The organism is Paraconexibacter sp. AEG42_29, from assembly GCF_040581415.1.
Taxonomy (GTDB): domain Bacteria; phylum Actinomycetota; class Thermoleophilia; order Solirubrobacterales; family Solirubrobacteraceae; genus Paraconexibacter.
On the sequence record NZ_CP114014.1, the window covers coordinates 1,450,435 to 1,560,916 of the forward strand.

110 protein-coding genes (2 of these 110 running past the window's edge) are annotated in these 110,482 nt (G+C 72.6%); 53 read left to right on the plus strand and 57 right to left on the minus strand.

What is annotated here, in order from left to right; translation table 11 throughout:
• Nucleotides 1-100, plus strand: partial view of a glutathione S-transferase family protein gene (locus DSM112329_RS07000; protein ID WP_354701089.1) — the final stretch only. It extends 839 nt beyond the left edge of the window; only the last 100 of its 939 coding nucleotides appear in the window; its start codon lies off the left edge, out of view; its stop codon occupies nt 98-100.
• An 88-nt stretch (nt 101-188) separates the two neighbouring features.
• On the opposite strand, the gene DSM112329_RS07005 is transcribed toward DSM112329_RS07000, so the two are convergent.
• Nucleotides 189-815: a ferritin-like domain-containing protein gene (locus DSM112329_RS07005; protein WP_354701090.1), complete on the minus strand. Its 627-nt coding sequence runs from the start codon at nt 813-815 to the stop codon at nt 189-191.
• A gap of 27 nt (nt 816-842) precedes the next feature.
• Nucleotides 843-1,541 (minus strand): ferritin-like domain-containing protein, encoded by a 699-nt coding sequence (locus DSM112329_RS07010; protein ID WP_354701091.1) that lies wholly within the window; start codon nt 1,539-1,541, stop codon nt 843-845.
• A gap of 198 nt (nt 1,542-1,739) precedes the next feature.
• On the opposite strand from DSM112329_RS07010, the gene DSM112329_RS07015 reads away from it, so the two are divergent.
• The gene (locus DSM112329_RS07015; RefSeq protein WP_354701092.1) at nt 1,740-3,326 is read left to right on the plus strand and encodes a fused MFS/spermidine synthase; all 1,587 of its coding nucleotides are present in this window, start codon (nt 1,740-1,742) and stop codon (nt 3,324-3,326) included.
• Between the two features lie 27 nt (nt 3,327-3,353).
• Here the strand turns inward: DSM112329_RS07015 and DSM112329_RS07020 are convergent, their stop codons facing one another.
• On the minus strand, nt 3,354-3,716 hold the full coding sequence (locus tag DSM112329_RS07020) for a response regulator (RefSeq protein ID WP_354701093.1): 363 nt from the start codon (nt 3,714-3,716) through the stop codon (nt 3,354-3,356).
• Between the two features lie 5 nt (nt 3,717-3,721).
• Nucleotides 3,722-4,342 (minus strand): hypothetical protein, encoded by a 621-nt coding sequence (locus tag DSM112329_RS07025; RefSeq protein WP_354701094.1) that lies wholly within the window; start codon nt 4,340-4,342, stop codon nt 3,722-3,724.
• A 171-nt stretch (nt 4,343-4,513) separates the two neighbouring features.
• Between DSM112329_RS07025 and DSM112329_RS07030 the strand changes: the two genes are divergently transcribed.
• Nucleotides 4,514-6,040: a hypothetical protein gene (locus tag DSM112329_RS07030; RefSeq protein ID WP_354701095.1), complete on the plus strand. Its 1,527-nt coding sequence runs from the start codon at nt 4,514-4,516 to the stop codon at nt 6,038-6,040.
• A gap of 65 nt (nt 6,041-6,105) precedes the next feature.
• Here DSM112329_RS07030 and bioD read toward each other — a convergent pair whose 3' ends face one another.
• The 3 genes from bioD to bioB are packed head-to-tail and all read right to left on the minus strand — an operon-like array spanning nt 6,106 to nt 9,291.
• Entirely contained in the window at nt 6,106-6,804 is a 699-nt protein-coding gene (bioD, locus tag DSM112329_RS07035; protein WP_354701096.1) for a dethiobiotin synthase, read from the minus strand.
• Nucleotides 6,805-6,809: 5 nt separating this feature from the next.
• The gene (gene bioF / locus DSM112329_RS07040; protein ID WP_354701097.1) at nt 6,810-8,069 is read right to left on the minus strand and encodes an 8-amino-7-oxononanoate synthase; all 1,260 of its coding nucleotides are present in this window, start codon (nt 8,067-8,069) and stop codon (nt 6,810-6,812) included.
• 16 nt (nt 8,070-8,085) lie between these two features.
• A complete protein-coding gene (gene bioB, locus DSM112329_RS07045) occupies nt 8,086-9,291 on the minus strand; it encodes a biotin synthase BioB (protein WP_354701098.1) in 1,206 nt (401 codons plus the stop codon).
• Nucleotides 9,292-9,510: 219 nt separating this feature from the next.
• On the opposite strand from bioB, the gene DSM112329_RS07050 reads away from it, so the two are divergent.
• The 3 genes from DSM112329_RS07050 to DSM112329_RS07060 all read left to right on the plus strand — a co-directional run bounded on the left by DSM112329_RS07050 (nt 9,511) and on the right by DSM112329_RS07060 (nt 11,174).
• Nucleotides 9,511-9,936 (plus strand): response regulator transcription factor, encoded by a 426-nt coding sequence (locus DSM112329_RS07050; RefSeq protein WP_354701099.1) that lies wholly within the window; start codon nt 9,511-9,513, stop codon nt 9,934-9,936.
• Between the two features lie 81 nt (nt 9,937-10,017).
• Nucleotides 10,018-10,326: a hypothetical protein gene (locus DSM112329_RS07055; protein WP_354701100.1), complete on the plus strand. Its 309-nt coding sequence runs from the start codon at nt 10,018-10,020 to the stop codon at nt 10,324-10,326.
• Nucleotides 10,284-11,174 carry a hypothetical protein gene (locus tag DSM112329_RS07060; RefSeq protein ID WP_354701101.1) on the plus strand — a complete coding sequence of 297 codons (891 nt, stop codon included), beginning with the start codon at nt 10,284-10,286 and terminating at the stop codon, nt 11,172-11,174. The genes DSM112329_RS07055 and DSM112329_RS07060 overlap by 43 nt, the downstream gene beginning before the upstream one ends.
• Before the next feature lie 27 nt (nt 11,175-11,201).
• Here DSM112329_RS07060 and DSM112329_RS07065 read toward each other — a convergent pair whose 3' ends face one another.
• On the minus strand, nt 11,202-11,978 hold the full coding sequence (locus DSM112329_RS07065) for an exodeoxyribonuclease III (protein WP_354701102.1): 777 nt from the start codon (nt 11,976-11,978) through the stop codon (nt 11,202-11,204).
• A gap of 67 nt (nt 11,979-12,045) precedes the next feature.
• Here DSM112329_RS07065 and DSM112329_RS07070 point away from each other — a divergent pair, with 67 nt between their 5' ends.
• On the plus strand, nt 12,046-12,939 hold the full coding sequence (locus tag DSM112329_RS07070; protein ID WP_354701103.1) for a S49 family peptidase: 894 nt from the start codon (nt 12,046-12,048) through the stop codon (nt 12,937-12,939).
• Nucleotides 12,940-13,006: 67 nt separating this feature from the next.
• On the opposite strand, the gene DSM112329_RS07075 is transcribed toward DSM112329_RS07070, so the two are convergent.
• A complete protein-coding gene (locus DSM112329_RS07075) occupies nt 13,007-13,951 on the minus strand; it encodes an NAD(P)-dependent oxidoreductase (protein WP_354701104.1) in 945 nt (314 codons plus the stop codon).
• Nucleotides 13,948-14,349, minus strand: coding sequence for a hypothetical protein (locus DSM112329_RS07080; protein ID WP_354701105.1), 402 nt, complete (start codon nt 14,347-14,349; stop codon nt 13,948-13,950). The genes DSM112329_RS07075 and DSM112329_RS07080 overlap by 4 nt, the downstream gene beginning before the upstream one ends.
• 47 nt (nt 14,350-14,396) lie before the next feature.
• Between DSM112329_RS07080 and DSM112329_RS07085 the strand changes: the two genes are divergently transcribed.
• Nucleotides 14,397-15,971, plus strand: a complete 1,575-nt coding sequence (locus DSM112329_RS07085; protein WP_354701106.1) for a PLP-dependent aminotransferase family protein — start codon at nt 14,397-14,399, stop codon at nt 15,969-15,971.
• A 63-nt stretch (nt 15,972-16,034) separates the two neighbouring features.
• On the opposite strand, the gene DSM112329_RS07090 is transcribed toward DSM112329_RS07085, so the two are convergent.
• Nucleotides 16,035-16,826 carry an enoyl-CoA hydratase-related protein gene (locus DSM112329_RS07090; RefSeq protein ID WP_354701107.1) on the minus strand — a complete coding sequence of 264 codons (792 nt, stop codon included), beginning with the start codon at nt 16,824-16,826 and terminating at the stop codon, nt 16,035-16,037.
• Nucleotides 16,827-16,893: 67 nt separating this feature from the next.
• Nucleotides 16,894-17,109, minus strand: a complete 216-nt coding sequence (locus DSM112329_RS07095; RefSeq protein ID WP_354701108.1) for an acetyl-CoA carboxylase biotin carboxyl carrier protein subunit — start codon at nt 17,107-17,109, stop codon at nt 16,894-16,896.
• Nucleotides 17,110-17,193: 84 nt separating this feature from the next.
• Here DSM112329_RS07095 and DSM112329_RS07100 point away from each other — a divergent pair, with 84 nt between their 5' ends.
• From DSM112329_RS07100 to DSM112329_RS07115, 4 genes are all read left to right on the plus strand, one after another.
• Nucleotides 17,194-17,883, plus strand: coding sequence for a glycosyltransferase family 2 protein (locus tag DSM112329_RS07100; protein ID WP_354701109.1), 690 nt, complete (start codon nt 17,194-17,196; stop codon nt 17,881-17,883).
• A gap of 420 nt (nt 17,884-18,303) precedes the next feature.
• A complete protein-coding gene (glpK, locus tag DSM112329_RS07105) occupies nt 18,304-19,782 on the plus strand; it encodes a glycerol kinase GlpK (protein ID WP_354701110.1) in 1,479 nt (492 codons plus the stop codon).
• Nucleotides 19,783-19,853: 71 nt separating this feature from the next.
• Complete coding sequence (locus tag DSM112329_RS07110; protein ID WP_354701111.1) at nt 19,854-20,642, plus strand: lysophospholipid acyltransferase family protein; 789 nt, start codon at nt 19,854-19,856, stop codon at nt 20,640-20,642.
• A gap of 2 nt (nt 20,643-20,644) precedes the next feature.
• Complete coding sequence (locus DSM112329_RS07115; RefSeq protein WP_354701112.1) at nt 20,645-22,285, plus strand: PQQ-dependent sugar dehydrogenase; 1,641 nt, start codon at nt 20,645-20,647, stop codon at nt 22,283-22,285.
• A gap of 97 nt (nt 22,286-22,382) precedes the next feature.
• Here DSM112329_RS07115 and DSM112329_RS07120 read toward each other — a convergent pair whose 3' ends face one another.
• The 8 genes from DSM112329_RS07120 to DSM112329_RS07155 all read right to left on the minus strand — a co-directional run bounded on the left by DSM112329_RS07120 (nt 22,383) and on the right by DSM112329_RS07155 (nt 31,356).
• Complete coding sequence (locus DSM112329_RS07120) at nt 22,383-22,754, minus strand: cupin domain-containing protein (RefSeq protein ID WP_354701113.1); 372 nt, start codon at nt 22,752-22,754, stop codon at nt 22,383-22,385.
• A gap of 54 nt (nt 22,755-22,808) precedes the next feature.
• Complete coding sequence (locus DSM112329_RS07125) at nt 22,809-23,279, minus strand: GNAT family N-acetyltransferase (RefSeq protein WP_354701114.1); 471 nt, start codon at nt 23,277-23,279, stop codon at nt 22,809-22,811.
• Between the two features lie 63 nt (nt 23,280-23,342).
• Nucleotides 23,343-24,434 carry a hypothetical protein gene (locus tag DSM112329_RS07130; RefSeq protein WP_354701115.1) on the minus strand — a complete coding sequence of 364 codons (1,092 nt, stop codon included), beginning with the start codon at nt 24,432-24,434 and terminating at the stop codon, nt 23,343-23,345.
• A gap of 109 nt (nt 24,435-24,543) precedes the next feature.
• The gene (locus DSM112329_RS07135; RefSeq protein ID WP_354701116.1) at nt 24,544-25,371 is read right to left on the minus strand and encodes an SDR family NAD(P)-dependent oxidoreductase; all 828 of its coding nucleotides are present in this window, start codon (nt 25,369-25,371) and stop codon (nt 24,544-24,546) included.
• A gap of 135 nt (nt 25,372-25,506) precedes the next feature.
• A complete protein-coding gene (locus tag DSM112329_RS07140) occupies nt 25,507-27,432 on the minus strand; it encodes a hypothetical protein (RefSeq protein ID WP_354701117.1) in 1,926 nt (641 codons plus the stop codon).
• 83 nt (nt 27,433-27,515) lie between these two features.
• Nucleotides 27,516-28,616 (minus strand): LuxR C-terminal-related transcriptional regulator, encoded by a 1,101-nt coding sequence (locus DSM112329_RS07145; RefSeq protein ID WP_354701118.1) that lies wholly within the window; start codon nt 28,614-28,616, stop codon nt 27,516-27,518.
• A 92-nt stretch (nt 28,617-28,708) separates the two neighbouring features.
• Nucleotides 28,709-29,698: a carbon-nitrogen hydrolase family protein gene (locus DSM112329_RS07150; RefSeq protein ID WP_354701119.1), complete on the minus strand. Its 990-nt coding sequence runs from the start codon at nt 29,696-29,698 to the stop codon at nt 28,709-28,711.
• Nucleotides 29,695-31,356, minus strand: a complete 1,662-nt coding sequence (locus DSM112329_RS07155; RefSeq protein WP_354701120.1) for an acyl-CoA dehydrogenase family protein — start codon at nt 31,354-31,356, stop codon at nt 29,695-29,697. The genes DSM112329_RS07150 and DSM112329_RS07155 overlap by 4 nt, the downstream gene beginning before the upstream one ends.
• A gap of 113 nt (nt 31,357-31,469) precedes the next feature.
• On the opposite strand from DSM112329_RS07155, the gene DSM112329_RS07160 reads away from it, so the two are divergent.
• The 3 genes from DSM112329_RS07160 to DSM112329_RS07170 all read left to right on the plus strand — a co-directional run bounded on the left by DSM112329_RS07160 (nt 31,470) and on the right by DSM112329_RS07170 (nt 34,556).
• Entirely contained in the window at nt 31,470-32,936 is a 1,467-nt protein-coding gene (locus DSM112329_RS07160) for an NAD(P)/FAD-dependent oxidoreductase (protein ID WP_354701121.1), read from the plus strand.
• Nucleotides 32,933-34,027, plus strand: coding sequence for a carbon-nitrogen hydrolase family protein (locus tag DSM112329_RS07165; protein WP_354701122.1), 1,095 nt, complete (start codon nt 32,933-32,935; stop codon nt 34,025-34,027). The genes DSM112329_RS07160 and DSM112329_RS07165 overlap by 4 nt, the downstream gene beginning before the upstream one ends.
• Before the next feature lie 199 nt (nt 34,028-34,226).
• Nucleotides 34,227-34,556 (plus strand): DoxX family protein, encoded by a 330-nt coding sequence (locus DSM112329_RS07170; protein WP_354702454.1) that lies wholly within the window; start codon nt 34,227-34,229, stop codon nt 34,554-34,556.
• A gap of 655 nt (nt 34,557-35,211) precedes the next feature.
• Here DSM112329_RS07170 and DSM112329_RS07175 read toward each other — a convergent pair.
• The 4 genes from DSM112329_RS07175 to DSM112329_RS07190 all read right to left on the minus strand — a co-directional run bounded on the left by DSM112329_RS07175 (nt 35,212) and on the right by DSM112329_RS07190 (nt 40,128).
• Entirely contained in the window at nt 35,212-35,991 is a 780-nt protein-coding gene (locus DSM112329_RS07175; protein ID WP_354701123.1) for a metallophosphoesterase, read from the minus strand.
• Between the two features lie 70 nt (nt 35,992-36,061).
• Nucleotides 36,062-37,243: an acyl-CoA dehydrogenase family protein gene (locus DSM112329_RS07180; protein ID WP_354701124.1), complete on the minus strand. Its 1,182-nt coding sequence runs from the start codon at nt 37,241-37,243 to the stop codon at nt 36,062-36,064.
• A gap of 38 nt (nt 37,244-37,281) precedes the next feature.
• On the minus strand, nt 37,282-38,916 hold the full coding sequence (locus DSM112329_RS07185; protein WP_354701125.1) for a helicase HerA-like domain-containing protein: 1,635 nt from the start codon (nt 38,914-38,916) through the stop codon (nt 37,282-37,284).
• Nucleotides 38,917-38,940: 24 nt separating this feature from the next.
• A complete protein-coding gene (locus DSM112329_RS07190) occupies nt 38,941-40,128 on the minus strand; it encodes an acyl-CoA dehydrogenase family protein (protein ID WP_354701126.1) in 1,188 nt (395 codons plus the stop codon).
• A 227-nt stretch (nt 40,129-40,355) separates the two neighbouring features.
• Between DSM112329_RS07190 and DSM112329_RS07195 the strand changes: the two genes are divergently transcribed.
• From DSM112329_RS07195 to DSM112329_RS07215, 5 genes are all read left to right on the plus strand, one after another.
• Nucleotides 40,356-41,141 carry an enoyl-CoA hydratase/isomerase family protein gene (locus tag DSM112329_RS07195; RefSeq protein ID WP_354701127.1) on the plus strand — a complete coding sequence of 262 codons (786 nt, stop codon included), beginning with the start codon at nt 40,356-40,358 and terminating at the stop codon, nt 41,139-41,141.
• A complete protein-coding gene (locus tag DSM112329_RS07200) occupies nt 41,126-41,902 on the plus strand; it encodes an arginase family protein (protein ID WP_354701128.1) in 777 nt (258 codons plus the stop codon). The genes DSM112329_RS07195 and DSM112329_RS07200 overlap by 16 nt, the downstream gene beginning before the upstream one ends.
• A 92-nt stretch (nt 41,903-41,994) precedes the next feature.
• A complete protein-coding gene (locus tag DSM112329_RS07205; RefSeq protein WP_354701129.1) occupies nt 41,995-42,513 on the plus strand; it encodes a GNAT family N-acetyltransferase in 519 nt (172 codons plus the stop codon).
• 81 nt (nt 42,514-42,594) lie between these two features.
• On the plus strand, nt 42,595-43,506 hold the full coding sequence (locus DSM112329_RS07210; RefSeq protein ID WP_354701130.1) for a 3-keto-5-aminohexanoate cleavage protein: 912 nt from the start codon (nt 42,595-42,597) through the stop codon (nt 43,504-43,506).
• 4 nt (nt 43,507-43,510) lie between these two features.
• A complete protein-coding gene (locus DSM112329_RS07215; protein WP_354701131.1) occupies nt 43,511-44,212 on the plus strand; it encodes a MerR family transcriptional regulator in 702 nt (233 codons plus the stop codon).
• Nucleotides 44,213-44,268: 56 nt separating this feature from the next.
• On the opposite strand, the gene DSM112329_RS07220 is transcribed toward DSM112329_RS07215, so the two are convergent.
• From DSM112329_RS07220 to DSM112329_RS07230, 3 genes are all read right to left on the minus strand, one after another.
• Nucleotides 44,269-44,970 (minus strand): hypothetical protein, encoded by a 702-nt coding sequence (locus DSM112329_RS07220; protein WP_354701132.1) that lies wholly within the window; start codon nt 44,968-44,970, stop codon nt 44,269-44,271.
• Between the two features lie 155 nt (nt 44,971-45,125).
• On the minus strand, nt 45,126-45,674 hold the full coding sequence (locus tag DSM112329_RS07225; protein WP_354701133.1) for a hypothetical protein: 549 nt from the start codon (nt 45,672-45,674) through the stop codon (nt 45,126-45,128).
• A 78-nt stretch (nt 45,675-45,752) separates the two neighbouring features.
• Entirely contained in the window at nt 45,753-46,592 is an 840-nt protein-coding gene (locus tag DSM112329_RS07230) for a DUF2804 family protein (protein ID WP_354701134.1), read from the minus strand.
• A 68-nt stretch (nt 46,593-46,660) separates the two neighbouring features.
• Between DSM112329_RS07230 and DSM112329_RS07235 the strand changes: the two genes are divergently transcribed.
• The 7 genes from DSM112329_RS07235 to DSM112329_RS07265 are packed head-to-tail and all read left to right on the plus strand — an operon-like array spanning nt 46,661 to nt 49,873.
• Nucleotides 46,661-47,509 (plus strand): carbon-nitrogen hydrolase family protein, encoded by an 849-nt coding sequence (locus DSM112329_RS07235; RefSeq protein WP_354701135.1) that lies wholly within the window; start codon nt 46,661-46,663, stop codon nt 47,507-47,509.
• Entirely contained in the window at nt 47,509-48,168 is a 660-nt protein-coding gene (locus DSM112329_RS07240) for a TetR/AcrR family transcriptional regulator (protein WP_354701136.1), read from the plus strand. The genes DSM112329_RS07235 and DSM112329_RS07240 overlap by 1 nt, the downstream gene beginning before the upstream one ends.
• Nucleotides 48,158-48,292, plus strand: coding sequence for a hypothetical protein (locus tag DSM112329_RS07245; protein WP_354701137.1), 135 nt, complete (start codon nt 48,158-48,160; stop codon nt 48,290-48,292). The genes DSM112329_RS07240 and DSM112329_RS07245 overlap by 11 nt, the downstream gene beginning before the upstream one ends.
• Nucleotides 48,289-48,738 (plus strand): hypothetical protein, encoded by a 450-nt coding sequence (locus DSM112329_RS07250; RefSeq protein ID WP_354701138.1) that lies wholly within the window; start codon nt 48,289-48,291, stop codon nt 48,736-48,738. The genes DSM112329_RS07245 and DSM112329_RS07250 overlap by 4 nt, the downstream gene beginning before the upstream one ends.
• Nucleotides 48,728-49,180: a phage holin family protein gene (locus tag DSM112329_RS07255; RefSeq protein ID WP_354701139.1), complete on the plus strand. Its 453-nt coding sequence runs from the start codon at nt 48,728-48,730 to the stop codon at nt 49,178-49,180. Before DSM112329_RS07250 ends, DSM112329_RS07255 begins: the two co-directional genes overlap by 11 nt.
• The gene (locus tag DSM112329_RS07260) at nt 49,181-49,423 is read left to right on the plus strand and encodes a DUF3618 domain-containing protein (protein WP_354701140.1); all 243 of its coding nucleotides are present in this window, start codon (nt 49,181-49,183) and stop codon (nt 49,421-49,423) included.
• Nucleotides 49,424-49,435: 12 nt separating this feature from the next.
• Nucleotides 49,436-49,873 carry a hypothetical protein gene (locus DSM112329_RS07265; protein WP_354701141.1) on the plus strand — a complete coding sequence of 146 codons (438 nt, stop codon included), beginning with the start codon at nt 49,436-49,438 and terminating at the stop codon, nt 49,871-49,873.
• Nucleotides 49,874-49,877: 4 nt separating this feature from the next.
• On the opposite strand, the gene DSM112329_RS07270 is transcribed toward DSM112329_RS07265, so the two are convergent.
• Nucleotides 49,878-50,741 carry a DegV family protein gene (locus DSM112329_RS07270; RefSeq protein WP_354701142.1) on the minus strand — a complete coding sequence of 288 codons (864 nt, stop codon included), beginning with the start codon at nt 50,739-50,741 and terminating at the stop codon, nt 49,878-49,880.
• Between the two features lie 54 nt (nt 50,742-50,795).
• Here DSM112329_RS07270 and DSM112329_RS07275 point away from each other — a divergent pair, with 54 nt between their 5' ends.
• The 3 genes from DSM112329_RS07275 to DSM112329_RS07285 are packed head-to-tail and all read left to right on the plus strand — an operon-like array spanning nt 50,796 to nt 53,949.
• Nucleotides 50,796-51,860 (plus strand): NAD-dependent epimerase/dehydratase family protein, encoded by a 1,065-nt coding sequence (locus DSM112329_RS07275; RefSeq protein WP_354701143.1) that lies wholly within the window; start codon nt 50,796-50,798, stop codon nt 51,858-51,860.
• Between the two features lie 14 nt (nt 51,861-51,874).
• Complete coding sequence (locus DSM112329_RS07280; protein ID WP_354701144.1) at nt 51,875-52,138, plus strand: glutathione S-transferase N-terminal domain-containing protein; 264 nt, start codon at nt 51,875-51,877, stop codon at nt 52,136-52,138.
• Between the two features lie 20 nt (nt 52,139-52,158).
• Nucleotides 52,159-53,949, plus strand: a complete 1,791-nt coding sequence (locus DSM112329_RS07285; RefSeq protein ID WP_354701145.1) for a hypothetical protein — start codon at nt 52,159-52,161, stop codon at nt 53,947-53,949.
• Nucleotides 53,950-54,011: 62 nt separating this feature from the next.
• On the opposite strand, the gene grxD is transcribed toward DSM112329_RS07285, so the two are convergent.
• Together grxD and DSM112329_RS07295 are read right to left on the minus strand one after the other, a co-directional pair.
• Nucleotides 54,012-54,404 (minus strand): Grx4 family monothiol glutaredoxin, encoded by a 393-nt coding sequence (gene grxD / locus DSM112329_RS07290; RefSeq protein WP_354701146.1) that lies wholly within the window; start codon nt 54,402-54,404, stop codon nt 54,012-54,014.
• 20 nt (nt 54,405-54,424) lie between these two features.
• A complete protein-coding gene (locus DSM112329_RS07295; protein ID WP_354701147.1) occupies nt 54,425-54,652 on the minus strand; it encodes a BolA family protein in 228 nt (75 codons plus the stop codon).
• 71 nt (nt 54,653-54,723) lie between these two features.
• Between DSM112329_RS07295 and DSM112329_RS07300 the strand changes: the two genes are divergently transcribed.
• Complete coding sequence (locus DSM112329_RS07300; protein ID WP_354701148.1) at nt 54,724-55,113, plus strand: iron-sulfur cluster assembly accessory protein; 390 nt, start codon at nt 54,724-54,726, stop codon at nt 55,111-55,113.
• A gap of 50 nt (nt 55,114-55,163) precedes the next feature.
• A complete protein-coding gene (locus tag DSM112329_RS07305; RefSeq protein ID WP_354701149.1) occupies nt 55,164-56,426 on the plus strand; it encodes a hypothetical protein in 1,263 nt (420 codons plus the stop codon).
• Between the two features lie 302 nt (nt 56,427-56,728).
• Here the strand turns inward: DSM112329_RS07305 and DSM112329_RS07310 are convergent, their stop codons facing one another.
• The 4 genes from DSM112329_RS07310 to DSM112329_RS07325 form a co-directional block, all read right to left on the minus strand.
• On the minus strand, nt 56,729-57,412 hold the full coding sequence (locus tag DSM112329_RS07310; RefSeq protein ID WP_354701150.1) for a GntR family transcriptional regulator: 684 nt from the start codon (nt 57,410-57,412) through the stop codon (nt 56,729-56,731).
• Complete coding sequence (locus DSM112329_RS07315; RefSeq protein WP_354701151.1) at nt 57,409-58,380, minus strand: EamA family transporter; 972 nt, start codon at nt 58,378-58,380, stop codon at nt 57,409-57,411. The genes DSM112329_RS07310 and DSM112329_RS07315 overlap by 4 nt, the downstream gene beginning before the upstream one ends.
• Nucleotides 58,381-58,441: 61 nt before the next feature.
• Nucleotides 58,442-59,089, minus strand: coding sequence for a DNA-3-methyladenine glycosylase 2 family protein (locus tag DSM112329_RS07320; RefSeq protein WP_354701152.1), 648 nt, complete (start codon nt 59,087-59,089; stop codon nt 58,442-58,444).
• 37 nt (nt 59,090-59,126) lie between these two features.
• Nucleotides 59,127-59,846: a chlorite dismutase family protein gene (locus tag DSM112329_RS07325; protein ID WP_354701153.1), complete on the minus strand. Its 720-nt coding sequence runs from the start codon at nt 59,844-59,846 to the stop codon at nt 59,127-59,129.
• A 21-nt stretch (nt 59,847-59,867) separates the two neighbouring features.
• Here DSM112329_RS07325 and DSM112329_RS07330 point away from each other — a divergent pair, with 21 nt between their 5' ends.
• The 3 genes from DSM112329_RS07330 to DSM112329_RS07340 are packed head-to-tail and all read left to right on the plus strand — an operon-like array spanning nt 59,868 to nt 64,538.
• Nucleotides 59,868-61,868, plus strand: coding sequence for a hypothetical protein (locus DSM112329_RS07330; RefSeq protein ID WP_354701154.1), 2,001 nt, complete (start codon nt 59,868-59,870; stop codon nt 61,866-61,868).
• 10 nt (nt 61,869-61,878) lie between these two features.
• On the plus strand, nt 61,879-64,233 hold the full coding sequence (locus tag DSM112329_RS07335) for a lysylphosphatidylglycerol synthase domain-containing protein (protein WP_354701155.1): 2,355 nt from the start codon (nt 61,879-61,881) through the stop codon (nt 64,231-64,233).
• Nucleotides 64,230-64,538, plus strand: a complete 309-nt coding sequence (locus DSM112329_RS07340; protein WP_354701156.1) for a DUF4333 domain-containing protein — start codon at nt 64,230-64,232, stop codon at nt 64,536-64,538. Before DSM112329_RS07335 ends, DSM112329_RS07340 begins: the two co-directional genes overlap by 4 nt.
• 78 nt (nt 64,539-64,616) lie before the next feature.
• Here the strand turns inward: DSM112329_RS07340 and DSM112329_RS07345 are convergent, their stop codons facing one another.
• From DSM112329_RS07345 to DSM112329_RS07360, 4 genes are all read right to left on the minus strand, one after another.
• Nucleotides 64,617-65,090 carry a cysteine dioxygenase family protein gene (locus tag DSM112329_RS07345; protein WP_354701157.1) on the minus strand — a complete coding sequence of 158 codons (474 nt, stop codon included), beginning with the start codon at nt 65,088-65,090 and terminating at the stop codon, nt 64,617-64,619.
• Entirely contained in the window at nt 65,087-66,037 is a 951-nt protein-coding gene (locus DSM112329_RS07350; RefSeq protein ID WP_354701158.1) for an amidohydrolase, read from the minus strand. Before DSM112329_RS07350 ends, DSM112329_RS07345 begins: the two co-directional genes overlap by 4 nt.
• A 184-nt stretch (nt 66,038-66,221) precedes the next feature.
• Nucleotides 66,222-67,229 carry an ATP-dependent 6-phosphofructokinase gene (locus DSM112329_RS07355; RefSeq protein ID WP_354701159.1) on the minus strand — a complete coding sequence of 336 codons (1,008 nt, stop codon included), beginning with the start codon at nt 67,227-67,229 and terminating at the stop codon, nt 66,222-66,224.
• A gap of 125 nt (nt 67,230-67,354) precedes the next feature.
• Nucleotides 67,355-70,972 (minus strand): homocysteine S-methyltransferase family protein, encoded by a 3,618-nt coding sequence (locus tag DSM112329_RS07360; protein ID WP_354701160.1) that lies wholly within the window; start codon nt 70,970-70,972, stop codon nt 67,355-67,357.
• A 135-nt stretch (nt 70,973-71,107) separates the two neighbouring features.
• On the opposite strand from DSM112329_RS07360, the gene DSM112329_RS07365 reads away from it, so the two are divergent.
• From DSM112329_RS07365 to DSM112329_RS07385, 5 genes are all read left to right on the plus strand, one after another.
• Entirely contained in the window at nt 71,108-72,718 is a 1,611-nt protein-coding gene (locus tag DSM112329_RS07365; RefSeq protein WP_354701161.1) for an alkaline phosphatase D family protein, read from the plus strand.
• Nucleotides 72,719-72,816: 98 nt separating this feature from the next.
• Complete coding sequence (locus DSM112329_RS07370) at nt 72,817-74,163, plus strand: hypothetical protein (RefSeq protein ID WP_354701162.1); 1,347 nt, start codon at nt 72,817-72,819, stop codon at nt 74,161-74,163.
• 1,146 nt (nt 74,164-75,309) lie between these two features.
• Entirely contained in the window at nt 75,310-77,391 is a 2,082-nt protein-coding gene (locus DSM112329_RS07375; RefSeq protein WP_354701163.1) for a RecQ family ATP-dependent DNA helicase, read from the plus strand.
• Nucleotides 77,391-77,957, plus strand: a complete 567-nt coding sequence (locus DSM112329_RS07380; RefSeq protein WP_354701164.1) for a GNAT family protein — start codon at nt 77,391-77,393, stop codon at nt 77,955-77,957. Before DSM112329_RS07375 ends, DSM112329_RS07380 begins: the two co-directional genes overlap by 1 nt.
• Nucleotides 77,958-78,085: 128 nt before the next feature.
• On the plus strand, nt 78,086-79,912 hold the full coding sequence (locus DSM112329_RS07385; protein WP_354701165.1) for a hypothetical protein: 1,827 nt from the start codon (nt 78,086-78,088) through the stop codon (nt 79,910-79,912).
• 86 nt (nt 79,913-79,998) lie between these two features.
• Here DSM112329_RS07385 and DSM112329_RS07390 read toward each other — a convergent pair whose 3' ends face one another.
• From DSM112329_RS07390 to DSM112329_RS07420, 7 genes are all read right to left on the minus strand, one after another.
• Nucleotides 79,999-80,487, minus strand: a complete 489-nt coding sequence (locus DSM112329_RS07390; protein ID WP_354701166.1) for an SRPBCC family protein — start codon at nt 80,485-80,487, stop codon at nt 79,999-80,001.
• On the minus strand, nt 80,468-80,830 hold the full coding sequence (locus tag DSM112329_RS07395) for a metalloregulator ArsR/SmtB family transcription factor (protein ID WP_354701167.1): 363 nt from the start codon (nt 80,828-80,830) through the stop codon (nt 80,468-80,470). The genes DSM112329_RS07390 and DSM112329_RS07395 overlap by 20 nt, the downstream gene beginning before the upstream one ends.
• An 89-nt stretch (nt 80,831-80,919) precedes the next feature.
• Nucleotides 80,920-81,381 carry a hypothetical protein gene (locus tag DSM112329_RS07400; RefSeq protein ID WP_354701168.1) on the minus strand — a complete coding sequence of 154 codons (462 nt, stop codon included), beginning with the start codon at nt 81,379-81,381 and terminating at the stop codon, nt 80,920-80,922.
• A 124-nt stretch (nt 81,382-81,505) separates the two neighbouring features.
• Nucleotides 81,506-83,878: a hypothetical protein gene (locus DSM112329_RS07405; RefSeq protein ID WP_354701169.1), complete on the minus strand. Its 2,373-nt coding sequence runs from the start codon at nt 83,876-83,878 to the stop codon at nt 81,506-81,508.
• Between the two features lie 58 nt (nt 83,879-83,936).
• A complete protein-coding gene (locus DSM112329_RS07410) occupies nt 83,937-85,076 on the minus strand; it encodes a hypothetical protein (RefSeq protein WP_354701170.1) in 1,140 nt (379 codons plus the stop codon).
• Complete coding sequence (locus tag DSM112329_RS07415; protein ID WP_354701171.1) at nt 85,042-86,994, minus strand: serine/threonine-protein kinase; 1,953 nt, start codon at nt 86,992-86,994, stop codon at nt 85,042-85,044. The genes DSM112329_RS07410 and DSM112329_RS07415 overlap by 35 nt, the downstream gene beginning before the upstream one ends.
• Complete coding sequence (locus DSM112329_RS07420; protein WP_354701172.1) at nt 86,991-87,659, minus strand: FHA domain-containing protein; 669 nt, start codon at nt 87,657-87,659, stop codon at nt 86,991-86,993. The genes DSM112329_RS07415 and DSM112329_RS07420 overlap by 4 nt, the downstream gene beginning before the upstream one ends.
• A gap of 115 nt (nt 87,660-87,774) precedes the next feature.
• On the opposite strand from DSM112329_RS07420, the gene DSM112329_RS07425 reads away from it, so the two are divergent.
• Nucleotides 87,775-88,185, plus strand: a complete 411-nt coding sequence (locus tag DSM112329_RS07425) for a hypothetical protein (protein ID WP_354701173.1) — start codon at nt 87,775-87,777, stop codon at nt 88,183-88,185.
• Nucleotides 88,186-88,284: 99 nt separating this feature from the next.
• Nucleotides 88,285-89,166, plus strand: coding sequence for an oxygenase MpaB family protein (locus tag DSM112329_RS07430; RefSeq protein WP_354701174.1), 882 nt, complete (start codon nt 88,285-88,287; stop codon nt 89,164-89,166).
• A gap of 47 nt (nt 89,167-89,213) precedes the next feature.
• Here the strand turns inward: DSM112329_RS07430 and DSM112329_RS07435 are convergent, their stop codons facing one another.
• From DSM112329_RS07435 to DSM112329_RS07460, 6 genes are read right to left on the minus strand one after another with little or no spacing between them, the layout of a single operon-like run.
• On the minus strand, nt 89,214-89,489 hold the full coding sequence (locus tag DSM112329_RS07435; protein WP_354701175.1) for a cytochrome C oxidase subunit IV family protein: 276 nt from the start codon (nt 89,487-89,489) through the stop codon (nt 89,214-89,216).
• Nucleotides 89,486-90,145 (minus strand): cytochrome c oxidase subunit 3, encoded by a 660-nt coding sequence (locus DSM112329_RS07440; RefSeq protein ID WP_354701176.1) that lies wholly within the window; start codon nt 90,143-90,145, stop codon nt 89,486-89,488. The genes DSM112329_RS07435 and DSM112329_RS07440 overlap by 4 nt, the downstream gene beginning before the upstream one ends.
• Nucleotides 90,142-90,909: a hypothetical protein gene (locus DSM112329_RS07445; protein ID WP_354701177.1), complete on the minus strand. Its 768-nt coding sequence runs from the start codon at nt 90,907-90,909 to the stop codon at nt 90,142-90,144. Before DSM112329_RS07445 ends, DSM112329_RS07440 begins: the two co-directional genes overlap by 4 nt.
• Nucleotides 90,910-90,941: 32 nt before the next feature.
• Nucleotides 90,942-91,583: a TetR/AcrR family transcriptional regulator gene (locus DSM112329_RS07450; RefSeq protein ID WP_354701178.1), complete on the minus strand. Its 642-nt coding sequence runs from the start codon at nt 91,581-91,583 to the stop codon at nt 90,942-90,944.
• Between the two features lie 12 nt (nt 91,584-91,595).
• A complete protein-coding gene (locus DSM112329_RS07455) occupies nt 91,596-92,330 on the minus strand; it encodes a class I SAM-dependent methyltransferase (RefSeq protein WP_354701179.1) in 735 nt (244 codons plus the stop codon).
• Between the two features lie 33 nt (nt 92,331-92,363).
• On the minus strand, nt 92,364-92,801 hold the full coding sequence (locus tag DSM112329_RS07460; RefSeq protein ID WP_354701180.1) for an SRPBCC family protein: 438 nt from the start codon (nt 92,799-92,801) through the stop codon (nt 92,364-92,366).
• A 149-nt stretch (nt 92,802-92,950) separates the two neighbouring features.
• Between DSM112329_RS07460 and DSM112329_RS07465 the strand changes: the two genes are divergently transcribed.
• From DSM112329_RS07465 to DSM112329_RS07475, 3 genes are all read left to right on the plus strand, one after another.
• Complete coding sequence (locus DSM112329_RS07465; RefSeq protein ID WP_354701181.1) at nt 92,951-93,673, plus strand: carbonic anhydrase; 723 nt, start codon at nt 92,951-92,953, stop codon at nt 93,671-93,673.
• Nucleotides 93,674-93,703: 30 nt separating this feature from the next.
• Entirely contained in the window at nt 93,704-94,966 is a 1,263-nt protein-coding gene (locus DSM112329_RS07470; RefSeq protein ID WP_354701182.1) for a helix-turn-helix domain-containing protein, read from the plus strand.
• Nucleotides 94,967-95,109: 143 nt separating this feature from the next.
• A complete protein-coding gene (locus DSM112329_RS07475) occupies nt 95,110-96,531 on the plus strand; it encodes an FAD-dependent oxidoreductase (RefSeq protein WP_354701183.1) in 1,422 nt (473 codons plus the stop codon).
• A 54-nt stretch (nt 96,532-96,585) separates the two neighbouring features.
• Here DSM112329_RS07475 and DSM112329_RS07480 read toward each other — a convergent pair whose 3' ends face one another.
• The 5 genes from DSM112329_RS07480 to DSM112329_RS07500 all read right to left on the minus strand — a co-directional run bounded on the left by DSM112329_RS07480 (nt 96,586) and on the right by DSM112329_RS07500 (nt 101,732).
• Nucleotides 96,586-97,149: a hypothetical protein gene (locus tag DSM112329_RS07480; RefSeq protein ID WP_354701184.1), complete on the minus strand. Its 564-nt coding sequence runs from the start codon at nt 97,147-97,149 to the stop codon at nt 96,586-96,588.
• Entirely contained in the window at nt 97,146-97,724 is a 579-nt protein-coding gene (locus DSM112329_RS07485; protein ID WP_354701185.1) for an RNA polymerase sigma factor, read from the minus strand. The genes DSM112329_RS07480 and DSM112329_RS07485 overlap by 4 nt, the downstream gene beginning before the upstream one ends.
• A gap of 110 nt (nt 97,725-97,834) precedes the next feature.
• Nucleotides 97,835-98,155, minus strand: a complete 321-nt coding sequence (locus tag DSM112329_RS07490) for a hypothetical protein (RefSeq protein WP_354701186.1) — start codon at nt 98,153-98,155, stop codon at nt 97,835-97,837.
• A 60-nt stretch (nt 98,156-98,215) separates the two neighbouring features.
• Complete coding sequence (locus tag DSM112329_RS07495) at nt 98,216-99,382, minus strand: FTR1 family protein (RefSeq protein WP_354701187.1); 1,167 nt, start codon at nt 99,380-99,382, stop codon at nt 98,216-98,218.
• 190 nt (nt 99,383-99,572) lie between these two features.
• Complete coding sequence (locus DSM112329_RS07500; protein WP_354701188.1) at nt 99,573-101,732, minus strand: glutamine synthetase III; 2,160 nt, start codon at nt 101,730-101,732, stop codon at nt 99,573-99,575.
• Nucleotides 101,733-102,069: 337 nt separating this feature from the next.
• Here DSM112329_RS07500 and DSM112329_RS07505 point away from each other — a divergent pair, with 337 nt between their 5' ends.
• The 4 genes from DSM112329_RS07505 to DSM112329_RS07520 all read left to right on the plus strand — a co-directional run bounded on the left by DSM112329_RS07505 (nt 102,070) and on the right by DSM112329_RS07520 (nt 105,672).
• Nucleotides 102,070-103,533, plus strand: a complete 1,464-nt coding sequence (locus DSM112329_RS07505) for an ammonium transporter (RefSeq protein ID WP_354701189.1) — start codon at nt 102,070-102,072, stop codon at nt 103,531-103,533.
• Nucleotides 103,530-103,898, plus strand: a complete 369-nt coding sequence (locus tag DSM112329_RS07510) for a P-II family nitrogen regulator (protein ID WP_354701190.1) — start codon at nt 103,530-103,532, stop codon at nt 103,896-103,898. Before DSM112329_RS07505 ends, DSM112329_RS07510 begins: the two co-directional genes overlap by 4 nt.
• Nucleotides 103,899-104,029: 131 nt before the next feature.
• On the plus strand, nt 104,030-105,253 hold the full coding sequence (locus tag DSM112329_RS07515; RefSeq protein WP_354701191.1) for a helix-turn-helix domain-containing protein: 1,224 nt from the start codon (nt 104,030-104,032) through the stop codon (nt 105,251-105,253).
• A 119-nt stretch (nt 105,254-105,372) separates the two neighbouring features.
• Nucleotides 105,373-105,672 (plus strand): hypothetical protein, encoded by a 300-nt coding sequence (locus DSM112329_RS07520; protein WP_354701192.1) that lies wholly within the window; start codon nt 105,373-105,375, stop codon nt 105,670-105,672.
• Nucleotides 105,673-105,681: 9 nt separating this feature from the next.
• Here DSM112329_RS07520 and DSM112329_RS07525 read toward each other — a convergent pair whose 3' ends face one another.
• Complete coding sequence (locus DSM112329_RS07525; protein WP_354701193.1) at nt 105,682-106,245, minus strand: hypothetical protein; 564 nt, start codon at nt 106,243-106,245, stop codon at nt 105,682-105,684.
• Nucleotides 106,246-106,572: 327 nt separating this feature from the next.
• Here DSM112329_RS07525 and DSM112329_RS07530 point away from each other — a divergent pair, with 327 nt between their 5' ends.
• The 4 genes from DSM112329_RS07530 to DSM112329_RS07545 form a co-directional block, all read left to right on the plus strand.
• Nucleotides 106,573-107,313, plus strand: a complete 741-nt coding sequence (locus tag DSM112329_RS07530) for an ABC transporter permease (protein WP_354701194.1) — start codon at nt 106,573-106,575, stop codon at nt 107,311-107,313.
• The gene (locus DSM112329_RS07535) at nt 107,313-108,107 is read left to right on the plus strand and encodes an ABC transporter permease (RefSeq protein ID WP_354701195.1); all 795 of its coding nucleotides are present in this window, start codon (nt 107,313-107,315) and stop codon (nt 108,105-108,107) included. Before DSM112329_RS07530 ends, DSM112329_RS07535 begins: the two co-directional genes overlap by 1 nt.
• 1 nt (nt 108,108) lies before the next feature.
• Nucleotides 108,109-109,386 (plus strand): ATP-binding cassette domain-containing protein, encoded by a 1,278-nt coding sequence (locus DSM112329_RS07540; protein WP_354701196.1) that lies wholly within the window; start codon nt 108,109-108,111, stop codon nt 109,384-109,386.
• A gap of 230 nt (nt 109,387-109,616) precedes the next feature.
• Nucleotides 109,617-110,482: the 5' portion of an MlaD family protein gene (locus tag DSM112329_RS07545; protein ID WP_354701197.1), read on the plus strand. 466 nt of this gene lie beyond the right edge of the window; 866 of the gene's 1,332 nt are visible here — the first part of the coding sequence; it begins with the start codon at nt 109,617-109,619; its stop codon lies off the right edge, out of view.

Sequence of the window (110,482 nt, forward strand, 5' to 3'; positions counted from 1 at the left end):
CCACTACTACGTCACGCACACGTCGATCAACCCGTCCCAGGTGGTCCCGGTCGGTCCCGACCTGGACCTCACGACGCCGCACGGGCGCGAGCAGCTGTAGAACGACGACGGCCGCCGGTGCGCGCTTGCGCACCGACGGCCGAGGACGGCGGTGTCGCACCCGTCCGGGCGCGGCACCTGAGTCAGATCTAGCTGACGATCAGCGGCTTGACGGCCTCGAGGACCTCGTCGACCGTGAGCGTCTTGTCGAACGCGTCCGGGGACGGGTTCTCCTTGTTGATCAGGCGGATCGCCGCCGCGTGACGGGCCTCGATCTGGACGATCGAGCCGGCCGCCGCGAGCAGGTCCTTGTTCTTGAGGGCCGGGCCTGCGCCGTTGTAGGCGTAGACGCCGGTGTCCTCGAGCGTCTGGGCGAGCTTCAGGAAGCTGGCCTCGTCGGTGACGCCGAAGTCGAACTCCGGCTTCGCGGCGACCGTGCCGCCGAGCGACTTGACGGCCTTGCGCAGCGCGTTGACGTGCTCCTGCTCCTCGTCGGCGAACTGCTTGGCGAGCTTCGCCACCTCGGAGCTGAGGCCCTTGTCAGCGGCCTCCTTGTAGAAGCGCGTCTCCAGGTACTCGAGCGTGAGCGCGAAGTTCAGGATCTCGACGTCGCCGTCGGCCTGCGCCATCGCGGTGGAGACGAACGGGCCGACCGCGGCAGCACCGGCGGTGGCGCCGATGGTCAGCGCGGACTTCAGGATGAAGCTCGAACGGGTCATGGCGCCGACCTGGATCAGGTCGAGCTCCGGCGCGAGCTTCTGCGTGTTCTTGGGCATGGTGTTGTTCCTCTTTCTCGCTCGGGCCTAGGCCACGATGAACGGCTTGACGGCCTTCAGGACTTCGGCCATCTCGGCCGGCTTGGCGAACGCGCCGTCCGGGGTGATCTTCTTCCCGACCAGCGTGTTGAGCGTCGCCGCGTGACGGGCCTCGACCGAGTGGATCGAGAGCGCGGCCGCGAGGACCTCGGCGTTCTTGATCTTCGGGGCCTGGGCCAGGTAGGCAGCGGCGCCGAGGTTCTCGACGACGGCGGCCAGTTCGGCGACGGCCGTCGCGTCGGTGAGGTCGAACTTCGTCATCGGAGCGGTGACGGGGGTGCCGCCGAGCTTCTCGATGGTCGCCGTCAGCGCGTCGACGTGGGCCTGCTCGGACTCGCCGAAGCCCTTCAGGAGCTCGGCCTGCTCGCCCTTGAAGAGGCCCGCGTCGAGGACCTTGTTGTAGAAGTCGGTCTCCAGGAACTCGAGCGTCAGCGCGTAGTTCAGGATGTCGAGGTCGCCCTTCATGTCGCTCGCGGACGACGGCGCGGCGGACGTGCTGGTCGAGTTCGACGCAGCCGGCGTGCTCGTGCTGCTGCTGTCGTCGTCATCGCTGCCACAGGCGCCAAGCAGGACGGCCATCGCGGCGACGCCGCCACCACCACCGACCATGCGAAGGAACTTCTTCCGGGACGTCGCGTCGTCGGCCAGTTCGGCGACAGCGGACTTCTGGGTACGTGATTCGGGCACGGCACACCTCCTCCGCTCGGCGATCGCCGGGCGGGTCTTCGTGGTTAGGACCCCTGCTCGCTCCCGCAGGCGGGGCGTTAACAAGGGCTAGCGGGCTGGGGGGCGGGACGGATCACCCTTTCGTAGCGGCAACGCGCCAGTTCGCGTGGGGCGGCACGAGTGCGACCAGTGACCGTCGGCCCCACTACTGTGCGGGCCGTGCCGCCGAGCGATGTCGCCCTGACCGCCTCCGGCCCGCTTCCTGCGGGCCCTGTTCCCGCCCCTGCCCGCCGGTCGCTCGTGTCGATCGAGGTCCTCGCGTTCGTCGTCGGGGCATCGACGCTCGGGTCGGAGATCGCCGCAGCGCGGCTGATGGCGCCGTGGTTCGGCGCGTCGACCATCGTCTGGGCCAACACGATCGCCACCGTCCTCGTGGCGCTCAGCATCGGCTACTTCATCGGTGGCCGCCTCGCCGATCGCGACCCGACGCCGGGGGGCCTGGCCCGCCTCGTGTTGGCCGCCGCGATCCTGCTCGCGATCGTCCCGTTCATCGCGAACCCCTTCCTGCGCATCAGCGTCGAGGCCCTTGACAGCGTGAGCGCCGGTGCGTTCGTCGGCTCGCTGATCGGCGTGCTGGTGCTGATCGCCGCCCCGGTCATGCTGCTCGGCGCGGTGGCGCCTTACGCGGTCCGCCTGAAGGTGACGACCGTCGAGGAGGCCGGGAAGGTCGCTGGGCGCCTGTCCGCGATCTCCACCCTCGGCTCGCTCGTCGGCGTGTTCCTCGCCGCGCTGCTGCTGGTGCCGGTCGTCGGCACGCGGCGCACGTTCCTGTGCTTCGCGGTCGCGCTGGCGGTCGTGTCCGCGCTGGCGCTGGGCCGCCGGGGCGCCATCGTCATCCCGCTGCTGCTCGCCGGATTGATCGCGATCCCCGTCGGGACCGTGAAGGCGACCGGCGGGGGGAAGGTCGTCTGGGAGAAGGAGACCGAGTACCAGTACGCCCGCGTCGTCGAGCGTCCGGACGGCGAGTTGCGGCTCGAGCTCAACGAGGGCCAGGCCGTCCACAGCGTCTACAAGCCCGGCGAGTACCTCACCGGCAACTACTGGGACGAGATGCTCGTCCTGCCGTTCGCCGCGAACCCCACCCGCGCGCCGCGGTCCGTGGCGATCCTGGGCAACGCGGCCGGGACGACGGCGCGGGCCTACGGCCACTACTTCCCGGCCACCGAGATCGACGGCGTCGAGATCGACGGGGACATCAACGACCTCGGCCGCGAGCTCTTCGGCCTCGAGGACCGGCCCGGCCTGCGGCTCCACACGGCCGACGCGCGGCCGTTCCTGCGCAGGGCCGACCGGCGCTGGGACACGATCATCGTGGACGCCTACCGTCAGCCGTACATCCCGTTCTACCTGTCGACCCAGGAGTTCTTCACGCTGGTCCGCAAGCGGCTGAACCCGGGTGGCCAGGTGATCGTGAACGTCGGGCACCCCGAGGGCTCCGACGAGCTCGAGAAGGTCCTGACGGCCACGATGGCCAAGGCGTTCCCGACGGTCCTGCGCGACCCGTCCCAGCGCGTCAACACGATGCTGGTGGGGACTGCGGCGCCGGCCTCGTCCACCGTGCTGGCGGCCGCCTCGGGCCCGCTGGGCGGGATCCCGGCGGAGCTGCGCCCCACGGCGCTCGCAGCCGCGCAGCGCCTGCGCCCCGGGCTGCGGGGCGGCCGCGTGTACACCGACGACGTGGCGCCGGTCGAGTGGCTGATCGACGCGTCGATCGTCGAGGTGGCCGCGGAGGGCGAGGGCGGCTGACGCAGCCGCCGGCGCCGGTCCGCGCCGTCAGACCGTCGCGAGGCGACCGACGTGGGCGACCATCTGCTCCACGTCGGACTTGTCGATCAGCGTGAAGCCCAGGTCGGCGGCCACCGCGGCCACGGACGGGTCGGCCCAGGCCGTGTAGAGGATGATCGGCGTCGTGACGCCGGCGCTGAGCATCCGCTCGGCCGTCTCGACACCGGTCATCCCCGGCATGCGGAAGTCCATCACGATCGCCGCGAACGGGGTGTCCGCGGCGGCCACGGCGTCCAGCGCCTCCGGCCCGGACGCCGCCTCGTCGACCTCGATGCCCGCCTCCTCCAGCGAGATCCGCTCGAAGAAGCGGACCGACGCCTCGTCGTCGACGATCAGGACACGGCCGGCCATCCAGGTCAACGGCCCTTGTACGGGTCGACGTAGATGTCGTCGACCGTCCACGTCCCGCTGCCGACCGGGGTCAGCCGGAAGGCGACCGGGGTGCTGTTCGGCGGCAGGAGGGGAAGCAGGTTCGCGACCACGGTCATCGGCAGCGTAGGCGTCCACGAGCTGCTCGGCAAGGCCACGCCGATCGGAAGCCGGTTCAGCCCGAGCACGCCCTGGAAGAGCACCTCGACCTTGAGCATCGACAGCAGGCCCGTGCCCTGCGACTTCGCGAAGAAGCGCATCGTCGGGTGGCCGAGGCCGACGCACAGCGCGCCCGTGGTGACGCTCGAGCCTGCCGGCAGCCGGACGCTCGTGGAGTCGGCCGCTCCGCCGACCTGCCAGGGCTCGTTGCCGTCGACCAGCGTGGCGCCGCCGGTGAGGTCCAGCGCGTCCGCCGACTCGGCGTCGCCGCCGGGCGCGGGCGTGTAGTGCGCGATGTCGGCGAACGGCAGGAACACCTGGCCGAGGGGCTGCTCAGCGCACGAGTCGGGGTCGACGGCGAGCAGGCTCGCGTGAGCCGCGCCGGGGGCGAACGCCAGGCCGATGACCGCGGCGACGGGGAGAGCGAGGAGACGGCGTGACTTGAACATGCGGCCCTTTCGGGGGTTCACGTGCTGAACCGGACAAAGAGCTCATCGGCGCGTTGCCCCGTTCTGCGGATCGGACAGACGTCCACTCCCGCACCCAGAAGTGGGGAGCGGGCGGCTGGCGGTCGATGAACCGCCCTTGCGCCGGCGCGCCCCGCCGCCGAAGATCACCCCGTGGAGCACGCACCGGCTGGCGTCGAGCCGGAGACCAACCCCGAGGTCGCGCGCCTGCTGAAGGAGCAGCGCGAGTTCATCTCCGAGCGCATGCCGCCGCGGGAGCTCGCGGCCTACCTCGTCATCGGGATCGCCTTCCTCGTCGCGGCCGTCGCCTTCGTCATGGTGGGGGACACCGACGGCTTCGACGTCGTCCCGGCGATCGTGCTGCTGGTCGCCTACGCCGCCGCCGGCCGCGTGCACTTCGAGATCGGGCCGGGCCACACCGACCCGTCGCTGCTGGTCCTGGTCCCGGCGCTGTTCATCGAGCCGCCCGCGACGGTCCCCCTGCTGATCGCGGCCGGCTGCCTGCTGTCCCGCGTCCCGGACTACGTGACCGGGGCGGCGCATCCCGAGGGTGCGCTGGCGGCGCTCGGCAACGCGTGGCATGCGGTCGGGCCGGCGGTCGTCCTGGCCGTCGCCGTCGACGCGGGCGGCCCGCGCTTCTCCGACGCCGGCTGGTACCTGCTCGCGTTCCTCGCCTACGTCGCCTGCGACGCGGCGTCCGGGATCACGCGCGACCGCATCGCGCTGGGCGTCGCCTCCGGGCTACAGCTGCGGATCCTCGCCCAGGTCTACGCGCTGGACGCGCTGCTGGCGCCCGTCGGCCTGATGGCGGCGCTCGCGACCGCCCGCGAGCAGTACGCGTTCCTGCTGGTGGCGCCCCTGCTGGCCGCACTCGCCATCCTGGCGCGAGAGCGTGGCCGGCGGCTGGACAACGCCCTCGAGCTCAGCGAGACGCGCGCGCAGGTCCTCGAGGCCGAGCTCGAGGCGACGCGGACGCGCATGGAGGTCCTGGGGGCCGTCTCGCACGGGCTGCAGACCCCGGTGGCCGGGGTGGTCGCCATCGCGGGGGTCCTGGCGCGGCGCGGCGCAGGTATGCCGGCGGAGGCGCTGACGGAAGCCGCCGGCCGGCTGGAGGGGGACGCGCTGGCGCTGCGGCAGCTCGTGCGGCAGGCGCTGGACTACGTCCGCCTTGCCGAGGGGGAGCCGCTCCCGGTCCGGCTCGCCGACGTCGACGTGGCCGCGCTCGTGCGGGAGGCGGCCGGTCGGCTGCCGGCCGGTGCCACGGGGGTCGCGGGATCTGCCTCTGCCGCCGCCGGGTCCGGGGGGGAGGTCGTCGCGCGGGCGGATGCGGTCCGGGTCCACCAGATCCTCGCGGCGCTGGTCGCGCGTGCCCTGGCGGTCAGCCCGGACCCGGCCGCGATTCGGATGGACGCCGCCACGGACGCCCGCGACGGCGCTCCCGCCATCGTCGTGACGGTCACCGAGGGCGGCGAGCCGCTGGGCCCCGACGCGGCAGCCGGGCTCGTGGCGGCGCCGTCCGGCGCGCTGGGAACGCTCGAGAACCAGGGGACCGGGGTGGACCTGTTCGTCGCGACCGCGCTCGCGGAGGCGATGGGCGGGACGCTGGCGGTCACGCCGGCAGCCGCGGGCAACAGCTGGCGGCTGACCCTGCCGGCCGCGGGGCCTCGGACAGCCAGCTGAACGGCGGGGGTGGCAGCGTCAGCTGTCGAAGAACGACAGGTGACGCTGCCACCCCTCCCAGGCGATCAGGCCACCCAGTCCTGGAGCGGCCACGCCGCCGCCGCGGCGGCCAGGGTCTGCGGGGTGATCGCCGCAAGGTGCGGCAGCGTCCAGACCGGGACGCCGCAGCCGTCCGCGATCGTCGCCGCGTTGTCCGCCTCCATCGGCGACGGCGTCGGCGGCCACGGCGTCAGGACGACCGCCCGGACCTCCAGGCCCGCGGCTCGCGCGGACTGCACGGTCAGCAGCGTGTGGCTGATCGTCCCGAGCCCGGGCCGTGCCGCCACCACGACCGGCAGCCCCAGCGCGACCGCGTGGTCGCGGACCGAGTAGGACGTCGTGAGCGGGACGAGCAGCCCGCCCACGCCCTCGGCGACCAGGACGTCGGCCGCGTCCGCCGCCAGCGCGGCGTGGGCCAGCAGCGCCGGCGGGTCGAGCTCCGTCCCCGCCCAGGCAGCCGCCAGGTGCGGCGAGACCGCTGGTCCGAACGTGACGGGCGTGACGTCGGCGGGCGCCTGGCCCGTGCACCGGGCGAGCAGGACGTGGTCGGCGGGGGAGTCGCCGTCGGGCTCGTCCAGGCCGGTGACGACCGGCTTGCTCGCAGCCACCCGCACTCCCGCCGCACGCAGGCCGGCGCAGATCGCGGCGGCGACGATCGTCTTGCCGACCCCGGTGTCCGTCGCCGTCACGAAGCAGCCGCGCGCTACGCGGGCCGGGCCGGGCATCACGCTCAGGCGGCGCGGACGGCGCGCAGCGCGCGCGGGGACGAGGCGCCCGCGCCCTGCGTCGCGGCGACCGGGAGCCCGGACGCGGGCCGGAAGCCGGCCTGCAGCGCGGCCTTCCCGAGGACGGTGGCCGCCTCGCGCAGCTCGGCCTTGGTGTGGGAGGCCATGACCGCGAGCCGCAGGCGGCTGGTGCCGTCGGGGACGGTGGGCGGGCGGATCGCCTGGGCGAAGACGCCGCCCTCGATCGCGAGCTCGCAGATCCGCATCGCGAGGGCGGCGTCGCCGACGATCAGCGGGATGATCTGGGTGCTGGAGCCGACGATCTCGAACCCCTCGCGGGCGAGCGCGGCGCGGAGCGTCTCGGCGTTGGCCTGCAGGCGCGTGGTGTGGCCCGGCTCGGTCTGGACGAGCTCGAGGGCGGCCAGCGCCGCGGCGACCGCGGGCGGCGGCGGCGCGGTCGAGAAGATCAGCGGCCGCGACGTGTTCGTCAGGAAGTCGGCCATCGTGGCGCTGCAGGCGGCGAACGCCCCGTAGGACCCGAGGGCCTTGCCGAGGGTCCCGACGAGCACGTCGACCGCCCCTTCGGGCAGCCCGGCGTCGGCCACCGCGCCGCGGCCGCCCGGGCCGCAGCAGCCGGTCCCGTGGGCTTCGTCGACGATCAGCCGGGCACCGTGGCGAGCCTTGAGCTCGGCGATCTCGGCCAGGGGGGCGATGTCGCCGTCCATCGAGAAGACGGAGTCGGTGACGATGATCTGCGGCCGGCCGGAGTACTGCTCCATCAGCAGCGCGAGGTGCTCGGTGTCGCAGTGGTCGTAGACGACGGTCTGCGCGTTCGCCAGGCGGCAGCCGTCGATGATCGACGCGTGGTTCAAGGCGTCGGAGAACACGACGGTGTCGCGGCCCCCTGCGGTCGCAAGGGCGCTGACGACGCCGAGGTTCGCCAGGTACCCGGACCCGAACAGGACGGTAGACTCGGTGCCCTTGAACTCGGCCAGGGCGGCCTCGAGCTTGCGGTGCACGGACATCGTGCCCGACACCAGGCGGGACGCACCGGCGCCCGCCCCGTACCGCAGCGCCGCCTCGGAGGCGGCCTCGCGGACCTTCTGGTGCTCGGCGAGGCCGAGGTAGTTGTTGGAGCACAGCAGCAGGACGGGCTTGCCGTCCAGGACGACGCGGGAGCCCTGCGGGCCGGACACCAGCCGCATCCGGCGGCGCAGGCCGTGCTCGTCCAGGTCGGCCAGGCGCTGCTCCAGGTCGGCGGACATCGGCGGGTGGCCCGGCCTAGAGGCCGTGCGGCATGCCGGACACGACGAGGTCCTCGTCCTTCGGCGCGGGCCACTTGTTCGCGGCGCCGTCGGGGCGGGCGGGGATGACCTTCTCCTTCTTGGCGAACCGCAGCTGCGAGGCGGGGTCCCAGAGCTTGATCTCGATGCCGGCCGCCAGCGCCTGCTCGGCGGTGTCCAGATAGGACTCCACGAGATCGGGGGTGTCCCCGGCGAGCCACCCCGAGCGGTTGTCGGGCCGCGGGTCTGAGCCGTTGTCCTCGTGCCGGGCGACGTTCAGGCCAAGATCGGTGAACATCTTGCGGTCCTGCTCGGGCGTGTTGCCCAGGGTGGTGAGGAAGTTGCCCATCATCACCCCGTTCAGGCCCGCCTTCACCGCCAGCGGCTGCAGATCACCGATGTTCTCGACCCGACCGCCGCACAGGCGGAACAGCGCTTCGGGGAGGATCAGGCGGAAGATCGCGATCCACTTCACCGCCTCCCACGGATCGAGGTAGTCACGGTCGCCGAACTTCGTGCCCGGACGGGGGTTCAGCAGGTTGATCGGCACCGACGTCGGGTTGATCGACGCGAGCTCGAATGCCATCTCGACGCGCTGGTCGTCGGACTCGCCGAGGTTCAGGATCCCGCCGACGCACGTCTCAAGACCGGCCTCGCGGACCGCGTCGATCGTCCGCATCCGGCCCTCGTAGCGGACCGTGGTGGAGACCTCGGGGTAGTACGACTCGGCGGTCTCCACGTTGTGGTGGACGCGCTGAATCCCGGCGTCCTTCAGCTGCTTGGCGCGATCGACGGACATATGCCCGACGGACGCGCAGCGCTTGAGGTTCGTGTGCTCGGCGACGAGGCGCGCACCCTCGAGGATCTTGGAGAAGTCGCGCTTGGTCAGACCCTGTCCCTGGGTGACCATGCAGAACCGGTGCGCCCCCGCGGCCTCGGCGGCCTTGGCGTGCTCGAGGATCTGCTCGGGCTCCATCATGGCGTGCATCGGCGTCTCGGACTCCGCGAACCGCGACTGCGCGCAGAACCCGCAGTCCTGGGCGCAGCCCCCGGACTTCGCGTTCACCAGGGAGCACAGGTCCGTCGCGTCCCCGAACGTCGCAAGCCGCGCGTCCCAGGCCCGCTCCACGAGCTTCTCGATCTCGGCGTGGTCCGTCAGGGCGCCCAGTGCACGGGCCTCGTCACGGGTGATCAACGGCGGCATGTCCCGCAGATTAGGCCCGGAGGCGGATGCCGCGTCGTGCGCCCGGCCTCTCGGCGGCCCGATCGGGGGGTATCCCGAAAAGCAGCAGATCGGCGCGCGCGGAGGGCGACCATCACCACTTCTGGGGATGGTACGCGCCGCCACGCCGCTCTAAGCTCGTGCTTCGGGCTCCTGGCAGGGGGCGCGCGCCGCCGCCGCGCGGTCACGACACGGACGCCAGTGACACTCCCAGAGCCCCCAGCCAGCCATGCAGCACGATCGATCAACGTCGTCCTCTGCGACGACGTCCCCGCGCTGCGCGGGCTGATGCGCGCGGTCCTCGAGGAGCACGAGGGGGTGCGGGTGGTCGGGGAGGCCGGCAACGGCGCGGACGTGCTGCCGCTCGTCGAGGAGCTCCGCCCCGACATCGTCCTGCTGGACCTCGCGATGCCCCGGGTGGACGGCCTCCAGGCGACTCCGCGCATCATCGCGGCGTCCCCCGGGACCCGCGTCATCGGGCTGTCCGGCTTCTCGAGCGAGCAGGTGGCCGACCAGATGCTGGCGGCCGGCGCCGCGGCCTACCTCGAGAAGGGCGTCGACCTCGACGTCATCGTCGCGACGGTCGTGCGCGTCGCGACCGAGGCGCCGGCGTCCCGCCCGGGCTGACGGCCTCAGCGGCAGCCCCCCGACTGCGTCATCTGACCCGCTTCCGGCCTGCGGTCCCCGGAATGCGCCTAGGTTCGGCGCATGAGGAGACACTCGCAGCTCTCCTCGTCGCTCGACGAGCAGACCACCGACGCCGAGGGCGCCGCGTCGATCGCGGTCAGCGTCAAGGCCGGCGACGTCCTGCTGCTGCGCGTGTCGCAGCGGAGCAACTCCGTCGCCGGCACGTTCAGGCTCGCGGTCAGCGCCGCGCCCCCGCCGCTCAGCTTCCCGGGCGCGCGCCTGCCGCGGGCGGGGTCACCGCGACCCTCGACGCGGTCCTGCGTCCGCGCGGCCTCGTCTCCGTCCGGATGGTCCCGGGCCGCGGGTACCGCGTCGCGATCACCCCGCTGAAGGTCCAGACCACGGGAGGCAAGGGGGCGCCGACCGTCCAGGCCTGCGCCGTCCGGCTCCGGCTCCTGGCCCCCGGCGACCAGGAGACGGCTGTCAAGACCGTCGGCTGCTACGGCTACTTCCTCTACACGCCGGCGCGCGGCGAGGGCGGCGTCTACAGCCTGGAGACCGTCGTGCCGGCCGGGACGCGCGGCGCGCAGCGCTACCACCTGGAGGTCGCGCGGGCCACCGCCGACGACACCGCCCCCGGCGTCTTCCTCGGCAACCACCGCCGCGTGCGGGGCAGCCTCGACGGCGACGGCGTGAACCGCCTGGACCTGTACCGCTTCACGGTGCTGCGGCCGTCGCTGCTCAAGCTGCAGCTGACCGGCGGCGCGCAGCTCGCGCTGTTCCTGCGGACGGACACCGGCCAGTCGGTCTCGGCGCCGGGCCTCGGCCGGGACGCCGTGCTGAACGTCAAGCCGGGGCGGTACTACGTCGCCGTCACGGCCCCGGCCGGGGCGGCAGGCCGGTACACGCTCGCGCGCTCGACCCGCCTGATCACGAGCACCAGCGTCGTCTTCGGGACGGGTCCGCGCGCCAGCGCCCGGGTGGGGTCGAGCGTCCCGGTCCGGATCGGCGTGCGCAACGCCACGGGCGGCCTCGCCCGGGTCACCTACGAGCGCCTGGACCCGATCGCAGGGTGGCAGTACGTCGCCACGAGGATCGCCCGCGTGCGGGGTGTCCGGGCGGCGACGACGTTCGTCCCGCGGACCGTCGGGCGCTACCGCACGCGGGTCGAGTACCTCGGCACGCGCGACTCCGCCGAGAGCGCGAGCGTCAACGCGAACCTGCTGGTGACGGACTGACCCGGGGGCCGGCCGCCGGCCGTCCGATCACCAGACCGCGACGAGCGGGGCGTGGTCGGACGGCTTGGTGCCCTTGCGGTAGTCGCGCTCGATGTGGACGGCGGTCAGCGTCGACGCGATCGCCTCGCTGGTGAGGATCAGGTCGATCCGCAGCCCGAGTCCCTTGTGGAAGTGGCCCGCGCGGTAGTCCCACCAGGTGAACTGCTGCTCGGGCTCGGGGTGGACCGTGCGGTACGCGTCGCGGAGGGCGCCGGCGTGCGCGACCTCGGCCAGCGCGGCGCGCTCCTCGTCCGTGACGTGCGTCGCACCGTCGAACGCCGCCGGGTCGTACACGTCCGCGTCCGACGGGCAGACGTTCATGTCCCCGGCGATGACCAGCGGCACGTCACCGGCCGACAGGATCGCGGCGCGCTGCGCCATCGCGCTGAAGAACTGCAGCTTCTCGGCGAACGGCTCGGTGCCGACCGCCTGCCCGTTGACGACGTAGACGCTGACGACGCGCACCCCGTCGACGGTCGCCTCGACCCAGCGCGCCTGGTCGGGCTGCGCCTCGCCGGGGAGGCCGCAGACGACGTCCTCGATCACCGCGCCGGTCCGGGCCAGGACGGCGACGCCGGCCCAGCGACCGCCGGAGTGGTGGGCGGCCTCGTAGCCGGCCTCGCGGAGCGCGTCCACGGGGAACGCCTCGGGGGTGCACTTCGTCTCCTGCAGGCAGACGACGTCGGGCCCGTGCTGGGCCAGGAACTCGAGCACGCGGGGGAGGCGGGCGTTGAGGGAGTTGACGTTCCAGGTGACGAGCTGCACGCGCCCATTGTGCCCGTCGCCTCCGTGCGGGCGCTCCCCGGCGCCCGGGCTCCTACAGTCCGTGCCTATGTCCTCAGACCGTCTTGCCTCCCTGCCGCTCCCGCCGGCCCTCAAGCGCCGGCTCCCGGCCCCCGGGCAGAAGGTGGCCGTCGTCCGCCTGCAGGGCGTCATCACGCCGACCGCGTCCCCGCTGACGCGCGGCGTCGTCAACCTCGCCTCGGTCGACGACGCGCTCAAGACGGCCTTCGAGACGGACGGGCTGAAGGCCGTCGCCCTGCTGATCAACTCGCCGGGCGGATCGCCGACCCAGTCCGCCCTGGTCGGGGACCGCATCCGCGGCCTGGCGGCGAAGCACGACGTGCCCGTGATCGCCTTCTGCGAGGACCTCGCCGCGTCCGGCGGCTACTGGCTCGCCTGCGCGGCCGACGAGATCATCGCCCACGAGACGTCGCTCGTCGGGTCGATCGGCGTGGTCAGCGGCGGCTTCGGCCTCGACGGGCTCATCGACCGCCTCGGCGTCGAGCGCCGGCTGCACACCGCCGGCGAGAGCAAAGCGCGCCTGGACCCGTTCCTGCCCGAGAAGGCCGAGGACGTCGCATGGCTGCGCGGCATGCAGGACGAGCTGCACGCGATGTTCGTCGCCTGGGTCAAGGCCCGCCGTGCCGATCGCCTGGCGGCGGACGCCGACCTCTTCACCGGTGAGGTCTGGACCGGCGCGCGGGCGCTGACGCTGGGCCTGGTCGACGGGCTCGGGACGCTGCAGGGCGTGCTGGCCGAGCGCTACCCGGACGCCGAGATCGTGGGCCTCGACGCGCGCAAGACGCTGCTGGCGAAGCTGGGCGTCGGCGTGCAGGCGGACGGCGGGGGCGGCCTCGGCGGTCTGCTGCGCGGGCCGGACGCGGCAGCCTCGGCGCTCGAGGCGATCGACCGCCGCGCCGCCTGGGCCCGTTACGGCCTCTGACGCACGGACCCGATGTCGTCGGTGACGCTCGGCGTCACTGACGACATGGCGTTTCCTGAGCCGGCGCTCAGCGCGTGGCGAAGACCTCGTCGAAGCCCTCCTGCCAGGACGGATGCGACGGGGTCCAGCCGAACGTCCGCTTGAACTTCGCGTTGCTGTTGCCGCGCATCTCGGTCGCGAAGTGCACCGCGTGCGCGCCCGCCGCGAGGCGCGCCAGGAACGCGGGCACGCGCCGCGGCGGCTTCGCGCCCGCGGCGGCGGCCATCGCCGGCAGCCACTCGTGCATCGCCGCCGGCTCGTCGTCGCAGACGTTGTAGATCCCGGGTGTCCCGCCGGTGAGCGCAGCGACGGTCGCGGCCGCCGCATCGTCGATGTGGACGAACGAGGAGACGCCTGTGCCGCCCCCGGCGACCGGGAAGCGGCGCCGTGCGATCTCGGCGACGATGCCGCCGTCCGGGCTGTACGACGTCCCCGGCCCGTAGAAGAAGCCGTAGCGCAGCACGACGCCCTCGACGTCCGGCGTGCCCAGGACCGACCGTTCCATCGCGTCGGTCGCCCGCACCATCGGCCCGAACTGGTGCTGCGCCTCGGTGAACGATCGTGCGCTCTCGTCGTGGATCCGCGGGCCCTGCGGTGCGGTCATGAACGAGATCGACTGGCAGAGGACGCGGCGGACCCCGGCGGCCCGGGCGGCGGCCATCAGGTGCGGGGTGGCCTCGCGCCGCAGCCGTTCGGTCTGCGCGAAGTCCCGCTCGTACCTGCGGATGTCCACGTTCGCGGGGATCGCGGTGAGCTGGTGGATCAGGACCTCGGGCGCGGCCGCCGCGACGGCGTCGTGCACGCTGCCGGCGTCGTAGACGTCGCACACGTGGGGCTCGACGCCGGCCGCCCGCAGCGCCGCGGCGCGTTCGGCGGAGCGCGCGAGGCCCGCGACCTCGTGGCCGTCGGCCTGCAGCAGGCGGCAGAGCGGGCGCCCGATGGCGCCGGTCGCGCCGGCGATCAGGATCTTCATGGTGTCGTGGCCTCCTCGGCCTTGGTGGTCAGGCGGGACAGGACGAGCAGGGCGACCGCGAGCGAGCCGAGCGCCACGGCGTCGAACACTCCCACCCACAGCGGGTCGGCGATGTCGGCGTCGGCGATGTGGTTGACGGTGTGGATCGCGGCCTCGAGACCCGCGAGCAGCAGGACGACGGCGCGGACGCCGGCGTCGCCGCGGGCGGCCAGCAGGCAGACGGGGCCGATCGCCAGCGACCAGGTGGCCATGTCCCGGATGTAGTGGTCGTTGCGCGCGCCGAACGGGCCGAGGGCGTCGAAGAACGACCCCGGCGCGATCGTCATCCACAGTCCCTGCGCGAGCTGCATCACGCCGTAGGAGACGAGGGCGAGCCGGCTGAGCCTGGCGAGGTCCATGGGGAGCAGGTTGACCGGACAGTGGTCCCCTGGGAAGGTCCAATCCGGTGCCAGTTCAGGGGACCAATCACTCGTCGGGCTCGGAGCTCCTGCTCCGGGCACCGGTTCGCGATCGCGGGCCGCTCGGTCCTCAGGTCGAGCACGCCCTGCGCGACGCGATCCGACTCGGCCGCCTCGCCCCGGGGGCGCGCGTCCCGCCGTCCCGCACGCTGGCGCGCGACCTCGGGGTCTCGCGCCGGCTCGTCGTCGGTGCCTACGAGCAGCTGGTCGCCGAGGGCTGGCTGCAGGCGCGCGTCGGGGCCGGGACGTTCGTCCGGCAGCGGCTGCCGGACACCCCGGTGCCGCTCGTCGGCCGAGGCCCGGGCCGGGTTGGCGGCGAGCACGGCGGGGGCGAGCACGGGGGTGGCGGCGAGCGCGGCGCCGAGGGCGGCCGCGGGGGCGAGGGCGGCCGGTCCGGACCCGGCGCGGGAGCCGACGGCGCGCGAGCGGCGCGCGCGGCGATCCCGGCCGCCGCCAGTGTCCCGGTGCCCTACGACTTCTTCCCCGGGCACCCGGACCTGGCGGGCTTCCCGCGCGCGGCCTGGGGCCGCGCGGTCCGCGATGCGCTGAAGGAGCTCCCCGACAGCGCGTTCGGCTACGGCGACCCCCGCGGCCTGCGCGAGCTTCGGGAGGTGCTGGCGGCGCAGCTCGCCCGGACCCGAGGCGTGGTGTGCCGGCCCGGCCAGATCGTGGTCTGCCAGGGCGTGGTGCAGGCCCTCGGGCTGATCGTGGCCGTGCTGCGGGCCGAGCGGGGCGGGGGCCGGCCACGCATGGCCGTCGAGGACCCGTACCTGCCCGAGCACCGCCTGGTCCTGGACGCCGCCGGGGCCGAGGTCGTCCCGGTTCCGGTCGACGGGCTCGGGGTCCGCGACGAGGCCGTCGCCCACGCCGATGTCGTCGCCGCGCTCCTGACGCCGGCGCACCAGATGCCGACGGGCGTCATCCTCGCCGCCGGCCGGCGAGCCGCGCTCGCCCGCTGGGCGCAGGCGACCGGCGGGCTGATCGTCGAGGACGACTACGACGCCGAGTACCGCTACGACCGCGCGCCGGTCCCCGCCATGCAGGGGCTCGCGCCGGGGCAGGTGGTCTACCTCGGGTCGGTGAGCAAGACGCTCGCGCCGGGGCTGCGGCTGGGCTTCCTCGTCGTCCCCGAGGACCGGCTCGCCGCGGTCGTGCAGGCCAAGCGGATGACGGACGGCGGCTCGCCGGTGCTCGAGCAGGCGGCGCTGGCGCGCTTCATCGCCTCGGGCGCGTACGACCGGCACGTGCGCGCCGCCCGGCGCCACCAGCGCGATCGCCGCGATGCGCTGGTCGCCGCGGTGGGGGAATGGCTCCCCGGGGCCGAGGTCCGCGGGATCGCGGCCGGGCTGCACGCGCTGGTGGCTCTGCCGGCGGCGCTGGACCCGGCGGCGCTGGAGCTCGCCGGCCACGAGGCGGGAGTCCGCGTCTACCCGCTGTCGGGCTGGCGGGCGGATCCGCCGGCCGAGGCGTCGTCGGTGGTCGTCGGCTACGGGGCGTTCCCGCCGGCGGCGATCCGCGAGGGCATCCGCCGCCTGGCGGTCGCCCTGTCAGCGCTCACCTGACGCCGAACGTCGATTCTCCCGCGTCCACGCGTGGGGAAACCGACGTTCGATCGCAGGGGACCGTCAGCGGCCCTGCCACTGTGGGCGGCGCTTCTCGGCGAACGCGGACACGCCCTCGCGGAAGTCGTCGCTGACGAAGCAGGCCTTGCGCAGGTCGATCAGCTCGGCCGCGACGTCGGCGGCGACGTCCCCCTCGGCCGCCAGCAACGCACGGATGACCTGCTTGTTCCCGCGCACGCTGAGGGGCGCGCCGGCTGCCAGCTGCTCGGCCCACTCCAAGCCCGCGGCGGGCAGGTCGCCCGCCGGCACGACGCGGTTCACCAGCCCCCAGGCCTCGGCGCGCGGGGCGTCGATGTAGGAGCCGAGCAGGAACAGCTCGCGGGTGCGCGCGACGCCGACCGCGTCGATGAAGCGCCGCAGGCCGGTGTGGGAATAGACGAGGCCGAGCTTGGCCGGCGGCATGCCGAGCTTGATGTCGTCCGCCGCGATCCGCAGGTCGCAGCCCAGCGCCAGCTCCAGGCCGCCGCCGATCGTGTGACCGGGGAGCGCTGCGACCACCGGCACGTCGCATGCGTCGAGCGCGTCGAGCGCACCGGTGAAGGGATGCGCGACGAGCTTCTCGGCCTCCTGCGGGAAGACGTCGGCCGGGATGTCGCCGATGTCGTATCCCGAGGAGAACATGCCGTCCTCGCCGGTCAGGAGCAGCGCCCGCACGCCGTCGGCGTCCGCGGCCTGCACGGCGGCGGCGATCGCGTCGAGGATCGGGTGATCCAGCGCGTTGCGCTTAGTCGGGTTGGAGATGGTGAGCCGCCGGACCCCGTCCGCCGGCTCGTCGACCTTCAGCTGCCCGGGCATCGGCGGGACGGTACTGCGACCCCGGCCCCGGCGTCCCGCGGCCCGAGGACGGCGTCCGACGGGCGAGCTACTCCAGCACGACGAGGGTGTCGCCCTCGTTCACGGCCTGGCCCTCCTCGCAGAGGATCTCCTTCACCGTGCCGCCGTCGTCCTCGACCTCGACCGGCATCTCCATCTTCATCGACTCGAGGATGACGACGGTGTCGCCCTCCGCGACCAGGTCCCCGACCTTGACCTCGACCTTCCACACGGTGCCGGTGATGTGCGCCTCGACGTCGGGCATCGTTGTGTCTCCTTCAGGGTTGTGACGGGTGACCGGGCGCGGCCGTGGCCGCGGACCGCCGGGGGTGCGACGATACCCGCCCCCATGGACGCCACCCCCGACGTCATCGCCATCGTCACCGCCTACAACGAGGGCGACCGCCTGACCGCCACCGTCGCTGCGCTGCGCGACGCCTTCCCGGGCGCGCGGATCATCGTCGCCGACGACCACTCGACCGACGACACGCCCGCCGTTGCGGCTGCCGCCGGCGTGGAGCTCGTGCGCGCGGAGAAGAACATCGGCAAGGGCGGGGTGGCGACGCTGGCGGCGCGCAGGGTGCTGCCGGCCGTGCTCGTCGACGACCCGCCGGTGGTCCTGCTCTGCGACGGGGACCTGGCGGCGACCGCGCACCAGCTCCCGGCGCTGGTGGACGCGGTGCGGGCCGGGGACTGCGACCTCGCCGTCGCCTCGTTCGCCCGTAAGGTCGGGGGCGGCTTCGGCTTCGCCGTCGGCTACGCGCGCGGCGCGATCCGCCGGCTGTGCGGACTGGAGCTCGATGCGCCGATCAGCGGGCAGCGCGCGATGCGCGGGGAGGTCCTGCCGGTGGTCGTCCCGTTCGCGCCGCGTTTCGGCATGGAGATCGGGATGACGGTGGACGCGGCCCGGGGCGGCTTCACGGTCGGTGAGGTAGAGCTCGACCTCACGCATCGCGCGACAGGCCGCACTTTGCAGGGATTTCTCCACCGCGGCAGGCAGCTCAAGGACTTCGTCCTGGTCGAGATCAGCCGTCGCTGAGGGGGCGCTCGACATCGGGGCGAAAAGGCCGGGACAACTTCCGACCGCCTGTCGGTGGGGGGCCGAGCGCCACCGCCGTAGATTGCCGTTCATGTTCTGCACGGCAACACAGCGAGGGGCCAGCACCGTCTCCTCCTGCGACGCCGCAGCCTCTCGTGCCGTGCAGATCCGTCACCTGGTCGCCTTGACCCAGTGCCCAGGTGACATGGCGGTCCGGCCTCTGGCCGGGCGTGTTTCTCCCGCGTGTGACACCGCCATTACCGGTGGGGAAGGCCGGGGCTGAGGGGATCCGCTGACGAGGACGGGACAGCCCCGTCGGCGAACTGGCCCCGGCCGACCCACCAATGCCGTATCCGAAGGCCCCGTTGACCCCGGGGCCTTCGGGCTTTAAAGAACTGGGTCCGCGGGTAGTCTCGCCGGATGATCCTCGCCATCGACCAGGGGACCACGGGCTCGACCTGCCTGGTCTTCGACACCGACGGAGAGCTCCAGGGCCGCGCCTACCGGGAGTTCACGCAGCACTTCCCGAAGCCCGGATGGGTCGAGCACGACGCCGCCGAGATCTGGGACGTGACGAGCGCGGTGGCCGGCGAGGCCCTGGACGACGCCGGCGTCGCGGTCGGCGAGCTGCTCGCGGTCGGCATCACGAACCAGCGCGAGACGGTCTGCGTCTGGGACCCGTCGACCGGCGAGCCGCTCCACCACGCGCTGGTCTGGCAGGACCGGCGCACCGCCGGCCGCTGCGACGACCTGCGACGCCAGGGCCACGAGGCGATGGTCCGCACGCGGACCGGCCTCATGCTCGACCCGTACTTCTCGGGCACCAAGATCGAGTGGCTGCTGCAGAACGTCGACGGCCTCGCGCAGAAGGCCGCCGAGGGGCGGGCCGTCTTCGGGACGATCGACAGCTGGCTGACGTTCAAGCTCACCGGCGAGCACGTCACCGACCAGTCCAACGCGTCCCGCACCCTGCTCTACGACATCACGAAGGGCGCGTGGGACGACGAGCTCTGCGCGATGCTCGGCGTGCCGATGAAGGCGCTGCCGACCGTCCTGCCGTCGATCGGGACGTTCGGCACGACGACCGCCGACACCCTCCACGGCCATGCGGTGCCGGTCGCCGGCATCGCGGGCGACCAGCAGGCCGCGCTGTACGGGCAGGCCTGCCTGGACCCGGGGATGGGCAAGAACACCTACGGCACGGGCTCGTTCGTCCTGATGAACGCCGGGACGACCCCGCCGCCGACGCCGCCCGGCCTGCTCACCACGGTCGCCTGGGGCATCGGCCAGCGGACGGTCTACGCGCTGGAGGCCGCGATCTTCGTCACGGGGGCGGCCGTGCAGTGGCTGCGTGACGGGCTGCAGATCATCGAGCGCGCGTCCGACACGGAGGCGATGGCGAAGTCGCTCGACTCGAACGACGGCGTCTACCTCGTCCCGGCGCTGACGGGCCTCGGCTCGCCGCACTGGGACCCGTACGCCCGCGGGACGATCGTCGGGCTGACCCGGGGGACGGGCCGCGCGCACATCGTCCGGGCGACGCTCGAGGCGATCGCCTACCAGACGGTCGACGCGGTCCGCGCGATGGAGCGCGCGTCCGAGACGCCGCTGACCGAGCTGAAGGCCGATGGTGGCGCGACCGCCAACGCGTGGCTGATGCAGTTCCAGGCGGACATGCTCGGCGTGCCGGTGGTCGTGCCGGAGGTCCACGAGACGACGGCCCTGGGCGCCGCGCTGCTGGCGGGGGTGGGCGCGGGCGTGTTCTCGCAGCAGCACATCGTCACGAGCTGGCGCGAGCGGACGCGCTACGAGCCGGCGATGGGCGACGACGAACGGGACGCGCTGCTGGCCGACTGGCAGCGGGCCGTCCAGCGCTCGCGGGGCTGGGTGCAGGCGTAGGCCGGCCCACCTCGACAGCCTGTCAGGGAGCGCGCCCGCGAACGCAGGGGAGGCGTAGGATCCAGCGGACCATGGCGGCGGACCAGAAGCTCGTGAAGATGAAGGACCAGGTCTACAAGGACCCGCGTCCGAAGGAGTTCTTCGACCGGTACCACGCGCGAGCCCGCAACGAGAAGCCCAACTGGGTCTACGAGCTGGTCCGGATGGCGACCTCGCTCTACGCGTACACCTTCCTGCGGGCGCGATCGATCGGCTCGCACAACATCCCGCAGTCCGGCCCGGTGATCCTCGCGCCGAACCACTTCTCGTTCATGGACCACTTCCTGTGCGGCGCGTTCACCCGCCGCAAGCTGCGGTTCATGGCCAAGTCGCAGCTGTTCTCGCCGCCGATGGTCTACATCTACTCGCCGGGCGGCGTCTTCCCCGTCCGGCGCGGCGTGCGCGACGAGGAGGTCTTCATCACCGCGGAGACGATCCTCGAGGACGGCGGCGTGGTCTGCATGTACTGCGAGGGCGGCCGCTCGCGCTCGGGCGTCCTGGCCGACAGCGCCAAGCCCGGCATCGGCCGGCTGGCGCTGACGAGCGGTGCCACGATCGTCCCGGTCGCCATCCACGGCTCGGCGAAGGTCCGCAACTGGAAGCGCCTGCAGTTTCCGAAGATCACCGTCCAGTTCGGCGAGCCGTTCCGCTACGAGGCGGTCCCGGACACCGACCGCTCGCAGCACCAGGCGGTCGCCGACGAGGTCTTCACCGAGATCCGCGCGCTTTACGGCCGCCTCGACACGGAGGGCGCTGACGCCGTCGCCGCGACCGTCCGCGCCGAGCGGCGCGCCCGCCGGCGCACCCCCGCGGCGGTCTGACCATGACGCGCGGTGCCCGGATCCGCGGGGTCCTGGGCACGGCGGTGGCCGCCGTCGTCGCCGCCACCGCCGCGCTCCCGGCGAGCGCGCCCGCGGCCGTGCAGCTGGTGCAGGTGGGGACGGCCGCCACGCCGGTCTCGATCGCCGCCGCGCCGGACGACCCGTCCCGGCTCTACGTCGTCGAGCAGGGCGGCGTCATCAAGGTGCTGAAGGACGGGGTCGCGTCGACCTTCCTCGACCTGAGTGGCCGTATCAGCGCCGCCCAGCCCGGGGCCTACGGCGAGCGCGGGCTGCTCGGCCTGGCGTTCGCGCCCGACTTCGCCGTCACCCGCCGCTTCTACGTCTACTTCACCGCGCGCGGGACGCACGCCATCACGATCGCGCGCTACGTCGCGACCTCGGCGGGCACGGCCGACGAGTCGACGTTCGAGCTGCTGCTGTCGATCCCGCACGACCGGCAGGCGAACCACAACGGCGGTCAGCTGCAGTTCGGCCCGGACGGGATGCTCTACGCCGGGACCGGGGACGGCGGCAGCGGCGGCGACCCTGCGGGCAACGGCCAGGACCTGACGAGCACGCCGACGGTCGCCGGTGGCGTGAACAAGGACGCGCGCCTGGCCAAGCTGCTGCGCCTGGACGTCTCACCCGGGCGTGGCTACGCGACCGCTGCGGGCAACCCGTTCCCCGCGCCCGCGCAGGACGTCTGGGCGTACGGCCTGCGCAACCCGTTCCGCTTCTCGTTCGACCGCGCCAATGGCGACCTTTACATCGGGGACGTCGGCCAGGCCCGCTACGAGGAGATCGACGCGCCCGGCGGGACCGGCCGCGGCCTGAACTACGGCTGGGGCCGGTACGAGGGCCTGCACGCCTACCCGGGCGGCGCCGCGATCGGCAGCCCGGCGCCGGCCGGCTTCGCGTTCCCGGTGCTCGAGCAGTCCCACGCGGACGGCTGGTGCTCGATCACGGGCGGCTATGTCGTCCGCGACCCCGCCGTGCCCGACCTGCTGGGGCGGTACCTGTACTCCGACTACTGCAAGAACCAGATCCACTCGGTGAAGATCGCCGGCGGCGTGGCCACCGGTGACGCGCCGGTCCCGGGCCTGACGACGCTCTCCCGCACGACCACCTTCGGTGAGGACGCGGCCGGCCGCATCCACGTCGCGAGCCAGGACGGCGCGCTCTACCGCCTCGAGCAGGTGCCGGGGACGGCCCCTGCGGGCGGTGGCGGCGGGGGGACGACGCCCGGCGGCGGGACCACCCCCGGCGGCGGGACGGGCACGGGCGGGGCTCCGGACACCAGGGCCCCGCGGGTCACGCTCCCGGCACGCCCGGGGGCGCAGCGTCCGACGCGGAGCGGCCAGGTCGCCACGTCCGTCCGCTGCGACGAGCGCTGCACCGTCCGGGTGACCGGCCGGATCGTGACCGGCGGCACGACTCGCAAGGGCGGCCTGAAGAGCGTGACGCGGACGCTCGACGCCGGCGTGAGCGCGCGGCTCGCGGTGCGGGTCAGTCGCTTCGGGATCCGGCTGCTCGCGCCCGCGCTGCGGGCGGGCCGGACGGTCAGCGTGCGGCTGAGCGTCCGCGCGACCGACGTGGCGGGCAACGCCACGACGCGGACCCTCACGGTCCGCGTCCGGCGCTGACTCGGCCTGTCCGCGAAGGGGCGCGAGAAGCGAGCCGCAGGCGAGCTTCTCGCAGGGGTAGTCGGTTCGGCCGAGCCCCTGGGCGAGGCCGAACCGACTACCCCGACCAGGTCACCTCGATCGACTCCTCGTTCGCGGCGTTGCGCGCGACCACGTACTCGGCAGGGATGTCCGCCGACCGGTTGTGCAGCACGTGCGTCTCCTGCGGCGGGACGTACGCCATGTCCCCGGGGACCAGCGTGGTCGTGTGCTCGAGGCCGTCCCCCCACTGGATCTCGAGCTCGCCCCGCAGCATGTAGACCGCCGACTCGCAGGACGCGTGGTAGTGCGGCCGCGAGCGGGCGGACGGGTCGACGCGGAAGATCCCCAGGTAGATGTCCTTCGCGCCGGCGGTGACGTCCGAGATCTCGGCGCCCCCGACGACGCCGCGCGGGACCTCGTGGTCTGCGGCGGGCTTGACGACCTTCACGGCGGGCCTCCTCGTTGGCTTGTCGTCCGATCGTAGACCGGGCCACCGCCGTCGTCACACGGGCAGGTCGTAGTCCAGCCACTGCGACCGCGCGCCGCCGACGCGGTCGTAGACCTTCTGCGCGCGGTGGTTGTCCAGGGCGGTCGACCACGACAGCTTGACCGCGCCATGGGCGCGGGCCTCGTCGCGGCAGGCCGCGATGAGCGCATCGGCCAGGCCCGAGCCGCGGGCCGCCGGGTCGACGTAGAGGTCGTTCATCACCGCGACCCGGGCGGCCGCGAGCGTCGACCAGGTCCAGTAGATCGTGGCGAACCCGAGCGGCGTCCCGTCCTCGACGGACCACGCCAGCAGCTGGACGCCGCTGCGGTCGGGGTCGGCCAAGAGCGCGTGGCTCAGGGCCAGCAGCGCTTCGTCGGACGGCTGCGCGATACCGGCGGACCGCTCGTAGAACGCGCAGTACCCGCGCACCAGGACGAGCAGCTCCGGCAGGTCACCTTGGGTGACGCGGGCGATCGTGAAGCTCATGCTGCGAGCGTCCCAGGTGCGCGCGGGCCGGGCCGGCGCAGGCTGCCGCGCCGCGTTGTCCGGTCAGTTCCGGCCCGGGACCTTCTTGGAGATAGCGGCGCACGTGGTGCCGGCGGTGGTGCGCCTGGCGATCCTGACCGTGAGCTTGCCCTTCTTGTGCTTCTTGGTCTTGATGTTGAACGAGCCGTTCGCCTTGGTCCGCCCGCTGCCGACCGTCTTGGTGCCCTTCTTGACGACGACCCTGCGGCCGCTCCTGCACGTCCGCCCGGTGACGCTGATCTTGCCCAGGATCCTCCGTCCGGGGCTCTTGATCCCCTTGATCGAGCCCTTCTGGACGCGTCCCGGGACGGCCGGCGGCGTCGGCGTGACCGGCGGCTCGGGTGTCGTCGTCGTGGGGGTGGTGACGGTCCCGGGTGTGGTGGGGGTCGGGCTCGGTGTCGGTGTCGGTGCCGGCGTGGGTGCCGGGCTCGGCGTCGGCGTCGGTGTCGGGGTGGGGGTGGGGGTGAGGCCCCCGCTGAGCGTCAGCGACAGGTTGTCCGCGTAGCCGTCGGAGTAGGAGCCGAACGTCCGCGTGACCGTGATCGTCACGCGGATCTGGCGGGTCCCGGCGGGGACGGCGCCGCCCCTGATCCGTGGCAGGAACGCCGTCTGGTCGCCGCGATCGGCCCGGGTCACCGGGCCCACCGTGAGCGGGCCGCCGAGCACGGTGGTGCCGGCGAGGTACTCGGCGGTCACGGCCGCGTGGTCACCCTCGTCGTCGATGCCGCCGAGGTAGGCGCTGAGGTCCGCCGACACGCCGCCCGCGTCGATCTCGGCCCCGGCGGAGGTCACGTCGACGGTCTGCGTGGCCGCGCTCACCGCCGCGTTCGCCGCGCCGCCGCCGGCGAAGAAGCGCGTCCCGCCGCCGAACGCGCTGCCGACCGCGACGCTCGGGAAGAACGGCGCGCCGTACCGCTCGGCCCGGAACTCGTTGCTCGTCGTCCAGCCGGTGAGCTCGCCGGCGGTGCCGCTCTCGGCGCCGGGGTTCTGGAGCAGGTTGCCGGCCGGGACCGCGGCCCGCGCCCCGCCGACCGGCACGGTGGCGAAGGCACCGGCGACCACGGCCGCCGAGGCGAAGCTCACAGTGCGGCGACGTGGCTGCGATGCAGACCGCATCGGCCGAGCGTAGAACGCCGTCCCCGCCTCCGCAACCGGCGGGGCCCGAAGCGGGGAATGGCCCCCTGGGCCATTCCCCGATGAACGTCGGGCCCCTAGGGGCCGACGTTCACGACATCATCCCGGTGAACACGCCACCGGAGACGTTCAGGACCTGGCCATGGACGTAGTTCGAGTACGGGGAGCACAGGAAGAACACGCCGCCGGCGGCCTCCTGGGGCGTCGCCGGGCGGCCGAGCGGGATCATCATCGACGCCATCGCGCGCATCTGGTCCGGGATGCCGAGCTGGACCTTCTCGCCGTCGATCTCCATCGTGTTGTCGTCCACCTTGGACTGCGTGAGGCGCGTGTCGACGAAGCCGAACGCCACCGCGTTGCAGTTGATCTTGAACTGGCCCCACTCCTTGGCGAGGGTCTTCGTCAGGCCGACGACGCCGTTCTTCGCGGCCGAGTAGTTTGCCTGGCCGGCGTTGCCCATCGTGCCCGAGATCGAGGCGACGTTGACGACCTTGCGGAAGTTCTCGACGCCCTCCTCCTTCTCCTTCTTGGCGGGCTCGCGCAGGTGCGGCGCGGCGGCGCGAAGGACCTTGAACGGGACGGTGGTGTGGATGGCGATCATCTTGTCCCACCAGTCGTCGCTCATCTTGTGGATCGGCGCGTCGAGGGTGTAGCCCGCGTTGTTGACGATGATGTCGATCTGGCCCCAGGCGTCGATCGCGGTGGCGATGAGCTTGTCCGGGGCGTCGCCCTTGGTCAGGTCGCCTGCGAAGACGGCGGTCTCCCCGGCGATCTCGGACGCGGTCTGCGCTGCGACGTCGCCGTCGAGGTCGTTGATGACGACCTTGGCGCCCTGTTCGCTGAGCAGTTCTGCGGTTGCCCGGCCGATGCCGCGGGCGCTGCCGGTGACGATTGCCACCTTGCCGTCGAGGACTCCCATGAGCGTCTCTCCTGTATGTCGTGAACGTCGGGAACGAGCGGCCCGCGCAGAGGCGGCGGGCGCACCGGGTGAATCCTATTCAGGTTCTCGCGGCAGCGCGGCCCGCGGTGGGGCGTCGCCGCAGGCCTCCGTCGCTCAGCCCGGCAGCGCCGCGCGGAGCGTCGTGTCGTGCGTCCGCGCCTTCGAGACGTTGTTCGCGTAGTCCGTCATCGTCACGCGCAGCTGCACGCGGCCCGGCTTCAGCGTCCGGCCGCCGATCTTCGGTCCGATGGTCGCGGTGACGGCGCCGGCGCGGCGCGGCTCGACGATCGTCGCGAGCTTCACGTAGCGGATGCAGACCCGCGCGCCCTGGCGCCGCAGCGCGGGCGTCGGCGCCACGCACGCTCCGGCGCGGATCCGGCCGCCGGCCGGCCGGGACGCCGTGAGCCGCATGGTGCCCGCCTCGCCGGCGTTGAAGCGGACCTGCGTCGGCCGCCCGACCCGCCACACGCGCGGGGTCAGGTAGAGCGCGCTGACGGTCGGCGCGAGCCGGTCGCGGTAGGTGAGCTTCAGCGTCGCCGTGGTGATGTTCCCGGCCCGGTCGACGGCGACGGCGGTCACCGTGTTGGCGCCCTTCTGCATCGGGACGGGCACGCTGAACCTGCCCGTGGAGCTGACGGCCGCCGGCACTCCGGCGACCGTGAGCGACGCGAGGCCGCCGTTGTCGCTCGCGCGTCCGGTGACCGTGACGGTGGGGGTGAGGACGACGGCCCCGGCGGCCGGCGTGCTGAACGTCACCACCGGCTTGACGGCGGCGTCCTCGATCGCGGCCGCGCGCACGGCGGCGTCGGCGGCGGTGCGCGTAAGGACGAACGTGGAGCGGACGACCTCGGCCCGGCCCGCAGCCGGGACCGTCATGTCGGGGAAGCGCACCAGCAGGTCGTTCGGGGCCGTGATGCGGACGGACGCCGGCGGGCGGTCGAAGGTGACGGCGCCCTGCGCGTAGACGGGGTCGTCGTCGAGCGCGGCGGCGTTCGCCCGGACGAAGATCGTCGCGGGTCCGCTGGTCGGGCCTCCGAGCTCGGTGCCGCCCAGGCGGGTGCTCAGGGTGTCGCCGGGGATCCAGCCGAAGCGCAGCGCCGGGGTGACGCCGACCGCGACGAGCGTGGTCTGGCCGAGGTGGACGGACAGCCTGTGCGGCCGGCCGTCGGTCGCGAGCGCGGCGTCGCGCTGCTCGACGGTCGTGCCGTCGGGGGCCACGATCGTCGTCCGCTCGTAGCGGACCCCGGTGTCGACGTAGGCGGTGCAGGCGGCGTCGGTCGGGACGCTGCCGGCGCTGCACCTGAGCAGCGGGTTCGTCTCGACCGTGGTCACGGTCCCGCCCGGATCGCGTGTCGTCGTCCGGGTCAGGCCCAGCAACCCCGGCTTGCCGGATCCGAGGGCGGCGCGGGCGGTCGGGTAGGCGTTGACGCCGTCGACCTGGACGGAGGAGCGGTCGGCGGTCGACGCGCCGATCCACCCGCCGCCGCTGAAGACCGGCTCGGTGCTGATGCGGCCGGCACGGTCGAAGAACCGGCCGGCGGAGCAGAGTCCGGTGGCGCCGAGCGAGCAGATCCCGACCCCGGCCGACGACTGCTGGCGCCAGTCGTCGAAGCCGATCGTGACGTCGCCCGTTGTGCGGGTGCGCTCGGCCTCGACGACAATCAGCGGTCCCGTGAACGCCCCCGCGGCGTCGATCGACGGCGCGAAGCCGGCCGGGACGGCGCGCAGGACGCAGGGCCCGCGGAGGTCGGCGACCTTGGCGGTGCCGGTGAAGCCGCCGCCGGTCGTGAGTGTCGCAGCGCCCACGGCGGTCGCGACTCCCCGGCGCGAGAAGCACAGGAAGGTCAGCGTCTCGCCGGTGGTGCCGCCGGTGGCCGTGCCGCTGACCGGGACGGTGGTGGTGGCGTCGGTGCTCGTGATGCGCAGCTCGTCGGCCGGGGCGGTCACCGTCGAGGCGCTGATCGCGGCGGCCGCCGGGGCGGCGGCGACGGCCGTGCCGGCCAGGGCGATCAGCAGGGCGGGCAGGAGCGCACGACGCATCGGATGCGAACGTACCGGGCGGGGGCCGGGCGTCATGCAGGAACGAACACGGATCCCGACGCGAAGGTTCGGCCGGGCCTGCTTCACCGGGGTGGCTGTGCGCGCAGCCAGATCGTCGCCGCCTCCACGCGGTTCGACGCGCCCAGCTTGCGCAGGATGCGCTTCACGTGGGACTTGGCGGTCTCCTCGGTGATGACGAGCCGCGCGGCGATCTGCGCGTTGGACGCACCGCCGCCGACCAGCGCGAGGACCTCGAGCTCGCGCTTGGACAGACCGCCGGCGATCGTGTCGTCGACCTCCGGGACCAGGGCGGCCGTGGTCCGCGACGCGCCCTCCGAGCTGCCGCTCACGAGCTCGACCTCGGCGTCCAGGTACTCGGCGACGACGGCCTCCGTGCGCTGGAGCAGCCGCCGCAGCTCCTGGCCCTGGGCGCGCAGCCGGTCGGTGAGTCGCGCCCGCTCGACCGCGTAGCCGAACCCCTCCGCGAACGCCCACAGGGCGTCGCGGTCGAACTCGTCCACCTGCCGCGGCTTGAGGCGGTGGTCGGCGTGGATGAACCCGATGACCCGGCCCTCGGGCATGATCGGCGCCGCCACGTACGAACGGGTGTCGTAGGCCGCGGCGAGCTCCGCGAACACCCGTGGGTTGCCGACGACCTGCTGGATCGCCATCGGTCGCCGGCGGCGGATCATCTCCGTCTCCAGCGCCTGGGTCACGAGCCCGGCGGGATGCTCGCGGCTGAAGGCGAGCAGGCGCGCGGCGCTGTCCGGGTCGCCCTCGACGTGGAACGCCTCGGCGAGCAGCTCCTTGCCCCGCACGCGGTAGAGGACGGCGCGGTCGAATCCGCACGCCTCGCAGACGGAGCGCGGGGCGGCCGCGATCATGGCCTCCGCGCTCGGCATCTGCCGCAGGTGGGCGAGCGCCGTGTGCACCCGGGCGAGCACCTGCAGCCGGTCGCGCATGTGGGCGTCGGCGGCGTGGTCGCGCCGCTCATGCAGCTCCACCAGCGCACGGAACGCCTCGCGCAGCTCGGGCGCGGCGCCGGCGGTCAGCTCGGCGACGCGCGTCTCGAGGTCGGCGACCTCGTCGTCCAGCCCGGCGCGCAGCGCGGCCGCCGCGCTGGGGGGCGGGTCGTCGGGCCAGGGCGGCAGCGCCCCGGCGACGGGGTGCGGAACGGTCGACATCGGTTGCGCCCGAGCCTATCCGCGCGCTCGATGTGCCACCACACGCCACCCGCGCACGTGCTGGCACATCGAGCGCCGTCCCGTGGCGACGGCTACGGCGCCTCCGATGCCGGCGTGTGCTGCGGCAGGTCCGGGCCCGGCTCCCACGAGTGCCGGCCCAGCCGCTTCATCAGCTTGTACTTCGCCACGCCGTGCGCGTTGCCCGCGTACCAGACCAGGTGCACCGACACCGGGAACGTCGCGTTCCAGAAGACGTCGGGGATCGGGTCGCGGGGGACGGGGTCCACGAGGTCGACGTCGGCGGCCACGTAGCCCTCGCCGTCCCCGTACGACATGCGCTGCAGCACGACGCCGTCCGCGTCGCAGATCGTCGTCTCGCCCAGCATCCGGGACGGCCACGACAGGCCGGGGACGAGCGGGGTCTCCATCACGAACGGCCCGACGTGGGACGGGTGGACGGCCGGCACGCCGAGCATCCGCGCCATCCGCGGCGGCGTCTCCCGGCAGTACTGCTCGAGGAAGTGCTCGTCGCGCGTGATGAACCACGGCCGCGTGAGCGCCCAGGTCGGGAACGACGGGAAGTGCATCCCGCCGGCCAGCAGTTGCACCCGGCCGAGGAGGCGCTTCGCGGTCCGGACGCGGCCCCACTCGAACCCGTTGGCGAGCCCGATCGGGCCGAGCGACGTCGGCGCGACCCCGTCGTCGCTGCCGCCCGCGTAGTAGTTGTTCTCCCAGAACGACGGCTGGTCCTTGTCGTGCAGGTGGATCGCGCCGTCCGGCTCGCACAGCGCGTAGGTGCCGCGCGTGTCGCCCCCGCGAACCGCGATGAACCCGCCGCCGACCAGGCAGCCGTACTCGCGGGCGAGCCCCCGCAGCGTCTGCAGCGGCGCGCCCAGCAGCGGCCGGGCGACCGACCGCATGCGCCGGTCGTAGGCGTTGGGGGACGTCATCGCCTCCGGCAGGAAGATCGCCTCGGGCGAGTGCTCGCGAGCGGCCGCGCGGACCAGGTCGGTCACGCGCGCGAGGTTGCCCTCGACGTCCCCGATCTGCAGCGCCGGCTGGATCGCGACGACCCGGGTCACGCGTGGACCCGGTGCCGCGCGACGATCGCGCCGGCGTCGATGCCGCGCGGGAGGCAGCCGAGCACGCCGGTGTCCTCCAGGCGGGCGGCGCAGAAGGCGTCGGCGACGTAGGGCGGCGCGAAACGGACGAGCAGCGTCGCCTGCAGGCAGCGCGCCATGCGGCTGGTCAGGTCGCGGGCGCCGGCCTCGTCGACCCCGGCCCGGACCAGGTCGCGTAGCTGGGCGACGGCCGCGTCCAGCCGGTGGTTCGCGCCCGCGGCCAGATCGAGCTCGCCGAGGAACGCGTCCACGCAATCGGGCTCGCGCTGCATCGCCCGCAGGACGTCGAGGGCCTGCACGTTGCCCGAGCCCTCCCAGACCGACATCAGCGGCGCCTCGCGGTAGGTCCGCGGCAGCCGCGACTCCTCGACGTAGCCGTAGCCGCCCTGGCACTCCAGCGCCTCGGCCGCGTGCAGCGGGGCGCGCTTGCAGATCCAGAACTTCAGGACCGGCCCGGCCAGGCGCCGGAACGCCGCAGCGGCCGCGTCGCCGTCCGTCGCCCCCTGGGTGGCGTGCGCCAGCCGCAGCGCCGACCAGGTCGCCGCCTCGCTCTCCAGCGCGAGGTCCGCCAGGACGGCCGTCATCGCGGGCTGCTCGGCCAGGCGCCGCCCGAACGCCTGCCGGTGCGTGGCCCAGTGGATCGCCTCGATCGTCCCGGTCCGCATGACGGCCGTCGACCCCAGGACGCAGTCCTGTCGCGTGCCGCCGATCATCGCCATGATCGCGCGGACGCCGCGCCCGGGTTCGCCGACGAGCTGCGCCAGGGAGCCGTCGAAGCGGACCTCGGCCGTCGGGTTGGACCGGTTGCCGAGCTTGTCCTTCAGGCGGTCGATCGTCCAGCCGTTGGCCGGGTCGTCGTCGAGGCGGCGGGGCACCAGCAGGCAGCTCACGCCTTCCGGGGTCTGCGCCAGGACGAACATCGCGTCCGAGTGGACGGCGGAGACGAACCACTTCTCCCCGGTCACGCGGTACCACCCGTCGCCCTCGCCGGCCGCCGGCTCCGCGACCGTCGTGTTCGCGCGGACGTCCGATCCGCCCTGCTTCTCGGTCAGCGCCATGCCGATGAGCGCCCCGGTCTTCTGTCCCGAGGGCAGCGGACGGGTGTCGTGGTAGCCGCTCGTGACCAGCGACTCCCAGCGCTGCGCGACGGCCGGGGTCAGGCGGAGGGCCGGGACCGAGGCGTAGGTCATCGCCAGCGGACAGGTGGAGCCCGCCTCGACTTGGGCGACGCCGATGAACTTCGCGGCCCGCGTGACCTGCGGCGCCGGTGCCATGTCCGCCCAGACGCCGCCGGCGACGCCGGCCTCGACGGCGAGCTGCATGACGTCGTCCCAGGCGGGGACGAACTGGATCGTGTCGCTGCGCACGCCGCCGCGGTCGTACGGCACGTGGACCGGCGGACGCTCGTTCGCCGCGAATCCGGCCTCGAGCAGCGCCGCCGACCCGAGCCGGCGGCCGACGCGGGAGCACTCCTCCGCGCGTGCCTGCGCGCCGAACGCGTGCAGGCCCTCGACCAGCGCCGGGTCGTCCCCGATGACGTCGAAGTCCTGCAGCGGCGGCGGGGTGTTGGTCGCCCCGCGATTGGATGCGGTCGACCGCGGTGCGTCGATGGTGCTCATGTCCCGATCCAACACGGCGCGCGGCCGCGGGGGAAGCAGGATCACCCCAAGGAGTGACAGGGAGGACCCGGACTGGCGATGTTCAGGTCACCGCGCCCACCTACGGTTGCAGCATGACCACGATCGATCGCCACGAGACCGCCGACGTCGTCATCGCGGGGGGACGCTGCGCCGGCAGCGCGACGGCGATCGGCTTCGCCCGCGCGGGTCGCCGGGCGATCGCGGTCGACCGGGCGCGGTTCCCGTCCGACACGCTCTCGACGCACGTGAACTTCCCGTCCGCGGTCGCCGAGCTGCAGGCGGTCGGCGCGCTCGACCGCGTCCTCGCGTACGACCCGCCGCGCTGCACCCACGGCATGGTCGAGGCCGACGGCGCGCGCTGCCTGCAGCGCTTCGCGTCGGTCGACGGCATCGACTACGGGATCTGCCTGCCGCGGCCGCAGCTGGACATGGCGCTCGTGGAGACCGCGCGCGAGGCGGGCGCCGAGGTCCGCGAGCGCACCTCCCTGGAGGAGGTCCTGTGGACCGGCGGCCGGGTCAGCGGCGTCGTCGTCAAGGAGTCCGGCGGCGAGCGCGTGCAGATCGACTGCAAGCTGCTGGTCGGGGCGGACGGGCGGCGGTCCACGGTCGCCCGCCTGGTCGGCGCCGAGCGTCCGTACCGCGGCTCGCGCAACGAGCGCGGCTGCGCGTTCTGGTACATGGACGACCCGAAGGCCGGTACCGAGTGGCGCGAGCGGCTGATCCAGCTGCGCTCCGGCGACACCCATGCGCTGATCTTCCCCTGCCCCGACGACCGCGTGCTCTGCCTGTTCATGGGTCCCGCCGTCGACATCCCGCGGTTCCGCGCGGACCCCGACGGGATGTGGGAGGCGATGCTCGACGCGAACCCCGCGGTCCGCGAGCGGCTGGGCGGCGCGACCAACCTGACGAAGCTGCGGTCGACCGGGGACAACGTCGCGTTCTTCCGTCGCTCGAGTGGCCCGGGTTGGGCGCTGGCGGGCGACGCGGGGCACTTCAAGGACCCGATCATCGGGCAGGGGATCCGGGACGCCGTCCGCTTCGGCCGGCTGCTCGGCGAGGCCTGTGCCCCCGTCCTGGACGACCCTGCGGCCGTCGACGCCGCCGCGCGCGCGGTCGAGGCGCGCCGCGACAAGGAGTGCAACGCGAGCTACCACTGGGGCAACCGCGAGTCGCGCGTGTTCGGCGTCAGCCCGATCATCCAGGAGGCGCTGGTCGACCTCGACGGCCAGGACCCGCCGCTGCTGCTGCACATGTTCGACCGCATCCAGACGCCGCACGCGGTCCTGAACCCGATCCGCGGCGGCAAGTACGCGCTGCGGGCGCTGCGCCGCCCCGGGGCCGACCGCGGCGCGATCGTCCGCGAGGCGCTGACCGAGCTGCGCATCGACAAGGACGTCTGGCGCGAGCAGCTGCGGCCGCGGTTCCGGTCGGGTCGGGTGACGGCGTCCGAGCGGGCCGACTACCAATGGCCGCCGCGGACTCCGGGGACGAAGGCCGTGGAGCCGCCGGCGGACGTAGCGGTGGCCGATTCCGCCGAGCCTGCCGCCGTGACCGCATGAGTGCAGCCGGGGTCGCGCCGGTGCCGGTCGCGGGGACGGCGACGAAGCGCGTCGTCGCGGTCCAGCTGCGGGTCGACGTGGGGGAGGACGTCGGCCGCAACCTGCGCCACATCGCCGACATCGTCGGGCAGGCGGCGCGCGAGCACGCGCCGGACATGATCTTCCTGCCGGAGAGCGCGAACCACCCGAACGTCCACGGCAGCGTCATGCGGCGCGTCACCGAGCCGATCGACGGCCCGACGCTCGCGGTCCTGCGCGGGCTCGCGGCGGAGCACGGGTGCATCGTCGGCGGCGGCTACCTGGCGGTCCGCGGCCGCGACGCCCGCGGCACCTACGCGGTCTGCGAGCCCGACGGCGGGGTGTCCTTCCACGACAAGGACCAGCCGTCGATGTGGGAGAACAACAACTACACGGCCGGTCAGGACCTCGGCATCGCGGACACCGCCGCGGGGGCGATCGGCGTCGCGAACGGGTTCGAGTGGCTGCGGTCCCGGACGGCGGCACGACTCCGCGGCCGCGTGAAGCTCGTGGCCGGCGGGATGTGCTTCCCGTCGTTCCCGTCCTGGGCGGTCACGAAGCCGTGGTTCTGGGACCGGGAGCACGCGACGATGGTCGAGCTCGCGCGCGAGACACCCGGCCGGATGGCGCGTGTGGTCGGCGTGCCCTGCGTCCATCCGTCCCATGTCGGGGACGTCCGGATGGCGACGCCGTTCGCGCCCGGGGTGCCGTGGCCGTCCGTGTTGCTGGGGGAGACGCAGATCGTCGACGCCGCCGGGACGTCGCTCGGGCACCTGCCGTACGCCGACGGCGAGGGCTACGTCTGCGCGGACGTCGCGTGGGCGGACGCGCAGCCGGTGAACCCCGTCCCGGCGAAGTTCTGGATGCCGGTCCTGCCGTGGACGGTGCACGCGGTCTGGTACGCGACGAACGCCTCCGGTCGCGCGCGGTACGCGCTGGATCGCCGCCGCGGCGCGTTCCCGTGGCAGGGCACGGCCGCGGAGGGCGCGGACCTCCCGGACCGCGTCCCGCCGGGCATGCTTCCGCTGCCGTCCGGGTCGGCCCTCGAGCCGGCCATGGCCCCCACCGTCTGACGTCCAGTTCTGGCTGTGTCGACGACCAAAATTGGTCGTCAGACCGCGGCGCCTGACGTCCCGCCCGTCTGACGTCCGGTTCTGGCTGTGGTGACGACCAGAATCGGTCGTCAGAATGACGGGCGGCATGGGTGCCTGCCACGTATGCTCGCCGCCCATGGCTCTCCGCGACCGCGCCCCTGACCACCTCGCTGCCCTCATGGGCACCGTCGGCTCGCTGCACTTCGTGGTGCCCGGGCTGATGGCCGAGACGATCCCGTCGCAGCTTCCGGCCCGCAAGGCGTTGGTCTACGTCAGCGGCGTGATCGAGGTCGCGACCGCGGTCGGGCTGCGGAAGCGCGCGCCCTGGGCGGGGCCGGTGGCGGCGGCGACGCTGCTCGCGGTCTGGCCGGCGAACATCCAGATGGCGCTCGACTCGGGCACGGGCAAGAACCCCGGTCCGATGGACAACAAGCTGTTGATGTGGGGCCGCGTCCCGCTGCAGCTGCCGCTCATCTGGGCGGCGCTGCAGGCGCGCCCGCGCGACTGACGCAAGCGGACAGTTGCGCGAAGGGCCGTCATGGTCGGTGGGTCGACGCCGGGAACCCTGGTGCACGGTGAACGGGGGACGGGTCGGTGGCGCTGACTCCGAGGGCCTGGTGGTCGGGGTCGGTGGCGCTGACGCCCCGGGCCGATCCTGACCTGGCGGCTTGGGAACTGCAGGCTGCTGACGGCCGTGGGCGCTGGGCGGCTGCGGGGTCTCGGGTGCGGGGCGGGAGGCCGGCGGCCGGCGGGGGGGCGGGCGAGTGGTGGATCGCACGGCTCCCAGCCCGGCAGAACCCCATCGGCCGCCGCGCCCCGGCGGCCTGGCACGGTCGGAGGATTCGGTGGGTCAGGCCCGCGGGACTCTCCACGCAGCCAGGCCGGGCCGGACGCTCGGAGGATTCGACGGGTCAGGCCCGCCAGACCCTCCGCGCGGGCCCTTGGCTTCACCGGGCTCGCCGCCCGCCGAGCAACCACCCAGCCCGTACCGGGGGTGGTGGGCCGGCGGTCAGGGTCCGCAGCGGCGTCCGGCGCCGGACTACGGCCACGCTGACATCGATGTCGCGGCGCCCCAGCCGCGGAGGGCCATGACCGATCGCCGGCCACCCCCGGCACCACACCCCCCCACTCCGCACCCGGACCACCGGGGCCCCCGCCGGCGCTCAGAGCGCGTCGACTGTGCGGACGAACGACACGATCTGGCCCTCCAGCAGCGCGTGGACGGCCAGGCCCGCCGGCCCGTCGGTCACCCGCAGCTCGGGCACCGCCAGATCGAGGCGGAACTGGAGCCGCCAGGTGCTCGGCGCGCTCAGCACGCCCACGCCGCCGACCGTCCCGGCCGCGGGAAGGTGCACGTGTCCGCAGACCACGCGCGCCACCTGGGGGTGCCGGGCCAGCACCGCGCCGAGCCCCGCGCGGTCCGCGGGCGGCAGGGCCATCGGGTCGAGCACCGGCAGGCCGACCGGGATCGGCGGGTGGTGCATCGCGACGAGCGTGGGGGTGACGGTGTCCTGCCCCAGCACCTCGTCCAGCCACGCCTGCTGCGCAGCGTCGAAGGACCCGTCCGGCGACCCCGGGATGACGGTGTCGCACGCGACGAGCCGAATGTCCCCGCACCCCACGGCGTAGCGGTACGGCGCCGTCGGGTCCCCGCCGCTGTCCTCCGGCGCCACGTCGAGCGGGAACGCCGACCGCAGCCCGGCGCGGTCGTCGTGGTTGCCCGGCAGGACGTGCAACGGGACGTCGACGACGTCCAGCAGCGCCCGGACCTCCGCGTACTGCGCGGCCGTCCCGTCGTTCACGAGGTCGCCGCTCACGAGCACCGCCGCCGGCCGCGCGTCCCCGCGCAGCTCGCCGACCGCGGTCAGCGCGGCCGCGAGGTCCCCGGGCGGGTCGCCGTCCGGCGCCCCGATGTGCAGGTCGGTCAGCTGGACGATCGCCATCGCGGCATCGTCCCAAAAAGGGTGGCAGCGTCAGGTGTCGCTTTTCGACACCTGACGCTGCCACACCCCCCTACAGACCCATCGTCTTGCCCAGGATCTCCTTCATGATCTCGTCCGTCCCGCCGCCGATCGGCCCGAGGCGCAGGTCGCGCGCCGCGCGCTCGATGCCGTACTCGACCATGTAGCCCGCGCCGCCGTGGATCTGCAGGCACTCGTCGGCGAGGTCGAAGGCCGCGCGCTGGGTGGCGAGCTTGGCCATCGTCACCTCCTGGACGCAGTCGAGCCCGAGGTGGTGCAGACGCAGCGCGTGGTACGTGAGCGCGCGGCCGCCCTCGATCGTCGTCGCCATCTCCGCGAACTTGTGCCGCGTCACCTGGAACTTCGCGATCGGCCGCCCGAATGCGGCCCGCTCCTGTGCGAACTGCAGCGTCTGCTCGAAGAGCCGCTGCATCGCCGCGACCGCCCCCAGCGCCATGACGAGCCGCTCCCACTGGAAGTTGGCCATGATCAGGTAGAAGCCCTTGTCGACCTCGCCGAGCAGGTTCTCGTCGGGGACGAAGACGTCGTCGAAGCTGATGAGCGCCGTGTCGGACGCGTGCCAGCCCATCTTCTCGATCTTGCTCGACGTCACGCCCTCGCCGTTGTCGATGATCAGGAAGCTGATGCCGCCGTGGCCGCCCTCGGTGGTCGTCTTCACCGCGGTCACCAGGAAGTCCGCCCGGACGCCGTTCGTGATGAACATCTTCGAGCCGTTGACGATCCAGCCGCCGTCGACCTTCTTCGCGCTCGTCCGGATGCCGGCGACGTCGGAGCCCGCGTCCGGCTCGGTGATCGCGAGCGCGGCGATCTTCTCGCCGGCGATCGCGGGGACGAGGTAGCGCTGCTTCTGGTCCTCGGTGCCGAACTTGAAGATCGGCGGCGTCGCGATCCCGATGTGCGCGCCGATCCCGGCCGCCAGGCCGCCGCTGCCCGCGCGCGAGAGCTCCTCGATGAGGACCGCGTCGTGCAGCATGTCCCCGCCCTGGCCGCCGTACTCGACCGGGTACTTCAGGCCCAGGTAGCCGACTGCCGCCAGCTTCGTGAACACGTCATCCGGGAACCAGCGGTCCTCCTCCCACTGATCGGCCCCGGGCCGCAGCTCGTTGACGACGAAGCGGCGGATCGACTCGCGCAGCTCCTCGTGCTCGGCGGTGAACGGCGGCAGCATCTGCCGGGCCGTCGGTGCGGAGGGGATTCCCTTCAGTGCCGTCATTCCTGAATCCTATTCATGTACACGAGTGAACGTTCAAGTCAGAGGCGCTTGCGGAGCATTCCGAAGACGCCGCGGACGACCTCCTTCTGCAGCGCCTTGCCCTCGCGCGACTGCAGGAAGTCCCCGATGGAGCCGCCGCCGTGGCCTCCGGAGGACCCTGACCCCGGCCGGCCGCCCGATGGCGCGCGCCGCGCCTGCGCCGCCTCCTCGCGTTCCTGCCGCGCCCGCCCCCTGGCGTCCGCGGCCGCATCCTTCTCCGCCTGCTTCGCGGCGTCCGCGGCCGCCTTGTCGGCGACCTTCTGGGCTGCGGCCGCAGCGGCCGCGTCCCGCGCCGCCGTCATCCGTGCCTCGAGCGCCTCCCGCGCCGAGGGACCCTCGACCCGGACCCCGTACTTCGCCCACAGCGGCGACGCGGTGGCAGCGCCCGCGACGTCGTCCGCCGGCGCCATCCGCGAGCGCGGCGGGCACATGCGCGTGTGCACGACGGGGGTCGGGACGCCGTTCTCGGTCAGGACCGTCACCGCCGCCTCGCCGATCCCGAGCGCGGGCAGCAGCTCCGCCAGGTCGTAGAAGTCGGACCGCGGGAACGTGGACACCGTCGCCTTCAGCGCCTTCGCGTCATCCGGGGTGAACGCCCGCAGCGCATGCTGCACCCGGTTGCCCAGCTGCCCCAGCACGTCCCCGGGCACGTCCTTCGGCGTCTGCGTGACGAAGAACACGCCCACGCCCTTGGACCGGATCAGGCGGACCGTCTGCTCGATCGCGTCCACGAACGCCTTGGTCGCGCCGTCGAACAGCAGGTGCGCCTCGTCGAAGAAGAAGACGAGCTTCGGCTTCGGCAGGTCGCCGGCCTCGGGCAGCGTCTCGAACAGCTCGGCGAGCAGCCCCATCAGGGCGGTGGAGAACAGCGCGGGCCGGTCCACCACGCCGGGCAGCTCCAGGCACGAGATCACGCCGCGCCCGTCCGGGGCGACGGACAGCAGGTCCAGGACGTCGAACGCCGGCTCGCCGAAGAACTCGCGCCCGCCGCCGTCCTCGAGGCCGACGAGCGTGCGCAGAAGGACGCCGACCGTGGCCCCCGACAGCCCGCCGATGCCCTCGAGCTCCGCTTTGCCCGCGTCCGAGTCCAGGAACGTCAGCAGCGCCCGCAGGTCGGAGAGGTCCAGCAGCGCGAGGCCCTTCGCGTCCGCGTAATGGAAGACCAGGCCCAGGGACTGCTCCTGCGTCGCGTTCGCGCCCAGGATCTTCGCCAGCAGCTGAGGTCCGAAGTCGCTCACGGTCGCCCGCAGCGGCACGCCGCTCCCGATCCCGCCGAGCGCCAGGTACTGGACGGGGAACCCGGTCGGCGCGAACGGGATCCCGATGTCGGCGGCGCGCCTCTGCGCCGCGCCGCCCCCGTCGCCCGCGACCGCGAGCCCCGACAGGTCGCCCTTCATGTCCGCGACGAAGACCGGGACGCCCGCGGCCGACAGCTGCTCCGCGAGCCCCTGCAGCGTCTTCGTCTTGCCGGTGCCGGTCGCCCCGGCGATCAGCCCGTGGCGGTTCATCATCGCCAGCGGGACGCGCACCGCCGCGTCCGGGTGGACGACGCCCCCGTGCACCCCGCGACCGAGGTCGATCGTGTCGCCCTCCGCCGCGTAGGCCTGCGTGATCGCGGCCACGAACTCCGTCATGGCCGCGAACCTACAAGAGCCGGACTAGAGCCCGTACGACTTGCCGATGACGTCGAGCATGACCTCGTCGGTGCCGGCGCCGATGCGGTTCAGCCGCAGGTCGCGCCAGACGCGCTCGATGCCGTACTCCTTCATGTACCCCGCACCGCCGTGGATCTGGATGCACTCGTCGGCGACCTCGACCGCGATCCGGGACGCGTACAGCTTCGCCATCGAGATCTCGCGGACCGGGTACTCGCCGTTCTCGAACCGCCAGGCGGTCATGTAGACCATCTGCCGCGCGGTCTCGATCTTCGTCGCCATCTCGGCGAACTTGTGCCGGATCACCTGGAACTTGCCGATCTCGCGACCGAAGGCCTTGCGCTCCATCGCGTACTTCAGCGTCTGGTCGAAGCAGTGCTGGGCGCCCGCCACCGAGCCTGCGGCGCCGATCAGCCGCTCGCCCTGGAGCTCCCACATGATGTGGTAGAAGCCCTTGCCCACCTGGCCGAGGACGGTGGACGCGGGGACGCGGACGTCCTGGAACGCCAGCAGCGCGGTGTCGGACGCGTGCATGCCGAGCTTCTGCAGGCGCTTCTCGCGGATGACGCCGGGGGTGTCCATCGGGACGAGGAACAGCGTGAAGCCGTCGTAGCCGGCGTCCAGGTCCGTCTTCGTCACCAGGACGATCACGTCGGCGCGGTGGCCGTTCGTGATGTAGGTCTTCGAGCCGTTGATGACGTAGTCGTCGCCGTCGCGGACCGCGCGCGTCTTGATGCCTGCGACGTCCGAGCCCGCGTCCGGTTCGGTGATGCCGAGGCACAGGATCTTCGTGCCCGCGATCGCCGGCGCGGCCCACTCCTGCTTCTGGTCCTCGGTCCCGAAGGCGAGGATCGGGGGGAGTGCCATGTCCGTCTGGACCGCGAGGCCCATCGCCAGCCCGCCCGACCGCGCGTGGACGATCGCCTCGGCGAGCACGAGCGCCGAGTAGTAGTCGCCGCCCTGACCGCCGTACTCGACCGGCTTGTCGAGGCCCAGGAACCCGAGCTCGCCCATGCGGCGGAAGACCGAGTCCGGGAACGTCGTCTCCTCCCACTCCTCCGCGTGCGGCGCCAGCTCCTTCTGCGCGTAGGCGGTGATCGACTCGCGCAGCTGGTCGTGCTCGTCGGTGAAGATGAAGTGCTTGCGGTGCGACCCGTGGTCGGGCTTGAGGACGTCCTCGGCGGTGGTCATCCGCCGACGGTAACGCGCAGCGGGCCCAAAGTAAACAGTGGCACTTCCCACTTTCAGCTTTGGCAGGTCCGCTGGGCGGGTGACGTCCGGACCGGTCCAGCCCTGGGAGCAGTGACGCACCGCCGAGAAGCGCCGCCGGACCCGCGGCGACTGGCTCCGGAGCCAGTCGCCGCGGGGATCCCCCGGGCTGCGCTCCGTGTTGCAACCTCTGTAGCGTCCTGGCTCTGATGAGCTTCAGCACGGTTCGCTACGACGTCTCGGGGGCGGGCGTCGCCACCATCGCGATGGACCAGCCGGACTCGCGCAACGCCCTGTCCGACGAGCTGCTGGACGACCTCCTCGCCGCCTTCGCACAGGCCCGCGACGACTCCGCGGTCGGTTGCGTCGTCCTGGCGTCCACGCACCCGAGCACGTTCAGCGCGGGCGGGAACCTCGGCGGTTTCGCCGCCGACGTCCCCCTGATCCACAAGCACCAGGGGACGGCCCGCTTCCCGCAGCTGTTCACGTTGATCGGCGAGCTCGGCAAGCCGGTCCTGTGCGCCGCCAACGGCCACTGCCTCGCGGGCGCGCTCGGGCTCGCGATCGCCTGCGACATGATCATCGCGTCGGACAAGGCGACCTTCGGCACGCCGGAGATCAACGTCGGGGTCTTCCCGTTCATGATCGCCGCGCTGATCTACCGCAACGTGCCGCAGAAGAAGACGACCGAGATGCTGCTTCTCGGCGATCGCATCAGCGCGGAGGAGGCGGAGCGCATCGGCATCGTGAACAAGGTCGTCCCGGCCGACGCGTTCGACGCCGCTGTCGAGGACTGGTCCACGCGCCTGGCCGCGAAGTCGCCGCTGCTGATGAAGCTCGGCAAGGACGCGCTCTGGCGGCAGAAGGACATGCCGCTCGAGGACGCGTGGGACCACCTGCGCTCGCAGCTCACCATCGCCTTCTCGACCGAGGACATCCAGGAGGGCGTGAACGCGTTCTTCGAGAAGCGGGACCCTGTATGGAAGGGCCGCTGAACGTGGACGACAGCCGGCAGGTTGTCGCCTTCCTCTGCCGGACGTCGGACCGCAGCACGGACGGGATGGCCGGTGCCGCCGCCCTGGGTGAGCGCTTCGGGGCGCGCGCGGTGGGTTCGGTCGGCGAGGCGCGCTCGACCACGTACCAGCAGGACCTCACCGACTCGCGGGGCTGCCTGCTCGAGGCGGGAGGACAGCTCGACGACGCCTTCGAGGCGGGCAAGGTCCCGATCCTGCTGGCCGGGACCTGCTCGATCTCCGTGACCACGCTGCCGATCGTGATGCGTCACCACCCCGAGGCGTTCGTCCTCTGGCTCGACGCGCACGCGGACTTCAACACCCCGGACACCTCGAGCTCGCAGTTCCTGGGTGGCATGTGCCTCGCCGGCGCCTGCGGCCTGTGGGATACGGGCTTCGGCGCGGGGGTGGACCCGGCGCGCGTGGTCATGTTCGGCGTCCGCGACGTCGAAGGGCCCGAGCGCGTGCTGCTCGAGCGCCAGGGGGTCGGCACCGTCGACCGCCCGGGCGCACTGGCGGACCTGCTCGACGCGCGCAAGGTGTTCATCCACCTGGACCTCGACATCCTGGACCCATCCGTGCTGCCGTCGGACTTCCCGGCGCCCGGGGGGCTGGACCACGAGCAGCTGCGCCGGCTGCTGGACCTCGTCTGCGGGGCGGCGGAGGTCGTCGGCGTCGAGGTCACGGGCGCCCACCCGGACCACACGGACGCGCTGGCGGAGACGCTCGCACCGCTGCTCTGACGGGCGAAGGCGGGGACGCCAGCTCCGGCGCTGTGTGACCCCCGGCACAGTGAGAACGGGGCAGTCGGGGCAACATGGTTGCAGAAGCAATCATGCCTGCCACCACCCTTGCCACCCGACCAATCACGCCTGCCGACAAGGCCGCCCTGCGGCGTTTCCACGCCCGCCTCTCGGAGGAGTCGCGTTACCGCCGGTTCCACTCGGCGAAGGACGAGCTGACCCAGGGCGACCTGCGGTACCTGACCGAGGTCGACGGCGAACGCCACATCGCCCTCGTCGCGGAGGACCCTTCCCGCCCGGGTGACTTCGTCGGCGTCGCCCGGGTCGTCGACCTGGACAACGGGACCGGCGAGGCGGAGATCGCCGTCGTCGTCCGCGACGACGTCCAGGCCGCCGGTGTCGGCGGCATGCTCGTCGACGACCTCCGTGACCGCGCCTCCGAAGCGGGGATGGGCGCCCTCGTGGCCGAGGTCCAGGCCGACAACCACCGCGCGCTGCGCTTCTTCCAGGGTCAGGGTGCGCGCCAGCGGCAGACCGGATGGTCCGGTGTCTACGCGCTGATCCTGCCGCCGCGCGGTGAGGAGCCCTCCGGGAGCCACCCGATCGCTTGACGCGGATGGCGTGACTGCGCGAGAGTGAGGAGTGGGACTTCCCACTTCCCACTTCTCATTTCCAGCGGAGGCCGGTCACCCATGAGCTCGCTCGAGCACCCCGTCGTCATCACCTGCTCCATCTCGGGGTCGCTCGCCAACCGCGAGCAGTGCCCCGCGATCCCCTACACGCCGGCCGAGTATGCCGCAGAGGCGCGCCGCATCGTCGACGCGGGCGGGGTCCACATCCACATCCACGCCCGCAAGCCGGACGGCACCCCCTCGTACGAGATCGAGGACTTCCAGGCGATCTCGGACGCGATCCGGGCCGAGGTCGGCGACGCGGCGATCATCAACTTCTCGACCGGCGCGATGGGCGTCTCGCTCGAGCAGCGCGTGGCGTACCTGCGTGCCTGCCGGCCCGAGGTGGCCGCCCTGAACATGGGCTCGATGAACTACGCGAAGTACTCCGCGCGTCGCAAGGACTTCGTCTTCAGCACGGTCTTCGCGAACCCGTTCACCGAGATCATCGAGTTCCTGAGGGTGATGAACGAGCTGGGGATCAAGCCCGAGCACGAGTGCTTCGACGTCGGGCACGTCGGCTCGCTCGCGCCGCTGATCGACATGGGCGTCCTGAAGACGCCGCTGCACGTCGACTTCGTGATGGGCGTGACCGGCGGGATCCCGCCGACCGCGCGCAACCTCGCCGCCATGGCCGACAACCTGCCCGAGGGTGATCATCACTGGGGCGTGATCGGCATCAGCCGGATCCAGTGGACGATGGTGGCCGCGGCGCTCAGCCTGGGCGGCTCGATCCGCGTCGGCCTGGAGGACAACTTCTACCTGCCCGACGGCACCGTCGCCCGCTCGAACGGTGAGCTGATCGAGAAGGCGCACCAGATGACGATCGACGCCGGTCGCCGGCCCGCGACCGTGCAGGAGGCCCGCGCGGCGCTGCACCTGCCGGAGGTGCCGCTCGCCCTGGCGGCGGCGCCCGGCGGCACCGGGACCTGACGCGGTGAACGTCGATGGGCTCCTGAAGATGAGCGAGCTGGCCGAGGCCTCGGGCGTCTCGGCCGGCACCATCAAGCACTACCTGCGCGAGGGGCTCCTCGGCGACGACGCCGACGTGGTGCGGACCTCGCGCAACATGGCCTACTACCCGCCGTCCTACGTCGAGCGGGTGCGGCTGATCAAGCGCCTGCAGGAGGACCGCTACATGCCGCTGCGGGTCATCAAGGACCTGCTGGCCGGCGGGCCGTCCCGCGCGCGCGACCTGCTCGAGCTCGAGGACCGCATCCTCGAGCGGGCTGCCGCGGTCGACGACGCGCAGGGACGCGTCGCGGTGGACGAGGCGGCGAGCCGGCACGACCTCCCCGCCCGGATGCTGGAGCGGCTGGCCGAGCTGGGGGTGCTGACCCCCGACGACCGCGGCTACGGGCCGGACGACATCGCGATCATCGAGGCGATGGAGGACTTCCGGGCCGGGGGCTACGACGAGGTCCTCGGCTTCACCGTCTACGAGACGCTGCGCTACAAGGAGGCGCTCGAGCCCCTGGTGCGCGAGGAGGTCCGCGTCATCCTGGACCGCTTCGCCGGCGAGGTCGACCCCGACCGGGCCGCAGAGATCGTCGCCGCCGGGGCGCAGCCGCTGCGGGCCCTCATCGGCGCGATGCACTCCAAGCTGCTGCTGGCGGAACTGCGGCGCGCGCGGTCCTGATCGAGGACCGCGCGCGCCGGGACTACCGGAACTGCGGGACTACCGGGGCGTCGGGATCAGCCGACGGCCGAGTCCACGCGCGTGGAGCCCGAGAGCTTCAGCGCGATGATGCTGGTGTTCGCGGCACGCCACGAGATGTTGGACTCGCAGGAGAGCACGACGTCGGTCGTGGTGCCGACGGTGCGGGTGAGCTGCAGCGTGACCGTATCCGAGTTCAGCGCGAACGGGAACGCGATCGGAACGACGCTCTCGTCGCTGTCGCCCGCGGCGTCGAGCTTGCAGCGTGCCGACGCGGTCTTGTTCGGCTTCAGCAGCTCGGTGACGAGGCCGGCACCGGGGGGCTGGACGCCCGAGACGACGGTCTTCGCGGTCAGCACGTAGGTGCCCGGCGCGAGAGCGCTGAGCTTCGCGACCGTCGCGCTGCCCGTCTGGTTGACCTGCGGGCCGTCCTTGCGGACCGACTCCGTGGCGGTGAACCCGGCGGACGTGCCGGCGCCCGCAAGCGAGGACTTCACGCTCTTGGACAGGTCCGACGACTCGATCGAGCCGGACTTGATGGCACGGCCGTCGACGGCGCTGTTCGCCAGCTGGGCGTTCTTGATCGTCTTGTTCGCGAGGTCGGTGCCGCTGAGGGCGCCGGCCTTCACCTGGGTGCTGTTCTTGATGAGGACGCTGGCTGCCGTCGCGGTGCCTGCCATCGCGACGACGAGCGCGATGATGGAGACGACAAGCGCTGGGCTTGGCCTGGAGATGCGCATGGTTTCCCTTGCCGGTGGGTGTGGTTGTGAACGGTGGTTCGGTGCGACAACCCCGAGCCCTACTCGGAAGCTGCGCCCCAACTGGCTCGGGACGATACCCGCCGACCGTTATTGGTAAGCACTCTGCCCGCGGCCGTGCAGACCGGGGGGGCCGGCTACTTCTTCTTGGCCGGCTTCTTGGCGGGCTTCACGTCGATGCCGAACTCGAACGACGCGTAGGCGTTGACGTACTGGGCGAAGACGCCGACGATCGTCGCGTTCTTCTTCATGGTCTTCGGCAGCGTGATCTTCCAGCGCTTCTTGGTCTTGGTGACCTGGTCGCCCTCACCTTGGCTGATGAGGATTTCCTGCTTCTTGCCGTTCACGCGCGCCGTGCGCCACGTGACGTAGCCGACCGGGGACTTGAACAGCAGGGAGATCGTCTCGCCGGCGTTGACCTTGACGCGCGGGACGTTCGGCAGCGGGGCCGGGATCTCCTTGCACGAGTAGGTGCCGTCGTCGCTCGGCAGGCAGTAGGACCCGAGCGTCGCCTGGACCGACTGCTTCGAGTTCGTCGTCTTGACGATCATCACCGTCAGGTCCTTGACGGGCGGCTTGTCGGCCGGCGCGACGGTCTGCGCGAGCGCGCCTGCGGCAGGCCCCGCCGCGAAGGCCGTCAACGCAGCGATCAGCCCCAGCCGACGGCGGTCTCCCGAAGAACGCATGCCCGGGAAACTACCGCAGGTCTGGCCACCGCGGGCCGGACCGGCCGCAGCGTCCAGAAGCGGTGATGGCGGACGCGCTCACCAGCGGGCGCTGTGGCGCTCCATCACGCCGAACCCGGCGGCCAGGGGGCCGGCCCCGGGCAGCGTCCCCGTGAAGGTGCCGAACGGCTGCACGTAATCGCTGCGGATCAGCCCCAGGTCGTCGTGACGCTCGCGGACGGCTTCCGCCGTGAACGCCAGGCCGCCGCCCTCGCCGAACGCGACCCCGTCGAGGGCCGGCGCGAAGCTGACCGGGCCGACCTCGTGCGGCCGGCCGTCGACCCACACGGTCCGCTCGCTGGCCGCGCCGGCGGTCCCGGCGCCATCGTGGACCCCGGTCACCAGGTTCCACGCGACGGCCCGTCCGTCCTGAAGGGCGCCGAGGCCGGCGGACCACTCCCAGTCGGTGGCGCGCGCGTGGTAGCCGGCCGAGTCGTCGATCAGCGCGGTCGCGTCCACCGCGTGCGTCCGGCCGCCGGCACGCACGGTCCCGGTCGCACGGACGAGGGTCTTCCGGGTCCAGATCCACGACCGGCCGTGGGGGGAGACGACGTCCACGGGGTCGCCCGTCGGGACGAGGCGCAGGTCGATCGCGACGCCGCGGCCGCGGACCCGCACCACGCCGTCCGGCAGCGCCACGCGGCGCGGCGCGAACGTCGTGCGCTCGTGCAGGACCCCGGCCTCCCGGTCCCACACTGCCCAGAACGCCTGTGGCAGCCCGCCGATGCGCACGCGGCCCGCGCAGAGCATGAGCGGCGCCGAGTACAGCCCGACGTAGCGCCACGCCTTCAGGGGACGCCGGTCCTGGGCCGGCGGCAGTCGCGCCGGCGGCGGGGCGGACCGCCCGTCCGTCCGGACGGCGAGGGTGGGCGCGGGCATCGTGGCTATGCTCTCACGCGAACGATTGACTCGTCAGTCAATCACTCCCGACGACAGGACTGGTCACCTTGCGCGCAGCGGCAGTACAGCTCACCGCGACGGACGACGCCGAGCAGGCCCAGGCGACGGCCGAGCGCCTCATCCGCGAGGCCGCCGCCCGCGGCGCCGACCTGGTCGTCCTGCCCGAGAAGTGGCCCGCCCTCGGCCGGCCGGAGACCCTGCAGGCTGCGGCCGAGCCGCTCGACGGGCCGCGCGGGCAGTGGGCGGCCGCGCTCGCGGCGGAGCTCGGCGTCGACCTCGTCGCCGGATCGGTCTCCGAGCGCCAGGCCGGCAGCGAGCGCCTGTCCAACACGAGCGTCCACTACGGCCGGGACGGCGCGACCCGCGCCGTTTATCGCAAGCTGCACCTCTTCGACGTCGACGTGGACGGCCGCCGCTACCGCGAGTCGGACGCCGAGGACGCCGGCACCGAGATGGTCGTGAGCGAGCTGGGGGAGGGCATCGGGCTCGGCCTCAGCATCTGCTACGACCTGCGCTTCCCCGAGCTCTACCGGGCGCTCAGCGCCGCCGGGGCCCGTGTCCTGTGCGTGCCGGCGGCGTTCACCCTCGCCACGACGCGCGACCACTGGGAGCTGCTGCTCCGCGCCCGCGCGGTCGAGAACCAGTGCTTCGTCGTCGCGGCGAACCAGATCGGCGAGCATGCCGACGGGGCCCGCTCGGGCGGGCGGTCGATGATCGTCGACCCGTGGGGCGTCGTCCTGGCCCAGGCGTCCGACGGCGAGGGGCTGTGCGTCGCGGACCTCGACCTCGACCGTCAGGACGAGGTCCGGGCGACGCTGCCCGCACTGAGGCACGGGCGGCCGGACGTCTACGCCACCGCGGTGCGGCGCGGCGGCCTGCCGGCGGGCGCGGCCTGATGGCGACCGCCCGGACCACCGCTGCGGAGAGGCGCCGCCAGATCCTGGACGCCGCGGTGCGGGTCTTCGCGCGCCAGGGCTTCCATACGTGCCGCGTCAGCGACATCGCCGACGAGGCCGGCGTCGCCTACGGGCTCGTCTACCACTACTTCCGCTCGAAGGACGAGGTCCTGGACACGCTCTTCCTCGAGCGCTGGGACGTCATGGTGGAGGTCATCGAGCAGGTCGACGCGCGGGACGAGCTGAGTGCCCGCGAGAAGCTGACCGCGATCACGTCGTTCATCGTCGACTCCTACCGGCACGACCCGGACCTCATGAAGGTCGTGATCGTCGAGGTGACGCGGGCGGCGAACACGTTCGGCCGCACCCACCTGGACGCGATCAACCGTGCCTACGGCAGCATCGCGCGGATCATCGAGGCGGGGATGCGGGACGGGGAGTTCCGCGACAGCATCCCGCCGCAGTTCGCCGCGATGGCCTTCTACGGCGCCATCGAGCAGGCGTTGACCGGCTGGATCTTCGACATGCTGCCGGCCGGCGAGGGCGCCTTCGAGGCGACCAAGGTGCACATCGTGGACACGATCTGCGGCGGCCTGGACCGGGCGGCCGCGGGCGGTCCGGGGAACGAAGGACTAGGATCGGCGTCGCATGGAGAATGAACTCGTCAAACGCCTGATGTATTCAGGCCTCCTGGCCGGGCTCGGCGCCCTCGCCAGCGTGGCCGTGACCAAGACCGCCGACCTCATATGGCGGCGGCTGTTCGACGAGGAACCACCGGAATGAGCGACAGCTCCAGCCCGCAGGACCCGCCGGCCGACGAGGCCGACACGACCACCTTCCCGGCCGTCAGCGACGCCCCGGCGCCGTTCGCGGCGCCGCAGGCCGCCGACGCGGACGTGCCCGCCGCGGCTGCGCCGGAGCCGGACGCGCCCGCACCTGAGCCGGTCGCTGACCCCGAGCCGGTCGCCGCGCCCGAGCCCGTCGCGGCCGAGCCGGAGCCGGACCCCGTGCCCACGCCCGTCGCCGCGGTCCCGCCCGCCGGTGTGCCGACGCCGGAGCCCACGCCGACCGTCTCGGCAGCCGACGCGTCCTACTCGCATCCGGCCGGCAGCGCGGCGCCGAGCCCGTTCTCGCCCGACGCCTACGCCGACCGTCCCGAGGTCCTGGTCGGTGCCGCATTCGCCGGTGGCTTCCTCGCCGCCCTGATCCTCAAGCGCCTTGGCCGATAACCGCTTCACCAAGCCCGGCGGCGGCGACGAGCAGCCGCCGCCCGCAGCGATCGCCCAGGCGATCGCCGACATCAGCGAGAAGACCTCGGTCCTGATCCGCGAGGAGATCGAGCTCGCGAAGGCCGAGGTCGTCGAGAAGATGAAGTCGCTGGTCGTCGGGATCGCCGCCGGCGTCGCCGCGAGCGTCTTCATCATCGTCGGCCTCTACTTCTCGCTGCACGGACTCGCGCTGCTCTCCTGGTACGAGTGGTTCCCGGACGGCCAGTACTTCTGGGGCTACTTCGTCGTGGCGGGCGTGCTGATCCTGCTCGGCGTCATCGCCGGCTACCTCGCGGCCAAGTTCGTCAAGAAGGCCCAGAACCCGGCGCCGACCATGGCGATCCGCGAAGCGCAGCTCATCAAGGAGACGCTCACGGCGTCGAGCCCGGAGAAGAAGGACTAGATGGCCTCCCGCACCCCCGAAGAGATCCGCGCCTCCATCGAGGCGAACCGCCGGGAGCTCGCGAGCTCGGTCCAGATGCTCCGCAACGAGGTCGCCGAGGTGACCGACTGGCGCAAGCAGCTGCGCGCCAACCAGCAGAACGCCATGATCGGCGCCGCTGTCGTCGGCTTCGTCGCCGCCGGCGGCATCGCCGGTTTCGGCAGCCTGTTTACCCGCCGCAGGCGCCACCGCGCGGCGCGGTAGTCCGGCACGCCCGTGGACTCCGGCGCAGGCCTCCCGGCGCTCGTCGACGTGGGACGCGCCCTCCGCGCCGCCTGGGGCCGCGACACCACGGACGACCCGGAGAACTGGACCCCGGCCAACCCGGCCGTGGGCCAGTGCGCCGTCTCCGCGCTGGTCGTCCGCGGGATCTACGGCGGGGACGTCGTGATCGCGACGGTGCTGGACCGCAACGGGGCGAGCACCCCCGACGGTCACGCCTGGAACGTCCTGCCGACCGGCGAGTCCGTCGACTTCGCGTTCGACCAGTTCACCAACGGCGAGCAGCTCGCCCCGCCGATCGTGACCGAGCCGGTCATCGACGGCGACCCGCGGCGCGCGCAGATCCTGGCCGGCCGGGTCGGCGAGGCCCTCGGGATCCGCATCGACCTGCCCGACCTGCCGACGATCCCGCGCCTACCTGGCTGGAGCTGAGGCCTCAGGCGTCCGCGAGCTCCGTCGGGAGGCCGCCGACGCCGAGCAGGCCCGGTCCGGCGTAGGTCCCGACGACCGCGCCGATCTCGCTGATCAGCAGCGGCTCGCGCCCGAAGACCCGGCGGCCCTCGACCGCGAGCCGCTCCGCCTCCTCGGGGGCCTGGATGTGCTGGATGCACCAGGCCGTCTTCCCCGCGGCGACGAGCTCGTCCATCGCGGTCACGAGCCGCTGGAAGGCGCGTCCCGAGGTGCGCACACGCTCGATGGGGACGACCTCGCCGTCGACCGTCAGGATCGGCTTGATCTTCAGCGCGCCGCCGACCCACGCTGCGGCCGACCCGATCCGCCCGCCCTTGCGGAGGAACTCGAGCGTGTCCACGGCGAACCAGATGCGGGTCTCGGTGACCGCCTTCCCGACCCGGACGAGCAGCGCGTCGAGGTCCTCGCCCGCGTCGATCCCGGCCGCGGCGGCGAGCAGGATCATCGCCAGGCCGCCGGCGACGCTGCGCGAGTCGACCACCTCGATGCGCCGGTCCGGGAACCGCCCGCGCGCGTCCTCCGCGGCCTGCCGCGCCGTCTCGACCGTGCCGGAGATCGCGCCGCTGATGTGGATCGAGAGGATGTCCTGACCGGCCTGCAGGAGCGGCTCGTAGACGGCCAGGAAGTCGCCGATCGACGGCTGCGACGTCGTGGGCAGCTTGCTGTCGGTGCGGAGCCGGTCGTAGAAGACCTGCAGGTCGAGCTCGGACTCGCGCTGCGTCTGGGTGCCGTGGTTCACGTACAGCGAGACCTGCTCCAGCCCCGCGCGGGTGATGACGTCGGGCGGCATCGAGTGGGTGCTGTCGGAGACGAGTGTGACCGGGGACATGCGCTGAGCCTATCCGCGGCTCAGGACCGCTCCGGGTGTGCGATGCTCGGCGCAGTGGGAGTCACGTTGGTCACCGGGGGAACCGGCATGGTCGGGTCGCACGTGATCCGCGCGCTCCTGGAGCGCGGTGACACGGTCCGGACGACGGGACGGCCCCGGTCGCTGCCGGACAACCTGATCGGGCTCGAGGTCGAGCAGGTCGAGTGCGACATCCTCGACCGCCGCCAGGTCCGCCGCGCGATGCGCGGCGTCGAGCGCGTGTTCCACGTCGCCGGCCTCACCTCGCTGCGGGCGAGCCCGCAGCTCGTCTACGCGGTGAACGTCGAGGGCACCCGCATCGTGATGGAGGAGGCGCTGCGGGCCGGGGTCCAGCGCGTCGTGCACACGTCCTCCGTCCAGGCGGTCGGCCCGGCCGCCCGCGGCTCGACGGCGGACGAGTCCCAGATGTTCCGCGCCGGGCGCTTCGGCCTGCCGTACGTCAGCGCGAAGTACGAGGCCGAGATGGTGGTCCTGCGGGTCGCGGCGGCGGGGCTGCCGGTGGTGATCGTCAACCCGGCGCACGTGATGGGCCGCGGCGACCTCTACCGCTCGTCGACGGAGATCGTGCGGCGCTTCCTGCGGCGCGAGATCCCGGCCTACGTGGACGGGGCCGTCTGCGTGGTGGACGTGGAGGACGTCGCGAGCGGCCACCTGCTCGCCGAGGAGCACGGCGCGGTCGGCGAGCGCTACATCCTCGGCAATCGCAACTACACGCTCGACCGCCTGTTCGCCGAGCTCGGCCGCATCAGCGGCATCGAGCCCCCGGCGGTGAAGCTGCCGTTGCCGGCCGCGCTCGCGGTCGTGCGCGCGCTGAGCGCCGTCCCAGGCCGGCCGGCGATCACCGAGACCGAGCTGCGCGCGTCGTCGTTCTGGTGGACGTACCGGTCCGCGAAGGCCAAGCGCGAGCTGGGGTACCGGCCAGGGCACCACGAGGAGTCCCTCGAGCGGACCGTCGAGTGGTACCGCGAGCGCGAGCCGCTGCGCCTGCGCGAGCGCGGGACGCGGCAGCCGATCCTGCTGCGGACCGCCGGCCTCACGGTCCGGCAGGCGTCGCGCGCGGTGGGCCTCTTCGCCCCGTAGCCCGCGGCCGCCCGATGACCGTCGTCCTGCACCGCTGCCGCACCCCGACCGACTGGTTGTGCCCGTGCGGGCGCGTGGCCCGCACGCTGCGACGGGCCGGCGAGGAGGTCGTGGAGGTCCGCGTCCCGTGGCGGCGCGCGGACCGCCGTCAGGTCCGGGAGCTGACCGGTCAATCGGTCGTCCCCGTCGCGGTCTTCGGCGCCGAGGCGATCTGCGACTCGCGCCGGATCGTCCAGCACGTCGAGCGCAGACGCGACACGCTGCCGCGGCCGGGGTGATCGTCTAGCCTGGCCCGCTCATGCGCTACCTCCGCCGGACCGTTCTGGGTGCCCTGTCGTGTGTCGGGGTCTTGGGGGCGCAGGCCGCTCATGCGGCTGAGCCGATCATGCCGCTGGCGGACGTCCAGAAGGGGATGCGCTGCACCGCGCAGAGCGTCGTCAGCGGGACGGACATCGCGACCTTCGACATCGAGGTCCTGGACGTCATCTCCGGCGACGTCGCGCTGCGCAGCCCGTACATCCTGTTCCGCGCCTCCGGGGCCGCGATCGACGCCACCGGCATCGGGCCGGGCTTCTCGGGCTCCCCGATCAGCTGCCCCGACGCCGCCGGGACCTACCGCGTGGCCGGCGCGATCTCGCAGGGCATCGGGTCCTACGGCAACCGCGTCGCGCTGGCGACGCCGATCGAGTCGATCCTCGGCGAGCCCGTCGAGCCGCCCGCCGAGACGCGCTCTGCGCCCGCGCTCCTGCGCGCCGCCCGGCCGCTCGCCACGCCGCTGAGCATCGGCGGGCTGTCGGCGCCCACCGCCCAGGCGCTGGCGATCGCCGCGAAGCGCACCGGCCGGCCCGTCTACGCCGCACCGTCGGCGCCGACCGACCAGCGGTTCCCGGTCCAGCAGCTGCGCGGCGGTGCCGCCATGGCGGTGGGGCTGGCGAGCGGCGACGTGACCGCGGGGGCGATCGGGACGGTCGCCTACGTGGACGGCGACAAGGTCTGGTCGTTCGGCCATCCGCTCGACTCCGCGGGCCGGCGCGCGCTGTTCCTGCAGGACGCGTACGTGTACTCGGTGATCGACAACCCCACGGGCTCGGCGGAGCTCAGCACCTACAAGCTGGCGGCCCCAGGCCATAACGTCGGGACGCTCACGAACGACGGCACCTTCGCGGTCGTCGGCCGGCTCGGGACGCTGCCGTCCTCCTACCCGTTGACGATCACCGGCACCGACCTGGACCGCAACACGACCAGCACGGCGCGGATCCAGCTCGCCGACGAGGCCGGCCTGGGCCTGCCCACCGGCAGCTCGGCGCTGACCCAGGTCGGGTCGCTGGCCATCGCCGAGGTCGCCTACGACCTGCTGCACTCCACCCCGATCCGCCAGAGCGGCAGCATGTGCGTCGCGATCAGCCTCCGCGAGCGGCCGAAGCCGATGCAGTTCTGCAACACCTACTCGGGCGGGACCCTCGGCGCCGGGGCCGGCGCGGCGCTCATTGCGGACTTCAGCGCGGCCACCGCGCAGGTCGACGCCTACAACTTCGGCCCGCTGCACGTGACCGGCGTCAAGGTCGACGTCAAGCTGCGCCGCTCGCTGCGGCAGGCCTACCTGCTCAAGGTGACCGCCCCGGAGCGGGTGCGCCGCGGCACCACGGTCCGCGTTCGCGCGTACGCCCAGCGCGTGAACGGCGAGAAGTTCGCGGTGACCATCCCGGTGAAGGTGCCGGCCACCACGCCGCTGGGCTCGCGCCGGATCCAGCTCGACGGCACGCCGGGCGACGGTGGCGGGTCCCTCGCGGACGCGCTGTCGGCCGTGCTGGACCTCAGCTCGCTCTTCGCCGACGACGAGGACGCGGAGAGCGACGGCGGCAGCGGCCCGCGGACGCCGAAGGCGCTGGCAGCGCTGGTGCGGTCCGTCCATCGCTACGACGGCGTGACCACATCGATCCCGCCGGTCGGCGGCAGCTCGTCGGACGACCCCGAGGCGGCTGCGCCGACGGGCGCCGAGGCGGACGCGCAGAAGGCGCGGCAGGCCTACCGGAACCCGGACGTGCGCATCAGCGGAACGGCGCGGGTGAAGGTCCGCATCGTCAAGTAGGACGGCGGCCGCGGCGCCCGAGCAGGGGTGCCGCGACGCTCAGGCGGTGGGCCGGCCGGCCTTCAGGCCAGGCGGTTCTCGATCTGCAGGCCGCCCGCGGGTGCGTCGTCCTCGATCGCGGCCGCGCCGGGCTGCTCGACGCCCAGGACGTCGGCGAGCTCGCCGGAGTCGAACATCTCGGCGACGATGTCGGCGCCGCCGACGAGCTCGCCCTTGACGAAGAGCTGCGGGATGGTCGGCCACTGCGAGAGCGCGCTCAGCTCCTGGCGGATGCGCGGGTCGGGCAGGATGTCGACGGCCGCGAACGGCGCGTCGAGCGCCTGCAGCGCGCCCACGGTCCGTGCGCTGAAGCCGCACGCCGGCGCCTCCGGGGTCCCCTTCATGAAGAGGATCACCTCGTGCTCGTTGATGGCGCCCGCGATCGCGTCGCGGATGGGGTTGTCGGTCTCGGACACGATGGTCTCCGTTTCGGTGGTTACGGCGTGGAGGTCTTCAGGCTCAGCGCGTGGATCGGGCCACCGATCTCGTCGCCGAAGATGTCGTAGACGAGGCGGTGCTGAGCGATGCGGCTCAGGCCCTCGAACTGCGGGGCGACAACGGTCGCCTTGAGATGGTCGCCGCCGCCGGTCCAGTCCTCGACCTCGGCGGTCGCGCCCGGGAGGGCGGCCTCGATGCGTTGTCTGATCTCGTCGGTGGAGGGCATGCTGATGACAGGATACGGCCCCGAGTGGGCCTTCCCCGCGGGTGGTGCGAGGCGCTACACTAAATGAAGCTATGGCAACCACCGAGGTCACGTACACCGCCAAGGGCATCGCCTTCACGCCGAAGGGTGCCGAGAAGGTCCACGAGTTCCTCGCGGCGCAGCCCGCGGAGTCCGCGGCCGAAGCCGGCCTGCGGGTCGGTGTGCGCGGCGGCGGCTGCTCGGGCTTCCAGTATCAGCTGGCGTTCGACAACCAGCGCGACGGCGACGTGATCTTCGAGCAGGAAGGCCTGAAGATCCTCGTCGACGCGCAGAGCCTGCCGTACGTCGACGGCTCGGCCATCGACTACGTCGAGTCCCTCCAGGGCGCCGGCTTCCAGGTCAACAACCCGAACGTCGTCGCCGCCTGCGGCTGCGGCTCGTCCTTCAAGGTGGCCGACGAGGAAGAAGTGTCGGCCGTCTGACGCAGGTCCCGCCTGCTTCACCTCTGTTGCGCCTGACGGCCACCTTCGCGGTGGCCGTTCTGCTTTCCGCCCTGGCGTTCGCCGGCTGCGGTGGGGGAGGGCGCGGCGGCTCGCCGACGGGTGCGGCCGGCGGGTCCACTGCTGCTGCAAAACCGCCGGCGAGGCCGTCCGCGATCAGTCCGCCTCCCGCCCAGCGGCTGCCGATCGGCATCAGCGAGAACAACCCGTGGCTGATCGACCCCGGGCCGGTGCCCGCGGGGTTCGCCGCCTGGCGCGACCGCACCGCCGCGCTGCGGCCCGCGCGATACCGGCTGTTCGTCGACTGGTCGGCGATCCAGCCGGATCCGACGGTTCCGGTCGATCTCGCCCAGCCCAACGACGGCTGCCTGCGCGGGATCCGTCCCTGCGGGACGTTCGCGGGGGTTCGGGACCGTCTGCGGGCGGTCGCTGCGCGCCAGGCGGCCGACGGCGGCGGCTGGGAGGTGATGATCGTGCTCGAGGGCGTCCCGGAATGGGCAGCCGTTCCGGCGGGCGGCTGCGAGCGCGGCGCGACCCGGACCCGGTCGCGGCCGATCAACGACGCCGGCCTGGCCGGCTACCGGTTGCTGATCCGCTCCCTGCTCGCGCTCGGACGCGACCTGGGCGTGCCACTGCGCTGGTGGAGCCCCTGGGGCGAGCCCAACCACCCCGGGTTCATCAGTCCGCAGCGTGCTCGCTGCTCGGTCGGCTCCCCGTCGCTGTCGCCCGCGGTCTACTCGCGGCTCGTCCGGGCAGCGCGCGCGGAGCTCGACGCGGACGAGGGGGTCCACGACCTCGTCCTGGGCGAGCTGGCCGGGTACGGCAACCCGACGGCACGCGGAACGGGGATCGCGGAGTTCGTCCGTGCGCTACCGGACGACGTCGCGTGCGCCGGCACGGTCTGGTCGCAGCACGAGTATGCGCAGCCCGACCGGCGCCAGCCGGACGCCGTCGGGGCGCTGGAGCGCGTGCTCGACGAGCGGCCGTGCACCACCGGGAAGCCGATCTGGGTCACCGAGACGGGCGTGGGCGGCGTGCGGGCCGGCGCACCCCGGGGCGGGGACGGACTGCGCCAGGGGGCGCAGTGCGCGGCCCAGGCGGCCGCGCTCGAGCGCTGGGACGCCGACCCGCGGGTGCAGGCGGTCTTCCAGTTCTCGGTACGGGAGGACACCGCCTACCCGGTCGGCCTGTTCGACCCGGCCCTGCGGCGGGCCTACAGGACGTATGACCTGTGGCGCGCCTGGGGCCAGACGCCGGCCACGGCGCCGCGCCCGCAACGCCCCCCGGGCTGCTGACGTCACACCCGACCACGGCAGTGAATGCCGATCCACCAGGCTCCGAGCCGTGCGATGCACCAGCAGCCTCGCGCCCGAGCGGTGAATGCGGATTCACCAGGACCCGAGCCGTGCGAGTCGCCACTGGCGGCCGCCGTCAAAGTGGGGTTCTGTCCCCCCGGCATCCCCGTTACGTCACCCTCGACCGATCGTCGAGGGTTGCTGCTCGAGCCCGGCGTCATGCCGACATCGACCGTCCCGACGAGGATCTCGGCATCACCCCCAACCCTCGACGCTTGATCGAGGGTATGGTCGGCCGCCGGTTATGGCTTCTGCACGTCCGCTGTCACCGGCGTCCCCAGGAGGGCCTCCGTCGACAGGCGGATGTGCTTGTCGAGCGCGTCCGGACCGTCCCGCTCGAGCGCCACCACGAGCCCCACGTGGTCCGCCGCGAGGCGCCGCAGCGTGTAGTGCGGCCGGCCCTGGACGAGGAACAGCTGCAGCTCGGCGGACAGCGCTGCGTGGGCGGTGACGAGCCGCGGCACGGCCGACGCCGCGACGATCGCCTCATGGAGGGCGTTGTGCGCGACCACGACGGTGCTCCACGCGGGCTCGACCCGGGCGCAGCACAGCGCCGCGAACGCCTGGGCGGACTCGTGGACCGCCGGAGGCAGGCGCCCGGACCCGCGCTCGAGGGCGAGCGTGGCGGCGCCGACCTCGAGGATGCCGCGCAGGACGTAGAGCCCCCGGACGTCCTCGGGCTCCAGCAGCGTGACGTGGGCCCCGCGGTGGGGCTCGAGCGTCAGCAGGCCGTCGGCGGCAAGGTCGCGGAGGGCCGCACGGACGCTGTGGCGCGCCACGCCGTAGGTCTCGGTGAGCTCCAGCTCGCGCAGGCGCGTCCCTCCGGGCAGCTCTCCGTCCAGAATCCGCGTCCTGAGGGCAGCGACGAGGGCGCCGACGGTGGAGACGCGCTTCAGCGCGGGCTGTACGGGTCCGGGCGACGTCATGGGCTGCCTTCGACGGAGGGAACAGGAGGAGTGACGCGCGCGTTCGGTCCCGCGCCGGCGAGTCCTGGCTCTGCAACGGGTCGTGCACGTCTGCCCCCGCCGGCGAGCGCGAGCAGGCCCGTCAGCACCAGCGCAGCGCCCGCGATGGCGACTGCGCCTGGGCGCTCACCCAGCACGATCGCCCCGAGGGCGGTTGCCGTCAGCGGCTCCGCGAGCGTCAGCGTCGCCGTCTCGCCGGCGGTCAGCTCGCGCAGGCCGCGGGCGAACAGGACGTAGGCGAGCGCGGTCGGCACCAGGCCCAGGAACACGATCAGCGCGATCCCGCCGAGGGACCACAGCCAGGGGCCGGCCGTCGCGGCCAGCACGGGGAGGAGCAGGACGCCGCCACTGCCGAACGCTCCCGCCATCACGCGCTCGGGCGTGTGGCCGGCGCGCAGCAGCTGCTTGGCGATCACCGTGTACGACGCGTATCCGGCTCCGGCCCCGAGCGCGAGCAGCACACCCCCGGCCGCCACGTCCGCCGAGCCGCCCCCGAGCACCAGCAGCGTCACCCCGCCGCAGGCCAGCCCAGTGGCGGCGGCCCAGCGGCGCCCGGGTGCCTCGCGGACCACGATCCAGCCGAGCGCGCCGGCGAACGCGGGCCCCGAGCCGATGGCCACGACCGTGCCGACGGCCACGCCGGTCTGCTGCACCGCTGCGAAGAAGCAGAGCTGGTACGCCGCGACGCAGGCGCCGGCCAGCAGCAGCATCGGCCACGGGATCCCGGTGGCGATGACCGGCCGCGCCTGCGCGTCGGCGGCAGCGCGTCGCGCCCCGAGCCACGCGAAGGCCACCAGCAGCGCGCCGCCGAGGGCGATCCGGCCCGATCCGACGGCGACGGCGCGGGCGTCATCGGGCCCGAGGGCCTGTGCCGTGCCGGTCGTGCCGAAGCAGACCGCGGCGATGAGAACACAGCCTCGTGGCGACATCGTTGTCGCATTGTTCCACAATCCACCAATCTACGAGAACCGGGGGTGATCGAGGGAGGGCTCAGGCAGGCAGTGGCGAGACGTCCAGGCTCTTCCACAGCAGCCGGCACGCGGTGCTGCGGTGCGGCCGCCAGGGCTCCGCCATCGCGACGAGCTCCGCCGCCGTCGGCGGGACGGGGAGGCCATACGCGATCCCTGCAGCGCGCCTGATGCCGACGTCCCCCGGTGCGAGGACGTCTGGGCGCTCGAGCTGGCCCATCAGGAACACCTGCGCGGTCCACGGTCCGATGCCGGTGACCGCCACGAGCGCGCTCATCACCGTCGCGTCGTCGAGCGCCCCCAAGCCGTCGAGGTCCAGGCGGCCGGCGGCCACCTCCTCGGCCAGCCCCGCCAGGAACCGTGCCTTCCCGCGGGACAGACCGCAGGACGTGCGCAGCTCGTCCAGGTCGTCCGCCAGGACCTGCGCAGGTGCGGGCAGTGCGCCGCCGAAGCGCTCGGTCAGGCGGGCCGTCATCGACCGGGCGGCTGCCACCGACACCTGCTGGCCGATGATGATGCGGGTCAGCGCGGCATACGGCGGGACCGGGGGATACCGGCCGCCGCGCGCCGGATCGACGACGACGGCGAGCGCGGCGTCGTCCATCGAGGCGATCAGGCGCCCGAGGACCGGGTCGGCCGCGGACAGGTGCACGAGGGCGGGATGTTCCACAATCCGCACCCCTCAACCCTCAGGCTCGACCAGAGCCTTAGAGAACGGCGCTGACCGCTTCGCCGTCCAACGCGTCGACAGCCCGGCGGATGCCGGTGCGCAGGCAGGTGAAGGACGGGGTGTCGCGCGCCGTGTAGGCCGAGGCCTCCGTGGTGCGCAGGCCCTGCACGAGGTCGAGGAAGTCGCCGATGTCGTCGGTGTCGAACGCGACGACGAACTCCTGGTCGTCCAGGCCGAACGAGTAGGTCGTGTGGTTGTCGACGTTCGGGTACTGCCGGCCCATGGTGATGTGACCCTGCATGATCTCCCACCGCTCGGCGGGCGGCAGGGCGTACCAGGCCCGTGTCTTCACGAACGGGTAGACGAAGAGGTACTTCCCGTTGAACGGCCGCGCCACGAAGCGCTGCTCGTCCGAGTACTCGCTCGACTTGCGCATCCCGAGGAACGAGTAGGGCTGCGAGCACCACTTCGCCAGGCCGCTCTGCGCGAGGACGACGTGGAACTCGTGGATCCGGTCGAGGTTCTCGGTCTCGGCCGTGAGCATGATGTCGGCGTCGCCGCGCGTGCCTACGAGCGAGAAGCCCTGAAGCAGGTGATCGGTCGCGAAGTCCTCGCACGCGGCGAGGAACTCGGCCTTGTCCTGCGCGCGCTCCGCGGCCGGCAGTCGGCGCCACGCGGGGTCCACCTTGAAGAAGGTGTACTTCACGAAGTGCCGCGGGCCGCTGTCGCGACCCCGAGCAGGAGTAACCGAGGACACGCGAAAAAGTATAGGTCCGTGATGTCCCGTCCCCGTCTGGCGGCGCTCGCGCTGGCCATGATGGCGGCGCTGTCAGCGCTCTGCGCCCCCGCTCCCGCTTCCGCAGCGCCGAAGGTCGTCATCGCGCTGCTGCCGATCGCCCCTGCCGAGGACGGACCGCGGACCCCGATCCTCGAGACGCTCGACGAGCGTAAGGAGCTCGCGCTCGGCCTGAGCGGGGCGACGCAGGGCAGCTATCGCCACATCCAGGCGCTGCTCGACATCGGGCAGGGGACGCGCACCTCCTCCGCCGCCTACGACCCGCGCGTCCCGGTCCCGCTGACGTTCTTCACGGACGGCGAGGGCGGGGCGCTGTTCCTCGGCTGGCCGGACATCCTCAAGCGCGCCGACAGCGCTCCGGCCGAGATCAAGCCCGGGCAGTTCGGCTCGCTCGTGCCGGGCGGGATCGCCTACGCCGGCGTCACGGGTCGCGAGCAGCTCGAGGCGCTCGTCGCCGCTGACTCCGGGGGACGCGTCGCCAACGTGTCGATCGGGTCCGCGGACAGCCTCGGCGAGCGGGTCGAGGAGCTGCTGCGGGACCATCAGGTGGTGGCCGTCGGGCTGCCGACCGGCGAGCGCGGCGCGGTCGCGATCGACGGCCTCATCGCCGCCCGCCCGCAGGACCAGCTGCTGATCGTCACGGAGGCGCCCCCGCCGGCCGGTGCGCCGCAGCTGCTGCCGACCGGCATCGCGGGCCTCGGCCCGCCGACGCGCGGCCTCACGTCCCCGACGACGCACCAGCCCGGGCTGATCGCCGGCATCGACTTCCTGCCGACCACCCTCAGGCACCTCGGGATCGCGATCCCCAAGGACGTCAAGGGCCAGGTCATCGAGGTCAAGGGTCCGCGCAACGCCGATTCGCTCAAGCGCTTCGGCCAGCGCCTGCGCGTCATCGGCACCCGGCGGTTCCCCGCGCTCGACACGATCGTCGCCGCCTGGTTCGCGGTCATCCTGGTCGGCGGCGTCGTGGCCGACCGCCGCGGCCTGCGCTGGGGGATGCGCGTCGGCAGCCTCGCGTTCTGCTGGCTGCTGACGGTCCTGCTGATCACCGCCGCGATCCAGCCGTCCAAAAGCACCGAGCTGCTGCTGATCACCGTGATCAGCTTCGGCCTCGGCATCCTCACCGACCTGCTGATCCGATGGCCGAGGGCGATCTTCGTCCCGTGCGCCGTCACCGTCGTCGCCTACACGCTCGACCTCGCGCGCGGGTCGGACCTGATCGTGCGGTCGTTGCTGGGGCCCAACCCGCGCTTCGGGTCGCGGTTCTACGGCCTGGGCAACGAGCTCGAGGCGACGCTGCCGCTGCTGCTGCTGGTCGCGATAGCCGTCGTCTTCAGCGGGCGCGGGCGCAGCCGGATCGGCGCCATCACCTTCGGGGTCAGCGGGCTGATCTTCGGGGCGATCGTGGGCTCGGGGCGCCTGGGGGCAGACGTCGGCGGTGTCATCACGGTCGGCGCCGGGACGGCGGTCGCCGTCCTCTGCATGCTGCCCGGCGGCGTCACGAAGCGCGCGCTGACGCTCGCGATCGCTGCGCCCGCGGCGGCCCTGGTCGCGCTCGCGGGTCTCGACCTGGCGACCGGCGGCGACAGCCACTTCACGCGGACGGTCCTGCAGGCGGACGGCAAGCAGGCCCTGGTCGACGTCGTCCAGCGGCGGTACGAGCTCGCCTTCAACGTGCTCAAACGCGGCCTGATGCCGTTCGCGACCGGGATCGCGCTGCTGACGTGCATCTACGGGCTGCGCTACCGCCGGCGGATCTACATCGCGATCCACGACGACCCCGCATGGCAGGCCGCGATGTACGGCGGTCTCGCGGCCGCGGTCGCCGGCGCGCTCTTCAACGACTCCGGGCCGTTGCTGCTGCTCTTCGGCACCGTCGTGCTGGTCATCGTGAGCACCTACATCCGTGGCGAGGCCGATCTGGACCGCCGTCTCAGCGAGGCTGCGAACGCCGAAGGTGTCGCCGCCGGTCGGGACGGATAGGATGCACTCGATGCACTCGATGCGCATCGCGCTCGTCTCCCCCTATTCGTGGACGTATCCGGGGGGTGTCACGCGGCATATCGAGTCCCTCGCCGCCGAGCTCATCGGGCGCGGGCACGATGTCCGCGTGTTGGCCCCGTACGACCCATGCGACCGACTCTCGGCGCGGCTTCACCGCGGGCACATGCCCGAGGACCGTCCGATGCCGGACTACCTGGTCCCGCTCGGCCGGACGGTCGGCTTCCCCGCGAACGGCGCGGTGTCCAACCTGGCGGCGTCGCCGTCGGCGATCGCCCGCGCCCGCCGCGAGCTCGACACCGGCGGCTACGACGTCGTCCACGTCCACGAGCCGGTCGCCCCGCTGGTCGGCTGGGACACGCTCTGCTCGACCGACCTGCCGCTGGTCGGGACGTTCCACTGCTACTCGGACAACGTGGTCTCCAACGGCTTCGCATCGCTGATCGGCGCCCGTCGCCGGCTGAACCAGCTGAAGGTCCGCATCGCCGTGTCGGACGCCGCCGCCTGGACCGGCAAGCGCTTCTACGGCGGTCGCTACCGCGTGATCCCCAACGGCGTGCAGCTGCCCGCCGACCGCCCGCGGCCGCAGCTCGCCCGCAACGAGGGCGAGCCCATGCGGATCGCGTTCGTCGGCCAGTCGGTCGAGCGCAAGGGCCTGCCCATCCTGCTGCGCGCCTTCGAGGCGCTGCGCGAGCACGTCCCGGCCGAGCTGACCCTGGTCGGGGTCGACGGCGACGACGTCGCCCAGGTCCTGGAGGACTCGCGCGGCGTGACGGCACTCGGCAAGGTCGACGACGCGACGAAGGACCGCGTGCTGCGCGAGGCGGACGTGCTTGCCGCCCCGTCGCTCGGCGGCGAGAGCTTCGGCATGGTGCTGACGGAGGCGTTCGCCCAGGGCACGCCGGTCGTCGCCTCCGACATCCCCGGCTACCGCGACGTGGTCCGCGAGGGCGTCGACGGCGTCCTCGTCGCCCGCGGCGACGCGACCGCGCTGGCGGAGGCGCTGCGCGACCTCGGCCTCGATCCCGAGCGCCGCCGCGCGATGGCCCTTGCGGCCACCGAGCGGGCCGAGCGCTTCGCCTGGCCCCAGGTCGCCGACGAGGTCCTCACGGCCTACCGCGACGCGATCGCCGTCCCGGTGCCGGCGACGCGCCGCGCCCGCCTGGCCGTCCGCAGCGGCTTCGCCGTCGCCGACGGGCTGCCGCGGGTCCCGGCGACGCGCCTGGCCTCCCTCGAGGTCGACGCCGCGAATCGCTCGCGCGCCGGCCGCGCCGCGCTGCGCCGCATCGCGATGGTGCTGGCGCTGGTCGCCGGCATCGCCGCCTCGTTCTTCGCCCTGCGCCGGATCGGGATCGACCGCATCGGCGACTCGCTTGTGTCGTCCAGCCCCCCGTGGGTCCTGGCCGCGCTCGGGCTCATGTGCCTGTCGATGATCGTCCGGGCCGTCGCCTGGCACGCGATCCTGAAGGCCGCGCTGCCGCAGGCCTCGGTCCGCCGCAGCGACGCGCTGCAGGGAACGATGATCGGCGTCCTGATGTCCGCGACGCTGCCCGCCCGTCTCGGCGAGCCGGCGCGCGCGATGATCGTCGCCCGCCGGGTCGGCCGCCCGAAGGAGACGCTCCCGGTCGTCGTCGGCACGCTCGTCTCCCAGACGCTCCTGAACATCGTCGCGCTGCTGATCCTCGGCATCACAATGTTCTCGACCGTGCACTACTTCGACGGGCAGCACGCCGCGCTGGTCGTCTTCGCCGTCGCCCCGATCGCCGTCCTGCTCGCCGTCCTCGTGGCCCCCGCGCTCCTGCGCAGCGGGCTGCCCAAGCGCTCGGAGCGCGTCGCGCGCGTCCTCAAGCAGGCCCGCGCCGCCTCCACGCAGGTGCGTGCCGGCCTCGCCGTCTTCAAGAGCCCGCGGCTCGGGGCGACCGCCACCGTCGCGCAGCTCGGCGCCTGGGGCATCCAGTGGGTGTCCTGCTACACGCTGCTCGTCGCCTTCGGGCTGGACCAGCAGGCGGGTATCGGCGCCGCCGCCGCCGTCCTGTTCGCGGTCAACGTGACCGCGGTCCTGCCCGCCACGCCGTCCAACGTCGGCGTCTTCCAGGCCGCGTGCGTCGCGGTGCTGACGGGCGCCTACGGCGTCTCGTACGCCGACGCGCTCGGCTACGGGATCATCCTGCAGGCCGTCGAGATCGCCACCGCCATCGTCATGGGCACGCCGGCCCTGCTGCGCGAGGGCCTGACCTGGAAGGACGTGCGGCTGCGCGCCATGCACGTCTCCCCGGTCGAGCTCGCCCCGGCCGCCGGTGCCCAGCCCCGCCGCCAGGGCGGCGAGGCGTACGAACTGGACATGTGACCGGTGCACGACGCAGCGGCGGACGTGCTGCTGCGCTTGCGCTGCTGCCGTCGGCTGCGCTCGTCCTGACGCTGACCGGCTGCGGGAAGACGGTGCGCGCCTCGGATGTCGAGGGCAAGGTCGTCAAGAACCTGCAGGGTCAGATGCCGTCGCGGACCATCACGGTCGACTGTCCTGACGGCAAGAAGGCGGAGAAGGGCACGACCTTCACCTGCACCGCGCAGATCGACGGCAAGGCGTCGGACGTCGACGTGCGCCTCGTGAGCGAGCGCAGCTTCTCCTTCCGGATCCACTCCCGCAAGTAGTGGACGGACCCACTGGGTCCGCCCGCCGATGGTGCGTCGTTGCTGCGCCCCTGGCCGGCGTCGGGCCGGGGTCCGCCGTCAGTCGGCGGTGAGGGTCTGGTCGCCACCGACGGGCTGGCGCACCAGGCGGCCGCCCGCGCCGACCGCGTACGTGCCCATCCGGTCCAGCGGCGGCGAGTACGCGTGGATCGAGATCGCCGGCTCGTCGCCCGTGTGACGGACGCGATGAATCTCACCGGCGTCGACCGTGAAGACCGCGCCCGTCTCGTGACGGGCCGCGATCGTCGGGGCGCCGAGTGCCATCCGCTCGTCCACGATCGCGCCTTCGGCGACGACGATCGCCGCCGCGCTCGAGTCGTGGTCGTGGAAGCCGGTGTCCTGCCCGGGCATCCAGGCGACCGCCCAGACCTCGACGGTGTCCGTACGAGCGATCAGCGAGCACTGGCGCTCGGACGCGTCGAAGACGACGTCCTGCCGCCACAGCTCGGGGTGACGGGCGAGGCCGTCGACCAGTTTGCGCAGTTCGGTGGGGGTACGGGTGATGGACATCATGCGGCGCTCCAGGCGCGGCCCAGGAGGCGGGCGGCGTTGTCGGCACGGACGGCAGAGATGGCGCCTGCGTCGGCGCCGGACTCCCAGAGGGGGAGGACAGGGTGGTCGGACCCGTCGACGAGCTGGGTCGTGCCGACCAGACAGGTGAGCGCCCGGATCGCTCGCGGACCGTACGACGAGGTGTCGTAGAAGATGTTGGGGTCGATCGCCGACTCCGCGTCCGGGCCTCCGCGGACCGCGGTGCGCTCGGCGTGCAGCGGGGCGAGGCCGGCCAGCGCCGCGAACAGCACCCGCAGCTCCGGATGGGCGGGACGCGCGTAGGCGACGAAGGCGAGCCAGGCCGCGTGCAGGTCGGCGACGTAGGTCGTCGTCGGCGCCCACCAGGCGCCATGGATCCCGGCGGTTGCGGCGTCGGGGGTCGGCCCGGCGACGGCGCCGGGGTGGACGAAGAGGGGAGCCAGGCGCTGCTCGAGCAGGCGCAGGAGCGGGCCGAGGCGCTCGGCGTCGCGCGGGCCGCGGGTCAGCGCGCCCGCCGGGATGCAGACGCCGACCGCGCCGTTGTCCAGCGCCGTGGCGGCCCGGGCGACCTGCTCGTCCGCGGTGGCCTGCAGCGGGACGGCGGCCCAGGCCTCCAGGCCGTGCGGCAGGGTCGCGCCGGCGTCGGCCCACGCGTCGAGGATCGGGGACGCGTCGGCGGCGGGCAGCGTCTCGACGCCGACCGCGGAGGACAGCGCCACGAGCGCGCTGTCGACCCCCGCCGCGCGCATGCGCTCGATCCGGAACCCCGGGTCGTGGATGGCGGCGTCGATCGTGAACGGCTCCTCGCCGGCGAGCGTCACCGTGAACGCCCCGTCCCGCCAGCGCGCGTAGGGCGCGACGCGCCGGCTCTCGAGGACGCGCAGGACGGCCTCGGGATACAGGTGCTGGTGGGCGTCGACGACGGTCATGCACCTAATGTACACAACTCCGATGGGGATTAGGGTTTTTGTGGACGGACGGACGTCCGTTCGTCTGGGTCGGCGGTCGGGGGCGTTCTCGGGTCTCCCGGCCGTGTCGCTGTCAGCTTCTGCCCATCCGGTGGTGCAGAACCTGTCAGCCGACGCGGCTCTCGGCAGCGGCAGCCGCCGTAGGTCAGCCCAGGAACGCCTCGGCCAGCTCCAGCTCCTCGTCGGACACGAGCTTGGGGACCGTCGCCTCGATCAGCGGCACGAGTTCGATCCGGGAGCTGCGCAGGGCCGCCATCGTGCCGAACCGGCCCTCCTTGACCGCGAGGTGCGCCCGCTGGCCCAGACGACTCGCCAGCACGCGGTCGTAGGCCGTCGGCGTGCCGCCGCGCTGGACGTGGCCGAGCACCACCGCGCGGGTCTCCGCACCGGTGCGTTCCTCCAGCTCGCGCTCGAGCCAGTGCCCGATCCCGCCCAGCAGCGGCCGGCCGAGCGGGTCGTCGCGTCCCTTGGTCACCAGCTCGCCGCCGAGCGGCGCCGCGCCCTCGGCGACCACGATGATCGAGAAGCTGCGTCCGCGACGCCGACGGGCCAGGACGCGTTCGGCGACCTCCTCCAGGTCGAACGGCCGCTCGGGGACGAGGATCACGTCGGCCCCGCCGGCCAGGCCCGCGTGCAGCGCGATCCAGCCGGCGTTGCGGCCCATGACCTCGACGATCTGGTTGCGGTAGTGGCTCTCCGCGGTCGTGTGGAGGCGGTCGATGGCCTCGGTCGCGATGTGGACCGCCGTGTCGAAGCCGAACGTGCGATCGGTCCCGGAGATGTCGTTGTCGATCGTCTTCGGGACGCCGACGATCGGCAGGTCGGCCGACAGCTCGTGCGCGGCGAACAACGTCCCGTTGCCGCCGACCGCGATCAGGCCGTCCAGCCGCTGCTCCCGGAACCGTTGTGCGACCACGTCACGGTGCTCCAGCGCGCTGCGACGCGAGGTGCCGAGGATCGTGCCGCCGCGTGGCAGGATCCCCGCCACGCGGTCGATCGGCAGCTCGACACAGGACCCGTCGAGCACGCCGCCCCAGCCGTCCCGGAAGCCGACCACGGCGTCCCCGTGCAGGTAGGCGCTGCGGACGACGGCACGGATGACCGCGTTGAGGCCGGGGCAGTCGCCGCCGCCCGTGAGGATGCCGATGCGCATGGGCCTCCACCTAACCGATCGGCACCGCCGTGCGCAACGGCCGCACGTCCAAACCCCCCGGCTCGGGGTCCGCGGAGGATCCGGGGGGTCTGACCCCCCGACCCTTCCGCGGGCCCGGGCGGTGGCTACTTCGCGGCCGGTGCGGCTTCCTCGCCGCGGGCCAGCGTCTCGTCCTCGATCGCGCCCTCGATCGCGTCGCCGGCGATGAGGTCCGCCTGGACCAGCGTCGGGTCGCGCCTGGTGCCGCGGATGATCTCGTCCGGCGAGCCGTCGGGCAGCAGCCGGCCGTTGCGCATGCCGTAGTAGATCGACTGCGGGTGGTGCACGATCATCGCGAGCGTCGACTGCTCGGGCGTGGGGGAGTAGCCGTCGCTCAGCTCCATGCCGATCTGCTTCAGGTCCAGGAGCCCGTCGACCTTCACGTGCTCGGACTGCTCGGGGACGGCCGGGTATCCCCACGACAGGCGGCGACCCTGCGTCTCCGGGATCCCGTACCAGCCGCGGACCTTCCAGTGCAGCCACTCGGACAGGCCCTCAGCGGTCTGCACGCCGAGTCCGTGGACGAAGAGCTGCTCGGCGTACTCGCCGTCCGCCTCGAGCTTCGCCATCAGGTCCGTCACGTCGGAGCCGACCGTCAGCGCCTGGATGGCGACGACGTCGAGTTCCTCCGGCGGGCCACCGTCGGTGGCCGCGGGCCGGAAGAAGTCGGCCGACGCCATGCGGTCGCCCTTCTGCTGACGCGGCGTGTTCAGCCGGGTCAGCTCGGTCTTGCGGTCGGTCGGGTCGAGGACGACGACGTCGTTCCCGTCCGCGTAGCAGGGGAAGAAGCCGATCAGCGCGCGCGGGTGCAGGTAGTCCTGGTCCCGCCACATGCGCTCGAGCTTCGGGATGAAGCCCTCCTCCTCGCCGTCGCCGTCCACCAGGGCGCGCCAGGCGTCGCCCTTCACGCCGCGGCCGCCCCAGTGCAGCTTGAATAGGACGTGCGTGTCGAGGTGCGTGTAGAGCTCGTCCATGTCGACCTCGATCTCGCGAACGCCCCAGAACGGGGGCTCGGGGACGGGGGCATCGGTGCGCGCGGCCGAGCGGACGGACGCATCCGTCACCGGCGGCAGGTCCTCGACGACGACCTTCTTGTGGCGCTGGACGTCGGCCGCCTCCAGCATCTCGCGGACCATGGTCTCGCGCTTGTCGGGCTCGACGAGCGTGTCCATCACGGCCAGCCCCTCGAACGCGTCCTTGCAGTAGTAGGCACCGGGCTCGTAGACGGTGTCGTCCTCCTTGCCGTTGACGTACACGGCGCGGTAGGTGAACGCGCGGTTGATCGCGGCGCCGCCGAGCAGCACGGGGATCGCATCGCCCTGGCGGTGCAGCTCCTGCAGGGCGAGCGGCATCTGCTTCGACGTCGACACGAGCAGCGCCGAGAGGCCGATCGCGTCGGCCTTGTGCTCGCGCGCGGCCTCGACGATCGTCTGGACCGGGACCTGCTTGCCGAGGTCGACGACCGTGTAGCCGTTGTTCGTGAGGATCGTGTTGACGAGCGACTTGCCGATGTCGTGCACGTCGCCGAAGACGGTCGCCAGGACGACGGTGCCCTTCGTGTAGTCGGCGGTCCGCTCGAGGTAGTTCTCCAGGCGCGCGACGGCCTTCTTCATGACCTCCGCGGACTGCAGGACGAACGGCAGGATCAGCTCGCCGGCGCCGAACTTGTCGCCGACCTCCTTCATCGCGGGCAGCAGGACGTCGTTGAGGACGGGGACCGCGCCGAGCTTCTCGACGGCTGCGTCGATCTGCGCCTCCACGCCGTCCTTCTTGCGGCGCAGGATGTGAAAGTGCAGCGCCTCCTCCGGCGTCATGTGCTCGGTCGGGTTCGCGGGGCCCTCGGCCTCGGCCGACTCGCCCTTCGACTCGAAGTGCTGGATGAAGCGCTCGAGGGCGTCCTCACGGCGGTTGTAGACGAGGTCGTCCGCCAGCTCGCGCTCCTCGGTCGAGATCTCCGAGTACGGCGTGATGTGATTCGGGTTGACCATCGCGAGGTCCAGGCCGGCCTCGACGCAGTGGTAGAGGAAGACCGAGTTCAGGACCGACCGCGCGGGCAGTCCGACGCCGAACGACACGTTCGACACGCCCAGGGACGTCTTCACGCCCGGGATCTCCGCCTTGACGCGGCGGATGCCCTCGATCGTCTCGACAGCGGACGGCTTCCACTCGTCGTCGCCCGTCGTCAGCGTGAAGGTCAGGACGTCGAAGATCAGCAGCTCGCGGTCGAGGCCGTGCTCGTCGCAGCACAGCTCGACGAGCCGCTTGGCGATCTCCACCTTGCGGTCGGCCGTCTTGGCCATGCCGACCTCGTCGATCGTCAGCGCGATCAGCGCGGCGCCGTGCTCGACGACCATCGGCAGGACGGTGTCCAGCTTGTCCCGGCCGGCCTCCAGGTTGATCGAGTTGACGATCGCGCGGCCCGGGATCTGGTCCAGGGCCATCGCGATGACCTCGGGCTCGGTCGAGTCGATCTGGATCGGCGTGGGCTGCGTGAGCGAGACGCGCTTGGCGACCTCGCGCATCTGCTCGTCCTCGTCGGTGCGCTCGGTCAGCGCGACGCACAGGTCCAGGACGTGGGCGCCGCCCTCGACCTGGTCCTCGGCGATCTGCTGGATGCCGTCGTAGTCACCGGCGAGCAGCATCTCCTTCGCCTTGCGCGAGCCCTGGGAGTTGACGCGCTCGCCGACGATCGTCGGGGCGGGCTCCTGGACCAGGGGGGACGCCGTGATCATCGAGGAGACGAGCGGCGGGCCGGCCTTCGGGCGGGTGAAGTCCGTCCGGGCGGGGACGCAGGCGTCGGCGATCGCGCGGATGTGGTCCGGCGTCGTGCCGCAGCAACCGCCGACGATCGACACGCCGTAGCGCTCGACGAAGTCCTTCAGCGACGCGGCGAGCGGCGCGGGCTCCTCGGGGAAGATCGTCTCGCCGTCGGGACCCTGCTGGGGGATGCCGGCGTTCGGGATGCAGTGGACCGGGACCGGGCAGTTCTCGCCCAGGTAGCGGATCGCGTCGCGCATGTCCTCGGGGCCGGTCGAGCAGTTCAGCCCGATGACGTCGACCTTGAGCGCGGTCAGGGTGGTGAGGACGGACGCGATGTCGGTGCCCAGCAGCATCTTGCCGCCGTTCGGCAGCAGCGAGACGGAGATCTGCAGCGGGAGCTTGCGACCGGTCGTCTTCATCGCCTCGCGGGCGCCGAAGATCGCGGCCTTGACCTCCAGGATGTCCTGCGCGGTCTCGATGATGATGAGGTCGACGCCGCCCTTGATCAGGCCCTCGGACTGCTCGGCGAAGACCTTCACGAGGTCGCGGAAGCGGATCATGCCGAGCGTCGGGTCGTCGGAGGCGGGCAGGAAGCCGGTCGGCCCGATGGAGCCCGCGACGAAGCGGTCCTCGCCGACCGCCTTGCGCGCGATCTCCGCCGCCTTGATGTTGATCTCCATCGTGTGCTCGGCGAGTCCCCACTCCTCGAGCTTCAGGCGGCTGGCCTGGAAGGTGTCGGTCTCGACGACGTCGGCGCCCGCGTCGACCATCGTGCGGTGCAGCTTCTCGATGATGTCGGGGCGGTTCAGGACGAGCGCCTCGTGCGCACGCCCCGGCAGCTTGTAGTCGTCCTCGAGGGACAGGTCCCACATCTCGAGGGTCGCGCCCATGCCGCCGTCGAAGACGATGACGCGTTCACGGGTGGCCTTGAGGTAGTCACGCATTGCCCGCGAGTCTATCGCAACCTTGACACGGTCATGGCAAGGTTGGTGGACGGCGGTCGCCGGTCCGCGGGCGCCAGGGTCGTGAACTTCGGGTGAAACGCTTTCACTCCGGCGGCCGGACCGGTAGAAGAGCGCGTGGCCTCCAACCGACGACCCCTGCCGACCACCCGCCGCGAGCTGCTCATCGCCGGCACGCTCGCCGCGTCGGCGGCGTACGTCCCCACCGCCTGGGGCGCCCGCCTGCTCGACGCGCCGGCGCGTGTGGGGGCCGGGCGCTTCCGGGACGGCGTCGCGTCCGGGGAGCCCACGGCCGACGGGATCACGCTCTGGTCCCGCCTGACGACCGACCACGCGCGGTCCGGCGCACAGCTGATCGTCGCCGAGGACGAGGGCCTGACGCGGACCGTGGCGACGGCCGTCGTCGGCACCTCGCAGACCGTGGACGGCTCGCTCAAGACACGCATCACCGGCCTGAAGCCGCACACGACCTACTACTACGCGTGGCGCTCGCGCGAGGACGTCTCGCCGACCGGCCGCACCCGGACCGCCCCGCCGGCCGACAGCGACATCCCCGTCCGCCTGGCCTACTCGTCCTGCCAGAACTACCCGACCGGGTTCTTCACCGGCCATGCCGACGCCGCGAAGCTCGACGACCTCGACCTGTACGTGCAGCTCGGCGACTACCAGTACGAGCGCGCGTCGATGCCGGGCAACGGGCGCACGGTCGCGGGCGGCAGCGTCGACCTGGCGAGCTATCGCGCCCTGATGAAGCTCTACCGGGCCGACAAGGACCTGCGCGAGCTGCACCGCGTCCATCCGTGGATCCACACCTGGGACGACCACGAGGTCGCCAACGACTACACCGACAACGCGCCCGCGCCGTCCGCCCTCCAGAAGGCCGCGGGGTACCGGGTGAGCTTCGAGTGGATGCCCCGGATGACGATGCCGAGCGAGCGCTACCGCGTCTACGGCAACCGCGGGCTGGGCCGGATGTGCGACGTCTTCCTGCTCGACCTGCGGCAGTACCGCACGGGAGAGGGCGACGGACAGCCGCGCCGGATCGCGGGCCGGGCGCAGCTCGACGCGCTCAAGGCGCATCTCACGGCGTCCCGCGCCCGCTGGAAGATCGTCGGGACGCCCGTGCAGCTGTCGCCGCTGGAGATCGCCGGGCAGCCGCTGAACCCCGACGCCTGGGACGGGTTCGTCGACGAGCGCAAGGAGCTGCTCGATCACATCGCCGCCGGCGGGATCTCGAACGTCGTGTTCCTCACGGGCGACATCCACGTCTTCATGGCCAACCAGGTGCTCGCGCAGGCGGACGCGGGCCGGTCGATCGCGACCGAGTTCGTCGGCGGGTCGGTCACCTCGAGCGGGATCGACAGCGTGCTCGGCGTGACCCCGACGACCGTCCGGCTGGCCAACCCGTGGATCAAGCACTTCAACGGGATGGACCACGGCTACGGCCGGGTCGACCTCGGGGCGGACGCGGCCAAGGTCACCTACCGCGTCGCCGCGATCGACCGTCCGGACGCGGCCGCCCGGACGCTGGCGACGTTCACGCAGCCATTGGGTGCCAACGACTTCACGCAGGATGGCGGCGCCGCGATCCGCGCGGCCTCCGAGGGCGACCTGCCGGCGCCGCTCACGCCGCGTCAGCTGCGCAGCGAGGCGGCGCGGACCACGGCGCTGAAGGTCAGGAGACAACGGCTCGAACGGGTCCTTCGCGCGCACGGGGCGGATCGATGAGCCCGCTGCGCATGCACGGTCGCTTCGGGCGCCCGGCGACAGCGGCGGGCCCAGGCGGCCGAGCTGCGATCTCCGACACCCCGGGTGAAGCTCATCGCATGTCGGCATCGGCGCTGGTGTCGGTGGCCGTGGTCGTGGCGGTCCTGTCGGTCCCTGCGGGGGCCGGGGCGGCCGCGCCGGCGAACGATGCGCCCGCCGGCGCGATCCCGTTCGCCACGTTCACCGCGGAGAACGGGGTCCCCACCGAGCAGCAGGCGGAGGCCGACCTCGCCGAGGCGACCCCCGATGCCGGCGTACCGCGCTGCCTGGGGTCCGGGTCGTTCGCCCGGACCGTCTGGTTCACGGTCCCCGCAGCCGACGTCCCGCGCCGGGTGCGGGTCGAGGCGCTGAGCCCGTCGCTGGAGACCGCCGAGACGCCGGACGTCGCGGCGTTCGTCCAGCCGATGGCCGCGGCGGGTCCGCTTACGGCGGAGCCGCAGGCCTGCGACGGCGCGGGCAAGGCCGGCGGCGCGGGAGGGGGGCGTGCCGGGACGGCAGCAGGCCCCGACCCCGGTGCCGGGGTGGAGCTGCGCGTGCCGGCGGGTCGCGTGGTCCTCGTCCAGATCGGGCGACGGACCGGACAGCGCGCGACGCGGGTGGTCGCCTCGCTGCGGCTGACGAACCTGCCGTCCGACCGCGCGCCCCGCGGCGACGTGGCCAAGGGCGCGCCGGTCCTGCGGTCAGGGACCTCCGCGCTGGTGGCGCTCGGCGGCGCGACCCTGACCCAGGAGGATCCGGCACAACCGGCCTGTCCCGCGTCGGGGACGGTGTGGCGCCGGTTCTCGGTGCCGGACGCGGGCCGGATCCGCGTCGCCGCCCGCGGGGCCGCGGTGAGCACGCTCACGCTGTTCCGCGGTTCCCGGCCGACTGGGACGAACGCGGTCGCCTGCGCGAACCGGGGCAGCGCGAGCGCGCCGTCCCGCCCGGTCGTCGAGGCCGCGCAGCTCGTCGCGCTGACCACGACCGTCGCCCGCCCCGGGACGGTCTGGCTGCGGGTCGGGACCGACGCGCCGGGCGCGGGCGAGCGGGCGCGGGTGGCGGTCGCTGGCGTGTGCGACCCCGCGCCGTTCGCGACGTCGACGGCCGCTCGGCGCCGTCCGTCGGTTCGCGTGACCTCGAGCGGGGCGGCTGCCGCGGTCAGCGGCGGACGTCGTCCACGGGTGAAGGTGCGGGTCAGCGGCGGCTGCCTGCGCGGGGTCCGGGTGACGCTGACGCGCGCCGGGGGCGGCACGGTCGCGACGGGCACGGTCGCCCGGGTGCACCCGGGGACGCGGACGCTCACGCTGCGCCGCGGCGGCCCGGGATCGCGGGGCGCGGCGGCCGGGCGGTACCGGCTGCGCGTGGTGGCGACGGCGGTCACCGGCGGTGCGCGGGTGACCGCGGAGCGGACGGTGGTCCTGGGCTGAAGGCGTTCGCTGACCCCGGGTTCCGCAACCCCGGCGGTGGTCAAGGTCCGGATGACGCCCGCCCTGTCTGCTGACTCCGGGTTCCGCAACCGCCGCGGTGGTCAAGGTCCGGACGACGCCCCCGCCGGGAGCTGACTCCGGGTTCCGCAACCGCCGCGGTGGTCAAGGTCCGGACGACGCCCGCCCCGCTGGTGCTGCCGCTGTCGGGCCACTCCGGCGGCGGCGTATGGCGACTCACCGGTCTCCCAACCGTGCGATGCGCCATTGGCGGAACGTGCCCGCGGTGAATGTCGATCCACCCGGCCCGGAGCCGTGCGATCCGCCATTGGCCGAAACGTGCCCACGGTGAAAGTCGATCCACCCGGCCTGCAGCCGTGCGATCCGCCAGTGACCGGGTTCACCTGGCGCATCGTGGGGGAGCGCGGACCGTGTGCGCTGGTGCATGTATGCCATGCGCTGGAGGACGCGGTCCCGCGGAACCGCGACACGGGGCCGTCGCCCGCCGACCGCCCGCACGCCGCCCCGCACCAAGGCCGCTGCGGCAGTCCAGCGCACTCCGCTGTCTCCAGCCGACGTTCCCAAACTCGTCGCGGCGCGGGGTCTTCGGCGTCAGCGCCACGGGTCCGCGACTGCGTGGTCGTTCGTGTCGACGCGCCGGGGCCTGTCGCCGTGTCGCCCGCCGGCCGCCCGCCCGCCGGCTGCCCGCTCGCCGCCCTGCATTACGGCTGCTGCGGCAGTCCAGCGCATACCGCCGTCTTCAGCCGCAGTTCCCAAGCTCATCGTGACCGCGGGGTCCTCGGCGTCAGCGCCACAGGTTTGCAACCCCGCGGTCGACGGCGTCAGCGCCACCGGCTTGCAACCCCGCGTTCGACGGCGTCAGCGCCACAGGTTTGCAACCCCGCGGTCGACGGCGTCAGCGCCACAGGTTTGCAACCCCGCGGTCGACGGCGTCAGCGCCACCGGCTTGCAACCCCTCCCGTCGACGGCCCCACCGCCACCAGCACGGGGAGCAGCGGATAGCCGGAAGCGCGAGCAGCCGCGTCGCCGGTGCGCCGGACCGTCCCTGCCGCGCGTCGGGGATCAGCCGATCGTGCGCACCGGCGCGCCGACCCGACGGACCGCTGGCCTACTGTGGACATGACACCGATGACCACCACGCAGACGACCACCGACGACGCCGCCCTCGCGCACCTGCACGCGCTCGCCGGCCCCGACGCCGTCTTCCGCGACGGCCAGCTCGAGGCGATCCGGGACCTCGTCGACGACCGTGCCCGCGTGCTCTGCGTCCAGCGCACCGGCTGGGGCAAGAGCGCCGTCTACTTCGTCGCCACCGCCCTCCTGCGCGAGCGCGGCTCAGGGCCCACCCTGATCGTCTCCCCGCTGCTGGCGCTGATGCGCAACCAGATCGCCGCGGCCGAGCGGCTCGGGATCCGCGCGCGGACCATCAACTCGACGAACGTGGGGGAGTGGCGGGACGTGCAGGACGCGCTCGCCCGGGACGAGGTCGACCTGCTGCTGATCAGCCCGGAGCGGCTGAACCACGCGCGGTTCCGCGACGAGATGCTGCCGCTGTTCGCGTCGTCGATCGGGCTGCTGGTCGTCGACGAGGCGCACTGCGTCAGCGACTGGGGCCACGACTTCCGCCCGGATTACCGCCGCATCCGCGACATGATCGCCCGACTGCCAGAGGGCGTCGCGGTGCTCGGGACGACGGCCACCGCGAACGACCGGGTCGTCGCCGACGTCACCGAGCAGCTGGCCGCCGGCGACGACCGCGCGCTGCGGTCCTACCGCGGCCCGCTCGGCCGCTCGTCGCTGCGCCTGGAGGTCTGCGAGCTGCCCTCCCAGGCGGCCCGCCTGAGCTGGCTCGCCCAGGTCCTGCCGACGCTGCAGGGCTCCGGCATCGTCTACACGCTGACCAAGCGGGACGCGGACGTCGTCGCCGGCTTCCTCACCGCCCACGGCGTGAGCGCGGCCGCCTACTCCGGCGACCAGCCGTCCGAGGAGCGCATCGTCATCGAGGACCGCCTGCTCCGGGACGACCTGAAGGCGGTTGTCGCCACCAGCGCGCTCGGCATGGGCTACGACAAGGCCGACCTGGGCTTCGTCGTCCACTTCCAGGCGCCCGGGTCGGTCATCTCCTACTACCAGCAGGTCGGACGCGCGGGACGCGGCGTGGACCACGCGGATGTCGTCCTCCTGCGCGGCCACGAGGACCGCCGCATCCAGGACTTCTTCATCGAGCAGGCGTTCCCGCGGCGCGAGCACGTGGAGCGCGTGCTCGAGCAGCTCTCGACGGGGGACGGCGCGACGGTGCCGCAGTTGCAGTCGGCGGTCAACCTGGGCCGCGGACGGCTCGAGGCGATGCTGAAGATCCTCGAGGTCGAGGGGGCGGTGCGCAAGGACGGCACCCGCTGGAGCACGACCGGCGCCGAATGGCACTACGACGCGGCTCGGTACAGCGCCATCACCGCGCTGAGGCGCACCGAGCAGGCGGCGATGGCGTCGTTCGGCGCCGACGGCCGTTGCCTGATGCGGGCGCTCCAGGAGGAGCTGGACGATCCGTCCCCCACCGACTGCGGGCGCTGCGCGGTCTGCACCGAGCCCCGGTTCGCGATCGAGTCCGATCCCGTCCTTGTCGCCGAGGCGATGCGGACGCTGCGCTCACGGCCGCTGACCCTCGACCCGAAGAAGATGGCTCCCGACCGCGAGACGGGGACCATGAAGAAGCTGCCGCCGGACGTCGTCATCGGCGAGGGCCGTGCGCTCGGGCGGGCGGGTGACGACGGCTGGGACCCGCTCGTGCGCGCCGGCCTCGACGCCGGCGTGGTCGACGACGAGCTGATCGGCGCGCTGGCCGAGGTCGTGCGCGAGTGGGGGCCACCCGTCGCCTGGGTCGCCTGCGTCCCGTCCCGCCGCACGGGTGCCCGCGGCGATGTGGTCGCCGACGTCGCCGCGCGGCTCGCCGCCGCGCTGGGCCTGCCGTTCGCCCCTGTCCTGGCTCGCGCCGACGCCTCCCGGCCCCCGCAGGCCCGGATGCGCAACGCGGCCCAGCAGGCCGAGAACGTCCGCGGCGCGTTCGCGGTCACGTCGGACCTCCCGCCGGGCGCATGCCTGCTGGTCGACGATATCCGCCAGTCGGGATGGACACTCGCGATGAGCGGCGGACAGCTGCGCCGGCGCGGGGCCGAGCAGGTGTTCCCGCTGACGCTGCGCACCAGCTTCTGATGGAGCGGCCCGTCCCGGCGTCGACACCGACGCCGCCTCGGATCGCGGGGATCGCGATCCGTCCGTGGGCGCCGGACGACGCCGAGGCGCTGAACCGCGCGGTCGCCGAGAGCCGCGCTCACCTGCGTCCGTTCATGCCGTGGGCCCGCCATCCGCTCATGTCCCCGGCGCAGCGGCGGGAGTGGTTCCGCAGCAGCGCCGCCGCCGGCGACCGGCTGTTCGGTGCCTGGGGCGGGGCGGGCACGGTCATCGGCATCGTCGGCCTGCACCCGCGGGTCGGGCGCGGGGGGCTGGAGATCGGCTACTGGGTCCATGTGGACCACGTCCGCCGCGGGGTGGCGACCGCGATGGTCCGCGCCGTCATCCCGCACGCCTTCGCAGACCCTGGAGTGACGTTCGTGGAGATCCGCCACGACGTCGCGAATGTCGTCAGCGGCCGGGTTCCGGCGGGCCTCGGGTTCACTCTCCTGGGCACCGTCGCCGGGTCCGACGAGGCGCCGGCGGAGACCGGGGTCCACCGGCGCTGGCGGCTGGACCGCTCGGCGGCGGCCTCGTTCGTCACCTGACGGACCGGGGTTACGTGAACCGGGCGGGGGTAGTGACCCGTGCGCCTCGTGCAGGCACCGGAGCCTGCGGGATCCGAAGCGCGGGGCCAGCACTGCTGCCACACCCGTCCCACACCGGAAGAGAACCCATGCCTCACACCCCATCCACGCGTGGCCCGCGAACCGCGGCACTCGTCCTCGCCGTCGCTGGCACGGCTGCCGCGATCGGCGTCCCAACCCTCGCGGGCGCGGCTCAGCCCCGTCACGTCGGCGGCCCCGGCACCGGCGCCAGCATCACGACGGCCGGCCCCGACCTGCGGACCATCACCCTCGATCCGGCCAACAGCCTCGAGGACACGATCGGCGAGCGTGCGCGCTACTGCTTCGACCAGCCGATCGCGAAGATCGGGACCGGCGGCTTCGTCCTGCAGTCCTACGACGTCCGCCGCTACTGGCAGGGCACCGCGACGCAGGCGACCGACAACGCCGCGTGCGCCGTCGTCAGCTTCCCGGCCGGATCCGACATCGGTCAGGCCACCATCGGCGGCGTCGGCCCCGGCGCGGTGACGGACCTCGCCAACAAGCCGAGCCTCGTCGCGTCCGAGCCCGTGATCGGCAGCGCGGCCAAGCCCGCCGGCGGCGCGACGACGGCCCCCGACCTGATCGACGCGACCGCGGACATCAGCGCCGGCAACGCGAAGATCGTCACCTACACGTTCGACGAGAGCCTGAACCCCGCACCGTCCCGCGGCGCCGGCGAGGCCGCGCAGACCGCGTACCAGGCCTCGGACTTCGGCTACGTCCTGCAGGACGGCGACCCGGTCTACGCCGCCGCCGGCAAGGTCACCGCGACCGGCAACCAGGTCAAGGTCAACTTCGGCGCCGCGCCCGTCGAGTCCGCGGCACGGTTCGTCACGAAGCAGAACGCCGTCGAAGACCGGCCCGCGAGCGCGGTCCAGCCCGGCAGCGGTCTGCCGCTCGTCACGCGGTCCGCCCCCGGTGTGGTCGCCAAGAGCGCGCAGACCGGCGGCCGTCCCTCGCTGGTCGCCGCCGCGCCCGACGTCGCGAACTCGTTCAAGCTGACGTTCAGCGGCCCGGTCACGGGTGGCTCCGCCGCGCAGATCCGTGCCATCGCGGACGACGGCACGCTGTCCGCCGTCGCCAGCTCGATCGGCACCGGCGGCTCGGAGAACGCGATCATCGCCACGTTCCCGGACTCCGACGCGCTGACCAAGGACCCGGGCTCGATCGTGCGGATCGTCGCCGGTGCCGGCGCGGTCACCACGACGACCGACCCGAAGGCCGGGAGCATCTACAGCCAGGCACCGGTCTCGACCCCGAACAACACGCCGGGCTACACCAACGGTCCGGACCTGCTGAACGTCGCGGTCGACGCCGCGACGCAGCGCGCGACGTTCAACTACGACGAGCCCGTTGCCGCCAGCACCCCGCCGTCGCGCTTCACCGCGTTCCGCTCCGACGGGACCGACGCCCAGGGCACCGGGACGACGACCTCGTCCGGGAACTCGATCACGGTGACGCTCGGTGCCGGCATCGCCGACTTCGTCGCGTTCGGCCAGGGCTACGGTGCCGTGAACGACGTCGCCGGTCGCCCGAGCCCGAACCAGTCCGTCAGCAAGGACGTCGAGGCCGCCCCGACCCCGCCGGCCCCGGCCCCGTCGGCCGGCAAGACGAAGGTCAAGACGTCGCTCAGCCTGCGGCGTTCGGGCTCGCGCTTCTCGGGCACCATCAGCGCGGCGCAGAAGACCTGCAAGTACAACCGCACGATGGTCCTGCGCAAGAAGGGGAAGAGCACCACGCGCTACGGCACGGCACGCTCGCTGAGCACCGGCCGGTACGGCATCACCAAGCGGAACGCCAGCAAGGGCACGTACTACGTGTTCGTCCTCGCGAAGTCGACCAAGACGATCTCGTGCAGCAGCGCGACCTCGAAGCAGTCGGTGCGCGTCCGCTAGCCAGCGAACGTCGTCTTCGACGACACGTCGATCGAGGGCCCCGTCGGTGACGGGGCCCTCGCTCGTTCACGGCCGGGCGCTTTGGCCTAGGCGAGGGACTGTGCCGCGTCGTCGAGCAACTCGAACGCATCACGAATGCCGTCCTCCATGCCGGACGCGAGGTGCCCGTCACGGTGCTCCCGGCAGGAGTGCTCGACCAGGACGGTCATCATCGTGCCCGCGGCCGTCGGCGTGAGGTCCATCGTGTTGACCGCCTCACCGTCGGGCATCCCTTCGTAGACCTCCGTCGAGACCAGGCGCTCACCGGGGACGATCTCCCGGTACTCGCCGTGGAACCCGACCTCGAACCCGCCCTCGGCCGTCATCACGAAGCGCCAGGCCCCGCCGACCCGGAGGTCGATCTCCACCAGCGTGACCGCCCCGCGGCGCGCGCCCCACCAGCGCTCGACCAGCTCCGGGGTCGTCCACGCCCTGAAGACAAGCTCGGGCGGCGCGGCGAACTCGCGGGTGATCAGGATCTCCCGGTCGCCCTGTGCGGTCACGGTCGTCGGCCGGTCAGTTGTCACCTTCGTCATCTCCCTGCTCCTTTTCGTTGTCCTTGAGGTCTTCCAGCACGTCATCGAGCGCGTTGAAACGAGCGGACCACAGGTCCTCGTAGCCCTGCACCCAGTCGAAGATGGGCTTCAGGGCCGGGCCGTTGATCCGGTACAGACGCCGGCGGCCCTCGTCGCGGACGTCGACGACGCCGACGTCCCGCAGGACCCGCAGGTGCTTGGACACCTGCGGCTGCGGCAGCCCGAGCGCGGCCACGAGCTCGGTGACCGACTGCTCGCCACCGGCGAGGGCGTCCAGGATCTCGCGGCGGCGAGGCTCCGCCACTGCGTTGAACGCATCGGTCGTGGTTGCCGCGCGAGCCATGCCGCACATAATATATGCCGTTATAGGCATATATCAAGGCGGAGTTATTCAACAACCGTGCGCGGCCTGATCAGAGCCCCTGGCTGCGCTCAGGCGACGAGCATCGTCTCCGGCGCGATCCGCGCGTCCAGGACCACCGGCGACGCCGTCCCCCGTTCGCCCGTCCGGCCGGTCACGGCCAGGCGCTCGAGCAGCGCAACGGTCTGCCGGTGGATGTCCCGGTCGCGGGTGGCCAGGTAGGCGGCCCGTCGCCCGGCGTTGGCGACGTGCCAGAAGCCCGGTCCGGTGGTCCGCGGTCGGGTGTAGTAGAAGCGCAGCTGCCGCGGCCAGGCGAGCAGCTGCTGCGCGCGGTGGGCGCGGAGCAGGTCGCAGCCCGAGCGGGTGTCGACCAGGGCGCCGGCCACGATCCGCAGGTCGCTGAGCAGCTCCGGCGGCAGCGCGTCGTTGTACCCACGGACGAACGCGGCGAGAACCGGGCAGACCGCCCGCGGCCGATCGCTGGAACCGCTCGCGGGCCAGCATCGACGCGAGCTCCACCGTGCACGCACCATGACGCGGGTCGTGGTGGCGGCCCGCGCTGAGGCGGACGTTCTGGTGGCTGACCGGGGCAGGCATGAGGCACAGTCTGTCGCACTTCGGGCGCGGGCAAAAGGCGACCGCCGGTCCGTATCGGCCCTACGGCGTGACGACGAGCACGCCGCCCTCGTCGGCCGCCTGCGCCCCGCCGTCCGTCACCGTGAGGGTCGCGCCGTCGTACTGCGCGGTGTACGCGCCGCCCGGGGTCAGGCCCGTGACCAGGATCCGCCGGACGCCATCCGGGAGGGCCACGGTCGTCGTGCCGCCGCCGGTCATCGCGACCGGGAACAGGACGGCCGTCCCGCCGACGACCGCGCCGTCGTAGGAGGCCCCGGCGCTCGACGTCACCCGAAGCACTGGATCCGCCGATGCACCGCCGTCCGCGCCCTGGACGACGTTCAGGAAGCGGACGTCCTGCGGGCCGCCGGGCGCCTCCACCTTCAGGCGGAACTTCATCGGCTCGCCGACCGCAGGAGCGCCGAGCTCGGGCGGGTTCCTGGAGCCGGACAGGACGGCGTCCTCCGGCAGCAGCGTGCTGACGAACACCTGCTGGCCCTGCGGGGTAGTGACGCGGGCCTGGCGGCCGTCGATCGACGGCGCGGTCGGGAACTGCAGCCAGTAGCGCTTGAACCGGCCGGCAGTCTTCGAGGTCACCCGGTCGTAGGTGATCACGTGGTCGGGCTCGAGCCAGACAACCGAGCGGCTCGCGTGGGCGACGTCCGCGACCTCCTCGTTCTTCGAGTTGTAGAGGTTCGTGGCGTCGCCGGTGAGGGCGACGAACCCCTGCCCGAAGGACCGCGCGACGAGCGTCGGCTCACCGGCCGTGAGGATCCACTGGTCCCCGTTCTTCCAGATCTCGCGCTCGTACTCGCCGTCGGCGTGGAAGGGCTTGTCGTTCTCGATCGTGACGCTGTTGGTGAAGTCGGTCAGGTAGCTCTCGTAGCCCGTGCGGGGCTTGGTGAGCCACTCGCCCTTGCGGAACAGCGCGAACGTGTTCCCGTCGGCCGTCTGGTGGTCGATCTCGTTGAACGACAGCTTGTGACTGAAGAGGCGGCCCTCGTCGCACCAGCAGGTCCGGGCGAGCGTCCGGTTCAGCGTCGGGGCGAACCAGCGCTTGTCCAGCCCCGGCCGCGGGTCGGTGGCCTCGGGTGCGGCCGGGTCGAACAGCAGGAAGTACAGGATCGACCCGAAGAACTGGTCGGTGTTCCCGACCCGGTCGTGCAGCGCGGCCTTGCCGCCCGGCGGGACGTTCGTGGCGATCCAGCGCGTCGCGTTGAGGGTGGCGGTGTCGCCGCGCTCGGCCGCCTCGAGGCCCAGGGGACCGTAGAGCGTGATCGGATCGAGGGCCCAGTACTGCTCCTCGTCCCCGTACGACGCCGCCTGCCAGACCTGGCCGAGGTCGGGCCGGTCGGGGGTGGACGGGATCGGCACCGGCGGGAGCGAGCTCAGGTAGGCGGGGACCGAGTTCGTCCAGTACGGGTTCCCGGCGATCTTGGTGACGGGGCTCTGGTCGCCGCTCGGGCCGGCCGTCCGCATCGCGACGAGCAGCTGGGCCAGGCGGCCGGTCGCGTCCGGCCCGTACTCGAAGCCCTCGGGGGAGAGGCCGCCGGGGAACTCGGTGCGCAGCGCGTGGTCCATGAGGTACAGCCAGCTGCCGCTGACCCGCTTGATCTGCGACCGCAGCAGGCCGCGCGGATCGTCCTTCGGGTCCAGCGCCATCGCCATCAGCCCGAGGTTGCGGGCGTGGCCGAGGTAGTAGTTGTTCAGCGAGTAGCGGACGTTGTGGCGGTCGGCCAGGAGCGCCGGGTTGTTCAGCGGCCCGAACGGGGTGGGCTTCGCGCCCGAGATCTGGGTGAGCGGGTAGCCCTTGTACTGCTCCTTGGCCCAGCGCAGGTACAGCGTGCGGATCTTCTTCCTGTCGGCCTTCGTGAAGTACTGGTAGGCCCAGTCGACGGTCAGGCCGAACGACTCGCCGAAGTACCGCGAGCGATCGCCGACCGAGAACATCGGGTCCCGGAACGGCGCGTCCGTCTTCGCGCCCGGGAGCGCCTTCACGACGAGGGACATCATCAGCTTGCGGGCGCGCCGCCCGTAGCCGGCCCGCGACTTCGCGCTCGGGTGTACCACGGACAGGAACGCGAAGAGCTCCGAGTAGAGCTCGGTCGGATACTGCTCGTAGGAGTAGCCGCCCGCGTCCTTGTTCGGGACGCGTCGCCTGTCCATGTCGAGCGTCGCCCGCCGCGCGAGGGGCACGATGCCCTTCGACCACATCGGGTTCGACGCCTTCGCCCAGGAACGCAGGCGCGGGACGTCCTGCTTGCGGATCAGCAGGCGCGGATGCCCGCCCCCGGTGACCGCGCGGGTTTCCGCGGCGCGCGTCTGCGCCGCCGACGCGGCCGGGGCGCCCGCGCTGCTGCCGCAGGCGGCGAGCAGCAGGGCGCAGGCGACGAGGATGCCGAGGAGCGAGCGCATGCGCCGCATTCTGTCGGCGTCCGCACGCCGGCGACAGCAGCACTAGGGATGAACGCTGCTATCCGCGCGGCACGACGTCCACCCGCAGCAGCAGCTCCTCGCCCCGGCCGCGGGAGTCGTCCGCGACCCGCGCCTCGCCGCGCAGCGGCCCGAAGAAGCGGGCGGTCACCGCGCCGCGGGCCGCGCGCCGGAGGCCGACCGCGCCCCCCGGCGCCACCTCGAGGGCGAACCGCGCCCCCCGGGGCACAGACATGCTCGTGGCGAACGTGCGGACCGCGTCCGCTGTGGCGACCGTGACGATCGGCGAGCCGTTGTACGCGACGAAGCCGTCGCCCGCCGGCTGGAGGACCTGGAGGGAGAGGCGGCCCCGCGCGCCGCGGACGGACCAGGACCGGACGAGTCCGCTGACCGGCGCGACCAGGGGCCGGCCGGGCGAGGCGGACTGCATGATCGTGCAGGGCTCGGAGCTCCCGCTCGGCCGGCCGCCCTCGCAGTCGACCGTGCGCAGCGCCCCCGGAGCCAGCTCGCTGCCGACGGCCGTCGCCCCGGCCGCGACCGCCGGCGCCGGGGCGGACGCGGCCTGCATCGGAGCGGCCGGGTTGCCGCCGTCGTCGTCGTTGCCGCCGATCGTCAGGACGGCTGCCGCCCCGGCCGCCGCAACGACCGCGCCGACCGCGCTCCACCGGACGGTGCGCGGCCGGCGGCGCGGGCCGAGCCGGTCGAGCGCCGCCCGGTCGGCCTCGGCGCCGGTCCCGGTCCCGGCCCCGGCGCCGGCGCCGGCGCGGCCGAACCCCGTCAGCAGCACGCGACCGCCGGGGGTGATGAGGACATCGTGCTCCGTGAGGTCGCCGTGCACGGCCCCCATCAGCGTGGCCTCGGCCGCTGCGACCACCCGCCGCAGCTCGCGGGGGCGCGCGCCGGCGGCTCGCCGCTCGGCAAACGTGTGCGCGCCCTCGACGTACTGCGTCGCGACGTAGGTGCCGCCGGGATCGTCGACGACCGCGTACAGCTCGACGATGCCGTCACGCTCCGGCCAGCGCAGCCCGTCGAACCGTGCGCCGGGCGGCAGGCGCCGCAGCGCCACGCGCCGGCCGAGCTCGGGCTGCCAGGCCTCCCAGACGGACTCGCCCAGCGCCCGTTCGATCCGGAAGCCGGCGACGAGCTCAGTCGGTGGCGTAGACGTCTCGTCCGAGGGCATCGAAGTAGTGATGCAGGAGCCGGTCGCTGCCCGGCCGCGTGAACTCGACGTCGATGCCCACGTGCTCGGGCTCCCCCGTCACGACGGCGACGTCGAGCCGGACGCCGGGGTCGATCGGCGCGACCATGTCGGGCACGCCGATGCGCACGATCCGCCGCCCGCCGCGGACCAGGTCGAGGACCCCGCGACCGTCGACGAGCGCGACCCGGAACTCGACGGGCCGGCCGTTGCCGAAGCGCGCGCGGCGGGTCGCGAGGGTCTGCCCGGCGGGAGCGTCACCCGCAGAGGCGCCGCGTAGCTTGACCGGCAGCCGGCGCTTGCCCCCGGGCTGGTAGTCGACCTGCAGGAGCAGCTCTCCGGCCGGGCCGTCCTGCTGGGGCCGAATCGCGCCGGCGAGCGGTGGCGACCACCGGCCGGTGGTCCCGCCGGGCGACGCCCGGAGCCCGACGCCGGAGCCCTCCACGACCACGAGGCCCAGCCGGTCGCCGCGGTCGACGGCGAGGTCGGCCGCGAAGCTGTGCAGCCCGTCGTTGCCGACGAACTCGTTGCGCGAGCGGGAGACCTGGAAGTAGCCCTCGTCGCGGCGGCGCAGCACGGTCAGGGCGAGCTCGCCGCTGGCCGACCGCACGCTCCACCGGCGCACCACGCCGCCGCGCGGGACGACGACGGTCGCGGTCGCCAGGCTGTCCTGGAAGACCGTGCAGGTCGAGGCGCGCGCCCGGACGGGCCGTCCCTGGCAGTCGACGGTGCGGCCCGGGCCCGTCGCCGCGAGCGCGCTGCCGAGCCGCTCGGTGCCGGCAAGGGGAGCCGGGGCGGCCGGCAACGGGTCGCGGGCGGCGGGCGTGGTGTCGTCCCCGTCCAGCGCCGCCACCGCCCCGCCGCCGAGCGCCGCACCCACCAGCACCGCCGCCGCCACGACGGCCGCGCGGCGTGGCCCGCGACCTCCGGACGGGGCGGGACGTACCGCCTCGGGAGCTCGGCCGGGCGTGACGCCGGACCGTGCTCCGGACGTAGCGGCCGCGGCCGGCTGCGCCGTCTGCCCGCTCGTCGTCGCGTCGTCCAGCAGCGGCAGCACGCGGGGAGCCGGTGGCCCGAGCGCGTGGCCGGCGAGCGCAGCGCGCGCCGCGGCGATCAATGCGACGGCGGTCGCCGGACGCTGCGCCGGGTCCTTGGCCAGGCCGGCGATCAGCACGTCGTCGAGCCCCGGCGGAACGCCGTCGCGGCGGCCGCTCACGCGCGGCGGCGGCTCGTTGGTGTGGGCGAACAGCACGGCCGCGTGGGTCGACCGCGGGAAGACGCCGGTGCCCGTCAGGCACTCGAACAGGACCGCGGCGAGCGCGTAGCGGTCCGCGGCGGGGCCGGCGACCTCGCCTAGGACGACCTCGGGTGCCACGTAGGCGAGCGTGCCCATGAAGTGCCCGGTGACGGTCACGCCCTGCGTGTCGGTCCGCCGGGTCAGCCCGAAGTCGGCCAGGAACGCGTGGTCCTCGTCCCCCACCAGGATGTTGCGGGGCTTGACGTCCCGGTGCACGACGCCGGCCGCATGGGCGGCGTCGAGCGCCTCGGCCACCTGCTGCAGCAGATCCAGGGTCCGGTCCGCGCTCAGCGCGCCGTCGTCGATCAGGCCGGCCAGCGTCGTCCCGCGCACGAGCCGCATCGCGAGGTACGGGCCGTGCTCCGACGTGCCCGCTTCGTAGACGGTGACGGCGTGCGGATGGTCGAGCGCGGCCTGCATTCGCCCCTCCTCGCGGAAACGCTCGAGGAACTGCGGGTCCGAGAGGTCCGAGGAGACGAGCTTCAGCGCGACCGTCCGCCCGATGGACTCGTGCGTCGCCTCGTAGACGACCGCCATGCCGCCGCGACCCAGCAGGCGCTCGAGGCGGTACGGGCCGACGAGCGTCCCGGCGCCGACGGTCACAGGTCCCTCGCCGAGACGATGCCGAGCTCGAGCGCCCGCCGCGCCAGCTCGGCGCGCTTGCGGTTCTGCGGCAGGTCGTCCACCCCGAGCTTGGCGAACAGCGACCGCACGTGGCTCTTGACGCCGGGAAGCGACAGGAACAGGGCGTCCGCGATTTCCTGGTTGCTGGCGGCCGCGGCGCCCGGGCCGGGCTCCAGCAGCGGGCGGCACAGCGCGACGAGGACCCGTCGCTCGGCGTCCGTCAGGCGTGCGGCCGGCATCGCCCTCGCAAGCGCGGTGCTCTCGTCGTCCACGACCGCCGGGGAGCGGAACAGGATCGACGTGCCGCCGATCCGGATCACGTCGCGGTCCTCCAGGCGCCGGTGGCGCATGACCCGCTCGCCGTTGACGAAGGTCCCGTTGCGGGACATGCCGTCGTCCACGACCATCCAGCCGGCGCCGGCCGCCTCGAGCTGGGCGTGGGCCCGTGAGACCTCGCTGTTGCCGGCCAGGACGACGTCGTTGTCTGCGGTACGGCCGATCCGGACCCGGTCCGTCGCCCCGAGCGGCATCAGACGCAGGTCGGCGTGGTCGTCCCGGTAGGCCAGGAACGGCCCACCTTCGCGTTCGGTCGCCAGCAGCGCCGCGTGCTCGGAGGGGGTGAGCGAGTGTGCGGGGAAACCCACTCGTCGCAGTAAACGTGATCGCAGTCGCGACCGCCACCGGCGACCGTGTCGATTCGGGCCGCTCCCGTTCGTCCTGCCAGGGAGAATCCCGTCACCACGACCTCAGGAAGGCCCCATGCTCTCCGTCAGCAGCTACCCCCAGGACCACGTCGACCGCTGCCGCGCGCGGATCGACGGACAGCTCGCCGCCTATCGCGACCTCGTGGCCGCGTGCGCCGACGATGCGGCGGTCGCCGTGTTCGCGCCGCAGTTCTTCGCGCACATGGTCCTCGCGCTTGACCAGATGTTCCTCCACCGGGCGCGGGGCCAGGAGGGCAAGGACGGCAACGCGCTCAACGAGGTGCGGCTGCTCTGCCGGTCGCTGGTCGACGGCGACGGCACCTTCGCCGCCGACAAGGCGATCCGGATGAAGCCCGCGACGTCGGTCCTGGGCCTCGAGCCGGGGGACGTGGTCACCATCGACGAGGCCGGCTTCACGGCGCTGGCGGCGGCGTTCCTCGCTGCCATCGAGCAGCGCTACCCCTGAGGGCGGTCCAGGACGCGGGTGGGACCGGCCCCACCGGACGGGCCGAAGAGGGGGCCGGGGGCACACCGTCGCGAGGGCGGTTCGCGCGACCATGGGGAGATGCCTTCCCCGGTCCCCGTGCTGCCTGACGCCGGCCCCCAGGCCGACCGTGCCCCCGAGGCCCGTCCGGTCCCGCCGCGGGGGATGCGGCTCGCGCTCGACGCCCTGGGGCCGCTGGCGCTGGGGAACGCCAACGTGATCATGCAGCTCGCGCGCCTGCCCGTCGGCCGCGGCGTCGCCGAGAGCACCGTCGACAGCGGCCGCGTCGACAAGCACCCCGTCAAGCGGCTGCGGACGACGATGCAGTTCCTCGTGATCGCCACGCACGGCACCGAGGCGGAACGCCGGGGGCTCCGGCACGAGATCAACAAGCAGCACCGCCAGGTCCGCTCCGGGCCGGACTCCGAGGTCGCCTACAACGCGTTCGACGCCGACCTGCAGCTGTGGGTCGCCGCCTGCCTGTGGCGCGGCAGCGAGGACACGCTGGGGTGGCTCTACCCCGACCTCAGCGAGGCCGAGCTCGATGCCTGCTACCGCTGGGCCGAGCGGTTCGGGACGACCCTCCAGGTCCGGGAGGGCATGTGGCCCGCGGATCGCGAGGCGTTCGAGGAGTACTGGCAGGCGGGCCTCGCGCAGGTCCGGATGGACGACGTCACGCGCCGCTACCTGCAGCGCCTGACCGTCCTGGCCGGGTACCCCAAACCACTGCAGGCGACCGTCGGCCGCTTCTTCACGATCATGACGCTCGGCTTCCTGCCCGCGTCCTTCCGTGAGGAGCTCGGCCTGCCGTGGACCGCCGCCGACCAGCGCCGCTTCGTCCGCATCACCCGGCTGCTGGCGACGGTCAACCGCTACACGCCCGCACCGCTGCGGCAGCTGCCGATGAACGCCTACCTCTGGGACGTGCGGCGCCGTCTGCGGGACGGTCGACCGGTGGTGTGACCTACGCCGACCTGCAGCCCGGCGACCGCGACCGGGCCGCTGGTCGATCAGGCCAGCAGGTACGCGCCGACGACCGCGAGGCCGACGACCGCGACCCAGGTCTCGAACGCGACGCGCAGCGGCCGCGCAGCGCCGCGGAGCTCCATGAACTCCAGGCCGACGAAGCGGACCTTGGCGAAGGCGATCGCGAGCGCCGCCGCGGTCGCGGCCTCGACGGCGCCGCCTTCGACGCCGTGGAAGGCACCGAGGACCCAGGAGACGACCGTGGCCGCCATCAGCCCGGCCCACACGACCGTGACGCGACCGCGGAAGAGGTCGGTCATGTCGCCGAGAGGTACAGCACGGGGAAGATGACGACCCACAGCAGGTCGACCATGTGCCAGTAGGAGGCGCAGCACTCGACGGCGCGGCGCTCGCCCTCCGGTACTCCGGCGGGACGGCGCAGGAGCCGGTGCCAGTAGGCCAGCACGCCGGCGCCGATGATCACGTGCAGGAAGTGGATGCCGGTCAGCAGGTAGTAGTAGGTGAAGAACAGGTCGTCGCCGGGGTGGTGGCCCGCGTCGAGCTTGGTGACCCACTCCGCGACCTTCACGGCCGCGAAAACCGCGCCGCACAGGGCCGTCAGCGCGACGAGCCGGCGGCTGTCGGCGCGCCGGCCCAGCCGGTGTGCGCGAACGGCGAGCGCGACCAGCAGCGAGCTGGTCAGCAGGACCAGCGTGTTGACCGCGCCGACGCCGACGGTCAGCGCCTCGCGCGAGTCGGCGAAGAGCTCCGGGTTCTGGCCGCGCTGCACCAGGAAGGCGACGAAGAACACGCCGAACATCGTCATGTCGCCCAGCAGGAAGACCCAGATCCCCGCCTCGCCCGGGACGCGGGACGCTGAGGCGGACGCAGTCGCCGCGGCCGCGGGACGGGCCGGCAGCGGGCCCGGCCGTACCGGCCCGCCGCGTGGCTCGAGGAACGCGGGCATCTCCCTCATGCGGCGACCGGCACCGCTGCGGCTGCGGCGGGCGCGTCGCCTGCGGCGGCATCGAAGCGTGCCTCCTCCTCGGCCTGCTGCCGGATGGCCTGGCGGGTCACGTAGGCCATGACCATCGCCCAGAGCCCGTAGATGAGCGTCGGGATCCAGAACGCGAGCAGTCCGCGGTAGGTGAACGGGCCGACCTTGAAGAACGGGATCACGACGGCGGGCAGGAACAGGAAGGCGACCCAGAGGTTGAACCAGGCGACCCAGCGGGCGAAGACCGGCACGGGCGAGCGGTCCCGCAGGATGGCGACGGCGATCGCGACGTCCTGCACGGCGAATGGCGCGAAGCCCATGAAGAACCCGATGTACCCGAGGTCGCTGAGCGTCTGGGTGATTTCCGGGTCGCGGTCCGGCCGGAAGGCGGCCGCGCACAGGATGATCATCGGGACGATCGTGATGACCCACGTGAACGTGCCGCCCGCGAACTGCAGCAGCGACATCGCGGGCGACCGGCCCTCGATCCGGAACATCTGGATCGTGATCGCGACGGTGAGCGGGATGAGCAGCGCGAGGGCCGCGGCGGCCCCGGCGAAGCCGGCCAGCTTCAGGGTGTTGTCCTCCTGGTACCAGGCGGCGATCTGCTCGGCGGAGTGGTTCGGCGACTGGGGCGGGAGCACGCCGGTCCCGAAGAGCGCCACGAGGACCAGCAGCGGGAAGATGAATCCGCAGTTGGCGCACCACAGCTGTGGACGGACGTCGAGCGACAGGGAGGACACGTGGCACACTCTGTCGCACGCAATGTGTCAGGTCAAGGTGTCCGATCCCGCACGCCGTCGTACAGCGTCCGCCAGATGATCTCGGCGAGGGAGTGGGCGAGGGCCGGGATGCGGTTCCCGGGGGCCGCGCCGACGACCGCGCTCATGCCGCGCTCGGTCATGGTGCACAGCCACTCGGCGGTCGCCTCCGGCTCGATGCCGTCACGGACCCAGCCCTCGCGCTGACCGGTCTCGATGTGGCTCGACACGTAGCTGATGGCCTCGCCGACGATCGCTGCGTAGTGCTCCCGGATCGCCGGGTCGTACGACTGCGCGTCGACGATCGCCCCGAAGACCATGCGGTGCTCGCGGCCCTCGGCGAGCAACGCGCCGATCGCGTCCTGCAGGTCCTCCCGGCTGCTCCCGGGCGGCAGCGACCAGACGCGCCGGCCGGTCTCGTTGAGCCCGTTCACCACGTCGTCCGCCAGCGCGAGCAGCAGCTCGCCCTTGTCCGCGAAGTAGCGGTAGAAGCTCGAGCGCGAGAGGCCCGCGACCGTCGCCAGGCGCTCGACGCTCAGCTCGCTGTAGGCGTGCCCCTCGCCGAGCAGCGCTTCCACGGCGTCGAGCAACTGCGCCGTGATCTCCTCGCGGCGACTGCCGCCGGCCCGATTCGCGGTCCGTGTGAACGAGCGCACTGCGGCGCGAGTCTAGGACGTCGACGGGATCGGGGGACCGTCGACGGCCCGCCGCGCCGCGAGAAACAGGAACCGCGGCGCCGTCGTCAGCTTCGCCCAGGCGACCGGGTCGAGCTCGCGGACGACCGGCTCCGGCTGCGGCTCCTCGAGCGACTCGAGCGCGAAGCCCGCGTCCGTCAGCGCCGCGGTGATCGCCGTCAGCGGACGGTGCCAGAAGCGCATAGGGACCCGCCGGCCGCCGACCTCCCACTGCTCCTCGATGGCGTACGTGGCGAAGTAGTCGGGCGCCCCCGACAGGGCGTGGTCCATGAAGGGGTGGTGGACGGAGGCGACGAGGCGGCCGCCCGGGCGCAGGACACGGCGCAGCTCGCGAAGGGTCGGCGCCCAATCCTCGAGGTAGTGCAGGACCAGCGCGCTCAGCACCAGGTCGAACGCGCCGGCCGCGAACGGCAGCTCGTCCTGCAGGTCCACGTGGTGGAGCGGGACGCCCGGACCCAGGCGTTCGGCGGCAAGCGCGAGCAGGCCGCGGCTCGCGTCCAGGCCGGTGACCATGGCGCCCCCGGCGACGAGGGCGGCCGCGTGCGCGCCGGCACCACAGCCGGCGTCCAGGACGCGCAGCCCGTCGACCGGCCCGGCCAGCCGGAGGATCGCCGGGCGCTCGTAGCGCGCGTTCCACACGCCGGCCTCGTTGTGCGCCGCGTAGGCGGCGGCGAAGGCGTCGTAGTCGTTGTCGCCCCCGGCGCTCACCCGGGGATCATCGCGCGGCGACGCCCGCCGGTGTCAGCCGGTCAGGGCGTTCAGCGTCTCGGTGAGCTGCTTCTCGGTGTCGTTGCCCAGCTTCTCGAAGACGACCTTGCCGAGCGGCGCGGCGATCCGGGCCGCACCCTTGAACTCCAGCTCGTTGGTGTAGGTGACCGTCGACCCGTCCGGGGCGGGAGTGACCTCGATGGTCTCGGTGGAGGTCGCGGTGTCGTTGCGGCCGACGAGCACGATCCGCTCGTCGCCCAGCTCCTCGAGGGTGTAGGTCAGCTCGGTGCTGATCCCGGCGATCTTTGACGTGTTGTGCCAGGACGCGCCGACGGCGACGGGCCCGGATCCCTCGCGGACGCAGCTCACCGTCCCGGGGTCCCACTCCTCGGCGTGGGAGAAGTCGGCGAGGTAGGGGACGACGACCTGCGGGGGCACGCGCACGTCGAAGGTCCGGGACACGGTCGTCATCGGGAGATCCTTTTCGGGAGGGGCCGGGGGATGTCCCCCGCGTACCCAGGCGCGGGGCGGCTACCCGTGGACCCCAAGAGACCCGCCGCCGAAAGTTCAGGGTGGACGCCCCCATGCCGCCGCGTCGGGGTGTCGGTTCACTGACACCCATGAGCCTTCCTCCTTCCTCCCGCCGCGCCTTCCTCTCCGCCTCGGCGATCGCCGCGACCGGCGCTGTCCTTCCGCAGATCGCCGCCGCCTCGACGGCCGCTCCGCGCCCCCAGCCGACCACGCCCAGGGCCGCGCTCGCCGCCGTCCTCGCCGGCAACAAGCGGTTCGCCGGTGGTCATGCCCGCGGCCCGCACCGCTCCGCGCAGCGACGGCTGTCGCAGGCCAAGGGCCAGACGCCGTGGATCGCGATCCTCGGCTGTGCGGACTCGCGGGTCGTCCCTGAGCTGCTGTTCGACACCGGGATGGGCGACGTCTTCGACGCCCGCGTCGCCGGCAACGTCGTCAACGACCACGTCATCGGGTCCCTCGAGTTCGGCATCGAGCACTACGCGATCCCGCTGCTGCTCGTGCTCGGCCACGAGCGGTGCGGCGCGGTCTCCGCCGCGGTCGACGCGATCGACGCGCCGGCCGGTGGTCCCGCGCCGAGCCCTGGCATCGCGTCGCTCGTGGAGTCGATCCGCCCGGCCGTCGACGCCGTCAAGGGCCGCAAGGGCGACCGCGTCGAGCTCGCCGTCGACGAGAACGTCCGCCGCTCGGCCGCGGCGGTCGTCGAGCGCAGCGCGCTGCTCACCGAGCTCGTCGAGGCGAAGAAGCTCGCGGTGCGGGGCGCGCGCTACGACCTCGACACCGGTCTGGTGCGGCTGGTCCACGTCGGCGACTGACGGGTCGCGAATCTGTGAGAGGCTGCGCCGGTGGATGGTCGGCCGGGCTGGCGGGCGGAACGGCAGGAGCTCAGCGCACCGGCCGCGGCGCGGATGCGCGCGTTGGCGGCCGAGCTCCTGGAGGACGTCTCGGCGATCGCCGAGCATCTGACGGCGTTCGTCATGCGCGAGGTCGGCGAGCTCGTGCAGACCGACGATCCGACGTGGCAGCCGACGGTCTACCGGGCCGCACGGTCGAACGCGAGCGCGATCCTCGCCATGCTCGCCGAGGGCGTCGCGGGCTCCGCGGCCGAGACGCCGGTGGAGGCCAGGGCGTTCTACGAGCGCCAGGCCGAGCACGACGACGGGCTGGTCACGGTGCTGCGGACCTACCGGCTGGGCATCGCCGAGCTCTGGCAGGCGTGGGCCGCGCACGTGACGACGCGATGCCGCGACGAACCACTCGTCGCGCTCGAGATCCTGAGGGCGAGCATGGCCGAGGTCAGCGCCTACCAGGACCGCATGGCCGAGGAATCCGCCGCGCACTGGCGCGACACGCGCCTGCGCAAGCAGCGCGGACTTGACCGGATGCCCGCTGAGATCGTCCGCGGGGCGCTGGCCGGCGACCGCGTCGACGACCTGGCCAAGCTCGGCTACCCACCCGGGGCCGAGCACCTCGCGGTCGCCTTCGAGCCGGAGTCCGGCGAGGCGGCCGCGGCGCTGGCCGCGCGGATCCGGACCCGGCTGGCGCTGCCGACGGTCGCTCTGAGCCACGACGCCGCCCACGTGGTGTGGATCGCCATGACGCAGCCGGCGATCACCGATGACGCCGTCGGCGCACTCGTCGAGCCGGGGCCGGCGGTGGGCATCGGCCACCGCAACCCCGGCCCGGCCGGTTTCCGCGTCAGCCACCGCGAGGCGACCGACGCCTTGCGGATGGGCGCCGTCCGCAGCGCGAGCGGGGTGACCTGGCACGCCGACGTCGCCCTGGTCGCCACCCTGAGCGCCGATCCCGACCGCGCCCGGGCGTTCGTCCGGCGGGAGCTGGGACCGCTGGGCGACGAGGGCAAGCAGGCGACCCGGCTGCGGGACACCGTGCTGGTCTTCCTCGGCACCGGTGAGAGCCACGTGCGCGCGGCCAGGCAGCTCGGCGTCCACGAGAAGACCGTGACCTACCGCGTCCGCCAGGCCGAGCAGCTGCTCGGCCGCCGCGTGGCCGACCGTCGTGTCGAGCTGGAAGCCGCGCTCATGGTGCACCGCGTGTTGAGCCGCCCCGACGCCGAGGCGCCGTTCTTGTCGCCTGACGACAGCTGAAGGGGTGTGATTTCTCCCGCCGGGCGGTAGGCCTGCGGTGGGCGCCACCGTACGGTCGGGTGAGCGACCGGAGGAGAACAGGTGATGCACGGGTTGAGCGGCAGGGACGTGTGGTGCGGGATCGACGACGCAGGGGTCGGGCCATGAGGACCGCGGTGATCGGCGGCGGGCCTGCGGGGTGCGCAGCGGCCTACACGCTGGGCAAGCAGGGGCACGACGTGGTGCTGCTGGAGGCGCAGGAGCAGGTGGGCGGGCGCACGCAGCAGGTGATGCGCGAGGGCTTCAACCTCGGCTCGGGCGCGCTGTTCCTCATGGGCGGCATCTACCCGCGGACCAACGCGCTGCTCAAGGAGCTCGGCCGCTACGACGAGCTGGTGCCGTGGGACGCGCGCACGCACGTCGTCGACGCCGACGGCGCCAAGTACGAGGTCGGTTTCGACCAGGTGATCTCGTTCCTCAAGCTCCCGGTCTTCTCGACGAAGGAGAAGCTCCGCATCGCCGCAGGCGTCGCGTCCCAGCTCGTGCGCCGCGGGCCGAAGAGCTGCTTCGACGGGGCGGACCTCGCGCGGTACGACCGCGGCGAGACGCTCGAGACGTGGTCGCGCCGCGTGCTGGGCGACAAGGGCCACGACTACATCACGGTCCCGTACATGGGGTTCCTCTACGCGGTCCCGATGACGTGGCTGTCCACCTCGCTGTTCCAGGCGATCCTGCAGCAGTTCTACAAGCTCAAGCTCGCCGTCCCGCCCGGCGGGATCGGGCAGATCTCCGAGTGGCTGCTCGCCGGCAGCCCCCGGGTCGACGTGCGCACCTCCGCCCCGGCCGACACCATCGCCCGCACGGCGAACGGCTTCGCGGTGACCGCCGCCGGCGAGGTCCACCACGTCGACCGCGTGGTCGTGGCGTCCGAACCCGGCGTCAGCGCCGACCTCCTCGAGGGGCTCGTGCCCGCGGAGGCGATCGTCAAGCTGCGCGGCTGCCGGTACTCGGAGTACGCGCACGCGCAGGTCTGCTGGAAGACGAACCCGTATCCCGGCGAGCGCATCAGCGTCGCGCTGCCCGCCAACCAGCCCGACGCGGTCTGGGGCGCCGCCGTGCTGCAGAGCCACCGGCACCCCGGGACCGTCCCGGCGGGCGGGGAGGCGGTGGGCGTCTACTTCTACACCCCGCCGCTCGCGCGGATGAACGACGACGAGATCAGGCAGGCGGCGATCGACGCCGCCCGGCAGGCCTACGGCCCGTCACCCGAGCCGGACTTCGTCGAGCTCTTCCACTACGAGCGCGGACTGTCGATCGCGGGTCCGGGGCACTACGCCACCCTCAACTCGGTGCACGCCGAGATGCCGCACGGCATCGCGCTGGCCGGGGACTACTTCGCGCACGCCGGAGTGGAGGCCGCCATCCTGTCGGGCGAGCAGGCCGTGGACCGCCTCACGCAGGGGGCCGCGCTGCCGGCGACCGCGGCGCTGGCTGCGGCACCGGCGCAGGAGGGCGTCTTCGCCCGCGGCTCGACCGCAGAGGCCGTCCCGGTCGCCGCCCCTCCGCGGCGCACCGGCGCCGACTGAGGGCCAAGCCCTGGCCGTCCTTGGGTGCCTTCCATCAACGCCGAGGCCGAGTGCTCAGCCGACGCCCGGGCCTGACGAGCGCTGGCCGAGCAGTGCCGGCCCGATGATCTGCCGGCGCACCGCCTCCTCGCCCGTGTAGCAGCGCCAGTGCGTCCCGGCGGCGTTCAGCGAGCGGCAGCCGCCGTTGATGTGCTGCGTATCGTCGACGGACGGCTCGACCGTCCCCTTCCAGCGGCCGGCGCCGATGTCGCCGGTGGGGGCGACGCGGAGCGTGCAGTCGTACTCGACATCCGCCCGGATGGTGGTGCAGGTGGGGTCGGTGCCGAGCAGCGCGAGCGTCCCGTTCGGAAGGCTCCGCGCGACCTCGTCGGGCGACAGCAGCCCGCTGGCGGCGACGGCCGCGCCGGGGACGGCGACGAGCGCGAGGGCCAGTGCGGCGAGCCCGCGGCGCCCGGGCCGGCGGCGGGTACGACGGGCGGGGGACGCGAGGCCGCGGACTCGGTCGCCCGGGGCGGACGTCGCGCGTTCGAGGTCGGCGACGGCCGCGGCGGTCAGCGCATCGCCGAGGCGCACCAGGCGGGCATCGGCGTTGATCGGATCGTGATCGGTGGGGTTCATCGGGAACGCTCCGGGGACGAGGTGACGGTGGGGGACGGGGTCGCCCGCGCTCGCAACGCGGCCAGGCCGCGGTGGACGCGAACGCGAGCCGCGGGGGCGGAGGTGCCGAGCGCTGCGGCGACCTCCGTGTAGCCGAGGTCCTCGACCACGCGCAGGCGGACCGCCTCGCGCTGCGCCGGCGGCAGGCTCGCCAGGAGCTCGTCTGCCGTGTCGGCGTCGTCCGCCCAGCTCAGCTCCGGCACGGCGTCCGCAGGGCGCTGGTCGAGGCGCTCGTGAAGGCCGAGCCGCTCGCACGCCCGTTGCTCCAGCCGACCGCGCCGAACCGACATCAACAGGACGTTCCGGGCGATCCCGAACAGCCACGGGCCGGCGCTCCCACCGGCCTCGTCGCGGAAGCGTGCCCGCACGAGCCACGCCTGGGCGAACGTCTCGGCGGTCAGGTCGTGGGCGGCGTCCGCGTCCCGGGTCCGCCGCGCGAAGTAGGCGTGGACCCGGTGGGCATAGCGGTCGTAGATCGCGCGGAAGGCCTCGGGGTCCTCGCGAGCCGCGGCGACAAGGGCGGCATCGCTGATCATGGGCTGAGGTGTGGGTTGGGCATCGGGGATGACATGGCGCGGACGCTCCCGGACGTTACGTCGATGCCGCCGTCCGGCGCGTCCCGTCGGCCGGAACAGCCCGGCCGGGGCTACCCGTCGGCCTGCAGGCGCTCGGCCGAAATCTTCTCGATCGGCGACTGGATGGGCTCTGCCTTGTAGTCCTCGGGGTTGTCGACCTTCTCGCCGTCGATACTCACCGAGCCGTCCTCATGGCGTGTGAGCTCCGGCCCGAGCTTGGCCGTCAGGCCCTCGCCGTAGGGCTTGTCCTCTGACGTGGCGAACGTGCGGTTCTTCGCCTTGCCGTCGGGCCACTTCGACAGGTCTGACGGCAGTTCGTCCTGCTCCTCGAATCGCCGCATCTCCTCGCGATCGTCGGCCTGTTCTTCAGCGTGCTGATCCTTCTCGGACATGGCTGGGCCTTTCCTGCGTCGGGGCTTCTGTCTTCGTGCATGCCCGTCGACGACGAACGCCTACCACGATCCGCGTGGGTGCAACTCGTCGGGTGCTGCCGTCGGGACCGCGGAGGGACCGTCGCGGCGCGGCTGCTCGACGCCGAGCTCCGGCCACGAGGCGGTCGGCGTCCGGTCCGGATGATGAGCGACGGCATGTCCGCCGACGTCGACGGGCGCCGCACTGGCGCGAACGGCGGTCGGTTGCTCCCCGCGAGCGGTGGGGCGCGTCACCTTGAGGTACTCGGCCAGGTGATAGCTCCCGATGACGAAGACGGCGGCCAGGATCTGGATGCCGACGGTCTCGTAGGTCCCGTACACCTCGAACCACGCGCCCATCCAGCCCGGGACCGTGAACGGCAGGTCATGTCGAGGGAGCCAGCCGAGCTCCTGGAAGCTGAGGGCGGTCCCGCCGATCATCACGACGAGGACGACGCCGACGAGGCCGCCGGTCACGATCAGCATGCGTTTATATGGCAGCTTGTGGTGGAGCTTGAACGTGATCACGCCGACGATCGCGGTGGCCGCCAGGCCGAGGGCCAGACCCTCTAGGACGGGCGACGTGCCCTCCTTGAGCTTGAGGTTCTGGAGGAAGAGGACGACCTCGAAGCCCTCGCGGTAGACGCTGGTGAATCCGAGGGCGACGAGGCCGACGGTCGCCCCGAGGCCGCTGGTCGCGAGCAGCTTGCGGCGCTGCTTGTGGTGGCGGCTGATCCACGAGGTCCAGTAGACCTTGTGGACGAACCAGTTGAGGATGATGAGCAGGACGACGACGGCGACGAACCCGGTGATCGCCTCAAGCTTGGGGCCGAGCGAGGAGGCGGCGTCGAGGAGCGCCTGCACCAGGAACCACGTCACCACCGCGAAGCCGAAGGCGCAGGCGGCACCGAGGACGACGGGCCGGCGCCGCGAGCGGTTGGCGCCGACGAAGCTCGCGGTGATCGCGGCGAAGATCAGGACGGCCTCCAGGCCCTCGCGGAAGACGATGATCGCGCTGTTGAAGACGACGGTCGCGTGGCTCTGCGGTGCGGCGACCTCCGTCGGGTCCACGGGTCCGGTGCTCGCCGTGGCCATGAGGTAGACGGCGCCGGCGATCAGGCCCAGAGCCAGCAGCCACCACGGGGTGCGGCGAGACCCGCCGGCTGCGGGAGACGTTGCGGACGGACGGGACGGGACGTGGACAGCCATGAGTTAGGGAACCCTACGCTCCAAACGGTTAGGGCTACCAAAGTCGTGACAGAACTCTCATCTGCCGGCGGTGCGTCATGTCGAGTGGCGCTGCCAAGAGGCTGCCAGGAACCGGGTCTGACACGGTCTGAAAACAACAAAACCCCCGCCTGAGCAGGGGTTTTGGTGCCACCGGGATGTCGGCGAGACGCTACTTGATGAACAGCATCTCCGAGTACTTCGGGATCGGCCAGAAGTCGTCGGCCACGATCCGCTCGAGCTTGTCCGCCGATGCGCGGACGGAGTTCATCGCCGGGATGACGACGTCGCGCATGTAGCTCGCGTGCTTCACGCCGCCGTGCGGGCCGTTGTGGTCGTTCGCCTTCTCGAGGGCGAAGATGTCCTCGACTAGGGTGTCGACGATGGCGGCGAGCTCGGTCTTGAGGCGGGTGATCCCGGCGCCCTCGCCGGCGTCGTTGAGCAGCGCCACGTGCTGCAGGGCCGCGGGCAGGATCAACGTGCGGGCCATCGTGTACGTCGTCTCGGCCTCGATGTTGAGCTTCGACGAGTACTGCTCGACGAAGACCTCGTAGCGCGACTCGAGCTCGCGCTTCGAGAGGACCTTGTACTTCTTGAAGGCATCGATGGTCGACTTGCTGATGATCGCCGGCAGCGCGTCGGGGGTGGTCGGCAGGTTCAGGAGCCCGCGCTTCTCGGCCTCCTTGTGCCAGGCGTCCGAGTAGCCGTCACCGTCGAAGATGATCGCGTTGTCGTCCTCCCACACGGACTTGACGATCGCGGAGACGGCCTTGAAGACGTCGCCCTTGGCCGTCTTGAGCTCCTTCGCGAGCTGCGTGCTGAGTTCGTCGAGGGCCTCGGCGGCGATCGTGTTGAGGACCGTGTTGACGAAGCCGAGCGACATGCTCGAACCGACGGCACGGAACTCGAACCGGTTGCCCGTGAAGGCGAACGGCGAAGTCCGGTTGCGGTCGCCGCCGTCCTTGGGGAGGACGGGGAGGACCTCGGTGCCGAGGCTCAGGAGGCCCTTCTTCAGCGCGGTGCCCTTCCCGGTGGCGACCATCTCGAAGGCGTTCTCGAGCTCCTTGCCGAGGAAGATCGAGATGATCGCCGGGGGCGCCTCGTTCGCGCCGAGGCGGTGGTCCTGGCCGGCGTTGGCGACCGACGCGCGCAGCAGGGCCTGGTGCTTGTTGACCGCCTTGATGACCGCGGCGCAGAAGAACAGGAACTGGGCGTTCGTCTCAGGAGTCTCGCCGGGCTTGAGCAGGTTGACCCCGGTGTCGGTGCCCATCGACCAGTTGTTGTGCTTGCCCGAGCCGTTCAGGCCGGCGAAGGGCTTCTCGTGCAGGAGGCAGACGAGGCCGTAGTTCCGGGCCGTGCTCTGCAGCACCTGCATGGTCAGCTGCTGGTGGTCGGAGGAGATGTTCGAGCTCTCGAACATCGGCGCCAGCTCGTACTGCGCCGGCGCGACCTCGTTGTGGCGGGTCTTGATCGGGATGCCGAGCTTCGTCAGCTCCGCCTCGACCTCCATCATGTAGGCGAGGACGCGCTCCGGGATCGAGCCGAAGTAGTGCTCGTCGAGCTCCTGGCCCTTGGGTGGGTTCGCCCCGAACAGCGTGCGGCCCGTCGTGTAGAGGTCCGGGCGCTCGAAGTAGTACTGCTCGTCGATCAGGAAGTACTCCTGCTCCGGCCCGATCGTGGTGAACACGCGCGCGGCGCTGTGGTCGCCCAGCAGGTTCAGGGCCTTCACGGCGGCGTTGCTGAGCGCGTCCATCGAGCGCAACAGCGGGATCTTGTGGTCGAGCGCCTCGCCCGTCCAGGACACGAACGCCGTCGGGATGCACAGCAGCGCGCCGTTCGGGTTCTCGATGATGAACGCGGGGGACGTCGGGTCCCAGGCGGTGTAGCCGCGGGCCTCGAAGGTCGCGCGCAGGCCGCCGCTCGGGAAGGACGACGCGTCCGGCTCGCCCTGGATGAGCTCCTTGCCGGAGAAGTCGGCGAGCGCCGTGCCGTCGCCGACGGGCTCGAAGAAGCCGTCGTGCTTCTCGGCGGTGAGGTTCGTCAGCGGCTGAAACCAGTGCGTGTAGTGCGTTGCACCCTTCTCCATCGCCCACTCGCGCATGGCCTGCGCGACGGTGTCGGCGAGGGTCGCCTCGAGGGCGCTGCCCGCGGCCAGCGACGCCTGCAGCGCCTTGAACGTGTGCTTGGGCAGACGGGCACGCTGCACGGCGAGCGAGAAGACGTTCTCGCCGAACTCGATGCCGCCGGGGGCGGTGAGGTCGACCGACCCCATGGCGCCGCCGTCGGCGCTCCACTGCGCGGCGTAGACGTTGTGCTGACGGGTCTTGCTCATAGGGGGGTTCAGTTCCTCCGGGAGATGGGGCCAGGGCAACACGGGGCCAACGGTTTCCGGGCCGCGCGCGTCACGAGGACAGCACAGTAGATCGGGTCCTCGACAGGCACCTTATCCCGCTGGCTAAAAGGTCGCCGGTGGCGTTCGACACGCGGTAGGACAGGCCGGAGGGACCCCATCGACCACCTGGCGAAAGCCCCTCGTCGATCTTTCGACACCCGGCTAAAGATGGTTCGGGCGGGGTCCCCGAGTATCTCGGTCGCTACTCGACCCAGGAGGATGTATGCGACGTACAACGGTGGCCCGCGGGCTCGCCCTAGGCCTATTGGCCGCTCTGTTGGTTCCAGCAGTCGCCTCAGCGGACACGCTGGAAGCAGCTGGTGCAGGGAAGTTCGCCGACAGCACCGGCATCAACACCATCTGGGTGATGGTGGCCGCGATGGTCGTCATGCTCATGCAGGTCGGCTTCATGTTCCTCGAGATCGGCTTCTCGCGAGGCAAGAACGCCGGCACGGTGGTCGCCAAGATCCTTGTGAACTTCTCGATCGCCGGGATCATGTTCTGGCTCGTCGGCTACGCGATCGCGTTCGGCGCCGAGACCGACGGCTTCGGTGGCCTCTTCGGCACCACGGGCTTCCTGCTGCGCGACTTCGGGGACCCGAGCGTGGCGTTCCCGGTCCTCGCGGTCGGCGACGTGACGGTGGAGGCGAAGTTCTTCTTCCAGTTCGTCTTCTGCGCCGTCTCGCTGGCGATCGTCTGGGGCACGACGCTCGAGCGCATCAAGTTCGGCGTCTACATCATCTACGGCATCATCTTCGCCGGGCTGATCTACCCGCTCGGCGCCCACTGGGTGTTCGGCGGCGGGTTCCTGCAGACGGGGTACCTGTTCAAGATCTTCACGGACGACTACGCGAAGTTCGGCGTGCAGGACTTCGCCGGCTCGACGGCCGTCCACCTGATCGGCGCCACGGGTGCACTCGCGGCGCTGCTGCTCCTCGGGCCGCGTAAGGGCAAGTACGGCCCCGACGGCAAGCCGCGGGCGATCCCGGGCCACAACATGCCGCTCTTCGGCCTGTCGGTCCTGATCCTGTGGTTCGGCTGGTTCGGCTTCAACGGCGGCACCACGCTGAGCGCGCTCGACGGGCGCTTCCCGGAGGTCATGCTGGTGACGAACCTCGCGGCCGCCTCCGGCGTCCTCGGCGCGGCCCTCGTCTCGTACCTGAAGACCAAGACGCTGGACATCGGCATGGCCGGCAACGGCGCGATCGGCGGCCTGGTCGCCATCACCGCTCCGTCCGGGTACGTCGAGGCCTGGACCGCCCCGATCATCGGCGGCATCGCCGGCGTGATCGTGGTCTACGGCGTGTACGCCATCGACAAGAAGCTGGACGACCCGGTCGGTGCCCTCACCGCCCACGGTCTCTGCGGCATCTGGGGCACGATCTCGTGCGGCATCTTCACCGCACCGCGTCTGGCCCAGTACGCCGAGTTCGGCGATCCTGCGGGCGGGCTCATCTACTCGGGCTCGTTCGTGCAGCTGGCCGGCCAGGTGGTGGCCGTGGTCATCGCCTTCGCGTTCGTGTTCGCGATGAGCTTCGGGACCTTCTGGATCATCAAGAAGACCTACGGGCTCCGCGTCTCGGAGGAAGAGGAGGACGCAGGCCTCGACATCTCCGAGCACGGCATGTACGGGTACCCCGAGCAGTTCATTCCGGCGCCCGAGCTCGTGGGTTACGGTGCGGTTCCCTCGGCTGCCACGGTGGCAGCCCCAATCGCGACCACGAAGGAGGTGCCCGCATGAAGAAGATCGAGGCATACATCCGCCACGAGGCGTTCGAGCCGATCCGGCTCGAGCTCCTCGGGCTGGGGTTCCCCTCGCTGACCATCAGCGAGGTCAAGGGCTCCGGCCGGCAGAAGGGCATCACGGAGCGTTACCGCGGTGCGGAGCTGACCAACTACCTCCGGCCGAAGGTGAAGCTGGAGTGCGTCGTGGCCGACAGCGACGTGCAGACGATCGTGGACACGATCCTCAAGCACGGTCGCACGGGCGCCGTGGGTGACGGGAAGGTCTTCGTCGCCCCGGTCGACGAGGCGTACCGCGTCCGCACCGGGGAGTCGGGCGAGGAGATCCTCCAGGCCCACCCGGACGCAGCCGCGACCGCCTAGCAGCACCCGCATCACCCGCAGCACCCCTGCTTGCGCACGACGAGGACACCACGTCCTCGTCGTGCCGCCAGCACCCCGCACGCAGCACCGAAGAAGCACCCACGCCGGACCCCCTCACCCTCATCTCTCTCTTGTCAGCCGCCCCCCTTCACGACACCGCGAGCAGCGCGCTCCCCGACGGCTTCGTCCAGCGCCTGCGCGGCATCCACCTCCAGATGGTCGAGGCCGTCCTCGGCGGTGACGGGCTGGACCGCGTCGCCCGCCTGGCCGCCGACGCCGCCGGCGCCCCCGTCGCGATCGTCATCCCGCGCCTCGGCGCCGTGGCCGTCGGGCACGCCAACGCCGCCCACCCGGTCCCGACCGAGGACGAGCAGGGCGCGCTGCGCCGCTACGTCGCCGATCGCGTGAAGGACCGGCCCAGCCCCGTCCCGCCCGGCCTCGTCAGCGAGGTCCCGATCGCGTCCGGCGACGAGGTCGTCGGCGCCGTGATCCTGCTGACCGGAGGGACCCCCGGTCCCGAGGCCGGCGAGTACCTGCACCTGGCCGCCGTCGCCTCGCTGACCGAGGTCGCGATCGAGGAGGCCAAGGAGGAGGTCGAGCAGAACCTGCGCGGCTCGTTCCTCGAGGACCTGCGCTCGCGGCCGGACCTCGAGCCGCGGGAGATCGTCCGCCGCGCCGGCCGCCTCGGCTGCGACCTGTCGCGCGGCGCGGTCGTGCTCTGCGCCGAGCTCACCACCGACCGCCCGCGGCACGTCGTCGCGCTGATCGGCGGCGAGTACCCCGGCGCGCTCGCGCAGCACATGGACGACCGCGTCTACGCGATCCTGCCGGCGACCGGCGGGGACGACGCGCCCGAGGCGACGCTCGAGCGCGGCCGCCGCCTGGCCGAGCGCCTGCGCCAGCACGGCACCGTCGGCCTCTCGAGCTTCTACGCCGACCCCGCCGAGTTCTCGCGCGCGGTCCAGGAGGCCGAGCTCGTCCTCGACGTCCTGCGCCAGAGCGACGCCCCGATCGCGCAGGACATCGGGACCGGGACCTACCGGCTCCTGTTCCGCGTGCTGGCCTCCCACCCGGAGGAGGTGCGGTCGTTCTACGAGGACACCGTGGCCCCGATCGTCCGCTACGACGACCAGTACCGGACCGACCTCGTGGGCACGCTCGAGTCCTACCTGGAGCAGAACTGCAACATGAACGCCACCGCGGCGGCGATCTACGCGCACCGCCACACGGTCGCCTACCGGCTCGAGCGCGTGAAGGAGCTCACGCAGCTGGACCCGATGCTCAGCGAGGACCGCGAGCGCCTCGGCCTCGGGCTGAAGGCCTACCGCATCATCGCCCCGCGGCTGCCGAAGTAGCTGCGCAGCCGCTCGCGCTGCGCGCTCGGGTTCGGCGTGCTCTCGGCGCGTGGACGTGCACCGCGGCGGGCGGGCTGTGCGACGATCGGCCGGCTAGCCCACCACTGCAGGAGCGGACGATGGCGCGATGGAACCAGGCCTTTCGGGGCGGACTGAAGGCCGAGCGGTCGGCACGGACCCGGATCACGGAGCTGGGCCAGCGCGACCCGCGGGCGTGGGCCTACCTCGCGTGCGAGGACGACGAGGAGAGCTGCGACGTCTGCCGGGGCGCGGCCAAGGAGCTGAGCCACGTCCCGCTCCGTGACCCGCGGCTGATGATCCTGCTGCGTGGCCACCCCGACTGCACCAGTGCCGAGGGCTGCCGCTGCTCGATCATCGCCGTCGCGGGCGACGAGCCGGGCCCGCCGCCACGCCGTTAGGCGCGGCGGTCAGCTGTCGCCGCGGATGACCTCGCCGGTCTCGGGATCGACGCTGGCCTGGGCCGGCTCCCGGCTGATGTTCACGGTGAAGCTGCCGCCGGCCTTGCTGCCGTCGGCCGGCGTCGCCTTGCCGTCGAGCCCGGGGGAGACCTTGTAGCTGAGCTTCTGCATCCCGGCCTGGATCGCCGTGACCTTCCAGGTGAACGTCTTCGACTGGCCGGGCTCGACCTTGCCGAGCGCCCAGGTGTTGACGAACGCCGTCTCGCCGCCCTCCGGGCCTGCGTCGACGATCCACACCGGACGTGAGGGATCCGCGAGGCCGGGCTGGGTGCTCTTCTTGGCGAACGAGTTCACGGTGACAGCCACGTTGGGCAGCGCCTTGGAGTCCGTGTTCTTGACCTGGATCCGGAGCTCGGTGGGCTCGGCCAGGCTCTGCTTGGCCGGGAACTCCGCCTGCGCCACCTCGAGCGCGAAGCTGCCGCTCGGCTCGTTGGCGTCCTGGCGCTCACCGCCGCCGCAGCCGACGGCGAACGCGGCGAGCGGCAGCAGGCACGCGATGGTTGTCCCTCTCATGACTCTCATCCCGGGCGCGAACCTACCAGGAGCGTCGCCGGCCCGTGACGCGTCGGGCCGCGGGGAGCGCCCCTGGACGAATGATCTACTTGTTCCTGGCGTGTTGCCCGGCACCGGGGACGGCCGGTCTCCCCCTTAAGAGGCACGCATGTACCGCTTAGGTTTTGCAGCGACCTGACGCGTGACATATGGTGTGCCCCGAGGAGCAGTCACCGATGTGGGTGGTGCACGAGAGAGCAGGGTCCCTGAGGAGGGGTGTCGTTGGTCAAGTCCGTCGCCGATCGAGCGTTTCTGCCTACGAAGGGCGTGCTCGAAGAGGTCGGGGACATGATGATCCTGACGGGGAAGACCATCGTGTCTGCCCTGCGTCCGCCGTACCCGTACGGCGGTGAGTTCGTCTCCCAGTTCCTGTTCGCGCTGCGCCTTTGCTGGTTCCCGCTGCTCGTGTCGACGGTCGCGTTCGGCTACGGCGCGCCCGGGCTGCAGGCGGCGAACTTCCTCGTGCTGTTCGGTGCGCTCGACCGGCTGGGCGGGTTCTTCGTGCTCGCGTCGATCCGAGAGTTCGCACCGTTCGTGGTGGCGATCGTGCTGGCCGGCGTGGCCGGGACGGCGATCACCGCGGACCTCGGTGCCCGCAAGATCCGCGAGGAGCTCGACGCCCTCCAGGTCCTCGGCGTGGACCCCGTCAAGAACCTCGTCGTGCCACGTTTCCTGGCGCTGATGGTCGTCACCGGCCTGTTCGACGTCTACGCGCTGCTGTTCGGCATCTTCGGCGGGATCCTCGCCACGCTGGTCAACGGTGCCCCGCTCGGCCCGTTCTGGGCGACGTTCTTCACGAACGCGTCGGTGACCGACCTCTGGGGCTCGCTCGTGAAGTGCACCTTGTTCGGGGCGATCATCGCGATCGTCTGTTGTTACAAGGGCATGACTGCGTCCGGTGGTGCCGCGGGGGTGGGCCGTGCGGTCAACCAGGCCGTCGTGATCGCGTTCCTCGGCGTCTTCGCGTTCAACTACGTCTTCACGCAGACGCTGCTCGCAACCCATCCTGAGATCACGGTGATCAAGTAGTGGGGTGGCTCGCGGTACCCAAGGACTGGCTCGGCTCCTTCGGGGAGATCGCCAAGTTCTGCGGGAAGATCATGGGCCAGGTCTACGGCCTGCGCGTCTTCCGGTTCTTCGGCGAGGCGCTGCGGCAGTGCGGCATCCTGATCCTCTCCAGCACCCTGGTGATCTGGGGGCTGGTCTTCATCATCGGCCTGCAGTGCGGCATCGAGGGCGCGTACTTCAACCGCTCCGTCGGCGCCCCCGCCTACGCCGGCGTCTTCGCCGCGTGGTGCGACCTGCGCGAGCTCGTCCCCTACGCGTTCGGGTACATGATGGCCGCGAAGGTCGGCACCGGCATCGTCGCCGAGCTCGGCTCGATGCGGATCAGCGACGAGATCGACGCCCTGGAAGTGATGGGCATCAACTCCGTCGTCTTCCTCTGCGCCACCCGCCTGCTGGCCGCGTGGCTGGTGCTGCCGTTCATGTACATCGCCGCGATCGGCGCCGGCTTCTTCGCCAGCTACCTGGCGGTGGTGCAGCAGATCGGCGAGGTCTCCTCCGGGGGGTTCTTCCTGATCTTCTGGATGTTCCAGAACCCGCCGGACCTGTTGTTCAGCGTGATCAAGGCCATGGTCATGGCCACCGGGATCGTGCTTGTCGGCTGCTACTACGGCTACAACGCCAGTGGCGGCCCCGTCGGAGTGGGCACCGCAACCGCGAAGTCCATGGTCCTGAACATCGTGTTCGTACATCTGGTAGGGATGCTCGGAACACAGCTCTTCTGGGGAGCGAATCCCCGCGCCCCAATCGGAGGATGAAATGCCACGTATTCCGCGTGTAGGCCGAGGCAACAAGAACAAGGACGAGGCCGCAGAGCCCGTCAAGCCGTGGTCCACTGCGACGCCGCCCGGGTCCGAGCCGCGGTCCGAGAGCCCCGCTCAGCCTGATCCGAACGAGGCGACCTCGCGGCCCGCGCCGTCGATCTTCAACGACGAGCCCGCGAGCGAGGAGCCCACGATCGTGCACCCGGTCGGGCCGAGCACCCCCCGCCCCGAGCCCGTCGCGGCCGCTCCCGAGCCCGCGGCAGCGCCGACCTGGGACGAGGAGCCCGCGTGGGAGGAGCCCGCTGCGGCCGAGCCCGAGGAGAAGTCCAAGCGCGAGCCGATCGTCGCCCCCGGCTTCGCGGTGATGAGCAAGGGCAAGGACAAGGACCAGGAGGCCAAGAGCCCGCGCGTCTCCGTCGTGAACGAGCAGCCCCCGCCGTCCGGGGACGAGTACGAGTGGCACACCGGCCTGGTGCGCCCGCACGGCATGCCGGACGCGGTCGAGTTCATCGACGTGCACAAGGCCTTCGGCCGCAACAAGATCCTGCGTGGCCTGAACATGGGCCTGCCCGAGGGCAAGATCTCGATGATCCTCGGCCCGTCGGGTACGGGTAAGTCGGTCTGCATCAAGCACATGGTCGGCCTGCTGTATCCCGATCAGGGCGATGTGTTGGTGCACGGTGAGTCGGTGCCGAACATGCCCGACGACGATCTGTTCGAGATGCGCAAGAAGTTCGGCGTGCTGTTCCAGGACGGTGCGCTGTTCGGGTCGATGAACGTGTTCGACAACGTCGCGTTCCCGCTGCGCCAGCACACCGACAAGGCGGAGGAGGAGATCATCGCCACCGTCACGTCGCGGCTTGACGAGGTCGGTCTCGGGTTCGCGGGGGACAAGTTCCCCAACGAGCTGTCGGGCGGGATGCGCAAGCGCGCGGGGTTCGCCCGCGCCCTCGTGCTGGATCCGGACATCGTCCTCTTCGACGAGCCCGACTCGGGTCTTGACCCGGTCCGCACGGCACTGCTGGGCGAGCTGATCCAGGAGATCCACGAGGAGGTCATGGAGCAGCGTCAGGCCAACGGCGGCCCGCTGCCGGCGTTCACGCTGATCACGCACGACATCATGACCGCGCGCCGTGTGGCCGAGCACATCTCGGTACTGTGGAAGGGCCGCATCGTGGAGTCCGGCCCGGCGGAGGAGCTGTTCAACTCCGACAACGCGTTCGTTCGGCAGTTCCTCTCCGGGGAGTCGCAGGGCCCGCTCGGCATGGAGTAGCCGCCCTCGCGGCGACACACCCGCGGCGGGGGGCAGGGCCTTCGCCGCGGTGCAGGACCAGCTGCACCCGGCGTCACCGGGCGGCAGGTCGTCAGGATGACGACCTAAAGTTCAGCTTAACCGCACGCCAACGTTCATCCGGCACACTCCGCACGGTCGCGGCACGCCGACCCCACCTTGACCTTCCCCACCCTCTTCACAGCTCACGACCGACTGCCTAAGGCGGTCCGATGACTCCTGTCCGCCTGTTCGCCGGTGGCGCGCTCGTGCTGGCCGTGGTCGTCGTCGGCGTCCTGATGCTCAGCGGCGGCGGCATCACCCGCTACGACCTGACGTTCCCGAACGCCGGTCAGCTGGTCACGGGGGACGACGTCCAGATCGGCGGTCGCCGGGTGGGCAACGTCAAGGAGATCACGCTCACGGACGACAACCAGGCGAAGATCGAGATCGAGCTGGAGGACGACTTCGCCCCGCTGCACCGGGGGACCACCGCGATCGTGCGCGCCACGTCGCTTTCCGGGATCGCGAACCGCTACATCGCGCTGACGCCGGGTCCCGACAACGCCCCGGTGCTCGCGGACGGCGCGACGCTCGAGGCGGGGGCCACCACCGCACCGGTCGACCTCGACCAGCTGTTCAACACGCTCGACAAGCCGACGCGCAAGGCGCTCGACGACGTCATCCAGGGCTCGGCGGTCTGGTACGACGGCGCCGGCAAGGACGCCAACAAGGGCTCGCGGTACTTCAGCCCGGCCCTCTCGACGTCCTCACGGCTGCTGAACGAGCTGACGTCCGACCAGCAGGCGTTCACCGACTTCGTCGTGAGCTCCTCGAAGGTCGTCACGGCGCTCGCCGCGCGGCGCGCCACGCTGACCAGCCTCGTCACGAACGCGAACGCGACCACAAGCGCCGTCGCCTCCGAGAACACCGGCCTCGACCAGTCGCTCGCGGTGCTGCCCAGCACGCTGCGGCGAGCCAACACCACGTTCGCGGGCCTGCGGGCGACGCTCGACGACCTCGACCCGCTGGTCGCGGAGTCCAAGCCCGCCACGAAGGACCTCGCGCCCTTCTTCCGCCGGCTGCGGCCGCTGGTCGC

What these genes read in the sequence shown, in the direction of transcription:
- DSM112329_RS07130 (WP_354701115.1), bottom strand. Translation starts at nt 24,434, where the DNA reads ATGCGGTCTGCATCGCAGCCACGTCGCCGCACTGTGAGCTTCGCCTCG.
- DSM112329_RS07125 (WP_354701114.1), bottom strand. Translation starts at nt 23,279, where the DNA reads ATGAGCTTCACGATCGCCCGCGTCACCCAAGGTGACCTGCCGGAGCTG.
- DSM112329_RS07330 (WP_354701154.1), top strand. Translation starts at nt 59,868, where the DNA reads ATGTCCCGTCCCCGTCTGGCGGCGCTCGCGCTGGCCATGATGGCGGCG.
- DSM112329_RS07375 (WP_354701163.1), top strand. Translation starts at nt 75,310, where the DNA reads ATGACCACCACGCAGACGACCACCGACGACGCCGCCCTCGCGCACCTG.
- DSM112329_RS07260 (WP_354701140.1), top strand. Translation starts at nt 49,181, where the DNA reads ATGGCCTCCCGCACCCCCGAAGAGATCCGCGCCTCCATCGAGGCGAAC.
- DSM112329_RS07360 (WP_354701160.1), bottom strand. Translation starts at nt 70,972, where the DNA reads ATGCGTGACTACCTCAAGGCCACCCGTGAACGCGTCATCGTCTTCGAC.
- DSM112329_RS07385 (WP_354701165.1), top strand. Translation starts at nt 78,086, where the DNA reads ATGCCTCACACCCCATCCACGCGTGGCCCGCGAACCGCGGCACTCGTC.
- DSM112329_RS07335 (WP_354701155.1), top strand. Translation starts at nt 61,879, where the DNA reads ATGCACTCGATGCGCATCGCGCTCGTCTCCCCCTATTCGTGGACGTAT.
- DSM112329_RS07540 (WP_354701196.1), top strand. Translation starts at nt 108,109, where the DNA reads ATGCCACGTATTCCGCGTGTAGGCCGAGGCAACAAGAACAAGGACGAG.
- DSM112329_RS07510 (WP_354701190.1), top strand. Translation starts at nt 103,530, where the DNA reads ATGAAGAAGATCGAGGCATACATCCGCCACGAGGCGTTCGAGCCGATC.
- DSM112329_RS07240 (WP_354701136.1), top strand. Translation starts at nt 47,509, where the DNA reads ATGGCGACCGCCCGGACCACCGCTGCGGAGAGGCGCCGCCAGATCCTG.
- DSM112329_RS07525 (WP_354701193.1), bottom strand. Translation starts at nt 106,245, where the DNA reads ATGAGAGGGACAACCATCGCGTGCCTGCTGCCGCTCGCCGCGTTCGCC.
- DSM112329_RS07310 (WP_354701150.1), bottom strand. Translation starts at nt 57,412, where the DNA reads ATGACGTCGCCCGGACCCGTACAGCCCGCGCTGAAGCGCGTCTCCACC.
- DSM112329_RS07225 (WP_354701133.1), bottom strand. Translation starts at nt 45,674, where the DNA reads ATGCGTTCTTCGGGAGACCGCCGTCGGCTGGGGCTGATCGCTGCGTTG.
- DSM112329_RS07425 (WP_354701173.1), top strand. Translation starts at nt 87,775, where the DNA reads ATGCTCTCCGTCAGCAGCTACCCCCAGGACCACGTCGACCGCTGCCGC.
- DSM112329_RS07440 (WP_354701176.1), bottom strand. Translation starts at nt 90,145, where the DNA reads ATGAGGGAGATGCCCGCGTTCCTCGAGCCACGCGGCGGGCCGGTACGG.
- DSM112329_RS07395 (WP_354701167.1), bottom strand. Translation starts at nt 80,830, where the DNA reads ATGGCTCGCGCGGCAACCACGACCGATGCGTTCAACGCAGTGGCGGAG.
- bioB (WP_354701098.1), bottom strand. Translation starts at nt 9,291, where the DNA reads ATGCCGCCGTTGATCACCCGTGACGAGGCCCGTGCACTGGGCGCCCTG.
- DSM112329_RS07400 (WP_354701168.1), bottom strand. Translation starts at nt 81,381, where the DNA reads ATGGTGCGTGCACGGTGGAGCTCGCGTCGATGCTGGCCCGCGAGCGGT.
- DSM112329_RS07100 (WP_354701109.1), top strand. Translation starts at nt 17,194, where the DNA reads ATGGACGCCACCCCCGACGTCATCGCCATCGTCACCGCCTACAACGAG.
- DSM112329_RS07155 (WP_354701120.1), bottom strand. Translation starts at nt 31,356, where the DNA reads ATGAGCACCATCGACGCACCGCGGTCGACCGCATCCAATCGCGGGGCG.
- DSM112329_RS07095 (WP_354701108.1), bottom strand. Translation starts at nt 17,109, where the DNA reads ATGCCCGACGTCGAGGCGCACATCACCGGCACCGTGTGGAAGGTCGAG.
- DSM112329_RS07205 (WP_354701129.1), top strand. Translation starts at nt 41,995, where the DNA reads ATGCCTGCCACCACCCTTGCCACCCGACCAATCACGCCTGCCGACAAG.
- DSM112329_RS07135 (WP_354701116.1), bottom strand. Translation starts at nt 25,371, where the DNA reads ATGGGAGTCCTCGACGGCAAGGTGGCAATCGTCACCGGCAGCGCCCGC.
- DSM112329_RS07220 (WP_354701132.1), bottom strand. Translation starts at nt 44,970, where the DNA reads ATGCGCATCTCCAGGCCAAGCCCAGCGCTTGTCGTCTCCATCATCGCG.
- DSM112329_RS07495 (WP_354701187.1), bottom strand. Translation starts at nt 99,382, where the DNA reads ATGGCTGTCCACGTCCCGTCCCGTCCGTCCGCAACGTCTCCCGCAGCC.
- DSM112329_RS07190 (WP_354701126.1), bottom strand. Translation starts at nt 40,128, where the DNA reads ATGACCACCGCCGAGGACGTCCTCAAGCCCGACCACGGGTCGCACCGC.
- DSM112329_RS07115 (WP_354701112.1), top strand. Translation starts at nt 20,645, where the DNA reads ATGACGCGCGGTGCCCGGATCCGCGGGGTCCTGGGCACGGCGGTGGCC.
- DSM112329_RS07055 (WP_354701100.1), top strand. Translation starts at nt 10,018, where the DNA reads ATGAGGAGACACTCGCAGCTCTCCTCGTCGCTCGACGAGCAGACCACC.
- DSM112329_RS07230 (WP_354701134.1), bottom strand. Translation starts at nt 46,592, where the DNA reads ATGCCCGCGCCCACCCTCGCCGTCCGGACGGACGGGCGGTCCGCCCCG.
- DSM112329_RS07080 (WP_354701105.1), bottom strand. Translation starts at nt 14,349, where the DNA reads ATGGACCTCGCCAGGCTCAGCCGGCTCGCCCTCGTCTCCTACGGCGTG.
- DSM112329_RS07070 (WP_354701103.1), top strand. Translation starts at nt 12,046, where the DNA reads ATGTCCTCAGACCGTCTTGCCTCCCTGCCGCTCCCGCCGGCCCTCAAG.
- DSM112329_RS07280 (WP_354701144.1), top strand. Translation starts at nt 51,875, where the DNA reads ATGACCGTCGTCCTGCACCGCTGCCGCACCCCGACCGACTGGTTGTGC.
- DSM112329_RS07200 (WP_354701128.1), top strand. Translation starts at nt 41,126, where the DNA reads ATGGAAGGGCCGCTGAACGTGGACGACAGCCGGCAGGTTGTCGCCTTC.
- DSM112329_RS07485 (WP_354701185.1), bottom strand. Translation starts at nt 97,724, where the DNA reads ATGATCAGCGATGCCGCCCTTGTCGCCGCGGCTCGCGAGGACCCCGAG.
- bioF (WP_354701097.1), bottom strand. Translation starts at nt 8,069, where the DNA reads ATGTCCGCCGACCTGGAGCAGCGCCTGGCCGACCTGGACGAGCACGGC.
- DSM112329_RS07110 (WP_354701111.1), top strand. Translation starts at nt 19,854, where the DNA reads ATGGCGGCGGACCAGAAGCTCGTGAAGATGAAGGACCAGGTCTACAAG.
- DSM112329_RS07165 (WP_354701122.1), top strand. Translation starts at nt 32,933, where the DNA reads ATGAGTGCAGCCGGGGTCGCGCCGGTGCCGGTCGCGGGGACGGCGACG.
- DSM112329_RS07175 (WP_354701123.1), bottom strand. Translation starts at nt 35,991, where the DNA reads ATGGCGATCGTCCAGCTGACCGACCTGCACATCGGGGCGCCGGACGGC.
- DSM112329_RS07195 (WP_354701127.1), top strand. Translation starts at nt 40,356, where the DNA reads ATGAGCTTCAGCACGGTTCGCTACGACGTCTCGGGGGCGGGCGTCGCC.
- DSM112329_RS07345 (WP_354701157.1), bottom strand. Translation starts at nt 65,090, where the DNA reads ATGATGTCCATCACCCGTACCCCCACCGAACTGCGCAAACTGGTCGAC.
- DSM112329_RS07210 (WP_354701130.1), top strand. Translation starts at nt 42,595, where the DNA reads ATGAGCTCGCTCGAGCACCCCGTCGTCATCACCTGCTCCATCTCGGGG.
- DSM112329_RS07295 (WP_354701147.1), bottom strand. Translation starts at nt 54,652, where the DNA reads ATGCCCTCCACCGACGAGATCAGACAACGCATCGAGGCCGCCCTCCCG.
- glpK (WP_354701110.1), top strand. Translation starts at nt 18,304, where the DNA reads ATGATCCTCGCCATCGACCAGGGGACCACGGGCTCGACCTGCCTGGTC.
- DSM112329_RS07435 (WP_354701175.1), bottom strand. Translation starts at nt 89,489, where the DNA reads ATGACCGACCTCTTCCGCGGTCGCGTCACGGTCGTGTGGGCCGGGCTG.
- DSM112329_RS07140 (WP_354701117.1), bottom strand. Translation starts at nt 27,432, where the DNA reads ATGCGTCGTGCGCTCCTGCCCGCCCTGCTGATCGCCCTGGCCGGCACG.
- DSM112329_RS07405 (WP_354701169.1), bottom strand. Translation starts at nt 83,878, where the DNA reads ATGCGCTCGCTCCTCGGCATCCTCGTCGCCTGCGCCCTGCTGCTCGCC.
- DSM112329_RS07475 (WP_354701183.1), top strand. Translation starts at nt 95,110, where the DNA reads ATGAGGACCGCGGTGATCGGCGGCGGGCCTGCGGGGTGCGCAGCGGCC.
- DSM112329_RS07500 (WP_354701188.1), bottom strand. Translation starts at nt 101,732, where the DNA reads ATGAGCAAGACCCGTCAGCACAACGTCTACGCCGCGCAGTGGAGCGCC.
- DSM112329_RS07185 (WP_354701125.1), bottom strand. Translation starts at nt 38,916, where the DNA reads ATGACGGAGTTCGTGGCCGCGATCACGCAGGCCTACGCGGCGGAGGGC.
- DSM112329_RS07480 (WP_354701184.1), bottom strand. Translation starts at nt 97,149, where the DNA reads ATGAACCCCACCGATCACGATCCGATCAACGCCGATGCCCGCCTGGTG.
- DSM112329_RS07075 (WP_354701104.1), bottom strand. Translation starts at nt 13,951, where the DNA reads ATGAAGATCCTGATCGCCGGCGCGACCGGCGCCATCGGGCGCCCGCTC.
- DSM112329_RS07355 (WP_354701159.1), bottom strand. Translation starts at nt 67,229, where the DNA reads ATGCGCATCGGCATCCTCACGGGCGGCGGCGACTGCCCCGGCCTCAAC.
- DSM112329_RS07300 (WP_354701148.1), top strand. Translation starts at nt 54,724, where the DNA reads ATGGCAACCACCGAGGTCACGTACACCGCCAAGGGCATCGCCTTCACG.
- DSM112329_RS07145 (WP_354701118.1), bottom strand. Translation starts at nt 28,616, where the DNA reads ATGTCGACCGTTCCGCACCCCGTCGCCGGGGCGCTGCCGCCCTGGCCC.
- DSM112329_RS07250 (WP_354701138.1), top strand. Translation starts at nt 48,289, where the DNA reads ATGAGCGACAGCTCCAGCCCGCAGGACCCGCCGGCCGACGAGGCCGAC.
- DSM112329_RS07020 (WP_354701093.1), bottom strand. Translation starts at nt 3,716, where the DNA reads ATGGCCGGCCGTGTCCTGATCGTCGACGACGAGGCGTCGGTCCGCTTC.
- DSM112329_RS07460 (WP_354701180.1), bottom strand. Translation starts at nt 92,801, where the DNA reads ATGACGACCGTGTCCCGGACCTTCGACGTGCGCGTGCCCCCGCAGGTC.
- DSM112329_RS07430 (WP_354701174.1), top strand. Translation starts at nt 88,285, where the DNA reads ATGCCTTCCCCGGTCCCCGTGCTGCCTGACGCCGGCCCCCAGGCCGAC.
- DSM112329_RS07170 (WP_354702454.1), top strand. Translation starts at nt 34,227, where the DNA reads ATGGGCACCGTCGGCTCGCTGCACTTCGTGGTGCCCGGGCTGATGGCC.
- DSM112329_RS07315 (WP_354701151.1), bottom strand. Translation starts at nt 58,380, where the DNA reads ATGTCGCCACGAGGCTGTGTTCTCATCGCCGCGGTCTGCTTCGGCACG.
- DSM112329_RS07245 (WP_354701137.1), top strand. Translation starts at nt 48,158, where the DNA reads ATGGAGAATGAACTCGTCAAACGCCTGATGTATTCAGGCCTCCTGGCC.
- DSM112329_RS07410 (WP_354701170.1), bottom strand. Translation starts at nt 85,076, where the DNA reads ATGCCCTCGGACGAGACGTCTACGCCACCGACTGAGCTCGTCGCCGGC.
- DSM112329_RS07270 (WP_354701142.1), bottom strand. Translation starts at nt 50,741, where the DNA reads ATGTCCCCGGTCACACTCGTCTCCGACAGCACCCACTCGATGCCGCCC.
- DSM112329_RS07350 (WP_354701158.1), bottom strand. Translation starts at nt 66,037, where the DNA reads ATGACCGTCGTCGACGCCCACCAGCACCTGTATCCCGAGGCCGTCCTG.
- bioD (WP_354701096.1), bottom strand. Translation starts at nt 6,804, where the DNA reads ATGCCCGGCCCGGCCCGCGTAGCGCGCGGCTGCTTCGTGACGGCGACG.
- DSM112329_RS07380 (WP_354701164.1), top strand. Translation starts at nt 77,391, where the DNA reads ATGGAGCGGCCCGTCCCGGCGTCGACACCGACGCCGCCTCGGATCGCG.
- DSM112329_RS07370 (WP_354701162.1), top strand. Translation starts at nt 72,817, where the DNA reads ATGTCGGCATCGGCGCTGGTGTCGGTGGCCGTGGTCGTGGCGGTCCTG.
- DSM112329_RS07180 (WP_354701124.1), bottom strand. Translation starts at nt 37,243, where the DNA reads ATGACGGCACTGAAGGGAATCCCCTCCGCACCGACGGCCCGGCAGATG.
- DSM112329_RS07285 (WP_354701145.1), top strand. Translation starts at nt 52,159, where the DNA reads ATGCGCTACCTCCGCCGGACCGTTCTGGGTGCCCTGTCGTGTGTCGGG.
- DSM112329_RS07390 (WP_354701166.1), bottom strand. Translation starts at nt 80,487, where the DNA reads ATGACGAAGGTGACAACTGACCGGCCGACGACCGTGACCGCACAGGGC.
- DSM112329_RS07465 (WP_354701181.1), top strand. Translation starts at nt 92,951, where the DNA reads ATGAGCCTTCCTCCTTCCTCCCGCCGCGCCTTCCTCTCCGCCTCGGCG.
- DSM112329_RS07060 (WP_354701101.1), top strand. Translation starts at nt 10,284, where the DNA reads ATGGTCCCGGGCCGCGGGTACCGCGTCGCGATCACCCCGCTGAAGGTC.
- DSM112329_RS07530 (WP_354701194.1), top strand. Translation starts at nt 106,573, where the DNA reads ATGATGATCCTGACGGGGAAGACCATCGTGTCTGCCCTGCGTCCGCCG.
- DSM112329_RS07520 (WP_354701192.1), top strand. Translation starts at nt 105,373, where the DNA reads ATGGCGCGATGGAACCAGGCCTTTCGGGGCGGACTGAAGGCCGAGCGG.
- DSM112329_RS07490 (WP_354701186.1), bottom strand. Translation starts at nt 98,155, where the DNA reads ATGTCCGAGAAGGATCAGCACGCTGAAGAACAGGCCGACGATCGCGAG.
- DSM112329_RS07090 (WP_354701107.1), bottom strand. Translation starts at nt 16,826, where the DNA reads ATGCCCGGGCAGCTGAAGGTCGACGAGCCGGCGGACGGGGTCCGGCGG.
- DSM112329_RS07005 (WP_354701090.1), bottom strand. Translation starts at nt 815, where the DNA reads ATGCCCAAGAACACGCAGAAGCTCGCGCCGGAGCTCGACCTGATCCAG.
- DSM112329_RS07025 (WP_354701094.1), bottom strand. Translation starts at nt 4,342, where the DNA reads ATGTTCAAGTCACGCCGTCTCCTCGCTCTCCCCGTCGCCGCGGTCATC.
- DSM112329_RS07160 (WP_354701121.1), top strand. Translation starts at nt 31,470, where the DNA reads ATGACCACGATCGATCGCCACGAGACCGCCGACGTCGTCATCGCGGGG.